This window comes from Rhodobacteraceae bacterium M382 (assembly GCA_025141015.1).
In the GTDB taxonomy this organism is placed as follows: Bacteria; Pseudomonadota; Alphaproteobacteria; order Rhodobacterales; family Rhodobacteraceae; genus Aliisedimentitalea; species Aliisedimentitalea scapharcae.
Genome location: CP081098.1, coordinates 662,843 through 778,185 on the forward strand (window position 1 = coordinate 662,843; position 115,343 = coordinate 778,185).

At 57.6% G+C, this 115,343-nt stretch carries 107 protein-coding genes (2 of these 107 running past the window's edge); 52 read left to right on the top strand and 55 right to left on the bottom strand.

Annotation, left to right across the window (positions count from 1 at the left end):
* The 3 genes in view from K3727_02910 to K3727_02920 are tightly spaced (each overlapping or abutting the next) and all read right to left on the bottom strand, a layout consistent with a single transcriptional unit that may run on beyond the window.
* Nucleotides 1-567 carry the 5' end (the start) of a DUF4159 domain-containing protein gene (locus tag K3727_02910; GenBank protein UWQ91773.1) on the bottom strand. 2,196 nt of this gene lie to the left of the window's left edge, so the window shows 567 of its 2,763 coding nt (coding positions 1-567); it begins with the start codon at nt 565-567; the stop codon falls past the left edge of the window.
* Nucleotides 564-1,442, bottom strand: coding sequence for a DUF58 domain-containing protein (locus K3727_02915; GenBank protein ID UWQ91774.1), 879 nt, complete (start codon nt 1,440-1,442; stop codon nt 564-566). Before K3727_02915 ends, K3727_02910 begins: the two co-directional genes overlap by 4 nt.
* On the bottom strand, nt 1,439-2,446 hold the full coding sequence (locus tag K3727_02920; GenBank protein ID UWQ91775.1) for a MoxR family ATPase: 1,008 nt from the start codon (nt 2,444-2,446) through the stop codon (nt 1,439-1,441). The genes K3727_02915 and K3727_02920 overlap by 4 nt, the downstream gene beginning before the upstream one ends.
* Before the next feature lie 64 nt (nt 2,447-2,510).
* Here K3727_02920 and K3727_02925 point away from each other — a divergent pair, with 64 nt between their 5' ends.
* On the top strand, nt 2,511-3,086 hold the full coding sequence (locus K3727_02925) for a DUF1285 domain-containing protein (protein ID UWQ91776.1): 576 nt from the start codon (nt 2,511-2,513) through the stop codon (nt 3,084-3,086).
* A gap of 47 nt (nt 3,087-3,133) precedes the next feature.
* Here K3727_02925 and K3727_02930 read toward each other — a convergent pair whose 3' ends face one another.
* Nucleotides 3,134-4,024, bottom strand: a complete 891-nt coding sequence (locus tag K3727_02930) for a DMT family transporter (protein ID UWQ91777.1) — start codon at nt 4,022-4,024, stop codon at nt 3,134-3,136.
* A 231-nt stretch (nt 4,025-4,255) separates the two neighbouring features.
* Here K3727_02930 and K3727_02935 point away from each other — a divergent pair, with 231 nt between their 5' ends.
* The gene (locus K3727_02935; GenBank protein UWQ91778.1) at nt 4,256-5,017 is read left to right on the top strand and encodes a TIM barrel protein; all 762 of its coding nucleotides are present in this window, start codon (nt 4,256-4,258) and stop codon (nt 5,015-5,017) included.
* A 51-nt stretch (nt 5,018-5,068) separates the two neighbouring features.
* The gene (locus K3727_02940; protein UWQ91779.1) at nt 5,069-5,317 is read left to right on the top strand and encodes a DUF2798 domain-containing protein; all 249 of its coding nucleotides are present in this window, start codon (nt 5,069-5,071) and stop codon (nt 5,315-5,317) included.
* A gap of 152 nt (nt 5,318-5,469) precedes the next feature.
* On the opposite strand, the gene polA is transcribed toward K3727_02940, so the two are convergent.
* The gene (polA, locus tag K3727_02945) at nt 5,470-8,277 is read right to left on the bottom strand and encodes a DNA polymerase I (protein UWQ91780.1); all 2,808 of its coding nucleotides are present in this window, start codon (nt 8,275-8,277) and stop codon (nt 5,470-5,472) included.
* A gap of 26 nt (nt 8,278-8,303) precedes the next feature.
* Between polA and K3727_02950 the strand changes: the two genes are divergently transcribed.
* Nucleotides 8,304-8,795 (top strand): hypothetical protein, encoded by a 492-nt coding sequence (locus K3727_02950; protein UWQ91781.1) that lies wholly within the window; start codon nt 8,304-8,306, stop codon nt 8,793-8,795.
* A 239-nt stretch (nt 8,796-9,034) separates the two neighbouring features.
* On the opposite strand, the gene K3727_02955 is transcribed toward K3727_02950, so the two are convergent.
* Nucleotides 9,035-9,220: a zinc-finger domain-containing protein gene (locus tag K3727_02955; protein UWQ91782.1), complete on the bottom strand. Its 186-nt coding sequence runs from the start codon at nt 9,218-9,220 to the stop codon at nt 9,035-9,037.
* Between the two features lie 71 nt (nt 9,221-9,291).
* On the opposite strand from K3727_02955, the gene K3727_02960 reads away from it, so the two are divergent.
* Nucleotides 9,292-10,221: an ABC transporter ATP-binding protein gene (locus K3727_02960; GenBank protein ID UWQ91783.1), complete on the top strand. Its 930-nt coding sequence runs from the start codon at nt 9,292-9,294 to the stop codon at nt 10,219-10,221.
* 46 nt (nt 10,222-10,267) lie between these two features.
* Here the strand turns inward: K3727_02960 and K3727_02965 are convergent, their stop codons facing one another.
* Nucleotides 10,268-10,789 (bottom strand): DUF1203 domain-containing protein, encoded by a 522-nt coding sequence (locus K3727_02965; GenBank protein ID UWQ91784.1) that lies wholly within the window; start codon nt 10,787-10,789, stop codon nt 10,268-10,270.
* 132 nt (nt 10,790-10,921) lie between these two features.
* On the opposite strand from K3727_02965, the gene K3727_02970 reads away from it, so the two are divergent.
* From K3727_02970 to K3727_02990, 5 genes are all read left to right on the top strand, one after another.
* The gene (locus K3727_02970) at nt 10,922-13,858 is read left to right on the top strand and encodes an error-prone DNA polymerase (protein ID UWQ91785.1); all 2,937 of its coding nucleotides are present in this window, start codon (nt 10,922-10,924) and stop codon (nt 13,856-13,858) included.
* 362 nt (nt 13,859-14,220) lie between these two features.
* Nucleotides 14,221-15,738, top strand: coding sequence for a 2,3-bisphosphoglycerate-independent phosphoglycerate mutase (gene gpmI, locus K3727_02975; protein UWQ91786.1), 1,518 nt, complete (start codon nt 14,221-14,223; stop codon nt 15,736-15,738).
* A complete protein-coding gene (locus K3727_02980; protein UWQ91787.1) occupies nt 15,735-16,865 on the top strand; it encodes a peptidoglycan DD-metalloendopeptidase family protein in 1,131 nt (376 codons plus the stop codon). Before gpmI ends, K3727_02980 begins: the two co-directional genes overlap by 4 nt.
* A 6-nt stretch (nt 16,866-16,871) precedes the next feature.
* Nucleotides 16,872-18,212 carry a S41 family peptidase gene (locus tag K3727_02985; GenBank protein ID UWQ91788.1) on the top strand — a complete coding sequence of 447 codons (1,341 nt, stop codon included), beginning with the start codon at nt 16,872-16,874 and terminating at the stop codon, nt 18,210-18,212.
* A gap of 136 nt (nt 18,213-18,348) precedes the next feature.
* A complete protein-coding gene (locus K3727_02990) occupies nt 18,349-19,413 on the top strand; it encodes a trifunctional transcriptional activator/DNA repair protein Ada/methylated-DNA--[protein]-cysteine S-methyltransferase (GenBank protein ID UWQ91789.1) in 1,065 nt (354 codons plus the stop codon).
* Between the two features lie 8 nt (nt 19,414-19,421).
* Here the strand turns inward: K3727_02990 and K3727_02995 are convergent, their stop codons facing one another.
* The 3 genes from K3727_02995 to K3727_03005 all read right to left on the bottom strand — a co-directional run bounded on the left by K3727_02995 (nt 19,422) and on the right by K3727_03005 (nt 21,390).
* Nucleotides 19,422-19,799 carry a hypothetical protein gene (locus tag K3727_02995; protein UWQ91790.1) on the bottom strand — a complete coding sequence of 126 codons (378 nt, stop codon included), beginning with the start codon at nt 19,797-19,799 and terminating at the stop codon, nt 19,422-19,424.
* Nucleotides 19,800-19,809: 10 nt separating this feature from the next.
* Nucleotides 19,810-20,571 (bottom strand): hypothetical protein, encoded by a 762-nt coding sequence (locus tag K3727_03000; GenBank protein ID UWQ91791.1) that lies wholly within the window; start codon nt 20,569-20,571, stop codon nt 19,810-19,812.
* A gap of 84 nt (nt 20,572-20,655) precedes the next feature.
* Complete coding sequence (locus K3727_03005; protein UWQ91792.1) at nt 20,656-21,390, bottom strand: hypothetical protein; 735 nt, start codon at nt 21,388-21,390, stop codon at nt 20,656-20,658.
* 230 nt (nt 21,391-21,620) lie between these two features.
* Between K3727_03005 and K3727_03010 the strand changes: the two genes are divergently transcribed.
* The 4 genes from K3727_03010 to K3727_03025 are packed head-to-tail and all read left to right on the top strand — an operon-like array spanning nt 21,621 to nt 27,904.
* Nucleotides 21,621-24,752 carry a cyclic nucleotide-binding domain-containing protein gene (locus tag K3727_03010; protein UWQ91793.1) on the top strand — a complete coding sequence of 1,044 codons (3,132 nt, stop codon included), beginning with the start codon at nt 21,621-21,623 and terminating at the stop codon, nt 24,750-24,752.
* Complete coding sequence (locus K3727_03015) at nt 24,739-25,629, top strand: CPBP family intramembrane metalloprotease (GenBank protein UWQ91794.1); 891 nt, start codon at nt 24,739-24,741, stop codon at nt 25,627-25,629. The genes K3727_03010 and K3727_03015 overlap by 14 nt, the downstream gene beginning before the upstream one ends.
* Before the next feature lie 59 nt (nt 25,630-25,688).
* Nucleotides 25,689-26,633: an acetyl-CoA carboxylase, carboxyltransferase subunit beta gene (gene accD, locus K3727_03020; protein UWQ91795.1), complete on the top strand. Its 945-nt coding sequence runs from the start codon at nt 25,689-25,691 to the stop codon at nt 26,631-26,633.
* Entirely contained in the window at nt 26,630-27,904 is a 1,275-nt protein-coding gene (locus K3727_03025) for a bifunctional folylpolyglutamate synthase/dihydrofolate synthase (GenBank protein ID UWQ91796.1), read from the top strand. Before accD ends, K3727_03025 begins: the two co-directional genes overlap by 4 nt.
* 77 nt (nt 27,905-27,981) lie before the next feature.
* Here the strand turns inward: K3727_03025 and K3727_03030 are convergent, their stop codons facing one another.
* Nucleotides 27,982-29,058, bottom strand: coding sequence for an AFG1 family ATPase (locus K3727_03030; protein UWQ91797.1), 1,077 nt, complete (start codon nt 29,056-29,058; stop codon nt 27,982-27,984).
* Between the two features lie 161 nt (nt 29,059-29,219).
* Here K3727_03030 and K3727_03035 point away from each other — a divergent pair, with 161 nt between their 5' ends.
* A complete protein-coding gene (locus tag K3727_03035) occupies nt 29,220-30,464 on the top strand; it encodes an MFS transporter (GenBank protein ID UWQ91798.1) in 1,245 nt (414 codons plus the stop codon).
* Nucleotides 30,465-30,491: 27 nt separating this feature from the next.
* Here K3727_03035 and K3727_03040 read toward each other — a convergent pair whose 3' ends face one another.
* The 9 genes from K3727_03040 to K3727_03080 form a co-directional block, all read right to left on the bottom strand.
* Nucleotides 30,492-31,418: an alpha/beta hydrolase gene (locus K3727_03040; protein ID UWQ91799.1), complete on the bottom strand. Its 927-nt coding sequence runs from the start codon at nt 31,416-31,418 to the stop codon at nt 30,492-30,494.
* A complete protein-coding gene (locus K3727_03045) occupies nt 31,415-32,332 on the bottom strand; it encodes an ornithine cyclodeaminase (protein ID UWQ91800.1) in 918 nt (305 codons plus the stop codon). The genes K3727_03040 and K3727_03045 overlap by 4 nt, the downstream gene beginning before the upstream one ends.
* The gene (locus tag K3727_03050) at nt 32,329-32,949 is read right to left on the bottom strand and encodes an HAD family phosphatase (GenBank protein ID UWQ91801.1); all 621 of its coding nucleotides are present in this window, start codon (nt 32,947-32,949) and stop codon (nt 32,329-32,331) included. The genes K3727_03045 and K3727_03050 overlap by 4 nt, the downstream gene beginning before the upstream one ends.
* Nucleotides 32,950-33,168: 219 nt before the next feature.
* Nucleotides 33,169-33,627, bottom strand: coding sequence for a YaiI/YqxD family protein (locus K3727_03055; protein ID UWQ93252.1), 459 nt, complete (start codon nt 33,625-33,627; stop codon nt 33,169-33,171).
* Entirely contained in the window at nt 33,624-35,105 is a 1,482-nt protein-coding gene (gene sthA, locus K3727_03060) for a Si-specific NAD(P)(+) transhydrogenase (protein UWQ91802.1), read from the bottom strand. The genes K3727_03055 and sthA overlap by 4 nt, the downstream gene beginning before the upstream one ends.
* Before the next feature lie 3 nt (nt 35,106-35,108).
* Nucleotides 35,109-35,942 carry an S-formylglutathione hydrolase gene (gene fghA / locus K3727_03065; protein UWQ91803.1) on the bottom strand — a complete coding sequence of 278 codons (834 nt, stop codon included), beginning with the start codon at nt 35,940-35,942 and terminating at the stop codon, nt 35,109-35,111.
* A 112-nt stretch (nt 35,943-36,054) separates the two neighbouring features.
* The gene (locus K3727_03070) at nt 36,055-36,984 is read right to left on the bottom strand and encodes an AEC family transporter (protein UWQ91804.1); all 930 of its coding nucleotides are present in this window, start codon (nt 36,982-36,984) and stop codon (nt 36,055-36,057) included.
* A 664-nt stretch (nt 36,985-37,648) separates the two neighbouring features.
* Nucleotides 37,649-37,867: a hypothetical protein gene (locus K3727_03075; protein ID UWQ91805.1), complete on the bottom strand. Its 219-nt coding sequence runs from the start codon at nt 37,865-37,867 to the stop codon at nt 37,649-37,651.
* A 179-nt stretch (nt 37,868-38,046) separates the two neighbouring features.
* Nucleotides 38,047-39,021 (bottom strand): rubrerythrin family protein, encoded by a 975-nt coding sequence (locus tag K3727_03080; protein ID UWQ91806.1) that lies wholly within the window; start codon nt 39,019-39,021, stop codon nt 38,047-38,049.
* Nucleotides 39,022-39,150: 129 nt separating this feature from the next.
* On the opposite strand from K3727_03080, the gene K3727_03085 reads away from it, so the two are divergent.
* On the top strand, nt 39,151-39,768 hold the full coding sequence (locus tag K3727_03085; GenBank protein UWQ91807.1) for a TetR/AcrR family transcriptional regulator: 618 nt from the start codon (nt 39,151-39,153) through the stop codon (nt 39,766-39,768).
* A 45-nt stretch (nt 39,769-39,813) separates the two neighbouring features.
* On the opposite strand, the gene K3727_03090 is transcribed toward K3727_03085, so the two are convergent.
* Both K3727_03090 and K3727_03095 read right to left on the bottom strand, forming a co-directional pair.
* A complete protein-coding gene (locus K3727_03090) occupies nt 39,814-40,491 on the bottom strand; it encodes a hypothetical protein (protein UWQ91808.1) in 678 nt (225 codons plus the stop codon).
* Between the two features lie 206 nt (nt 40,492-40,697).
* A complete protein-coding gene (locus K3727_03095; GenBank protein ID UWQ91809.1) occupies nt 40,698-41,156 on the bottom strand; it encodes a cytochrome c in 459 nt (152 codons plus the stop codon).
* A gap of 91 nt (nt 41,157-41,247) precedes the next feature.
* Between K3727_03095 and K3727_03100 the strand changes: the two genes are divergently transcribed.
* From K3727_03100 to K3727_03115, 4 genes are all read left to right on the top strand, one after another.
* Nucleotides 41,248-42,903, top strand: a complete 1,656-nt coding sequence (locus tag K3727_03100) for a DNA polymerase Y family protein (protein UWQ93253.1) — start codon at nt 41,248-41,250, stop codon at nt 42,901-42,903.
* A 65-nt stretch (nt 42,904-42,968) separates the two neighbouring features.
* Entirely contained in the window at nt 42,969-43,676 is a 708-nt protein-coding gene (locus K3727_03105) for an ArsR family transcriptional regulator (GenBank protein UWQ91810.1), read from the top strand.
* Entirely contained in the window at nt 43,664-44,107 is a 444-nt protein-coding gene (locus K3727_03110) for a hypothetical protein (GenBank protein ID UWQ91811.1), read from the top strand. Before K3727_03105 ends, K3727_03110 begins: the two co-directional genes overlap by 13 nt.
* Nucleotides 44,108-44,162: 55 nt before the next feature.
* Nucleotides 44,163-44,507 (top strand): DUF2794 domain-containing protein, encoded by a 345-nt coding sequence (locus K3727_03115; GenBank protein UWQ91812.1) that lies wholly within the window; start codon nt 44,163-44,165, stop codon nt 44,505-44,507.
* 98 nt (nt 44,508-44,605) lie between these two features.
* On the opposite strand, the gene K3727_03120 is transcribed toward K3727_03115, so the two are convergent.
* From K3727_03120 to K3727_03130, 3 genes are all read right to left on the bottom strand, one after another.
* Complete coding sequence (locus tag K3727_03120) at nt 44,606-45,436, bottom strand: C40 family peptidase (GenBank protein ID UWQ91813.1); 831 nt, start codon at nt 45,434-45,436, stop codon at nt 44,606-44,608.
* A complete protein-coding gene (locus tag K3727_03125) occupies nt 45,433-46,815 on the bottom strand; it encodes a leucyl aminopeptidase family protein (GenBank protein ID UWQ93254.1) in 1,383 nt (460 codons plus the stop codon). The genes K3727_03120 and K3727_03125 overlap by 4 nt, the downstream gene beginning before the upstream one ends.
* An 85-nt stretch (nt 46,816-46,900) precedes the next feature.
* Nucleotides 46,901-47,290 (bottom strand): hypothetical protein, encoded by a 390-nt coding sequence (locus K3727_03130; GenBank protein ID UWQ91814.1) that lies wholly within the window; start codon nt 47,288-47,290, stop codon nt 46,901-46,903.
* Between the two features lie 142 nt (nt 47,291-47,432).
* On the opposite strand from K3727_03130, the gene K3727_03135 reads away from it, so the two are divergent.
* Nucleotides 47,433-48,083: a carbonic anhydrase gene (locus K3727_03135; GenBank protein ID UWQ91815.1), complete on the top strand. Its 651-nt coding sequence runs from the start codon at nt 47,433-47,435 to the stop codon at nt 48,081-48,083.
* A 65-nt stretch (nt 48,084-48,148) separates the two neighbouring features.
* Here K3727_03135 and K3727_03140 read toward each other — a convergent pair whose 3' ends face one another.
* The 3 genes from K3727_03140 to K3727_03150 form a co-directional block, all read right to left on the bottom strand.
* The gene (locus K3727_03140; protein UWQ91816.1) at nt 48,149-49,792 is read right to left on the bottom strand and encodes a mucoidy inhibitor MuiA family protein; all 1,644 of its coding nucleotides are present in this window, start codon (nt 49,790-49,792) and stop codon (nt 48,149-48,151) included.
* A gap of 118 nt (nt 49,793-49,910) precedes the next feature.
* Nucleotides 49,911-50,933: an aspartate-semialdehyde dehydrogenase gene (locus K3727_03145; protein ID UWQ91817.1), complete on the bottom strand. Its 1,023-nt coding sequence runs from the start codon at nt 50,931-50,933 to the stop codon at nt 49,911-49,913.
* Nucleotides 50,934-51,015: 82 nt separating this feature from the next.
* Nucleotides 51,016-52,188, bottom strand: a complete 1,173-nt coding sequence (locus tag K3727_03150; GenBank protein ID UWQ91818.1) for an MFS transporter — start codon at nt 52,186-52,188, stop codon at nt 51,016-51,018.
* Between the two features lie 136 nt (nt 52,189-52,324).
* Here K3727_03150 and K3727_03155 point away from each other — a divergent pair, with 136 nt between their 5' ends.
* Nucleotides 52,325-53,455 (top strand): DUF3095 domain-containing protein, encoded by a 1,131-nt coding sequence (locus K3727_03155; GenBank protein UWQ91819.1) that lies wholly within the window; start codon nt 52,325-52,327, stop codon nt 53,453-53,455.
* A gap of 12 nt (nt 53,456-53,467) precedes the next feature.
* On the opposite strand, the gene K3727_03160 is transcribed toward K3727_03155, so the two are convergent.
* From K3727_03160 to K3727_03225, 14 genes are all read right to left on the bottom strand, one after another.
* Nucleotides 53,468-54,538 (bottom strand): branched-chain amino acid ABC transporter permease, encoded by a 1,071-nt coding sequence (locus K3727_03160; GenBank protein ID UWQ91820.1) that lies wholly within the window; start codon nt 54,536-54,538, stop codon nt 53,468-53,470.
* The gene (locus K3727_03165) at nt 54,535-55,566 is read right to left on the bottom strand and encodes a branched-chain amino acid ABC transporter permease (GenBank protein UWQ91821.1); all 1,032 of its coding nucleotides are present in this window, start codon (nt 55,564-55,566) and stop codon (nt 54,535-54,537) included. The genes K3727_03160 and K3727_03165 overlap by 4 nt, the downstream gene beginning before the upstream one ends.
* 61 nt (nt 55,567-55,627) lie before the next feature.
* Nucleotides 55,628-56,350, bottom strand: a complete 723-nt coding sequence (locus K3727_03170; protein UWQ91822.1) for an ABC transporter ATP-binding protein — start codon at nt 56,348-56,350, stop codon at nt 55,628-55,630.
* A complete protein-coding gene (locus K3727_03175; protein ID UWQ91823.1) occupies nt 56,343-57,119 on the bottom strand; it encodes an ABC transporter ATP-binding protein in 777 nt (258 codons plus the stop codon). The genes K3727_03170 and K3727_03175 overlap by 8 nt, the downstream gene beginning before the upstream one ends.
* 89 nt (nt 57,120-57,208) lie before the next feature.
* A complete protein-coding gene (locus K3727_03180; GenBank protein ID UWQ91824.1) occupies nt 57,209-58,384 on the bottom strand; it encodes a substrate-binding domain-containing protein in 1,176 nt (391 codons plus the stop codon).
* 148 nt (nt 58,385-58,532) lie between these two features.
* A complete protein-coding gene (locus K3727_03185; protein ID UWQ91825.1) occupies nt 58,533-59,303 on the bottom strand; it encodes an HpcH/HpaI aldolase/citrate lyase family protein in 771 nt (256 codons plus the stop codon).
* Nucleotides 59,304-59,314: 11 nt separating this feature from the next.
* Entirely contained in the window at nt 59,315-60,115 is an 801-nt protein-coding gene (gene hpaH / locus K3727_03190; GenBank protein UWQ91826.1) for a 2-oxo-hepta-3-ene-1,7-dioic acid hydratase, read from the bottom strand.
* Nucleotides 60,112-60,984 (bottom strand): fumarylacetoacetate hydrolase family protein, encoded by an 873-nt coding sequence (locus K3727_03195; GenBank protein UWQ91827.1) that lies wholly within the window; start codon nt 60,982-60,984, stop codon nt 60,112-60,114. Before K3727_03195 ends, hpaH begins: the two co-directional genes overlap by 4 nt.
* Nucleotides 60,984-62,393 (bottom strand): aspartate aminotransferase family protein, encoded by a 1,410-nt coding sequence (locus tag K3727_03200; protein ID UWQ91828.1) that lies wholly within the window; start codon nt 62,391-62,393, stop codon nt 60,984-60,986. The genes K3727_03195 and K3727_03200 overlap by 1 nt, the downstream gene beginning before the upstream one ends.
* 35 nt (nt 62,394-62,428) lie before the next feature.
* The gene (gene hpaD / locus K3727_03205; GenBank protein ID UWQ91829.1) at nt 62,429-63,409 is read right to left on the bottom strand and encodes a 3,4-dihydroxyphenylacetate 2,3-dioxygenase; all 981 of its coding nucleotides are present in this window, start codon (nt 63,407-63,409) and stop codon (nt 62,429-62,431) included.
* A gap of 18 nt (nt 63,410-63,427) precedes the next feature.
* A complete protein-coding gene (locus K3727_03210; protein UWQ91830.1) occupies nt 63,428-64,261 on the bottom strand; it encodes a GNAT family N-acetyltransferase in 834 nt (277 codons plus the stop codon).
* A gap of 51 nt (nt 64,262-64,312) precedes the next feature.
* Nucleotides 64,313-65,167, bottom strand: coding sequence for a 3,4-dihydroxyphenylacetate 2,3-dioxygenase (gene hpaD, locus K3727_03215; GenBank protein ID UWQ91831.1), 855 nt, complete (start codon nt 65,165-65,167; stop codon nt 64,313-64,315).
* Between the two features lie 84 nt (nt 65,168-65,251).
* On the bottom strand, nt 65,252-66,763 hold the full coding sequence (gene hpaE / locus K3727_03220) for a 5-carboxymethyl-2-hydroxymuconate semialdehyde dehydrogenase (GenBank protein UWQ91832.1): 1,512 nt from the start codon (nt 66,761-66,763) through the stop codon (nt 65,252-65,254).
* Nucleotides 66,760-67,155, bottom strand: coding sequence for a 5-carboxymethyl-2-hydroxymuconate Delta-isomerase (locus tag K3727_03225; protein UWQ91833.1), 396 nt, complete (start codon nt 67,153-67,155; stop codon nt 66,760-66,762). Before K3727_03225 ends, hpaE begins: the two co-directional genes overlap by 4 nt.
* A gap of 117 nt (nt 67,156-67,272) precedes the next feature.
* On the opposite strand from K3727_03225, the gene hpaR reads away from it, so the two are divergent.
* From hpaR to K3727_03250, 5 genes are all read left to right on the top strand, one after another.
* On the top strand, nt 67,273-67,716 hold the full coding sequence (hpaR, locus tag K3727_03230; protein ID UWQ93255.1) for a homoprotocatechuate degradation operon regulator HpaR: 444 nt from the start codon (nt 67,273-67,275) through the stop codon (nt 67,714-67,716).
* 312 nt (nt 67,717-68,028) lie between these two features.
* Nucleotides 68,029-69,279: a sarcosine oxidase subunit beta family protein gene (locus K3727_03235; GenBank protein UWQ91834.1), complete on the top strand. Its 1,251-nt coding sequence runs from the start codon at nt 68,029-68,031 to the stop codon at nt 69,277-69,279.
* Nucleotides 69,280-69,293: 14 nt separating this feature from the next.
* Nucleotides 69,294-69,581: a sarcosine oxidase subunit delta gene (locus tag K3727_03240; GenBank protein ID UWQ91835.1), complete on the top strand. Its 288-nt coding sequence runs from the start codon at nt 69,294-69,296 to the stop codon at nt 69,579-69,581.
* The gene (locus K3727_03245) at nt 69,578-72,535 is read left to right on the top strand and encodes a sarcosine oxidase subunit alpha family protein (GenBank protein ID UWQ91836.1); all 2,958 of its coding nucleotides are present in this window, start codon (nt 69,578-69,580) and stop codon (nt 72,533-72,535) included. Before K3727_03240 ends, K3727_03245 begins: the two co-directional genes overlap by 4 nt.
* Nucleotides 72,528-73,106, top strand: coding sequence for a sarcosine oxidase, gamma subunit (locus K3727_03250; GenBank protein UWQ91837.1), 579 nt, complete (start codon nt 72,528-72,530; stop codon nt 73,104-73,106). Before K3727_03245 ends, K3727_03250 begins: the two co-directional genes overlap by 8 nt.
* Before the next feature lie 63 nt (nt 73,107-73,169).
* Here the strand turns inward: K3727_03250 and K3727_03255 are convergent, their stop codons facing one another.
* Nucleotides 73,170-74,093 carry a LysR family transcriptional regulator gene (locus K3727_03255; protein UWQ91838.1) on the bottom strand — a complete coding sequence of 308 codons (924 nt, stop codon included), beginning with the start codon at nt 74,091-74,093 and terminating at the stop codon, nt 73,170-73,172.
* Nucleotides 74,094-74,191: 98 nt separating this feature from the next.
* Between K3727_03255 and K3727_03260 the strand changes: the two genes are divergently transcribed.
* A complete protein-coding gene (locus tag K3727_03260; GenBank protein ID UWQ91839.1) occupies nt 74,192-75,172 on the top strand; it encodes a sterol desaturase family protein in 981 nt (326 codons plus the stop codon).
* Between the two features lie 9 nt (nt 75,173-75,181).
* Here the strand turns inward: K3727_03260 and K3727_03265 are convergent, their stop codons facing one another.
* From K3727_03265 to K3727_03275, 3 genes are all read right to left on the bottom strand, one after another.
* Nucleotides 75,182-75,715, bottom strand: a complete 534-nt coding sequence (locus K3727_03265) for a hypothetical protein (protein UWQ93256.1) — start codon at nt 75,713-75,715, stop codon at nt 75,182-75,184.
* 102 nt (nt 75,716-75,817) lie between these two features.
* Nucleotides 75,818-76,822, bottom strand: a complete 1,005-nt coding sequence (locus K3727_03270) for a GlxA family transcriptional regulator (GenBank protein ID UWQ91840.1) — start codon at nt 76,820-76,822, stop codon at nt 75,818-75,820.
* A gap of 89 nt (nt 76,823-76,911) precedes the next feature.
* Complete coding sequence (locus K3727_03275) at nt 76,912-78,258, bottom strand: NAD(P)/FAD-dependent oxidoreductase (protein ID UWQ91841.1); 1,347 nt, start codon at nt 78,256-78,258, stop codon at nt 76,912-76,914.
* Between the two features lie 163 nt (nt 78,259-78,421).
* Here K3727_03275 and K3727_03280 point away from each other — a divergent pair, with 163 nt between their 5' ends.
* On the top strand, nt 78,422-79,732 hold the full coding sequence (locus tag K3727_03280) for an ABC transporter substrate-binding protein (GenBank protein ID UWQ91842.1): 1,311 nt from the start codon (nt 78,422-78,424) through the stop codon (nt 79,730-79,732).
* Here K3727_03280 and K3727_03285 read toward each other — a convergent pair.
* Nucleotides 79,720-80,448: an FCD domain-containing protein gene (locus tag K3727_03285; protein ID UWQ91843.1), complete on the bottom strand. Its 729-nt coding sequence runs from the start codon at nt 80,446-80,448 to the stop codon at nt 79,720-79,722. The two genes, K3727_03280 and K3727_03285, sit on opposite strands and share 13 nt — an antisense overlap.
* A gap of 495 nt (nt 80,449-80,943) precedes the next feature.
* On the opposite strand from K3727_03285, the gene K3727_03290 reads away from it, so the two are divergent.
* The 7 genes from K3727_03290 (at nt 80,944) to K3727_03320 (ending at nt 87,082) form a co-directional block, all read left to right on the top strand.
* Nucleotides 80,944-82,236, top strand: coding sequence for an ABC transporter substrate-binding protein (locus K3727_03290; GenBank protein UWQ91844.1), 1,293 nt, complete (start codon nt 80,944-80,946; stop codon nt 82,234-82,236).
* Between the two features lie 74 nt (nt 82,237-82,310).
* Nucleotides 82,311-83,180: a branched-chain amino acid ABC transporter permease gene (locus tag K3727_03295; protein ID UWQ91845.1), complete on the top strand. Its 870-nt coding sequence runs from the start codon at nt 82,311-82,313 to the stop codon at nt 83,178-83,180.
* Nucleotides 83,164-84,153, top strand: coding sequence for a branched-chain amino acid ABC transporter permease (locus K3727_03300; protein UWQ91846.1), 990 nt, complete (start codon nt 83,164-83,166; stop codon nt 84,151-84,153). Before K3727_03295 ends, K3727_03300 begins: the two co-directional genes overlap by 17 nt.
* Entirely contained in the window at nt 84,150-84,917 is a 768-nt protein-coding gene (locus K3727_03305; protein ID UWQ91847.1) for an ABC transporter ATP-binding protein, read from the top strand. The genes K3727_03300 and K3727_03305 overlap by 4 nt, the downstream gene beginning before the upstream one ends.
* Entirely contained in the window at nt 84,910-85,614 is a 705-nt protein-coding gene (locus tag K3727_03310; protein UWQ93257.1) for an ABC transporter ATP-binding protein, read from the top strand. The genes K3727_03305 and K3727_03310 overlap by 8 nt, the downstream gene beginning before the upstream one ends.
* Nucleotides 85,565-86,185, top strand: a complete 621-nt coding sequence (locus K3727_03315) for a tetratricopeptide repeat protein (GenBank protein ID UWQ91848.1) — start codon at nt 85,565-85,567, stop codon at nt 86,183-86,185. The genes K3727_03310 and K3727_03315 overlap by 50 nt, the downstream gene beginning before the upstream one ends.
* Nucleotides 86,186-86,425: 240 nt before the next feature.
* A complete protein-coding gene (locus K3727_03320; protein UWQ91849.1) occupies nt 86,426-87,082 on the top strand; it encodes an XRE family transcriptional regulator in 657 nt (218 codons plus the stop codon).
* Between the two features lie 314 nt (nt 87,083-87,396).
* On the opposite strand, the gene K3727_03325 is transcribed toward K3727_03320, so the two are convergent.
* From K3727_03325 to K3727_03340, 4 genes are all read right to left on the bottom strand, one after another.
* Nucleotides 87,397-88,440: a DUF3445 domain-containing protein gene (locus K3727_03325; protein UWQ91850.1), complete on the bottom strand. Its 1,044-nt coding sequence runs from the start codon at nt 88,438-88,440 to the stop codon at nt 87,397-87,399.
* A 15-nt stretch (nt 88,441-88,455) separates the two neighbouring features.
* Nucleotides 88,456-89,421, bottom strand: a complete 966-nt coding sequence (locus K3727_03330) for a PDR/VanB family oxidoreductase (GenBank protein UWQ91851.1) — start codon at nt 89,419-89,421, stop codon at nt 88,456-88,458.
* Nucleotides 89,418-90,029: a hypothetical protein gene (locus K3727_03335; protein UWQ91852.1), complete on the bottom strand. Its 612-nt coding sequence runs from the start codon at nt 90,027-90,029 to the stop codon at nt 89,418-89,420. Before K3727_03335 ends, K3727_03330 begins: the two co-directional genes overlap by 4 nt.
* 69 nt (nt 90,030-90,098) lie before the next feature.
* The gene (locus K3727_03340; GenBank protein ID UWQ91853.1) at nt 90,099-91,244 is read right to left on the bottom strand and encodes an aminomethyltransferase family protein; all 1,146 of its coding nucleotides are present in this window, start codon (nt 91,242-91,244) and stop codon (nt 90,099-90,101) included.
* A gap of 540 nt (nt 91,245-91,784) precedes the next feature.
* On the opposite strand from K3727_03340, the gene K3727_03345 reads away from it, so the two are divergent.
* From K3727_03345 to folD, 9 genes are all read left to right on the top strand, one after another.
* A complete protein-coding gene (locus K3727_03345; GenBank protein UWQ91854.1) occupies nt 91,785-93,143 on the top strand; it encodes an ammonium transporter in 1,359 nt (452 codons plus the stop codon).
* Between the two features lie 27 nt (nt 93,144-93,170).
* A complete protein-coding gene (locus K3727_03350) occupies nt 93,171-93,386 on the top strand; it encodes a hypothetical protein (protein UWQ91855.1) in 216 nt (71 codons plus the stop codon).
* A 134-nt stretch (nt 93,387-93,520) separates the two neighbouring features.
* Nucleotides 93,521-94,417: a glutamine amidotransferase family protein gene (locus K3727_03355; protein ID UWQ91856.1), complete on the top strand. Its 897-nt coding sequence runs from the start codon at nt 93,521-93,523 to the stop codon at nt 94,415-94,417.
* A 1-nt stretch (nt 94,418) separates the two neighbouring features.
* Entirely contained in the window at nt 94,419-95,102 is a 684-nt protein-coding gene (locus K3727_03360; GenBank protein ID UWQ91857.1) for a GXGXG domain-containing protein, read from the top strand.
* Nucleotides 95,103-95,119: 17 nt separating this feature from the next.
* Nucleotides 95,120-96,451, top strand: a complete 1,332-nt coding sequence (locus K3727_03365; protein ID UWQ91858.1) for an FMN-binding glutamate synthase family protein — start codon at nt 95,120-95,122, stop codon at nt 96,449-96,451.
* 76 nt (nt 96,452-96,527) lie between these two features.
* A complete protein-coding gene (gene glnT, locus K3727_03370; GenBank protein ID UWQ91859.1) occupies nt 96,528-97,859 on the top strand; it encodes a type III glutamate--ammonia ligase in 1,332 nt (443 codons plus the stop codon).
* A gap of 324 nt (nt 97,860-98,183) precedes the next feature.
* On the top strand, nt 98,184-99,860 hold the full coding sequence (locus K3727_03375) for a formate--tetrahydrofolate ligase (protein ID UWQ91860.1): 1,677 nt from the start codon (nt 98,184-98,186) through the stop codon (nt 99,858-99,860).
* 222 nt (nt 99,861-100,082) lie between these two features.
* Nucleotides 100,083-100,352 (top strand): chorismate mutase, encoded by a 270-nt coding sequence (locus K3727_03380; protein ID UWQ93258.1) that lies wholly within the window; start codon nt 100,083-100,085, stop codon nt 100,350-100,352.
* A 56-nt stretch (nt 100,353-100,408) separates the two neighbouring features.
* Nucleotides 100,409-101,326, top strand: a complete 918-nt coding sequence (folD, locus tag K3727_03385) for a bifunctional methylenetetrahydrofolate dehydrogenase/methenyltetrahydrofolate cyclohydrolase FolD (protein UWQ91861.1) — start codon at nt 100,409-100,411, stop codon at nt 101,324-101,326.
* Between the two features lie 131 nt (nt 101,327-101,457).
* Here folD and K3727_03390 read toward each other — a convergent pair whose 3' ends face one another.
* Nucleotides 101,458-102,300, bottom strand: a complete 843-nt coding sequence (locus tag K3727_03390) for a DMT family transporter (GenBank protein ID UWQ91862.1) — start codon at nt 102,298-102,300, stop codon at nt 101,458-101,460.
* Between the two features lie 183 nt (nt 102,301-102,483).
* On the opposite strand from K3727_03390, the gene tdm reads away from it, so the two are divergent.
* Together tdm and K3727_03400 are read left to right on the top strand one after the other, a co-directional pair.
* The gene (gene tdm / locus K3727_03395) at nt 102,484-104,853 is read left to right on the top strand and encodes a trimethylamine-oxide aldolase Tdm (GenBank protein ID UWQ91863.1); all 2,370 of its coding nucleotides are present in this window, start codon (nt 102,484-102,486) and stop codon (nt 104,851-104,853) included.
* Between the two features lie 33 nt (nt 104,854-104,886).
* Nucleotides 104,887-105,303, top strand: a complete 417-nt coding sequence (locus K3727_03400; protein UWQ91864.1) for a group II truncated hemoglobin — start codon at nt 104,887-104,889, stop codon at nt 105,301-105,303.
* An 89-nt stretch (nt 105,304-105,392) separates the two neighbouring features.
* On the opposite strand, the gene K3727_03405 is transcribed toward K3727_03400, so the two are convergent.
* The 3 genes from K3727_03405 to K3727_03415 all read right to left on the bottom strand — a co-directional run bounded on the left by K3727_03405 (nt 105,393) and on the right by K3727_03415 (nt 108,509).
* The gene (locus K3727_03405; protein UWQ91865.1) at nt 105,393-106,655 is read right to left on the bottom strand and encodes a DUF4147 domain-containing protein; all 1,263 of its coding nucleotides are present in this window, start codon (nt 106,653-106,655) and stop codon (nt 105,393-105,395) included.
* Nucleotides 106,656-106,749: 94 nt separating this feature from the next.
* A complete protein-coding gene (locus K3727_03410; GenBank protein ID UWQ91866.1) occupies nt 106,750-107,727 on the bottom strand; it encodes a CoA ester lyase in 978 nt (325 codons plus the stop codon).
* 167 nt (nt 107,728-107,894) lie between these two features.
* Complete coding sequence (locus K3727_03415) at nt 107,895-108,509, bottom strand: response regulator transcription factor (GenBank protein ID UWQ93259.1); 615 nt, start codon at nt 108,507-108,509, stop codon at nt 107,895-107,897.
* A gap of 301 nt (nt 108,510-108,810) precedes the next feature.
* Here K3727_03415 and K3727_03420 point away from each other — a divergent pair, with 301 nt between their 5' ends.
* The 5 genes from K3727_03420 to K3727_03440 all read left to right on the top strand — a co-directional run.
* Entirely contained in the window at nt 108,811-110,058 is a 1,248-nt protein-coding gene (locus tag K3727_03420) for an aminotransferase (GenBank protein UWQ91867.1), read from the top strand.
* A 26-nt stretch (nt 110,059-110,084) separates the two neighbouring features.
* Nucleotides 110,085-111,281, top strand: a complete 1,197-nt coding sequence (locus K3727_03425) for a malate--CoA ligase subunit beta (protein UWQ91868.1) — start codon at nt 110,085-110,087, stop codon at nt 111,279-111,281.
* Nucleotides 111,281-112,168, top strand: a complete 888-nt coding sequence (gene sucD / locus K3727_03430) for a succinate--CoA ligase subunit alpha (protein UWQ91869.1) — start codon at nt 111,281-111,283, stop codon at nt 112,166-112,168. The genes K3727_03425 and sucD overlap by 1 nt, the downstream gene beginning before the upstream one ends.
* 101 nt (nt 112,169-112,269) lie before the next feature.
* Nucleotides 112,270-113,241 carry a D-glycerate dehydrogenase gene (locus K3727_03435; protein UWQ91870.1) on the top strand — a complete coding sequence of 324 codons (972 nt, stop codon included), beginning with the start codon at nt 112,270-112,272 and terminating at the stop codon, nt 113,239-113,241.
* A gap of 1 nt (nt 113,242) precedes the next feature.
* Nucleotides 113,243-115,343, top strand: the 5' portion of a protein-coding gene (locus K3727_03440) for a phosphoenolpyruvate carboxylase (GenBank protein ID UWQ91871.1). The gene runs 560 nt beyond the window's last position; 2,101 of the gene's 2,661 nt are visible here — the first part of the coding sequence; it begins with the start codon at nt 113,243-113,245; the stop codon falls past the right edge of the window.

The following is a 115,343-nucleotide window of genomic DNA, read 5'->3' on the forward strand; positions in this document are numbered from 1 at the left end:
ATCACTGACCCAAAAGGTATCAAAGCTGTCTTCGATATTCTCCAGATGGGTTCGAATTTGAGTGATTTGATCCGCATCGGGTTGCCAGGCGGCAGGGAACAGTCCCGGCAGGCGTGAACGCCAAACATTGGCAGACAGAAACTCGGCCGCATTGGGTGCTGTGGTTTGTAGAACGGCGACCGGTCGGTTGGCGCGACCGGCATCAGTCATCAGTGTTTCCAGCCGTTCAATTTGTGTGTCCCATCCGTCGGCTCCGGCCCAGGTTGCGTCCATCAACACCAGCAAGGGTCCGCTGCCCTGGTCGCGGCTCGTCGGGTTGAGGATCGGCCCGGCCAGACCGATGATTGCCAAAGCGATTGCTGCCATGCGCAGCAACAGCAACCACCACGGGGTGCGGTCCGATACTGATTCATCGTCTTGCAACCCAACCAGCATGGTAACAGCTGGAAACGCCCGCCGGATCGGGGCGGGTGGGGTCGCACGCAACAGCAGCCACAGAATAGGAAGCGCCAAGAGCGCGAGCAGCAACCAGGGTGATGTGAATCCGAGGCCGGCAATGGTGGTCATCGCGTGCTCCCTCCCAGGGCCTGATGCAGCCATAGCAATGCGGTTTGGGCGGTATCGCCGGTATGATGTCTGCCCAACCGCCATCCCGTGGCACGGCACAATTGCTCCAGCGCATCGCGGCGCTGCTCCAGCCGGTCCAGGTACCGATCACGCAGACCCGCCGCCATCAGGGTTTCATGCTGAACAGAGCCTGCGATGCTTTGAAAGACTGTGCGCCCTTGATACGGGAAGCTCTCTTCGTCAGGATCCAGAACCTGCAACAGGACGCCGTGGACCCCGCGGTCTGCCGCCTTGGTCAACGCCAATTGGATTTCACCAAAATCACCCAGAAAATCTGACAGGAACACGGCGCGCGCATGCGGAATCATTGCGCGATGTTCAGGAGAGGCATAGTCCGTGTCTTCGGCGGTGGCGAAATGTTCGGCCAGTCGCAGGATTTGGGCATTGCCCCGGCGCGGCGGCAAAGTGGTGCCGGTCAGCCCCACGCGTTCTCCATTGCGGATCAGAATGATTGCTGTGGCCAGCGCCAACAGTCTTGCACGGTCCATCTTGTCCGGCAGGTTCCCGGATGATGAAAACCGCATCGAGGCTCCCTGATCGACCCACAGCATTACCGACTGGGCGATCTGCCATTCGCGTTCGCGTACATATTGAACATCGCCTCGTGCTGATCTGCGATGGTCGATCAAACGGCGGCTATCGCCGGGCTGCGCCGGGCGATATTGCCAGAAATCATCCCCCAATCCTGCACGTCGACGCCCATGTTCGCCCAATAAAACCGATCCGGCCAACCGTTCGGCCCGCGCCAAAAGGGGTGGCAGTCGGCTGGCTTCGGATTCGGCGCGCTGACGCAGGGATGGCGCGGGTTGGGTCACGCTGCGACCTCGGTCCGGGACAGGCTGGCGGCGGTGGTTTCGATCAGATCGGCCAAGCTGTCGCCGCGGGCGCGGGCGGCAAAGTTCAATGCCATCCGATGGCTCAGCACCGGGCGGGCCATGTCGATGACGTCTTCGGCGTTGGGGGCCAGGCGCCCTTGCAACAACGCACGGGCGCGCACCGTCAGCATCAATGCCTGTGCGGCGCGTGGGCCGGGGCCCCAGGCCACGGTCTCAGCGACACGGTCTGATACGCCCGGCTCGTCCGGGCGGAATGCGCGTACCAGATCCAGGATCAGGTCCACGACGGACTCTCCTACTGGCATCCGGCGCAGCAGAGTTTGGGCTGCCAGCAATTCCTGCGAGGTGAAAACTGCGCTGGCCTCGGCCTCGGTCACACCGGTTGTGGCCAGGAGGATGTCGCGTTCGGTATCGCGGTCGGGGTAATCGACGTCGATTTGCACCAGAAACCGGTCCAGCTGGGCTTCGGGCAGGGGGTAGGTGCCTTCCTGTTCGATCGGGTTTTGGGTTGCCAGCACGTGAAACGGCATTCCCAGCGGACGATCCTGCCCGGCAACAGTAACTGTGCGCTCCTGCATGGCCTGCAACAGTGCCGATTGCGTTCGGGGGCTGGCGCGGTTGATTTCATCGGCCATCAGCAGTTGGCAGAACACAGGTCCGGGGACAAACCGGAAAGACCGGCTGCCGTCAGTGCCTGTATCCAGCACTTCGGACCCAAGAATATCGGCAGGCATCAGATCGGGAGTGAACTGAATCCGGTTGCCGTCCAGGCCCATCACTGTCGACAGGGTTTCAACCAACCGTGTCTTGCCCAGCCCCGGCAAACCGATCAACAACGCGTGCCCACCGCACAACAAAGAGGCCAGTGTCAGGTCTACCACCCGCTCCTGTCCAATGAACCGCTTGGTGATGCTGGACTTGGCTTCGGCCAGTTTCGCTTCAAGCGTTTCGATTTCTTCAACAAGATTGTCGGGTTGGGACATGACTTTTCCTCGGCAGGAGATATATGTTGTAACTCTAACTCGCTCAGACGAAATGGCAAAAACAATGAGTGGACAAAAAGCTGTTACTCCCTCCGCAGATGGCATAGCGGCGTCAATAAAGGCGTCCAAGGGCCGCGGACTTCCGCCGGTGCATCTGTGGAACCCACCGTTTTGCGGAGATCTGGACATGCGGATCGCCCGGGATGGGACGTGGTTCTATCTGGGCACCCCAATAGGACGGTTTGAGCTGGTCAAACTGTTTTCGTCGATTCTCAAGCTGGAAGATGGCAAATACTTTCTGGTTACCCCGGTTGAAAAGGTGGGAATCACAGTTGATGACGCCCCATTTGTGGCGGTTGATTTTGAACCCGAGGGGAACGGAACCGCGCAGGTTCTGACCTTTTCCACCCATGTGGGCGACACTGCCGTGGCGGGACCGGACCATCAAATTCGGGTTGTTCGTGATCCGGAGACCGGGGAACCATCGCCCTATGTGCACATACGGGATGGGCTGGAGGCGCTGATTGATCGCAAGAGTTTTTACCGTCTTGTCGATCTGGGCGCGCATCACGACGGGTGGTTCGGGGTTTGGTCGTCGGGCCAGTTCTTTGCGATCATCCGGTCAGAGGAACTGGGCTGATTTTGATCTTTCTGGTATTGGTGCTGTCCCGTTCTGTCTCTGGGGCCTTACGGAGTGTGTGAAATAACTTCGGTCTCGGGCGGGGCTTGGCGTCGTTTTTTCTGCGCGATCAAAACACCGATCCCGACCAGAGCGGCTCCATAGGCCTGGGGCCAATACCAGCCAGCACCCAAACCAACCATGATCAGCATGACAAAGAAAGGCGTCAGGTTCATGTGGAAGCAGGCCAGGGCCACGCCCAGCTTGCCCACTGATGCAATCCACAGCACCTGACTGATGGCCATCGCGATGACGGTATAGATCAACAACAGTTGGATTTGTTCCCAACTGATTGGTTCGCTCGGCAACACCAGCGCTCCACTGAGAAAAGTGCCGACTGCCATAATCCACAAGGCGACTGCACCTCCGGTGAATGTCAGGGTAGATCGCCCAATGGGACCCAGCATCGGCAGGTCGCGATTGACCGCCATACTGGCCCAAGTCCACAAAAATACTGCCCCAACCGCATAGGCGGCACCCAGTCCCAATTGCCCGGAGGGCAGGCCATTTGTGGCGATGAACCCTCCGGCGACGGTCGCGCCCAGACCAATCATGAACCGAATCGATATACGTCGGGTGCCCGCGCGTACTTCCAGCAGAGCACCCGCCACCGGGGCTGTGGCCGATATCAGGGCAACGGTTACCGGATCGGTCAGATCCTGTGCGACCAACATCATATGCGCGCCGACCCCAAATCCAATTCCGCCTGTGATCAACCCCTTGATGATCTGTTTCGAGCTCAACAGGGGCAATCCTTCGATGATCATCCAGACCGGGATCATCAAAGCGATGGCCAGCGTCATCCGCACGGTGATCAGAAACAACGGCGACCAATCTTGCAGCAACAACTCGGCGACAGGAAACCCGATCGCCCAAGTCATCATGGACAGACCCGCCATCAGGTTTCCCGCAACGGCTGTTCGCGAATGAGAGGGAGCTAGATTAGGCTGTGCGGATCTGTTTGACTGCAAATTCATGCTGAACTTCTGCGTTTGGGGGCAATTCGTGTAGCGAAGAGAAGATTCGCACCAGTGTCTGAAGGGAAACCGACATTTGGTCGTTTTCAGTCTCTTGGCTGAATGGGGCAGGTCAGGGTATGTCAAAAGCTAGAGTCAACAGGATTGAAAGACATGCCACGATTTGCAGCCAATATTTCCCTGTTGTTTGCCGAGCTTCCGTATCTCGACCGATTTTCAGCTGCCGCCGATGCAGGTTTTGATGCTGTCGAAATCCTGTTTCCGTATGAAATCGCGGCCAAGGACACATTGCGGGCCTTGTTGGCCAACGGTCTCGAACTTGTTCTGATCAATGCACCACCGCCCAACTATACCGGTGGTGCGCCCGGATTTGCGGCAGTTCCTGGTGGCGAGGCCCGGTTCCAAAGCGATATGCGCCGGGTGATGCGCTATGCAGATATGTTGAACCCCGGACTAATTCACATCATGGCCGGCTATCAGTCAGGCGCTGCCGCGCAGCAGGTGTTCGAGAAAAACCTGCGCTGGGTTACCGAGACATATCCATGCCAAAAATTCACGATCGAACCGCTGAATGAACACGATCAGCCCGGCTATTTTTTGAACGACTATGCGCTGGCCGCCGATGTGTTGGATGCTGTGGACCGTCCCAATGTGGGCTTGCAATATGATGCCTACCATGCCGAGGTCATACACGGCGATGCAGCCGGAATTTGGGACCGGTTTGCACCTATGGTTCGGCATGTGCAAATTGGTGCCGCACCGGACAGATCTGAACCCGGACGCGGTCCGGTGGATTTCCCGACCTTGTTTGCCGCCATTGATGCCAGTGGATATTCAGGCTGGGTCAGTGCGGAATATACCCCCAGCACCAGAACAACCCAAGAGTCCCTGGGCTGGATGCGAGGATTGGCTTGAATTGTTATTCCAAAAATTGCATATGATTGAAAAACCACACAGGAGCCGGAAATGATCCCTGCGCGTTATTCTCAATTGGTGTTCAGCCTGATTCTGTCGGGATTGATGTCCTTTATCGTTACTGGTGTGGCGACATTCACGAACATGGGATTCGGAGCGCAGTTGTTTTCCAGCTGGATGGGGGCTTGGTCGGTGAGTTGGCCAATCGCTTTTCTCGTGGCGTTTCTGGCAGCGCCGCATGTGCGCAAGCTTGTGTCCAAACTGGTGCAGCAACCCCAGCAACAGCCCCGCCAGGGGTGAGCCTGTTTCGCAAACCACGCCGGGCCAGGCAGCGCGTGCTTGCACGCGCTGCCTGGCCCAACGGGGGGTGACGCATCTTTGATGCGGCTCCCGCGGGCGGGAGCTCTCCCGTTTTGGCACCAGATCAGTGACCCTGCGTGTCATGTAACCCTCTAATGGGCTTCCGACCAATCGGCTCCCTGACCAGCATCAACGCTCAATTTGATTTCCAGATGCACAGCCGGATCTGCCGCGGTTTCCATGACGTGACGCGCTACGGCAATGGTTTCCTCGACATCTGCCTCGGGGACTTCAAACAGCAGTTCATCGTGAACCTGCAGCAACATCCGTGCGGGCAGGTGTGCAATAGCGTCGGGCATCCGGATCATTGCGCGGCGGATGACATCTGCGGCCGTGCCCTGGATAGGCGCGTTGATCGCCGCGCGTTTGGCGAACCCGGCCTTGGGGCCTTTGGCACCAATCTCGGGCGTGTGGATCTTGCGTCCGAACAAAGTCTGCACATACCCGTGCTCCTTGGCGAAATCGACGGTGCTGTCCATATATTTTCGGATCCCGGGGAACCGTTCGAAATAGCGGTCAATAAAACCTTGGGCATCCTTGCGCGGGATACGAAGGTTGCGCGCCAGTCCGAATCCGGAAATTCCGTAGATGACGCCAAAGTTGATTGCCTTGGCTTGACGTCGGATATCCGACGTCATCTCGTCCAGCGGAACGTCGAACATTTCGGATGCGGTCATGGCGTGAATGTCCAAACCATCAGCAAACGCCTGTTTCAGCGCATCAATCCCGGCGACATGGGCCAGGATCCGCAGTTCAATCTGGGAATAGTCGAGCGACAGAAGCACATTTCCCGGTTCGGCGATAAAGGCCTCTCGGATACGGCGCCCTTCCTCGGAACGCACCGGGATGTTTTGCAGGTTCGGATCCGTCGACGCCAATCGCCCCGTTGATGCACCGGCGATGGAATAGGAGGTGTGCACCCGGCCGGTGTCCGGGTTGATATGGTCCTGTAGGGCATCCGTATAGGTCGACTTCAGTTTGGACAGCTGTCGCCAGTCCAACACCCGGCCAGGCAGTTCATGCTCTGTTGCCAAATCTTCCAGAATATCCGCACCCGTCGCATAGGCACCGGTCTTGCCCTTTTTGCCACCCTCGATTCCCATTTTGTCGAACAGGATCTCGCCCAACTGCTTGGGGCTGCCGACATTGAAGCTCTCACCGGCCAGTTCGTGAATTTCGGCTTCCAGAGCGGCCATCTTTTGGGCAAAGGCATTGGACATCCTGCTCAGGGTGTCCCGGTCAACCTTGATGCCGTCCATTTCCATCTTGGCCAGAACTGGGATCAGCGGCCGTTCCAGTGTTTCATAGACGGTGGTGACCTGCCGTTGGTGCAGCTGTGGCTTGAACGTCTGCCACAGGCGCAGCGTGATATCCGCGTCCTCGGCGGCATAGGCGATGGCATCGTCAATTGGCACACGGTCGAAGGTGATCGCGGATTTTCCGGTGCCCAGCAGCGGTTTGATTGGAATTGGAGTGTGATCCAGATAGCGATCCGAAAGCGTATCCATTCCGTGGTTGTGTTCACCGCCGTGCAGCGCATAGGACATCAACATGGTATCGTCGATCGGTGTCACTGTGATGCCCTGACGGGCAAAGATCTTGGCGTCGTATTTCATGTTCTGCCCGATCTTGATCACTGACGGATCTTCGAGCAGCGGTTTCAACATATCCAGCGCCGTCTTTAGCGGCATCTGCCCCTCGGCCAATTCATCCGATCCAAACAAGTCGTCCGAGGCTCCGGCCTTGTGGGTCAACGGGATGTAACAGGCCTGTCCGGCTTCGACACACAGGGAAACGCCAACCAGATCGACAACCATTTCGTCCAAACCGGTGGTTTCGGTATCCACGGCGACCCAGCCGCGTTCTATTGCCTGATCTATCCACCCCTGCAACGCAGCTGCATCTCGCACACAGGTGTATGTCTCGGGGTTAAAGGGTACGGATTCGGGCATCGACGCCTCGCCGCTGCCTTCCAGAGGTTTCTCTGGGATGTCCGGAGTTTCCACACCCATTCGATCAGCCAGACGTTTGGAAAGCGTGCGGAACTCCATTTCGGAGAGGAATGTCAGCAGGGCTTCGGGGTCGGGATCCTGAACTTCCAACTCCTCGAGCGAGAAGTCGAGCGTCATCTCGCAGTCCAGCTGAACCAGCTGTTTGGACAATTCGATCTGATCGCGATTGTCGATCAATGTCTGTCGCCGCTTGGGCTGCTTGATTTCTGTTGCGCGGTTCAGCAGATCTTCGAGCGAACCATATTCGTTGATCAACAACGCGGCGGTCTTGATACCGATTCCCGGTGCACCTGGCACATTGTCAACACTGTCCCCGGCCAGCGCCTGAACGTCCACCACGCGTTCCGGGCCGACACCGAATTTCTCCAGCACCCCGTCGCGGTCAATGCGCTTGTTCTTCATCGCGTCCAGCATTTCAACGCCGCCGCCAACCAGCTGCATCAGGTCCTTGTCAGAACTGATGATGGTCACCCGACCGCCAGCCTCGCGCGCGCGACAGGCCAATGTGGCGATAATGTCGTCGGCCTCGAATCCTTCGACCTCCTTGCAGGCGATATTAAAGGCACGGGTGGCGTCGCGGGTCAGCGGAAATTGTGGCACCAGATCTTCGGGGGCAGGCGGACGGTTGGCCTTGTAGAGATCATACATCTCATTGCGGAAACTCTTGCCCGAATGATCAAAGATCACCGCCGCATGGGTGGGTGCGTCGGGACCGTTGTTATCCTCGACATAGCGTTGCAGCATATTGCAGAACCCCGATACGGCACCAACAGGCAGCCCGTCGGATTTACGGGTTAGCGGCGGCAACGCGTGATAGGCGCGAAAGATAAAGGCCGATCCATCAATCAGATGCAGATGGCAACCCTTGCCGAATTCGGTCTTGCTCATGACGCGGTGCCCCGTAATGTGAATGCATGTTTGATTTACGCATTTTATCCGCCATCCCGCCCCTGACCGCAATCGCCCTTATGGCCAGTCCGGCGCTGTCGGCACCAAAAGTTGACCTCGACTGTGACCAGACCTTTGATGGAGCCGAGCTCTGTTCGCCTTTGGTTGCCTGTTTGGGACAGACAGGGATCTATTTCACCGGGCGCGCCATGGGATGGAACTCCGGGGTCTTTGCAGGGGATACCAATGCTGGTTTTACATGCTTTGGGCAGTGGCGACTTAATGGGTTTTTGGGTTTGGGCGAGGCAACAATCGAATGCGACAATGCGCTAACCGGGATTGTGTATTTCACCTCGCATGATCCAGAAACCGGAACCGCCAGCGGTTTGGGCAGGCTCAGCAATGGGGAAACGATTCACATGTGGTCAGGACACAATATTCGCCAGTTCCTAAGAAATGAATCAGGGGAGGTTAACCCACGTTTGCTGTGCAATGATGTCGAGGTTCCGATCAGCTGAGTTGGTGACGTGGGCAAACAGGTCCTGCCCGGCTCAAAATTGGTCGTCAATGCCTGACCAGTTGCATGATTGCGTGCATCGTTGATGTGCAAGCGACGAATGTCGTCGACCTACAGGTAATGCCACCTGAAACAGGACATACAGGATTCAAACGGGGTGCGGCTCTCTGCCGCCTCCGAACCGGCAACTGCCAGAGCGGTCGGCGACAGCAGTTTTCACGTTCGCTTTAGTTGGCCGTTTTAGTCGGCCGTGGTGTCCTGATGTGCCTTGTGCACATATTTGCAATCGCAATAGGGGCATTCGACCCAACCGTCGCCCTCGGGGATTTGCAGATAGACACGGGGGTGTCCCAACGCGCCTTCGCCACCGTCGCAGGCGACGCGATAGCTTTCGACGATCTTGGTTTCCGGCGCATGGGTGGTCATCGCTGGCAGTCCTTCTGATAATACGTTAGGCGCTTTTATGAGGCAGGACAAAACCGGGAGCAAGAGCCGCGATGACACAGGACGCAATCCACCTCCAGGCGCTGCGCAAAACCTACATCGGAAAACGTGGCCAGCCCGAAAAACACGCGCTCAAAGGCGTGGACCTGCATGTGCCACGGGGATCGGTCTTTGGCCTGCTGGGACCGAATGGAGCAGGCAAATCGACGCTGATCAACATCCTGGCCGGTCTGGTGCTGAAAACGTCGGGCAAGGTGACAATCTGGGGATTTGACCAGGACGCCAATCCACGCCAGTCCCGCGCTGCCATCGGGGTAATGCCTCAGGAATTGAACCTGGATCCCTTTTTCTCCCCCCGCGGTGCGCTCGAGGTTCAGGCGGGCCTGTACGGCGTACCCAAAACCGAACGCCGCAGCGACGAGATCCTCGATATGGTGGGGCTGAGCGACAAGGCCAACGCCTATGCCCGTACCCTGTCGGGCGGAATGCGCCGACGGCTTTTGCTGGGCAAGGCGCTGGTGCATCATCCGCATATCCTGGTGCTGGACGAACCCACTGCTGGCGTCGATATCGAATTGCGCCAGATGCTTTGGGAAAACATCCGCAAGCTGAATGATCAGGGCATGACCATCATCTTGACAACCCACTATCTCGAAGAAGCCGAAGAGATGTGCGACGAGATCGCGATCATCAACCAAGGCTCTGTTGTGGCGCGCGATACCAAGAACAACCTGCTCGGACGTCTGGATGCCAAAACCATGGTGGTGCATCCGGACAGCCCGGTGACGGTTTTGCCGCAGGCACCGGGAATCGAAGCAGAATTGCGCAGCGATGGTGCCCTCTTGCTGCGCTACCAAAGCCGTGTCACCCGCGCCGAACAGGTTCTGGCGGCGATTCATGGCGCGGGGATCACCATACGAGATGTCAAAACCGAAGAAGCGGACCTACAGGATGTTTTTCTGGCTCTGACCGCCTCGACTTGATTCACATAGTCGACTGGCTGGGTGCCACTGCTGCTTCTTTCTGGTCCTAAATACCTCCGCCGGAGGCGCCCGTCGGATCCATTCGCGGGGTGAGCTGGTTGATGTTGTCACGATCTACCCGCGCCTGGTAACAATTGTTGCGCGACGATCGGATGTGCACGTAGGACACGTCGCTGCGGGCCAACAGCTGGTCCGAATATGCCATAATTCGGTGGGCTGCCACCACTGCTCCGGTGCCATAGATAATGCGGTCCGTGGCATCGTAGCCTTTGACCAGATAATCAGGGGACGACCGGAGGATCTCGGGGATGGCATCCTCCTCAAACCTGTCGCAGGCCTTGGCACACAAAAAGATTGGGCCGCTCTCCGCGTAGGGGTGGAGAGTGGGAAAGGGGCGGTGCGACAGGATCAACATGGGATCCCCGTCAGGGATATGAGCCAGACAGTGGCGGCATGGGTTGCCTGGTCCGGTTGAGATGGCCTGTTCCGGAGCTTGCCCATTGGCGTCGGTGCCTCCGGCCTGCAGAGCGCGGACAATGTGGGTGGGCATGGCGGTAATTCTGGGCATGAGGTCTTCTCCTTGTTTCCCTCAGCATCGCGAGCGTAGGGCCCGTACGCGACCCGAAACCTGCGCAAACGCCATGTAATCTCCAGCAAGGACTCGCGATTAGAACAAAAGGGGAATATCCTACTGTCTATCATGTTTGTCGAATTCGCGAATCTCTCCAACTTCACCTTCCTTACCGGGGCGTCGCACCCCGAAGAATACGTCCAGCGCGCGTTGATCCTGGGGCTTCCGGCGCTGGCAATTGCGGATGAAAATTCGGTCGGGGGGATTGTGCGCGCTCATCTTGAGGCACGCGATATTGCCCGCCGGGTGCAGGAGCGTCAGGCGTGGGATTGTGACAACTCTCCGATTGGCCCCCCGCGACCGGATGATTGCCCCATCTCGGTGTCGTTCCCGATCTATGATGTGCCCCGTTTGATCCCGGCCGCGCGGCTGGTGTTCACCGATGCCCCCTGTGTGATTGCCTTGCCGCAGAACCGGCGGGGTTGGGGCAATCTGTGTCGACTGCTGTCGGTTGGGCGGTTGCGGACGGACAAGGGCAGTTGTGATCTCCAGCTGTCCGACCTGATGGGTTTTTCGGATGGGCTCCACTTGTTGGCCTGGCCACAGGCGGATCCGGGGCCGGGCGGCGCGGGCGGATGGCAGCCACAGGTGCAACAGCTGACGCGCCGCTTTAGCGGGCGGATGCATTTGCTGATGACACCTGTCTATGATGGCAATGATACACCCCGGTTTGCCCGTCTCACGGAACAGGCCGTAACGCTTGGCATCCCGACCCTGGCCAGCGCCGCGCCGCGCATGCATCACGGCGGGCGTCGACGACTGGCCGATGTGCTCAGCGCCATCCGTTTGCGATGCAAGGTCGAAGCCCTGGGTCGGGCCGCACTGGCCAATGGCGAACAGCGGATGCGATCCCGGGCGGAAATGACCCGTATCTTTGCCGGGTTCAAAGAGGCGGTGGACCGGGCCGGTGCATTGGCGGACAGCCTGACGTTTTCGCTGGACGAGCTGCGTTATGACTACCCGTCCGAGACCGAGGATGGTGTTTCTCCGACACGGCACCTGCGTCGCTTGGCCGAAAAAGGGCTCAGGTGGCGCTATCCGGATGGGGCATCGGACAAGGTGCGCGCAATGCTGGAGCACGAGCTGACCTTGATCGGCAAGCTACGTTACGAACCTTATTTTCTAACCGTGCATGACATCGTGCAGTTTGCCCGAAGCCGGGACATCCTGTGTCAGGGGCGCGGGTCGGCGGCCAATTCGGTGGTGTGCTATTGTCTCGGTGTGACCTCGGTCAGCCCGGAAATGGGCACCATGGTGTTTGAACGCTTTGTGTCCGAGGCGCGCGATGAGCCGCCGGATATTGATGTGGATTTCGAACATGAACGCCGCGAAGAGGTGATCCAGCACATCTATGAACGCTATGGCCGTGAACGGGCGGGGCTGTGCGCCACGGTGATCCACTATCGCGGCAAACGCGCCATTCGCGAGGTGGGTCGCGCCATGGGGCTGACCGAAGATACGATTTCGGCGATCAGCTCGCAGCTATGGGGGTTCTTCAGTGCCGATGGTGTCGAGGCGCAGCGTATGCGCGAGATCGGCCTGGACCCGACCGACCGCCGCCTGTGCCAGACCATGGATCTGGTGCGCCAGATCATCGGCTTTCCCCGACATCTGTCCCAGCATGTGGGGGGCTTCATCATCACAGATGGGCGGCTGGACGAACTGGTGCCCATTGAAAACGCCACAATGGAGGGACGCACGGTAATCTGCTGGGACAAGGACGACATCGACGCGCTGGGCATTCTCAAGGTCGATGTCCTGTCCCTGGGCATGTTGACCTGCATCCGCAAGGCGTTTGATCTGATCGAGCAGCATCACCGACAGCGCCACTCGCTGGCCACGCTGCCGCAGGAAGATCTGCGGGTCTATGACATGCTGTGCGAGGCCGACAGCATCGGGGTGTTCCAAGTGGAATCCCGGGCCCAGATGAACTTTCTGCCCCGTATGCGACCGCGCAATTTCTATGATCTGGTGATCGAAGTGGCGATCATCCGTCCCGGCCCTATTCAGGGTGATATGGTGCATCCCTATATCAGGCGCCGCAATGGTGAGGAGGAGGTGTCCTTTCCCTCGGACGCATTGGGGCAGGTCCTGGGGAAAACGCTTGGGGTGCCCCTGTTTCAGGAGCAGGCGATGCAGATTGCCATGGTGGGGGCCGGGTTCACGCCGGAGCAGGCGGACCGGTTGCGCCGGTCACTGGCGACCTTCAAGAAACACGGCAGTGTCAGCGAATTCCGCGCGCTGTTTTTGCGCGGAATGAAACGTAATGGCTATGATGATGATTTCGCCGAGCGGTGTTTCTCCCAGATCGAGGGGTTTGGGTCGTATGGCTTTCCCGAAAGCCACGCGGCGTCATTTGCGCTGTTGGTGTATGCCAGCGCCTGGATCAAATGCCATTATCCGGGGATCTTTGCCTGTGCGCTGCTGAACTCGCAACCGATGGGATTCTATGCCCCGGCCCAGATCGTGCGGGATGCGCGCGAACATGGGGTCGTGGTGCGTCCGATTTGCGTCAATGCCAGCTTTTGGGACAATGTGATGGAGCCGGATGGGCGCGGTGGTTTGGCGCTGCGGTTGGGGTTTCGCCAGATCAAGGGATTGGCCGAAGAGGATGCTGCCTGGCTCACCGCAGCGCGCGGCAATGGCTATCATGAACTCGAAGATGTCTGGCGCAAGGCCGGCTTGGGGCCGAAAATCCTGGAGCGACTGGCCGAAGCGGACGCTTTTGCCAGCCTGAACATGACCCGGCGCGAGGCCCTGTGGGCGGCCAAGGCGATTGCCTCGGCCAAGCCATTGCCGCTGTTTGCCCAAACTCTGGAAGGCGAGGCCATCGACGAACCTGCCGCCCACCTGCCGCGCATGACATTGGGGGAACAGGTGGTCGAAGATTATGTCGCTACCCGGCTCAGCCTCAAGGCACACCCAATGGCCTTGCTCAGAGCGCGGCTGACACCTGGAATGAACAGGGCACCGCAGGGTGCCGCAACGGTACAAGAAGATCCTTGATCACAGACTTTGTCTGGGTTGAACTTGGTGCGTTTTGTTCTCTTGGGGGCGCAGGACAATGACCCCACCACCGACAAGCGAACACAGGAACGAAGCGTTTCCAGCATGCGTTGGCAGCAGCAGACGCAGGTGAGGACGGAACCAGTTCTGATCCCTCGGCCCCGTCAGAGACCCACGACAACTAATTTGCAAAGGCAGGGCACCTTGCTGCATTTGGAGCAGCTGTCTTTGGTGTAACTTCCGGGAAATGTGGGAATTGATCGCTTTTTGATGACAAGTCGCCACTGGTTGCGCTAAAGGCGGTTCACCCTTGTGCAGGCAAAAGATAGAAGGCTGCAAATTCGATTGCCCGGAGAGTTTGAATGCCTACGCCCAAGCCCGTTGTCCTGTGTATCCTTGATGGTTGGGGATTGTCCGAGGATACGGCGGCCAACGCCCCTTATCTGGCGCAGACCCCCACATTCGACAGCCTGATGCGGAACAGCCCGAATGCGACGCTGATCACCTATGGGCCGGACGTGGGGCTTCCCAGTGGGCAGATGGGGAATTCAGAGGTCGGCCACACCAATATCGGTGCTGGTCGTGTGGTGGCAATGGATCTGGGTCAGATTGACCTGGCGATCGAAGATGGGACGTTTTTCGAGAACGCAGCGCTGGGGGCATTCATCGCCAAGATGCGCGACACCGGGGGCACCGCGCATCTGATGGGGATGGTATCGGATGGCGGAGTGCATGGCCATATGAGCCATATCCTGGCGGCAATCCGGGCCATAGCGGGTGCAGGTGTTCCGGTGGTGCTGCACGCGATTACCGACGGGCGTGATGTTGCTCCGAAATCGGCCTACGGTTACTTTCGCACACTCGAAGGGCAACTGCCCGAAGGGGCATGTATCGGCACCGTGACGGGACGCTATTTCGCAATGGATCGCGACAACCGGTGGGAGCGAGTCGGCGAAGCCTATGAGGCGATGATCAACGGTCAGGGCAAATCCGCCGAGAATGCGCATGCTGCGATCACCCAGGCCTATAACCGGTCTGAAACCGATGAATTCATCAGCGCCACGGTGATTGGTGACTATGCCGGGGTGCAGGATGATGATGGCGTGTTCTGCCTGAATTTCCGTGCCGATCGTGCGCGCGAGATCCTGGCCGCCATTGGCCAGCCCGGTTTCAGCGGCTTTGATACCGGCAAGCGGCCACATTTGGCCGGGTTCTTGGGGATGGTCGAATATTCGGATCAGCATAACACGTATATGACGACGGTTTTTCCATCGCGCGAGATCGTCAATACGTTGGGTGAATGGGTGGCCAAACAGGGGCTGCGCCAGTTCCGGCTGGCTGAGACCGAAAAATATCCCCATGTGACGTTCTTTCTGAATGGCGGTGAGGAAGATCCGGCAGAGGGCGAAGACCGCTTCATGCCAAAATCGCCCAAAGTGGCGACCTATGATCTGCAGCCTGAAATGTCCTCCTGCGAAGTGACGGACAAATTCGTCGAAGCGATCGAGGAAGGTTATGATCTGATTGTCACCAATTACGCGAACCCCGATATGGTCGGTCATACCGGCGATCTCAAAGCCGCGATCCAGGCCTGCGAAGCCGTGGATCAGGGGCTGGAGCGGGTGATCGCCGCGTTGGAACAGGTCGGCGGGGCGATGATTGTCACCGCAGATCACGGCAATTGTGAAACCATGGTGGACCCGGTGACCGGAGGGCCCCATACTGCGCACACATTGAACCCGGTACCCGTGGTTCTGGTGGGGGGACCCGAAGGAGCCAAGCTGCGTCACGGACGATTGGCCGATCTGGCACCAACCCTGCTGGAATTGATGGATCTGCCGATGCCGAATGAAATGACGGGGAAGAGTCTGATCGCATGATGTTGCGCGCTGCCTTATTGGGTCTGGTCCTGGCTGGACCCGCTTTGGCGCAGGACAATCCGGCGACAGCCGCGCGTAATGCGTCGGCCCAACTCGAAGAGGCGACGCTGCAATTGCAGGGGGCGCAAACCGCGCGGGATCGGGTCAAGGCGCTAACAGAAACCGTGCGGGCATTCGAGGCCGGTCTGGGGGCCATGCGCGACGGGCTGCGCCGGGCCGCGCGGCGCGAAGGAGAGTTGACTCAGGCGCTCAAGGCCCGCGAGGGCGAAGTGGCCGAGTTGCTGGGGGTATTGCAGACCATTGAGACTTCGGCACCGCCAGTTCTGATGCTGCACCCCTCGGGACCGCTGGGGTCGGCCCGATCCGCCATGATCCTGGCCGAGGTCACGCCGGGGTTGAATGCACGCGCGCGGGTGCTGCGCAATGACTTGCAAGAAGTGCAGACCCTGCGCCTACTTCAGCAGAATGCTGCGCAAACACTGGAAACCGGTTTGGCTGGTGTGCAACAGGCCCGCTCGGATCTGTCCAAGGCCATTGCCGACCGCACCGACCTGCCGCGACGGTTCACTCACGATCCGGTGCGCACGGCGATTCTGATTTCGTCAACCGAAACATTGGACGGATTCGCCAGCGGCCTTTCAGAGATTTCCGACGGAGAGATCGCCGAAAGCAACGCCAGCGTTATGTCGCAAAAGGGCAGTTTGCCCTTGCCCGTCCAAGGCGTGGTTTTGCGCAGGTTCGGTCAGGCCGACGCCGCCGGGGTCAAACGGGATGGCGTCGTGGTTGCCGCACGCCCGCGGGCGCTGGTCAGCAGCCCTACGGCTGCAACCATCCGGTATCGCGGCCCTTTGCTGGATCTTGGCAATGTAATGATTCTGGAACCTCAGTCCGATACGCTATTTGTTCTTTCAGGGTTGTCCGAGGTCTATGGCGAACCCGGTCAGGTTATTCCGGCGGGGACACCGATTGGCCTGATGGGCGGACAAATTCCGGAAATCGGCGCAATTCTGTCACTAAGCGGTGAAGCCTCTGGTACTGACCGCTCAGAAACGCTCTATATAGAGGTCAGAGAGGGCAATCGCCCTGTGGACCCGGAAACGTGGTTCCGTACCAAAAACAATGGATAGGCGAGTATGAAGAAATTCGTGATGGCTGCTTTGGGCGGCACGCTGGCAGGGGTGATTGCCTCGACACAGGTGGCAGGCCCATTGCTGGCGCAAGAGAATGCGCGCAATTCCACCGTATATGAACAACTGGATCTGTTTGGCGACATCTTTGAACGGATCCGCGTTCAATATGTCGAAGAAGTCGACGAATCCGAGCTGATCGAAGCAGCCATTGGCGGCATGCTGGCATCGCTCGACCCGCATTCCAGCTATTTGTCGCCTGATGACGCCGCACAGATGCGGGTGCAAACGCGTGGCGAGTTCGGTGGTCTGGGGATCGAAGTCACCCAGGAAGAAGGTTTTGTCAAAGTGGTGTCACCGATTGATGGCACCCCAGCAGATGAAGCCGGGATAGAAGCCGGCGACTTTATCACCCATGTGGACAGCGAAAGCGTTCTGGGCCTGTCTCTGGACGAAGCCGTGGACCTGATGCGCGGGCCGGTTGGGTCGGAAATCGTGATCACCGTGGTGCGCGAAGGGGAAGACGAACCCTTTGATGTGTCGATCATCCGCGACACGATCAAGCTGACCGCTGTGCGGGCCCGGACAGAAGGCAAGACAGCAGTTGTACGTGTGACCACCTTTAACGATCAGACCTATCCCAACCTGCAAAGCGGGCTGGAAGAACAGATCGAAGAGGCCGGGGGCATTGAAAACCTGAACGGCATTGTTCTGGATCTGCGCAACAACCCCGGCGGCCTGCTGACCCAGGCAATCAAGGTGTCCGATGGTTTCCTGAACAGCGGCGAAATCGTTTCGACCCGGGGTCGCAACCCCGAAGATGGTGAACGGTTCAATGCGACCGATGGCGATTTGGCCCAGGGACTGCCAATGGTGGTTCTGATCAACGGTGGGTCGGCTTCGGCGTCGGAAATCGTTGCTGGTGCCTTGCAGGATCACCGCCGGGCTATCGTGGTCGGTACCAAAAGCTTTGGCAAAGGATCGGTCCAGACAGTCATGCCGCTGCGTGGCGATGGTGCCATGCGTCTGACCACAGCGCGCTATTACACCCCGTCGGGCCGCTCGATCCAGGCATTGGGTGTCAGCCCGGACATCGTGGTCGAACAGCCGCGCCGCGCCGACACCACCGAGGAGGAAGAGGACGCAACGTCGAAGCGCCGTACCCGGTCCGAGGCGGATCTGCGGGGACGTCTGAACAATGATAGCCTCAGCGAAGATGAAATCCGTCAAATCGAAGAGGATCGGGCCAAGGCCGAAGCCGCCGCCAAGCTGCGCGAGGACGATTACCAGCTTGCCTATGCGATCGACATCCTCAAGGGCCTGTCTGCGTTGGGCCCCAAAGAGTAATTTACACCTGAGTGTTTGAATTGGGGCCATGCATATTCATATGCGTGGCCCTTTTTCATGTACGCCTGAAGCGGAAATTTAACAGTGCTGCCCGATTTTCGACGCCAAGAGGAAATGGCTTGGGGTATGAGGGGGCATGTTGTTTGACTTGCCTGATCCCCAAACCCTGTATTCAGCTCTGGTTGCCCGTGATCCCGCGTATGACGGGGTGGCGTATGTAGGCGTGACCAGTACCGGAATTTTCTGTCGCCTCAGTTGTCCGGCCCGACATCCCAAACCTGAAAACTGCCGGTTCTATGCAACGCCTTCCGAATGTATCGAATCCGGGTTTCGCCCGTGCAAACGCTGTCACCCCCTGGCCCCGATGGCGCAGAAAGACCCCATTGTGGCCCGGTTGCTGGACGCATTGGACAAGAGCCCGGCGTACCGGTGGAGCGAACAGGACATTGTTCGGCTGGGATTGGATCTCTCGACTGTGCGCCGGGTGTTCAAGCGTCACTTTGGCATGACGTTTCTGGACATGGCGCGACACCGCCGCCTGCGCGAAGGGTTCACGACGTTGGGAGAAGGGGGGCGGGTGGTCGACGCCCAGGTGACGGCCGGGTTTGAATCTCCCAGCGCTTTTCGGGCGGCGTTTGCGCGTCTGCTGGGGCGGGCACCGTCGGCCTTCAGCGCCACCGCACTGCTTAAGGCGGACTGGATCGAGACTCCTTTGGGGGCGATGATCGGCGTCAGTTGCACCCACAGGTTGCATCTTTTGGAATTTATTGACCGCAAAGCTTTGCCGCGTGAGCTGAGCAAACTGGAAAAGGCTGTGCCTGGTGGAGTCGGTTTGGGACGATTGGGTCCCACTGATCAGATTGCGTCAGAGCTGGCCTCCTATTTCAGCGGAAACGCTGCACGTTTTGTGACACCGGTGCAGTTGCACGGCACGGCGTTCGAACGCGAAGTCTGGCGGGCCCTGATGCAGATTCCGGCCGGTGAGACCCGCAGCTATTCGCAACTGGCCCATGACATCGGCCGCCCCACCGCGACACGTGCCGTGGCGCGGGCCAATGGGGTCAATCAACTGGCCATCATCGTGCCCTGTCACCGTGTGTTGGGTGCAGACGGGGCATTGACCGGCTATGGCGGCGGGGTATGGCGCAAACAGCGTATGATCGAAATCGAGTCCGGCTTTGCTGCTGCGCGACGGTCGTGACCGGGAACTTACATGGTTTCCAGGCAATGACGGCGGAACGCGCGTTTCAGCATGTCCAATTCGGCGCGCAGAAGCGATATTTCGGCCAACAGATCATCCGCTGCCGGATCGCCGCCGATCAGGTTGAAGGTGCCCAGCTTGGTATCGGTATCTGTGTCAAAGATCAGAAAGGTCTGAACCCCATCGGCGATTGCCTCGGAGGGGATCGTGATCGTCAGTTTCCAGGTTTTGCCAGTTTCCCCGTCTTCCAGCGTGACCGTTTCCACAGGACGGTCCAGGCAGGTTACCCGAACGCTTGGCTTGACGCCGGTGTCCTGGGTCCCTTCCAGGCGACCTTCCCATTTCCCGTTGCGAAAGCGGATTTTGGTCAGTGTCAGGTCAGTCATTTCAAAATCCTCAGATAGCGGCGCGGCGGTGGCGGGCAAAGGTCAAGTCACGCAGGACCACCTGGTTCATATCGGGAGCTTCAAAGATCAGGTCCAACCATATCTTGTCGATTCTCTTTTCATTCAGCCGGGAATAGGCGAGGTCGAATTCGACCATAACGTCCTTTTCGTTCAGCGGCAGTTCGCGCACCAACTGTTCGGTATTGGGACCATGTTTGATGTTCAACCGGGCAAAGATTTCCAATGGTTTTTCGGTCTCGATGATCGTGTCGATGCGAAACAGATGCGCGCGGGTCATACCGCGTGTGGCATCGTCCGGGACATCAATCACCAATGACAGAAACGATCCATCGAATTTGAAAACATCCATCCGCAGCCCGTAGGCCGCCAGGTCTTCTTCGCGGGTGTTGCGCAACTGGCGCAGGGTCAGCTCCGAGAATTCGCAATCGTGAAATAGGGTGACTTCGCCGCCGAGGCTGGATTTGGTCGGTGCCGACGACAAACCCGGTGTCGGCAGTGGTCCGCGCCACAACTCAGGTCGCCATGACCAATCGGTGCCATGTGGTTTCGAGAAATACGAGGTGCCGATCATCGGAAGCGCCAGCCGCCCTTCGGCAACATGTAGCAACCGATCCAGCTGTGTCCGAAGTGCCCGGGCATGGTTGCGCTGCGTCCGGAGCATAGCCAGGTCAGTCACATTGGAATTCTTCGCAGCATTGCGCCATCGCTTCAGCGCGCGCTGATGAAACAACAGATCCAGAATCTTGCCCATATCATCCCCGAGTTATCCGCTGGCCCGCCATTCGGTGTGGTCGAAGCAAACTGTTTTATACAGTGACTAAGTGACCAAAGGCTTTCAGTCAAACAACGCGACGATCTTTCCGCCCGTTGCAGCGCGATTGCCAGCGGAATGTGGCCGCAGCAAAGGGCGCAGGCCGGAGGCCTTTTTTGAGCCCCGCAATGCAGGCGGAACCGGCTGTGTGGGAAGTTGGCTGGAGGCGCGGGTCTCGCGGGTCAATTCGGTCAACAGGCGGGCTCCGCGTGATGCCTGGGGCGAGCTGCCTTCGGGAGCATAAAGCGCCAGTGCCACCAAATGTCCATTCACCGAAAAGGCCGCGCGCCAATGTTGCGGGCTGGCTCCATCAATGCCGGGTTCGGCGCTGCGCAATCGGATCATCGGTGGATCGCTGTCCGGTCGACGGTCCAGGATATCTTCGGTGGTGGCCAGTCGCTCCAGATCAGCAAGCGTGGGTTGACTGGCGTCCGGCCGTCGCCCGACCATGACCGAAATCAGAGCGGGTTCGCGGGAGGCAAAAAAGCCATTGGCACCCACCATATCGCAGCGTGCAATCAAGACAAAGTCGTCTTCGCTGGAAAACTGGATGGTATCCGCGGCAATGCAATACCCTCGTGGTGCCGAGATGACGACGCGTCCTTTGGCCAGGCTGGCTTGGCGTAATTCACTATTGGATACTGATCTGGAATGGAGCCGGTCCGAGACAAAGGAACGTTTGGCCGGAGCCGAACACGCGGCAAGTGTGGCGATGAACGCAAGCCCACACAAAGTTTTGATGACGGAACCGGTATTCAAACCCTGTGCCTTTGCTATGGAACGTGGAACCAGACCAGAAGGCCATTCGGGATAAATCAACCTCCAAAGACTTAACCGTGGTGCGTTAACCACACAAGAGTGTTGAGGAAATCTGAATATGACAACCTTGTAAAACACCGGCCCAATGCTTACCGTCTTAGGGTTCCGACGGCACCGGTCAACAGGCGCATATTCGGGATGTTAATCTGCAAATCAGGCAAGGATCGGGTATGGAACCCACCCTGTTTTCATTCATTTGGAAATACTCGAAACGGCAACAGCTGGTATTGCTGGGGCTGACGATTCTCACGTTTCCCTTTATTTATGCGACGCTGGAATTACCCAAACGTATTATCAACGATGCTATCGGGATGCAGGCGGCATCCTATGATGTGCTCGGATTTGAATTGGGTCAGACACAGTATCTGATGTTGCTGTGTGTGGCATTTCTGGGTGCCGTGCTGGCAGCCGGGATGCTCAAGATGCGGCTGAACACCATGAAAGGTGTTCTGGCCGAACGGATGTTGCGGCGGCTGCGGTATTCGCTGATCGCCCGCATGATGCGGTTTCCCAAACCCTATTTTCAGAAAACGTCGCAGGGCGAACTGGTATCGATGATCACCTCCGAAGCCGAACCCATGGGGGGGTTGATGGGGGATGCCGTGGCCCAGCCCGTGTTCCAGGCCGGACAGATGCTGACCATTGTGACGTTTCTGTTCATGCAAAGTGTCTGGTTCGGATTGGCATCGGTGATGCTGATCCCTCTGCAGGCCTGGGTGATCCCGCGCCTGCAGCGCCAGATCAATCTTTTGAACAAGGAACGCATTCAGGAAGTCCGTCATCTGGCTTCGGAAATCGGCGAAAGCGCTGCAGGCATCAGCGATTTGCGTTCGAACGGCGGATGGCGGTTTCGGCTGGCGTTGATCTCGGATCGGTTGGGGCGGCTGTTCGACATCCGGTTCAAGATTTACCGCAAGAAGTTCTTTATGAAGTTCTTGAACAACTTGATCACTCAGCTGACACCGTTTCTGTTTTATTCGGTCGGTGGTTATCTGGTGATCAAGGGTGAGATCACCGTGGGGGCGTTGGTCGCGGCGTTAGGGGCTTACAAGGATCTTAGCGCCCCTTGGAAGGAATTGCTGACTTTCTACAATCAAATCCAGGACATGTCGTTGCGCTGGACGGTTGTGACGGAACGGTTCGCCCCCCGCAACATGGTGCCTGAAAAGCTGTTCCAGGGGGAGCCGGACAGTATTCCGCATCTGACGGGGTCCGTGGTGCTGGACGATGTGACCGTGCGGGATGCAGACGGGAATACCATCCTCGAAGACATCTCGTTGAAGATTCCGCCGGGGGCGAGGGTGGCCATCAAAAGCCCTGTGCCGGCTGAACGGGCAGCCTTTGCGCAGTTGTTGACCCGTGAGGTCGTCCCGTCACACGGGACGGTTACCCTCTCCGGGCACAAGTTGAACGATCTGCATCAGGCAGTGATTGCCGCGCGTGTTGGATATGCGCATTCGCGCCCTTATCTGTTTGACGGCACGTTGGGCGATAACCTGATGATGTCGCTCAAGACACACCCGCACACCGGATTGCCTCTAACACGCGAAGAAGAACGCAGGCTGAACGAAGCAAAACGATCCGGGAACAGCGAATATCTGCTGGATTCGGATTGGATCAACCCGGATCTGGCCGAACTCAGCGACCGAGAATCCATTTGTGATTGGTGGTTCCAACTGGTTCAGGCGATGGGCATTGATGAACAGCATTTCCGCCGCACTCTTTTGTCACGTCTTGATGAGGCCAAGCATCGGGATCTGGTTCGTGAAATCATTGCCCTGCGGCCAGTGGTGCATGAAAAACTGAAACAGGCCGGGCTGGATGATTTGGTGTTTCGCTTTGATCCTGAACAGTTCAACCCCGCTGTTCCATTGGGCGGCAACCTGCTGTTTGCTTCACCCACGCGTGAGATTTCCCAGGAAGCATTGGCGATGGAGACCGGCTTTTACGAGCTGATGCAAGAACTGGGTATGGCGCGCGAAGGTATGGAAATTTCGTTGGGCGTGATGGAAACCCTGCAGCATACCTTTGGCCAGGAAGACACCGACCACCCGTTGTTTCGCCGGCTGGGGCTGGAACCTGAAATGTATCGGCGGCTCAGCGATATCGTGAACCGTCGCAAGGAAGTCGGCGAAAGCAAGCTGAGCCGGGATGATCGCGCTTTGTTGATGACGGTCCCCTTCCTGTTGACGGCTGAACAGATCGGTGCTGCTTTCCCGGAAGAATACAAACAGAAGATTTTGGATATCCGTGCCAGCAGCGGGCCGCGTATTCTGGCGTCCACCGGGGACATGTTCCGCCGGGTCGCACCTGATACCTATGTGCCGCGGCTGACGGTTCTAGAAAACCTGCTGTACGGTCGGATTTCGTTGCGGGCAGGTGCACGGGCGCAGATGATAGAAGACATCGCCGCCGAAGTCCTGAACGCGCATGGGCTGCGCCAGCCGATTGCTGCCGTTCTGTTTGACCTCAAGACCGGCTTGGGTGGCTCCAACCTGCCCACAGTGTTCCAGGAACGCGCGGCGTTTTCGCGGGCGGGAATCAAACGCCCGGACATACTGGTCATGGATACGGTTCTGGCCAGTCATGACGCCGAAAGCCGCCTGCAGACCCGTCACCAGCTGCGTGAGTTGCTGCCACGTTCGATCATGATCTTTCTCGAAGAGCAATTCGCTCATCCCGAAAGATATGATCTGTTCGTGGAAATCAAGAACGGTCGGGTGGACGGTGTGAAGCGAACGCAACAGGCGATGGGTGCGGATACTGCAACTGCGGATCTTCAACGCAAGATCGCGGCGATCACGTCGAACGATCTGTTTGCCCGTCTCGATGAGCGCAACCAAAGACTGCTCGCTTTTTCGGGGCAGTGGGTTAACGTTTCAGCCGGGCACCGGTTGTTCAGAGCAAATGAAGTTGCCGATTCTGCCTATTTGTGTGTTTCGGGCGCTGCGGAATTGCGGTGGCCGGGGAGCAGACCTGACGACCCTGCATTGACCGTCATTGAACCCGGGCGTCTGATTGGAGATTTGACGATCCTGACAGGTGGGGTCCGGCGCATGGATCTGACGTCCACTACAGAAAGTTGCTTCTTGCGTTTGGGGGCCGAAGAATTCAGGGCGGTCATCGAAAACGATGCCAATGTTGCAGTGGCCATGTTGGAGACCGTGGCAGGCCATCTGGAAACAGTTGGCCGCGCGTTGGAGTCGATGGATATTGATTTGGCGAGCGTGATCCGCAAAGGGTGGGACATCAAGACCGAAGATGCCCAAGACAGTGTGAGTGGACAGGATGTCGGGACCTAGCGCGTATCAGCCACAGGAAGCACGGATTGCCGCTTTGCGGGGGCGGGCGGAACTGTGGCGGACCGGAGTAACGTTGGCTGTCATTGCGGTGACGACCGTTGGTCTTAGTCTGGCTTTCAGCGCTGTGATCAAACAGCTGACGCCACCGCAATGGAGTTCGGATCTGGCGCTGGGCGCAACACCCGGAGCGTTGCTGGTGTTATTGGGTAGTTTTGGGTTCAGCATCATTGGCGTGCACCTGGGCGTTCGTCTGGTACAACACCGATCCGTGTTTGATCTGATTGGTCCAATGGGGGTGTTCTGGCGGCAATTTGGTCGGGTTTTGCTGTACCTTTTGGCCCTGACATTTGTCCTGGGCATGTTGCCGCCCTATTCGGTCGGCGAACCGCTGGTTCCCAATCTGCCGATTGATCGGTGGTTGGCGCTTCTGCCTTTGTCGCTTGCGGCCTTGTTGATCCAGACCGGTGCCGAAGAAATCTTGTTTCGCGGTTTCGCCCAGCAATCACTTGCGGCGCGGTTCCGCTCGAAATGGGTGTTCCTGCTGGCCCCGTCTCTTCTGTTTGCCTTGGGGCACTACATTCCGGCGCAGGCGGGCGACAATGCCCTTTTGGTGGCTGTTTGGGCCGGTGTTTTTGGGTTGGTTGCTGCGGATTTGACCGCCCGCTCTGGAACCCTGGGACCGGCCATCGCCATGCATTTCTTCAATAATACCACAGCTGTTCTGATCGTCTCTACCCCAGGAGAGCTGAGCGGCCTGTCGCTTTATCTGTTTCCATATGAACTCACGGACACCCAGGCCGTGCGTCCCTGGCTGATCGTCGACCTTGCAATTATCGGTGTCAGCTGGCTTGTTGCGCGTCTTGCCATTCGCCGCTGATTGCAATTGTTGTCACAGACGCTTATTTGAGCGCAGAACCGCCCCAGCAGAGGCCCGCCATGAACTGGATCACAAATTACGTTCGCCCCCGGATCAACTCGATCTTTTCGCGTCGCGAAGTCCCCGAAAACCTGTGGCAGAAATGCGATGAATGCGGGACCATGCTGTTCCACCGCGAACTCAGCGACAACCAGAACGTCTGCACCAGTTGTGGCCATCATATGGGCATCACACCGCGTGCCCGGTTTGATGCGCTGTTTGATGGCGGTATCTTCACCGAGGTCGATGTGCCTGAACCCACTGCTGATCCGCTGAAATTCAAGGATCAGAAAAAATATCCTGATCGGATGAAGGCGGCACAGAAATCCACGGGTGAAAAAGAGGCGATGCTGGTTGCCACCGGTGAAATCGGACGCACTCCGATCGTCGCTGCGGCCCAGGACTTTTCCTTCATGGGGGGGTCGATGGGCATGTATGTGGGCAACGCGATTATTGCCGCCGCCGAAAGGGCCGTGGAACTCGGTCGCCCCTTGATCCTGTTTTCGGCTGCAGGTGGCGCGCGCATGCAGGAGGGCATCCTGTCCTTGATGCAGATGCCACGCACCACTGTGGCTATTCAGATGCTCAAGGAAGCAGGCCTGCCTTATATTGTGGTTCTGACCCACCCAACCACCGGCGGGGTGACGGCCTCTTATGCAATGCTGGGGGATGTCCAGATCGCGGAACCCAATGCGTTGATCTGTTTTGCCGGCCCGCGGGTGATTGAACAGACCATCCGGGAAAAGCTGCCCGAAGGGTTCCAGCGCGCTGAATACCTGCTGGATCACGGGATGTTGGATCGGGTAACGCCACGCACGCAAATGCGGGAAGAGCTGATCACCATCACCCGGATGTTGCTGAACCAACCGCCCGCGATCAAGGGCGATTTGCCCGCCCCTGATGAAACCGAAATGGCAATACCGCAGCCATCCAACGAACAGCCCGCCGAGGCCAAACCCGAATGACCACACAGACATCGGATGCCATTCTCGCCCGGATGATGGCGCTGCACCCGAAAATCATTGACCTGACACTGGACCGTGTCTGGCGCCTTCTGGATGCATTGGGGAACCCGCAGAACGATCTGCCTCCTGTGATTCACCTGGCTGGAACCAATGGCAAAGGATCGACCCAGGCGATGATCCGCGCAGGGGTGGAAGGTATGGGCAAATCTGCCCACGCCTATACGTCCCCGCATCTGGCACGGTTTCACGAACGCATCCGGCTGGCGGGCGAACTGATCAGCGAGGACCACCTGACCGAAATTCTGGATGAATGTTATGCCAGCAACGGTGGCATCGACATCACCTATTTCGAAATCACAACCTGCGCGGCTCTGTTGGCTTTTGCCCGAACACCTGCCGATTACACTCTGCTCGAGGTCGGTCTGGGTGGGCGCCTGGATGCAACAAATGTTCTAGACGCGCCCGCGTTGACTGTGATCACCCCCATCTCGATCGATCACGAGCAATTTCTGGGTAATACACTCGCCAAAATCGCGGCAGAGAAGGCCGGGATCATCAAACGCGGTGTCCCTTGCGTGGTCGGTCCCCAACCCGACGAAGCGCTCGCGGTTATCGAAGACGTGGCAACCCGTCTTGGTGCGCCGCTTTTGGTCCACGGACAGGACTGGCATGTCAGCCAGGAACGTGGTCGCCTGATTTATCAGGACGAAACCGGTTTGCTGGATCTGCCGCTTCCTGCCCTTTTGGGCGCGCATCAGATTCAGAACGCCGGAGCGGCAATCGCGGCCCTGCGTCACCTTGGCGCGGACGATGCCGCCTGCGAGGCTGCGATGGTCAACGCCGTCTGGCCTGCCCGAATGCAGCGCCTCAAGACCGGCCCGTTGGTCGATATGGCACCTGAGGCCGAACTCTGGCTGGATGGTGGCCACAACGCCGCCGCAGGCATTGCGCTGGCCGATGTTCTGAGCAACTTGCCTGCACGCCCGACCCATCTGATCTGCGGGATGCTCAATACCAAGGATGTGACCGGCTACATGCGTCCGCTGGCGGCCCATGCGACCAGCCTTACCGCGATCTCGATCCCGGATGAGATCAATACGCTCAGTGCCGAAGAAACCAGCGCCGCCGCAACCGAGGTTGGCTTGCAAACCGCAACGGCTGACAGCACAGCCGACGCGCTTGCCGCCATTCTGATACAGGATCCGCAGGCCCGGGTTCTGATTTGCGGGTCGCTGTATCTGGCCGGGCATATCCTGCGCGAAAACGGCTAACCCCCGGTTTCGCTTCTTTCTGGTCCCAAATACCTCGGGGGTGAGGCCGCAAGGCCGAGGGGGCAGCGCCCCCTCTCTTAGGTGTCGGATTGCCCCCAGTCCTTGTCCTGCATCTCGCGCAGACGCGACGCTGTACGTTCGAATTCAAAGGTGCCCTCGCCTTCGACGTACAGCATCTCGGGCTGCGCCGCCGCGGAACAGATCAGCCGTACACGTGCCTCGTACAGTGCATCAATCAGAGTGACAAAGCGTTTGGCCTCGTTGAAATTGTTCCGGCTCAGGCGCGGGATGTCCTCTAGCACCAGAACCTTTACCTCTTGGGCAATGGACAGGTAATCCCCCGGTCCCAGCATCTTGCCGCACAGATCGTAAAAGCTGGCTCGTCCCACGCCGTTGCGAAAAGCGGGCAGAACGACTTCGCGTCCTTTGACTTCCAGGGTCAGCGGGCTGGCCTCGCCTCCTGACAGATCTGTCCAAACTGCGGAAATCTGCGCTCGGGCGCTGGCGTCGTTGGGCGCGAAATAGACCTGTGAACCCTTTAGGCGGTCCTGTCGATAATCCGTCGGACTGGCCAGTTCATGGATTTCCATCTTGCCCTTGATCAGCTCAATAAACGGCAGGAACAACTGCCGATTCAATCCGTTCTTATACAGATCATCTGGCACCCGGTTGGACGTGGTCACGACAACGACATCCGCTGCAAACAGGGCTTCGAAGAGGCGTCCGACAATCATCGCATCGGTGATATCGGTGATCTGCATTTCGTCAAAAGCCAACAGGCGGACGCTGGACGCGACGTCTGCTGCTACTGGCGCAATGGCATCGTCGACCCCACGTTGACGGGCCTCGTGCATGGCGCTGTGGATCTCCTGCATAAAGGCGTGAAAATGCACCCGGCGTACCGGGATGTCGCCCAGGCTGTCCACAAACAGATCCATCAACATGGACTTGCCGCGGCCAACCCCGCCCCACAGGTACAACCCTTTTGGAGCCGGTGGTGGCGCAGCGCGGCGGAATAAACCGCGTTTGACAGGATCAGCGGTCAACCCGTCGGCAATCCGTTGAAACTGTGGCATGACGTCCTGCTGCACAGGGTCCGGGCGCAGGTCGCCCGCCGCAATTCGTTGTTGATAAAGCGCATTCACATTTGACATGACCCAGCCATACCGCGCGCCACAAATGAAGAAAAGCGCCCGATGTTATCCTGATACGTCGCGTCAGTTCAAATTTCGTTTCCCTGGCCGTCAAAAATTCTGATTTGATCCAATTGCCAGACCCGTTAAGTTGGTTCTTCAGTTTTTCGGAAAGACGCGCGATGGACAAAGGTCACTCCTTATTCACCCCGGTTTTGATTGTGGGGTGTCTGATCATCACGATCAATTTTGCAGTGCGCGCGTCGTTTGGCGTGTTCCAGATCCCTGTTGCGACTGAATTCGGGTGGTTGCGTACCGAATTTTCGATGGCAATTGCCATTCAAAACCTGGCCTGGGGGATCGGCCAGCCGATATTCGGGGCACTGGCAGAAAAGATAGGGGATCGCAAGGCGATCATCCTAGGGGCCTTGACCTATGCAGCGGGCCTTGTGTTGACGGCCGGGTCGACCACCCCGTTCGAGCATCAAATATATGCGTGGTTGGTGGGGTTCGGCATTGCTGGGACCGGGTTCGGGGTCGTGTTGGCCGTTGTCGGACGCGCCAGTTCGGATGAAAATAGGTCGATGTCGCTGGCAATCGTGACGGTGGCCGGATCGGTGGGGCAAATCCTGGGTGCCCCGGCTGCGGAATGGTTGCTGACATTTCTGCCGTGGCAGCAGGTCTTTGTTGTGTTTGCAGGTGCGGTTCTTGCAACCATCCTGTCGCTCCCATTCATGCGGGCCCCGATTGTTGCATCCAAACAGGAACTGCAGGAAAGCATGGGGCAGATCCTGATCAAGGCGTTCAAGGACCCGTCCTATACTTTGATCTTTGTCGGCTTCTTTAGTTGTGGGTATCAGTTGGGTTTTATCACAGCGCATTTCCCGGCCTTTGTCACCGAAATGTGCGGACCGATTCTGCCCGGAGGTATGTTGGACAATGTTGGGGTTTCATCGACCTCTTTGCTGGGAGCGGTGGCGATTTCTCTGATCGGAGCGGCGAATGTCGTGGGGACGCTGGCTGCAGGGTGGGCTGGCAACCGGTTTTCCAAGAAGTACTTGCTGGCGGGTATTTACACAGGCAGGACAATTGCGGCGAGCCTGTTCATTCTGCTCCCGATCACCCCGACGACGGTTGTGCTGTTTTCGGTTGCTATGGGATCGATGTGGTTGGCTACGGTTCCGTTGACGTCTGGATTGGTCGCGCATCTTTACGGGGTTCGCTATATGGGAACGCTGTACGGGATCATCTTCTTCAGCCACCAACTGGGCAGCTTTCTGGGGGTTTGGCTGGGTGGACGGATGTACGACATCTATGGCGATTACACGTTGGTCTGGTGGATCGGCGTTGGCATTGGTGCGTTCAGCGCCATTGTTCACCTTCCGATCCGTGAAAACCGTCCCAAATCCGCGGTTGTTGCCGTCTGAGCAGGCGGTATGACAGCAGGTGGATGTTCAGTTGAGCCCGTCCTGCAATGTTTCGCGCAGCGCACCCAAAACCGCGTCGGTATGTGTATAGACCAGGCCATGCCCAGCGTCGTCGATGACCTCCTGTTTGGCGGATCGACTGACAGTGGTCAGTCGACCCAATGACGACAGGGGGATGGTCGTGTCGTGGCGGGCCCAAACCGCCAACAGCGGCACGCCCGCGCGGTGAATCTTCTGCAGATCCTGGCTCATGTCTTTGGTCAGGATGCCACGCAATGCGGCGAGCACGGCCGGAACATAACCTTGGTACCGCAGTTCGTTCTGCATAAGATCGCTGATATCCGGCACCGAACTGGGCTGGCCGATTTCTGCGCGGGCGGTGCGTCGATGGAGAACGGGAAAACAGGCCAGCATCAACCAGTCTCCAATCAGCGGCACCTTTTGTATGATCTCAGTCAGGCGACCAAAGTCGGTGTTCAGCCCCGCCGAAGCCAATAGGACCAGCTGGCGAACTCTGTTGGGGTAATGGGAAGCAAAGGCGGTCGCGATCGCGCCGCCCATCGAATAGCCGATCAAGGTGAAGTCATCGTCAACATTCTGATCGGCCAACAGCTCTTCGAGTTGATTGACAAAGAAGTCCTGGTTTTGTTCTCCGGTTGGCCGATCCGAGTATCCGCGCCCGTACAGATCATACACCAGAACCCGGTACCCCATCGCAGACAGCCCGCGTGCCAATCCTTGCCAGACAAAGGATGGCGTGGTCAGACCGTGAACGCATACCGCAACCGGCCCTCGGATCGGGCCAATCCACTGGTAATGCGTCAGACCGAGGGACAGGGTTGCAAACTGTCCCGGAGCGGTCTGGCGGATCTGGGGCGACATTCTGGGCCGTCGGCGTTCGATCACGACAGGGATGGCTGCCACAACAATCAGAACACCAAGAACCCAGATCATTGCTGTTCCTTCCACTTCTGCAGGATGTGGTGGCTGGTCATCAGGTCCAGATGCGCCCCGCCACCATTTTTGAAGATCGTGATGTCATCGGCATTATAGCTGGGGAAACGGTCAAGGCCATAAAAGTCGGCCAGAACGTGGTCACGTGAAATCACGCCCTGTTCCAACGGGATCTTGAACTCGCCGATATGATCTAACGTGGTATCCAGACTGTCGGCATAGACCTTGCTGCGCAGTAGCGCGGTGTCGTCGGTTTCCCGCATGTCGGGGCGATAGGCACCGATCATGTTCAGATGTTGTCCGGGGTGCAGCCACTCACCTAAAATCACCGGAGTAGATGACATGGTGGCGGTGACGACGATGTCGGCGGCGCGCACTGCAGCCTCCAGTTGGGGTGCAACCAACGTTCCTGGGCGGCTGTCCACCAAATCCTGTGCCTTGGGCAGGGTCCGGTTCCAAACCCGGATTTGTGCGTTCGGAAAACCGGCCGAAAAGGCGTCTATCAGAGATCCACCCACGGTCCCGGCACCCACGATCAGAATCTCACGGCTTTCCGGGTTGGCCAGTTTCAGGGCCCCCAACAAGCTATCCCCGGCGGTTTTCCATTTGGTTACCAGGTGAAAATCAAGCAGCGCCGACAATGTGCCATTGGCGTCATCAAACAAGGACACCGCACCGTTGATCATGGGTGCTCCTTTGTCGGGATTGCGCGGGAAGATCGTCGCTGATTTTACCGCAATCCCCATGCCGTCGATCCAGGCCGAGCGGCTTAGGAGAGTGTCAGGGTCCCGATACAAAAACGTGTCGTCGATTTCGGCCTTGGGCAGGCTGTGACCGGACACCAGAGCACGCGTGTATTCAACCCAATCGAGCAGCGCATCGCCGTCGTCAAATGTGATGAATGGGGCACTCATGCAGCGTCCTCCGTGCTCAATAGACCTTCTGCCATCAGCCGATCCGCCCAAAGCTGGGGGTGCGTAAATAAATGGGTCTGCCACCCACGCGCGGCTGCGGCGTCGATATTGTCCTGACGGTCATCGGCAAAGATAAGGCGATCCGGCGCGATACCGCAATCCTGTTCGACCATTTCATAGATCACCGGCTCGGGTTTTGCGGTTTTCATATGACCCGAGACATAGGCCCGATCGAATTCTCCGAGGAACGGGTATTCCGCCTTGGCGATGTCCCAGTTTTGAACCCCGATGTTGGACAGAATGAATGTGGGTACATCTTTGGCCCGCAACGCACGCATCAGACGTACAGAATGTGGGAGCGCAGGGGTCGCCAGATCCAGCCAATTGTCATGCCACATTCGAATTTCATTGCGCCAACCCGGGTATTTGTCAGCCCAGTCATAAACGGTGTCTGTGAAATGATGGCCGCGATCCACCAGATCGTTCATGCCATGCAGGTCAACTTCGTCAAACATGGCCCGCCGGCGCGCCTCTCCGATTTCGGCGTCATAGAAGCGTTCCGGTTTCCATTCGATCAGCACATTACCGATATCAAACACGACGGCTTCGACGGGCATGGGCGTGTCCTTTCCAATTTGGTTTTTACAGGAGCGTGTCTTTCACCCGACAGATACAAGCCAGGCTCGCAGGATCAAGCAAAACGCTCGCGATCAAACGGAATTCAACAGATCACGAGCCATGGCAGGGGGCGGGGCTTGCCCCGGACGCTGCCACGCCCAACGGCTGTTATTGTTCCAGGAACAATGACAGCGGGCGGGAGCCCTTGGTCCAGATGATCAACCTGGGCGTTTGGCGGCCCGCAATTCGCGTTCCAGGGCATCCAGAAACCGAGAGCGATCCGCTTTTGAAAACGGTTTGCCGCCGCCACCTGCGCCCAGCGGGTTGGCGGCGCGTAAATCGGCCATCAGATCGCGCATGGCCAGCTGCTGGCCGATATTTGCCTGAGTGAACCTTTCGCCATTGTGACGCAGCACCTGAGCGCCCGCCTCGATGCATCGGGCGGCCAGTGGAATGTCACCAGTCACCACGACGTCACCGGGGCCGCAGCGCTCGGCAATCCACATGTCGGCCACATCGGCACCTTCGGATACGATCACGTTTTCGACCAGCGGGTTTTGCGAAGGTCGCAACCCGCCGTTCGAAACGACGAACATCTTCAGTCCGTGGCGGGTTGCGACCCGCTCGGCCTCCTGTTTGACAGGACAGGCATCCGCATCAATGTACAGCGCCACTATTCTGCGGCCTTGTCAGACTTTTCAGCCTTGGGAGCTGTCCCTTTTTCAGCAACTTTGGCTGCTTTCTTGACCTTGAATTCATCCGGGATCGGCATCCGGTTGAACGCATCCAGGCCGGCGATCTTATAGGCTTCGGCCAGGGTCGGATAGTTGAAGGTGTTCTGGACAAAATAATCCACCGTCCCCTTCAGGTTCATCACCGCCTGGCCAATGTGAATCAGCTCGGTCGCGCCTTCGCCAACGATCTGCACACCCAACACCCGGCGGGTTTTCAGGCTCAGCAGCATTTTCAACATGCCGTGTTCCAGCCCCATGATGTGCCCACGCGATGTTTCGCGGAACCGCGCGACACCGACTTCATAAGGGATGCCGCGTTCGTGCAGTTCCTCTTCGGACATGCCGCAGGTGGACATTTCCGGCACCGAATAGATGCCATAGGGGTACCAGGGGCTTTCCGGCAGCGACGGGGTTTCCAGTGCGTGACAGGCGGCAACACGGCCCTGTTGCAGTGACGTTGACGCCAAAGACGGGTGACCGATCACGTCGCCCGTGGCATAGATGTGCGGCACATTGGTCTGATAGGTTTTGCGATCGACGCTGACCCGGCCCCGGTGATCGGTTTCCACCCCCAGCGATTCGAGGTTGAGCGAGGCAGTTGCGCCCATGCGCCCGGCGGCGAACAGCAACATTTCACCCCGAACGTGACGACCATTGGCCAGGCTGACTTCGACATGGTCACCGGCATCTTCGATCTTTTCAACGGCCGACCCCAACCGCAGGTCAACACCGTTTTCACGGATCTGATGGGTGAAATCCTGAATCAGGGTGCGGTCGATAAAATCCAGGAAACTGTCGCGCGGCTCGATCAGCGACACCCGCACATCCAGCGCCGAGAACATCGTGGCATATTCCACCCCGATCACACCGGCACCAATGACCACCAGAGAGCGTGGAATTTCTTCCATCTCAAGGAATTCGTCCCCATCGACCACGGTCTTGCCGTTGAAGGGGACGTAATCCGGTCGATAGGTCCGGGTGCCCGTGGCGATCAGGAACTTTGATGCGGTCAGACGGGTGGTGTCACCTGCCTCGGTCGCTACCTCGATCTCATGCGGGCCGATGAATTTGGCCAGCCCGTTCAACGTGTCCACATGGTTGCGGTTGAACTGATGTTCCAGAACATCGACCTCATGGTCCAGCGTCATATGCAGCCGCGCCTTTAGGTCCTCGGCTTCGATCTGGTCCTTGACGCGGTACGAGCGCCCGTAAAAGCTGCGTTCCCGCCAGCCTGACAGGTTCAGCACGGTTTCGCGCAGGGTTTTGGACGGGATGGTGCCGGTATGCACCGACACGCCGCCCAGCCGGTCCTTGCGGTCGATGACCAGAACCCGGCGTTTCAGTTTGCCCGCCTGAATGGCGGCGGACCGGCCCGAGGGGCCGGATCCAATGATGATCAGGTCATAGTCGAAGTCACTCATGGCTTAGTCCCGATACAGGGCGTCTGCGTGAAAGCTCACATGCTCTTCCATGAAGGTCGATACAAAGAAATAGCTGTGATCATAACCTGGCTGCATCCGCAGGGTGGCCTGCTGACGGCGTTCCGCGACCGCATGGGCCAAGGCTTCTGGCTTCAACAGGTCGATGAACTGGTCCGAGGTGCCGGTGTCGATCAGAATCGGCCCGTCAAACCCCTTTGCCTTCATCAAAAGCGTGGCGTCATGTTCTGCCCAGGCGCTTTCATCGTCGCCCAGATAGGCGCTCAGCTGTTTGCGGCCCCAATCGCTGGCGGTTGGGTTCGAAATGGGTGCAAACGCTGAAACCGATTTGAACCGGCCGGGCAGGTTCATCGCCAGGGTCAGCGCGCCGTGGCCGCCCATCGAATGGCCGGTGATTCCCTGGCGGTTCAGATCAATGGCAAAGTTTTCACCCAGCAGAGCAGGCAGCTCTTCGGCGACATAGTCCCACATTTGAAAATGCGATGCCCAGGGGGCTTGGGTGGCATTGACATAAAACCCAGCGCCTTGGCCGAGGTCATAGGCGTCATCATTGGCAACCCCTTCGCCGCGCGGCGAGGTGTCAGGAAATACCAGTGCGATGCCCTGTTCAGCGGCCCAGGACTGGGCACCGGCCTTGACCATCGCGTTTTCATGGGTGCAGGTCAGGCCCGACAGATACCACAACACCGGCACCGGGCCGTCCTGGGCTTCTTCGGGCAGAAACAGGCCAAACGTCATGTCACATTTGGTGGCGCTACTGGCGTGCTTGTAAACACCCTGAATGCCCCCAAAGGCCCTGTTCTCTGCAACGGTTTCCATGAATCGACTCCTTGTTTGCTGTCGGCTTATCGCTAACGCCATGGGAGAGGCGCGTCCAGTACAGGCCCGTCCCAGGTCGCGCGGTTTGCGACAAAATACTGTCGATTTGCGCTCAGAAGGTGCCGACCCAGGCGATGACAAGGGGAATGGTCGCTATGCTGGCCACGGTCGAAAACAGGATCGAAGCCGAAACGCGGTGCGGTGCAATTCCATAATGTTGCGCCAGCATATAGACATTGCCTGCCACGGGCAGGGCCGCGGCCGATATGGTGACCGCTGCTGAGTAGGGATCGACGGGCAATAGGACCAGCACACATAGGGCGACCAGCGCCGGATGCAGGATCAATTTGGCGCTGCTGAGCCAAATCGCAATCTGCATCCGTTCTGCAGACTTGCTGGCCAGGGACGCCCCGATGGCGAACAGAGCCCCGGGAGTGGCAGCACCGCCGAGGATGGACAGGAATTCGTCGAAAGGGTCGGGCAATGGAAGCGCAAGAGCGGCCCAGGACAACCCAAGGGTAATGGAAACGATCATGGGATTGCGCAAGAGCCCCATGCCAACCTGGCGCAGAGTTTTCAAGCCAAGCCCCTGTCCGCGGCCCGCATTGATCAGAACGACGATCAGAGAGGAAAAAACCACCAGATCGACCGCAAGAACCAACATAACAACTCCAATCGCCGCCGTGCCGAACAAGGCGGCCAACATTGGCAATCCTAGGAAACCTACGTTGCCTATGGCCGCGCACTGCGATTCAACGGCCGTGGTTGGGATATCCACACCGCGCAGACGCGCAACAAGTGTGGCAACCAGGTAAGTTGCCGCCGTTCCGAGCAGATAGGCAAGCACAAGTCGCCCGTTAAAGATTTCGGCAAAGGACAGGCTGGCAGAAAATCGGAAGATCATCGCGGATAGGGCAAAGTAGAACACAAATTTGGTGAGATAGACCGTGGCGTCTTCGCTGAAAAATCGGCTGCGTCCGGCCCAGTACCCCAGACCGATGATGGCAAAAAACGGCAGGGTTCTCATGAAAATGTCGATCATGGCAGATTGGTAACATGTGTTGACCAAATTGCAATGTCCACTGTTGGGAACGTGGCGACAGGCTGTCTTGGGTGGAACAAAACGTTGCTGTCTTCGTCGCGCTCCCGCCTGTTGTCGCCTTCCTGTCGGAAGTCTCCTCCCGTTGGGCCTGGCACCGCGCAAAGCGCGGTGCCAGGCCCATGTCCAAAAGGAGTGACGGCGGTCTGTTTGGACACGGGAGTTCTTCCGTTCGTGTCCTGTCACGATTTGCCGGTCCGGGTGTTCGATCCCAGGGGTTGATAGGCGCTGTTCTCGCAGCCATGGGCGGGGCGCATTCTGGGACAGCTTCGTCATGGGAACGCCCTAACCACGCAAGCCGCCCGAGTGGGGGCAAAGCGAAACCCTGACCGGCAAAAGCAATGCGCAACATAGCCCCGATATGCACCCGCTGTGGGCGACGTGCTGAGCACGGTATTCGGGGTCAACCCAATGGCCGCTGAAAGGTGGTCATATCGAGAGGCGGCTGCAGGCCGCAAAATGGGCCGAACGTGCTCCGCTCAATCGGCCTCAGTACATCGGTGGGGTGGCATGGTCGTCACATTCTGGGGAGGTGTGATGCTGTCGTCGCATGAATGTCTCCGGACTCTCCAGCTGTCGGAGCTGCCGGTTCCGAATTTTTTCGCGATCAGGGCCGCATCGGTGTCTTCAGCGCCTTGGTCCATCTCGGCTTCAACACATGGATGGACACGCGCCAATACGTCTTTAGATCAATCGTCAACCGACCGGCTTTGCCCATATCATCATTGGCAAAGCCCAGATTGTCTAGCAGCGGTTCTATTGCTGGGCGGGCATTGATCGGTCTGGGAAATACGCCGCGACTGCGTTTGACGATCTGGATAGTCACAGGTCCGTGTGGGAGATCCTTTGGGGCACCCGTCCGGGACCGTGACATATCACATTCACACAATCGCTCTCCCGGTGCCGGCGGGCATTCTTTGCCATTGATCCGGGGAGGCTGGGATAGAGGACGGGCTGACGAGGCCCGATCCTTTTTGTGATCACCCGGATGGCGGGGTTGAGAACCTAACCGCTGCCGATCAGGATCCCGGCCGCCAGAACCAACGCCCCTCCCAGAACCACTTGGAACACGGCCTTGAAGAACGGGGTTTCCATGAATTTGTTCTGAATCCAGGCAATGGCCCAAAGTTCGATGAACACGATAATCCCGGCCAGGGTCGTCGCGGTCCAGAAGTCTGTGATGAGATAGGGCAGGGCGTGGCCCAACCCCCCGACCGTTGTCATTATCCCCGAGGCAAAGCCGCGTTTGACGGGCGATCCGCGTCCCGACAGTTCGCCGTCGTCTGATGCGGCTTCGGTGAACCCCATGGAGATTCCGGCTCCAACCGATGCCGCAATGCCGACCAGAAAGGTGGTCCATGTATCTTGCGTAGCAAAGGCCGTGGCAAAAATAGGTGCCAGCGTCGAAACCGATCCATCCATGAGCCCGGCCAGCCCGGGCTGCACCCAGGTCAGGATGAATTGGCGCCGTGCAGTGGCATTCTCTTCGTCCACGCCTTCTTCGGTCAGATGGGTGTGGGCAAGGTTATCGGCAGTCGATTGGTGGCCGGCTTCGGCTGCAGCCAGATCACCCAGAAGCTTGCGGGTTTGCGCGTCCTTGCTGTGGGCTGCGGCAGTTGTGTAAAATCGTTCGGCGTCTTTTTCCATGGTCACCGCTTCTTCGCGGATCCGATCCAACCCCAGATTCTCCACCAACCAGACGGGTCGCCGTGCATAGTAACCTGCCACATGTTCACGCCGGATCAATGGAATGGTCGGGCCAAACCGGGCCTCGTGTAGGGCAATCAGCTGGGCGCGGTGGCTGTCCTCTTCGACAGCCATACCGTCAAAAATCTTGGCCGTGGAAGGAAAGTCCTGGCGCAGCGTTTCGGCGTAACCGCGATAGATGCGCGCATCATCTTCTTCGGATGAGATGGCCAGTGCGATGACCTCCTGTTCACTCAGGTCGCGAAACCGCTTGCGGTGCGAGAAAAAACGCATATGTATCCTGCCTCTTTAGAACTGTTCTAAGATTAGCATTGCAGCTGGTAGAGGCAAGCCCAAGTATTCTTGTTGTTGAAGGTTACCACTCCGGTTTAAGTTCAATGGGTCAGTGACAAAGGGGGTCGCATGAATCAGCAAACGCGCATCGTGAAAACGGGCCGAAAGTACGACCAGGTGCTGGAGGGGGCGCGCAGCGTATTCATGGCCGACGGGTTCGAAGGGGCCAGTGTCGATGATATCGCGCGGGCCGCTGGTGTCAGCAAGGCAACGCTTTACAGCTATTTCTCGGACAAGCGGCTGTTGTTTCGCGAAGTGGTGCGTACCGAATGTGAACGTCAGGCCTGTGAGGCGGATGAATTGGTGGAAACCACCTGTTCGCCCGAAAAGGTGTTGTTTGAGACGGCCCACCGGATCATGGCGATCATCCTGTCCGAATTCAGCGTCCAGATGTTCCGGATTTGTGTGGCTGAATCTGAGCGGTTCCCGGAGTTGGGACAAGAGTTCTATGAAAGCGGCCCGTTGGTGCTCAAGGCGCATCTGGAGGAATACCTCGAGGGAGCGCGGGACCGGGGTGAATTGAAGATCAACGATATATCGCTGGCGGCCGACCAGTTTGCCGAGCTGTGCAAGGCCGGGTGGATGCTGCGCGCGATATTCATGCATGAGCGCGATTTCTCGCAGGAAGAGAAAAACCGCTTTGCGCAGGGGGCTGTCGATACCTTTATGGCGCGTTACGGGGTTTGAAGGGGGCTGCCTGCCCACAATTGACCCTAGGGTCGGAAGGCACCTTCACTCAACAATATCGATTTCCCCTTCCAGATCATCCAGTTCGTCGGTCACGTCGGCAACCTCAAGGACGCGAACGATGTCCTGGGCGAACGCGGGAAAATGTTCGACAAAGTCAAACCCGCGCTGATCCGACCCGATAAACAATAGCGTTCCGACAACAGCACCAACATTTACTTGAACATGGCAGGTTAGGGTGTCGGATCGAATACGTCCCCAACCGGCGCAGTTCACCCAATGTTCGGGGATGCCGCGTTGATCCCCTTCCTTTGGAAAGAAAATGTAGATGCCGCTGCTTCGTTTCCCGTTTGGGCCAATCACTTTGGATTCATGGCTTTGGTATTCAAGGCCTCCAAAAAACCGTGTTCCAGTGGCGATCTTTGGTTTCATCTGGTTCGCCATGCGGTCAATTCCGTCAACATTTTCATATACGCTAAGGTTTGTCGGAGAGTAGCGCGAATACAGATCCGGGATCAGATCCGGGTTCATGTCCAATCGGAATTGCCTCCAGGGCATGTTGTCACTCCACAACCCACAGGTGCGGTAGTATCGCTCACCCATACGAAGAACGACGCCATTTGGTGCGAGCGGTTCGGTGTCGTGGCAATAGGGGCTTTCGTCCGCCCACATGGCCTTTGTGTTGGCAATAAAACCAAAAAGCAGAAAGAACAGGAGTACCATCCTGACGCTTCTGGATGACTGGAGCGGCGAGAGTTCGCAGTTTTTCGGGGGCATGTGCACAATTACTCAACCAATGATTGCCCCGTGTACTCTATGCAGAGACAATGTAAATTGCTTGGCTTCGTTTACATTGCGTGTCGAATGCCTGCTGGCAGGTCGCGCGTGTTGTGTTGGTTGTTCTTATACTGTGATGGATGTCCCCCAGATTAGTGGGTTTTGACCATCTTGCGGTCCTCGCGATAGGCCTTGTGACAAGACAGACAAGCCCGCATCAGGACCGGCAGGGTACGACGTAATCCGTTTTGAGATCGCGCGTTCAGTGCGCGGGCCGCCTTGTTGGCGCCCTTGGCCCGATATTTGAAATCGGTCCAGTTGATCCACAGCGTGATTTTGGCGTTCGACAGCGGGTCAGTTCGGCGTTTTCGAAAATGTTTGGGAATCGCGTCGGTCATCTTGATCAGGGATTTGCGCGCGGCCCGTGCGCGGGGTTTGTCGAATCGGATCCGGTTGCTCATCATTCCAGTCAGCACATCCACAGCGGCCCGCCCTGTCTGCATGAGCTGCATCCGTTGCGCGACGTGGCGATTTTCCACGCGGTTTTGGGCTGGCGCGATTGATGCCACCAGAATCAGGGCCAGAATGATTAGTCGCGGTATCAGGCGCATGGGTGCGAACCCGGTTTGGCTCGACTCTGGCAGGGCGAGTCAGGTATAAGAACAAAATGTGAACATTTACAAAAGCACATGTGGGTCTCCGATGTCGCGCCGCCGTATTTTGTCATTATGGTTTCCCCGGTTGGGAGCGGAGCGGGTAATGCGTGCCGAACGTGGTGGGCTTGCCGGTCCTTTGGCTGTGGTCGAAGAACAATCCAACACTCAGGTTATCACCGCGTTAAATACCGCAGCCGAAGCCGCAGGTTTGCAGGTTGGTCAGCCGTTGCGTGACGCCCATGCCATGTGTGCTCACCTGTTGACGCGCAATCGCAACGGCCCGGCGGAAACCGCATTTCTGGGGATCTTGCGGCGCTGGGCGGGTAAATATTCACCTTGGGTGGCTGATGAGGCACCGGATGGGTTGGTGGTGGATCTGACCGGTTGTGCGCATCTGTTCGGAGGGGAAGAGACGCTGTTGGCGCAGATCGAACAGGATTGCGCCGATATGGGGCTGAGCGTGCAGATGGGCATTGCCGATACGCTGGGTGCCGCATGGGCCCTGGCCCGTTATGCCGGGGTGGGGGCCGGATCAGACCGTTCTGGCGATGCCATTCAGCAGGAGGCCCGTGCCACCCGGTCGCGCGCGGTCAAGCGCAAACACTGGACCCGGGGCGGTGCCGCGCCACAGACGGTGCCCCTGTCACAGGGGGTGGCGCGGATTGCGGGGCAGGGGCAAACCTATGGCGCGCTCAGCCCGCTGCCGGTGGCGGCGCTGCGGCTGGAGGCCACGGCCGTGGCCCAGCTCAACCGGCTGGGGTTGCGCCGGGTCGGTGACCTGCTGGGACAGCCACGTGCAACCCTGGCCCGCCGGTTCGGGCGCGGATTGGTGCAGCGTTTGGATCAGGCGATGGGCAGCGCGCCTGAACCGGTCTCTCCGGCCCGCGCGCCGGATGTTTTTGCGGTGCGGCTGACCCTGCCCGAGCCGATCGGCTTGGTCGAGGATCTGATGGCCGGGATCGACCGGCTTCTGCCCCGGCTGTGCGCCCTGCTCGAAGACAAGGGCAAGGGCGCGCGGCTGTTGCGGCTCGAAGCGCATCGTACCGATCAAGTGGCCGAGAGGGTCGAGGTGGGCCTGGCCCGCCCGCTGCGCGACCCGCATCGAATCCGCCCACTGTTGGAGATGAAGCTGGAGCAGATTGACGCCGGATACGGCATAGACATGCTGCGTCTGATCGCGGTGCAGGTGGAACCGATTCACGAACGCACCCAGGTCGGGCATCTGCAGGCGGGTCAGGCCGTCAGGGAACGCCTGGAAGGCAATACATTGCTTGATGATCTGATCGGACGGATGGGGGCACGGGTCGGGCTCGAGGCGATCACCCGGCTGCACCCGGTCGATACCCATATCCCCGAAAAAACGGCCAAGGTGATGGCCGCGGCCTGGTCGGTGCCCTCTGCCAATTGGCCAACAGCTCCGCGTCCGCGCCCATTGTTGCTGTGGACGCCCGAGGTCGTTCAGGCCCCAGACATCCGCACGATCCCGCCCCGGTTTCGCTGGCGGGGACGCGATTGGAATCTGGCCGAAGCGCAGGGGCCGGAACGAATTGCGCCAGAATGGTGGCTGGAGGACCCCAACTGGCGCAGCGGGGTGCGGGACTACTGGGTGGTGTTGACCGCGTGCCACGAACGGCTGTGGTTGTTTTACGCCCATGGTGGGGCGGTGTCGTCAGGGTGGTTCTGCCAGGGCCGGTTTGCCTGAACGCTTCGTCCGAGGGCGAAGCGTTTCCCTTGGGCATCCGACGTCACGCAGGTTACCCTGTTCCCATGACAACACCACGCTTTGATATCATGGGACAGGCCCTGGGCGATAGCAGCCGCAACCGGATGCTGTGTGAGCTGATGCAGGGGCGGGCCTATACCAACAAGGAGCTGGCCAGCGCCGCAGGGATCACCGCCCAGACGGCCACTGCGCATCTGCGCCTGTTGCAACAGGCCGGGTTGGTGATCGCGGAAAAGAGCGGTCGCTGTGTCTATAACCGGATTGCCGGACCCGAAGTGGCCCTGGCGCTCGAACAACTGGCCACACTTACTCCGATGGACAGTTTGCACCGGGCACAGCTGCGCAAGGCCGGGGCGCTTGCGCCTTTGCGCAGCTGCTACGATCATCTGGCCGGGCCGGTGGCCGTGGCGCTGGCACAGGCGTTTCTGACCCAAGGTATGCTGATACCTGACAGCGGCGGATACAGGGCCGTTCCCTCTGAACAGTGGGCGAAACTGGGGGTGTGCCTGCCCGACGGGCCGGCGCGGCAGCCCTTTGCCCGCCCCTGTTTGGATTGGACGGAACGCAAGCCACATATTGCGGGCCCATTGGGGGGCCAACTCATGACCCATGGGTTGAAGGTCGGATGGTACAAACACCAACCCTACAAGCGTGGCTTGCTGATGACCCGCGCCGGCAAACAGGCGCTGGCACAGATTATGGGACTTGATCCCGACCCACCGAAAGAAAGCAGTGCGTCATGCATGATTTGAAATCCGAGCGGTTTACCGTCGAAACCGGCACTCACATTCTGGTTCAGGTCCCGCAAGAGGCAGCCGACCGGGTGCTGCAAGCTATCCTGTCCCGTGATATCCTGCCTTGGGGCGATTATGATCAGGTGAGCTTTACCACCCAGCCAGGGCAACAGCAGTTCCGGTCTCTGCCCAAGGGGGTAAATGCTCCGACCGATCACGCGATAAAGGTGGCCTGCGTCGAGCTGCAGGTGTTCACCTGCGCGCGTGGAGCCAATCTAGAGCCGATCCTGCGGGCGATCTATGACGTGCACCCCTATGAAGAACCGGTCATCCAGCTGATTGATGCGACCCGAACCCGGCACAACCGGGGCATGGATGAGGACAACCCGAACCGCTTCTGGAACGGTGATCCCCAGGAGTGGGTTCCTGCACCACATCGCGGAAAATAGGAGAGTTTCCGTCAAAAGACTTGATTTGCAAGGCGATTGCGGCAACCCTTGGAGTATGAGCTTTCAACAGATAACACCTGTTTCGTCTCCCTCCATCCCCTTTCAGGTTGCTTTTGACCGCCGTGAAATGGCTGTGATCCTGTCACTGTATGGACGTATGGTTGCTGCCGGTGAATGGCGCGACTATGGCATTTCCTGTCTGCGGGATATGGCCGTATTCTCGGTTTTTCGGCGCACGGCCGAATTCCCCCTGTACCGCATTGAAAAACACCCCAAGCTGAGAAATCGCCAAGGGCAGTATTCGGTTGTCGGTATGGATGGTCAGATCCTCAAACGAGGTCATGACCTGAAAACCGTCCTGAGGGTGCTCGAGCGCAAGTTGATCCGCGCCGTGGACTGAGACGACAACCGATGCAGTTCGAAGGGCCGGAATAGCATAGCGTTCTGGTCGCCCGGAATATGTTACACTTCAAATTGCTCGGTATTGCATCCAAATGCTCACTTCAGCCGTTTGTGAGCAGTCACTGGCCCATCCCCCTGAGCCGCGATCCGGGCGATGGCGGCTGTCAAGGGTTCCAAGGTCACCGCCATATGATGGGCATTGGCATGCAACAGAGTGTCGGCATCGCTGACCCAGGCGACATGCCCTTTCCAGAACAACAGATCTCCCGGCTCTGGTGGCGTGTCCGGCGCGAGAAGATACCCCAGCTCAGTTTCCTGCTGATCACTGTCGCCGGGACAGGGAATCCCACTGGCCAGACAGGCCATCTGTACAAGCCCGGAACAATCAATCCCCCAGCGACTGTTCCCGCCCCACAAGTAAGGCGTACCCAAGTAGGTCTGGGCCAGCTCAACCGGATCACGGCTGGTTTTCTCTAACAATGAAATATGGGTCATCGGGACAAACCCATGTGGCGTTCTGTAAAACCGGCCCGACTGACCCAGCACCCGAACCCGGCTGCCCAGGCTCAGCCCGCACAAATCCTGCGACTTGAAATCCGCCTGTTCGTACAGATGCGTTGCGGGGGCTGACACCCAATGGGTAACGGTTTCGGTAGCTCCGAAAGCCGACGTCGGGATGTATCCGACATAATCGTCCTTGGCTGCCTGAACAAAGGCCCAGCCGTCCCGTTCCTCATAGACCGTGATCGCATCGCCCATCAGCAACTGGCGATCCCTTGGACCACCAACGCGCCGCATCAGATCAACCACAGACACCGCAATCTGTGCCTCAATTCCTGTGGTTGGCTTTTGTGTGCCGATGGGATCCTGCGCGAGATGCATCGCAACAATGCGGTCATTCGCGGGGGTGCGTCTTGGATCTTTCACAGCTTCAGGATCTCGGGCAGGGCCTCAAGTATGGCGCGTGGACCCTGGCCTACACCGCCCTTGGCGCGCGCGGGGCCTGGGCTTGAAGTCCAGCCGTAAACATCAAAGTGGATGTAGCGGCTGTCACCTGCAAAGCGGCGCAAAAACAGCGCGGCGGTGATTGCCCCGGCAAAGCCACCGCTGGGGGCATTGTCCAGATCGGCCAGAGCGGGTTCTACCATCGTTTCATACGCGTCGTGAAACGGCAGCCGCCACATCGGATCCGCCACCCGTCCAGCCGCCGACATCAGCGCAGTGGAGACCGTTTCATCATCGGTGAAATAAGGGGCCAGGTCGGGCCCGACGGCGACACGGGCAGCCCCTGTCAGGGTCGCCATGGAAATCAGCAGATCTGGATTGTCCTCGTCAGCCAGCGTCAGCGCATCTGCCAGAACCAGACGCCCTTCGGCGTCGGTGTTGTTGATCTCGACAGTCAGACCCTTGCGCGATGTCAGAATATCGCCGGGCCGAAGAGCATTGCCAGAAACCGAATTTTCAACTGCGGGAATCAAGACCCTGAGCCGAACCGGCAAGTTGAGGCTCATGATCATGTGTGCCAGACCCAGAACATTGGCGGCTCCGCCCATGTCTTTCTTCATCAACCCCATGCTTGCGCCGGGTTTCAGGTTCAACCCTCCAGTGTCAAAGCAGACACCCTTGCCGACCAGCGTCAGCTTTGGCCCACTGCTGCCCCACCGCATGTCGATCAGACGTGGAGCGCGGGGTGAGGCCCGCCCGACGGCGTGAATCATTGGGAAGTTCTGGTCCAGGAGGTCATCACCCGTGACGATATCAATATCGGCCCCATGTTCGGTGGCCAGAGATTGCGCCGCGGCTGCGAGCTCTTCAGGTCCCATGTCGGACGCTGGTGTGTTGATCAGATCCCTGACCAGGCGCTCCGCTGAAACCATGGCCTCGGCCCTGGCCGTATCGACTCCCCGGGGCGCAACCAATTGCGCCTTGGAACCGGACTGGGGCTTGTAGCGGTCAAAGGTATAGGAATTTATCAACCAACCATAACATTCCGCAATCAGGTCCTCGTCGGCAAGGCCCGACGCGATTTCATAAATTCCCTCTGGCAGGTTCGAAACCGCTGCGGACAGGACAAAGCGATTGCGTTTGCGCTGTGTCGCTGTGCCATATCCGGCCAAGGCCATGATCGGACGCGCATCAGGTCCGGGGATCAACAGGGCCTGACCCTGTGCACCGGTGAACCCGTTGCTTGCCACCCAGCTGGCGACTGAATCGTCCTGCCGAGACACAAAGGCTTCAACTGCAGAGCATTCCAGAACATGCAGTGGAATGGCCTGTTCCGACGAGGGAGCAAATGTATTCGGCATCATGAAAGATCTCTGTTTATTGCAACTCGATACCCAGAGTAGTCTTCATGGTGTCACCTGCAAGCCCCCTCGTGTCAGGGAGGCATCAGACTGACAAATCCTGTAGATCCCAGACTGCAGTTAGCGAGCGTTCGCCGATCCGCAGCAGACGAAACAGGGTCGCGCCAACGGCCGCTTCATCCTCGGCGTCAATCGCCCGGGTTACATCGGTCGCGACCCGAGCAAGCGCGCTCATCCCGATTTGTTCCGAAATCGCAACCAGGGACCGTGCACTTTTGCGCAGTTGCAGCACATCATGTTGCCGCCACAGGCGCTCACAGTGCGACAGACGCACGGCCAGTTCCTCGATTGCGCGGCAAATCACATCTTGCGCGCCGGTTTCGCCTAATTGTCGATAGAGAACCCCCAGTTGGTCAGAATCCAGACGGACAGGTTCGTTTTGCAAAAGTGCTAGAATTGTTGGCACCACGTTCACCCCAAGTATTCAATGCCCCCACGGCGTCCTCAGTTTTGGGGGCGACAAGTTTTCAAAAGGTTTCCAAGCAGGTGATCAAATCGCTCGAATTTTGTATCAATACAGGCTAATTACTCTCGGGATGAAACGAACGGAACCTGACATGCAGTTTGCTAAACCTTTGCCAAAGTATCTTGTGACCCGTTACCACGGGTGGAAAGCGACTTCTTACAAGGACAATCAAGCGTGGTACAAAACACTGGCCCGAGAAGGTCAGCACCCGCGCGCGATGGTGATCTCTTGCTGTGATAGCCGCGTGCACGTCACGTCGATTTTCGGGGCGGATCAGGGCGAATTCTTTATTCACCGCAATATCGCCAATCTGGTGCCGCCCTATCAGCCGGATGGGGATCACCACGGCACGTCCGCAACAATCGAATATGCAGTTACCGCGCTCAAAGTGGCAAATCTGATCGTGTTGGGGCATTCGCAATGCGGCGGCGTCCAAGGGTGTATCGACATGTGCAAAGGGCACGCGCCCCAGTTGGAATCGGGCGAAAGCTTTGTCGGTCGCTGGATGGACATTCTCAAACCAAAGTTCGATCTGGTACGCGACATCGAAGATGCCGACGCTCAGGCCCGCCAGTTCGAACGTCAGGCCGTTGTGGCATCGCTGGAAAACCTGATGACCTTTCCGTTTGTCGCGGATGCGGTCAAAGAAGGTTCGCTCAGCCTGCATGGGTTGTGGACGGACATCGGCGAAGGTGGGTTGGAATGCTATGACCCCACCGCCCAGATGTTCCATCCAGTTTAAGAAATTCGATCTTCAAGCCGCCTTCTGGGCGGCTTGATTTTTCGACCTTTTGTATCCATCCGACATCAACGCAATACCATCCCATCTGGCCAGTTTATGGACGTATTGAGTTTGATTTTCCGTATTTCTCCCGGTTTGATTTCCCATGACCAGGCTAGAATTCCGCGACGGTTTTCCCAGTTTTCTTGGCTGGGTCGCGGGACGGCGGTCCAGCTGATCTCCAGATCCTCCTGTTCTGAAAAAGGCACCCGGTCTACCACCTGCATGGGCCATGTTCTGCCCGTCAGGTTTTCGATTTTGATTTCGACCTGTTCGGCCTTTTGGTTGGATTTGGAAAGAATGCCACGGTCGCCCTGGTTCCGATTCAGAATGTCCCGCGTCAGGCGCAATCCGTCGATGGGACCAAACCCAATGTGGACCTCTTGCCCAGGTGCCAATCCCTGGAAGCTGTCATCCCCCACCAGATACCCGTCCACATACCGGGCGGCATAGGGGGAAGACAGCCATTCTTCACCGGAGGTATTGGTTAAGCTGGCCATGCGAAACGCTGTGACATCGCGCAGCGGCACTGCGTGGGCGGTAACCGTGACGTTTTCGGACAGGCTGTCCAATTCCAATCGCAACACATCGGCCCCCGAGGCGACAGAGACTTTTTCGTGGTAGGTATAGGTTACACCCGGACCGCTTACCTTGCTCCAGATGGGGGTTTCTTCGTTTGCCGTGACCAAGGCCTCGACGCTGGGTTCTGGCGCGCCATCATAGCTGTCTGCCAGCAATGCAGAGGACGCGGCCTTGCGCACCGGTTGCTGTGGATCGACGATGTACCGTTGGGTGGTGTCCAGATAAGAGGGATCGGTGGCACCGATCGCTTCGGTGGTCGAAAGGTGCAACGTGACATCAGACCAGTTTTCGCCCGTGTTTTGACTGACAAAGGCATCTCGCTGAATATCCAGCCGCGGTGTGTCGCCAGTCGTCAGGTTGAGATCATAGACCGGCACCCATTCGGTGCCACCAAAGACCAGATAGGACAGGTCCACTTGAACCTCTCCCGCAGCGGCGGCGTCGATTTCGACAGCGATATACAGGCGGTCGTCGTCTTCGAGATCCAATGCAGCTAGCGCCTGGTTTGCATCGGCCAGTTCCTCATTCAGCTCCATAAGGCGGGTTTCTACCCGACGGGCTGCAATCCGGGCGTCCAATGCCGTGACTGACGCAGTCATTGCTTCGCCCTGGATCATCTGCGCAATTTGGCGCAATGTCTCCGGCGAAGCGTCTGCCAGGCCTTCGTTTTCGCCCAATTGCTTCAGAAAGTCCAAAGATACATCCGCGGCGTTGGCGGCCAACCTGACCCGGTCGGCGTCATCTCGGACCGATTGAATACGCTCCTTGATGTCCTCCAGACGTGCTTTCGCGGCATCCACTTCGGGAGAGCTGGTGTCACGCGGCGGGGTATATTCGTTGCGGAATATGGTGCCGACTTGTCGGGCACCGGTCAGGTCGATCCGCAGGCTTTGTTCATGCGCACTGTTTGGGACACCCTGAAAGACCAACCGATGTTTGCCAGCAGGAACCTGAACAGAGGCTATCCGTGATACCGCGGCGCTGTCGGGGTGCATCGTCACCTCTGTCACCTTGGTGAGGACCGGGATGGTGTCAGCCCAAGACGGACAAGCAGCCACAAGGGCGATCAGGGATAGGGAAAAGCGCATGGAACCTGCCTCAAATTGAATACGGGGCAAGCGTGACAAGCGATAGATCAAATGACAAGGGCACCCGATTGGGTGCCCCGCTATTGGTCAGTTTGTGCCGATGATGTCCGGCCGGGGTTTAGCCCTTTTTCAAAACTTCGCGGCCAAGCAGTTCGGCGATCTGAACGGCGTTCAGCGCCGCACCCTTGCGCAGGTTGTCCGACACGCACCACAGATTCAAACCGTTTTCAACGGTGCTGTCCTGACGGATGCGGCTGATGAAAGTCGCAAAATCGCCAACGCATTCCACCGGAGACACGTAGCCACCGTCTTCGCGTTTGTCGATCACCATGATACCGGGGCTTTCGCGCAGGATATCGCGGGCTTCATCTTCATCCAGGAAGTCTTCGAATTCGATGTTCACGGCTTCGGAATGGCCGACAAACACGGGAACGCGCACGCAGGTGGCCGTAACTTTGATCGCAGGATCAATGATCTTTTTGGTTTCGGCGACCATCTTCCACTCTTCCTTGGTCGTGCCGTCTTCCATGAAGACGTCGATGTGAGGAATGACGTTGAATGCGATCTGTTTGGTGAACTTCTTGGCCGGTTTGTCATCGGTCGGATTGTAGATCGATTTGGTCTGATCCCACAGCTCGTCGATGCCTTCTTTGCCCGCGCCGGAAACCGACTGATAGGTGGACACGACAACGCGTTTGATCTTGGCCCGATCATGCAACGGCTTCAGCGCCACAACCATCTGCGCGGTCGAGCAGTTGGGGTTGGCGATGATGTTCTTGTTGGCATATTCGTGGATTGCCTGGGGGTTGCACTCGGGCACGATCAGCGGAATGGCCGGATCATAGCGATAGAGCGAGCTGTTATCGATAACAACACAGCCAGCTGCTGCTGCCTTGGGAGCGTAAACCTTGGTTGCTTCGGAGCCCACGGCAAACAATGCCATGTCCCATCCCGTGAAATCAAAGGTATCGAGATCCTGGGTCGTGAGTGTCTTTTCGCCAAAGCTCACCTCAGATCCCAGCGAACGACGGCTTGCCAGCGCGGCAAGTTCATTCACCGGAAACTGGCGCTCGGCCAGGATGTTCAGCATTTCACGGCCCACGTTACCCGTGGCGCCGACGACGGCGACGCGATAACCCATATTCTTTATCTCCAGATACCGCCGGTCGATATGACCGGCTGCGGTTCCATATAGCGATTGGACCTGTATTTAAAGTGTTTGATCAGTCCATACTGTCGCGACTGAACATATATATCACGCATCCTGCCGCCAAAGCGGCCGTGAAGAAGGCAAAAATGGCCAGATAAGGTGCGGAAGGGTCAACGCCCGACGTGGTTTCATGAATGCGCCCACTGGCGAACTGCATGATTCCCACACCACCGATTCCAAACAGGTTCAGCAATGTTACACCGCGTCCGGTTAGATGAGGCGGCACAAAGGCCCGGCCATGGGCGATGATGACCGGAAATGATCCACCCAGAAATCCAATTCCGGCGATCAGCGCCACCGATAGGGTCACCGACTGATCAATGGTAACGATCAGCAGGGCCAACAGAACAACGGCCAGCACATTGCCGCCGAAGATAACCCATTTGCGGGTACCCAGCATTCGGTCCAACGGGCCATAGCACAGGGTGCCTGCAATCATCGCGGCCCCCATGATCAGCGTCGCGGTGCCTATCTGGGCGGTGTCCAACCCGTAGACGTCGCTTAGATAAGGACCGATCCACAGGCCCCGAACGGCACCGGACGGGGCATAGACCACGAACATCAACGGCAGGATGGCCCACATGACCGGCATTTTCAGGAGATCCAGAACGGACCCTTTCTGATCGGTTTCCGCTTTGCCGGGATCTTTCACACTGAACCAGATCCCAACCGCAACTGCTGCCGAGATCACCGACAAACCGGCAAGCGTACCGCGCCATCCGATCAATTCAGCAGCCAGCGCCGTTGGATAGGAGGCGACCAGATTGCCAGCGCTGCCCACGCCGAGCATCAGCGCCGCCAGCGTTGCAAACCGCGCTGGAGGATATTGGCGGGCAAAGATATAATAGGACGCCATCAACACCGGTGAACATCCGATCCCGATCAAGAACATGGCAGTGCTGACATGCAAGGGAGTTGTCGCAACGGCAAACAACGCAGCGCCCCCGGCACCGCCCAACATCAGCAAAACTGCCGCCGTGCGACGCGGTCCGATCTGATCCAACGCCCAGCCCACCGGCAATTGCATGGCGGCGAACGATAGAAACCACATTCCGGATGCAAAGGCGAGATCTTCAGGCCCTGTGCCCAGATCCTGTTTCAGAACCTGGCTAAGAACCGCCAGAAAGGCGCGAAAGAACTGGCTGAGTACATACGCCAGACACAACGTGATTAAACCAGCCTGCATGATTGCCTCTTTTGTCCAGACGGACATGCGTTGCACGTTACACGGGCAGACACAAGCCTGTGTATCGCAAGGCACATCATTGGATTGTCGCAAAGCGGGCGCTAGGTTTTTCTGCAATCTGATTGGAAAAATAAACATGGAAAACGATGGGTTTTATTCAACCCTGCTCCCAGATCCTGAATTTGCTGGTTTCAGCCGTGCCGACAGGTTCACGGCCTTGCCGGATGACTGGGTCGTCGGAGTTACGGACATCGTGAATTCGACCGGGCAGATTGCCGCCGGTCGTTACAAGGCGGTGAACATGGTCGGTGCGGCGGTCATTTCATCGATGATGAACGGTCTGAACGGACGAGCGTTCCCTTATGTCTTTGGCGGGGATGGGGCATCTTTTGCGGTGGCACCATCGGATCGCGAGACTGCCAATAGGATTTTAGCAACCTTGCGCCGCTGGGTTCCACAGGAATTCGAAATGGAGTTGCGCGCGGCCTTGGTTCCTGTTCACGACATTCGTGAGGCCGGGCATGACGTGCGTGTTGTGCGCTATGCGGCTTCTGAAGGCGTGGATTATGCCATGTTTTCCGGAGGAGGGGTGTCCTGGGCGGAACAGCAAATGAAATCTGGAATGATAGAAGTGGCCCCTGCTGCTGTGCTTACTTCCCCTGATTTGACCGGGTTGTCCTGCCGGTGGTCCAACATACCGGCCCAGCGAGATTTGATCCTCTCGTTGCTGGTCGAGCCAACTGGAAATGAGGCAGAGTTCGTTCGTGTCGCCGACCAGATTGTTCGTTTGGCAGAACAATTGGATCGCGGAGGGCATCCCGTGCCGCAGGAAGGACCAGGCCTGCAATACCCACCTCCCGGGTTCACGCTCGAGGCACATACGATGCAAACCCGGTGGCCATTGGCCCTGCGTAAGGTGGTTTTGGCGGGACGGACTTTTGTATCCTGGCTGATTTTTGCGCTGGGTATTCGCATGGGTTCCTTCGATCCCGCGCACTATCGTGCAGGGATCAGCCGCAACGCTGATTTTCGCAAATATGACGACGGGCTGAAGATGACCCTGGATTGTGATCATATCACGCGGGATCGATTGGTTGAGACACTGGAGCAGGCCCGACAGGACGGTGTGATCCGGTATGGGCTGCATGAACAGGATCAAGCGATGGTAACCTGCATCGTGCCCTCGGCCGTGCGCGAAGACCACGTGCATTTTGTGGATGGGTCCGCCGGCGGATATACCATGGCGGCGGCCCAGTTGAAATCCTGAGGACCTCGGCGATCAGCCCTGGTTGCGCAGCCGCCCGACGATCCCGGTCGGAAAGAAATAGACGCTGAGGATGAAGAGTACCCCCAACCACAACAGCCAGCGGTCCGCGCTGAGCAGTTCGGGTAGGATGGGAATACCCTCGACCAACCCTGATGCCGCGCCCATCAGGGTCTGCAAATAATTCTGGGCCAGCACAAACAGCGTTGCACCCAGTATGGCACCATACATGGTACCCATGCCGCCAATCACGACCATCAACAGGATGTCGATCATGATCTCCATCGACAGGGTTGTGTCCGGACCTACGTATCGCAGCCAAACAGCATAGAGCGATCCGGCCAGCGCCGCGATGGCTGCTGACAGGCAGGTCGCCGCCACCCGGTATTTAACCACGCGGTAGCCAATGGATTCCGCGCGAAAGTCATTTTCGCGGATGGCTTGCAACACGCGCCCAAACGGGGAATTCACCACCCGCAGCATGAACAGGAACAACACCAGCGTCCCAACAAAGACAAAATAATAGGCCAACAGCTTGCCGTTCAGTTTGACCCCGAACAGGGTGCCGTCAAATGTCTCCTTGCCGAATTTGAATGCTGGACCCAACGCGCGGGGGGTCTTGAAGGTCAGCCCATCCTCACCGCCGGTCAACCCTGAAAGCTGGCTGACCAGCACTGCTACGGCCGATGCCACTGCGAGCGTTATCATCGCAAAGAAAATGGCCCGAACGCGCAGCGAAAACAACCCGATGACCAGTGCCAGCAATGCGGCAATCATCGCGCCTGAGACCGCGCCAACGGCAATGGCATCAAACCCGCGCCCCATATGGGTCGAGGCCAAAGCCACCCCATAGGCACCGATGCCGAAGAACATGGTATGGGCAAAACTGACGATGCCGCCATAGCCCAGCAACAGGTCATAACTGGCCACCAGAACGATGAACACACAGATCCGTGCGGCGGTATCGACGGTACGCACGCCCGGAAACAGGAATGGAGCCAAGGCCAGGCAGACCAGGATGCCCAGAAGGACAAAGGACAAGATACGCGACCGGGGCAGGTCGCCAGACAGAACGGAGTGTATCATTTCGCCTTTACCACCGGAATCATGCCCATCGGGCGCCACATCAGGATTGCGACCATCAGGCCGATATTGGAGATCAACGCCGCTTTTGGCTCAAGGAACGCGACATAATTCTGCATCAAGCCCACCAGCAAGGCACCGATGAAGCAGCCCTCGACGCTGCCCAACCCGCCAATGATGACCACGATAAAGATCAGGATCATCGCCTGGTTGCCCATATGCGCAGTGATGACCTCCTGATACAGCCCCCACATCACCCCGCCCAGACCGGCCAGCGCGGAACCCGCAACAAAGACGCCGACAAACACCAGCCGCAGGTGATAGCCAAGCGCCTGCACCATCTCGCCGTTCTGTACGCCGGCGCGCACGATCAGCCCGATCTTGGTGCCTCGCAGCACCCAGCGCATTGTCAGAAACACCACCAGGCCGACAACCACGGCTACCAGCCGGAATTTCTCTAGCGCTGCACCGGCAAAGGTAATCGCGCCTTTCAGCGCCTCGGGGCGGGTGAAATAGATCTCTTCAGGCCCCCACAGCACGATCAGCAATTGTTCGACCACGATCAGCCCGCCCATAGTCACCAAAATCTGCTTGAGATGATGACCATAAACCGGTTCGACGATGACTTTTTCAAAGGCCCACCCCATGGCACCCGTGGCGACCATGGCACCAACCACCGCGATCAAAACTGCCAGAAGGTTCAGCATCAGCGACGGTGACTCGACCATATGGCCCATCATCAACATGACCGAAATACCGACAAAGGCTCCAACGGACACAAAGGCACCATGACCGAAATTGATCACATCCATCAGACCGAATACCAATGTCAGGCCCGAAGCCATGAGAAAGATCATCATCCCCATCGCCAACCCTGACACGGTCAACGTCAACCAGCTGGACGTATTGGGAATGGCCCAAAATCCCAGAACCACAAGGATCGGAACCAGCAGCATGGGGATGTAGGGGCCCAGCCGCTCTGCCAAACCGGCCTGTGCCATCTTGGGAGCATGTTCGGGGGCTGTCGTCATGACCGCACTCCTGTTTCTTTCTGGTCAAAAATACCTGAACTCGGATCGTGCCACATGTGCATCAGTGGGTCTCCATGCTCAGGCCCATCAGCCGTTCCTGCAACTCTGCATCGCTTCCCAATTGGGCCATGCCCCCTGACCAGACCATCCGTCCGTCGTCCATCACATTGGCGCTGTCGCCCAGGGCGCGTGCCACTGCAAAATTCTGTTCGACCAACAAGATGGAAGCGCCCCGATCCTTCAGGTCCTTCAAGGCGCGCGCCATGGTGGAAATGATTGCGGGTGCCAGTCCCTTGGTTGGTTCGTCAATTAGATACAGCTGGCGTTCTTCGACCATGGCGCGGGCAATGGACAACATCTGTTTCTGCCCACCAGACAGGTTTCCGGCTTCGGACTTCCAAAAGGTCTTGAGCGGAGGAAAGGCGGTGAAAATCCAATCCAGCCGTGCAGAATTGATAGGCCCGCCAACTGCGGCCAGTACCATGTTCTCTTCGACGGTAAGGTCCGAGAAGATGCCCATATCTTCGGGTACAAACCCTATTCCCATCCGGGCAATTGTCGGGGTTGGCGTTGAGGTGATGTCTTCGCCGTTGAACATCACCCGCCCCTGATGGGCCCGCCAATGGCCAATGATGGTGCGCAGGGTCGTGGTCTTGCCCACGCCATTGCGCCCAAGCAGCATGGTCACAGCACCGCGTGGCACCTCCAGATCGACACCTTGCAGAATGTGATACTGGGCGATGTTCGTGAACACACCTTCGAGTTTCAGGATCGGATCAGACATCTTCCAGGATCCCTTCCAACCCGCGGCCCATATAGGCCTCTTGGACCACATCGGATGCCATGACCTCAGCAGGAGCACCATCGGCGGCCAGCGCTCCGTTATGAAGCACGATGATCCGGTCGGCCAGCGTGCGGATCACGTCCATCTTGTGTTCCACCAGCAAAACCGTGCGGTCGCTTTGATCCTTGAGCTCGGCAATCAGGTCCAGCACCACGGGGGCTTCATCCACGCTCATTCCTGCCGTGGGTTCGTCAAACATGAACACCGCCGGATCCAGTGCAATCAACAACGCCACTTCCAATTTGCGTTGATCCCCGTGGCTCAGCTCAGATACGATCTGATCCCGGCTGTCGATCATGCGCACACGTTTCAGGATGGCTTCGGCGGCATCGGTCAGTTCGGCGTGGCGACTGGCCATGGAAAACAGGTTGAACCCCTGTCCAGCCTTGGACTGCACGACCAGACGTATGTTTTCTAGAACCGATAGATTTGGGAAGAGGCTGGTCAATTGGAACGCCCGTCCGATCCCGGCGCGGGTGCGTTGAGATACGGATTGACCGCTGATGTTCTGGCCGCGCAGCTCGACCCGCCCCGATGAGGCGGGGATCTGCCCGGAGATCAGGTTGAAATAGGTGGTTTTGCCTGCGCCATTGGGGCCGACAATGGCGGTCAGTTGGCCAGGGTGAAAGTCACAGGTCACGGCATCAACCGCGACATGACCGCCGAACCGAACCGTAAGGTCCGTGGTGCTGAGAAGGGGAGAAGTCATTTGAAACTCTTGCTCGGGTCCATCTACGAGGACCGGCATCGCCATGCTGGCCCAGAGCAAATTGAACGCTGGGCCAGCAGGAAAAGCAATTACTGGTTACGAATGGGGATTGGCATTTCGTCGATCGTCAGTTCACGAACCAGTTCCGGGATTGCCCATTCCACATCGTCATCCACGCGGATTTTGAAGTGGTACATGGTCTGCATCGCCTGATGGTCTTCGGGGCGGAACTGCATGGTGCCCTTGGGGGTTTCCCACTCCATGCCTTCCATCGCGGTGATCAACGCCTCGGTGTCGGTGCTACCAGCCTTCTTGATCGCTTCGACTGCGGCGATACCTGCGGCCATGCCCCCGGCGGTAAAGAAATCAGGCGGCGTGCCGAAACGGTCAAAATGTTCCTTGACCAACCAGTCGTTCACCGGATTGTCGGGCAGTTCATAGTAATAATAGGTGGCCCCGACCATTCCGGGGAATTCCTTGTAGGATTTCAGCGCCGCCAGGATATTGCCAACCCCGGCAAATTCGATGCCGAACCGACCCGGATCCATGGCATTGATCTTGCTCAGCGGGTTGCCGCCACCGGCCCAGATCACGAACAGCTTCTTGGTGCCGTCCAGATCCTTCATGGCGTTGAATATCCGTTCCGCCGGCGCGGTGAAATCGGTGGTGTCGGTGGGGGCGTATTCTTCGTGCACCAGGCTGATGCCCTTGGTTGCCAAAGCTTCGCGGAAAGCGGCGATGCCGTCGCGGCCAAAGGCATAGTCCTGCGCCAGCGTTGCGATATGCACGTTGTCACCGGCCAGAGCAATCGCGCTGGCCACTGCGTCCTGGGATGAGTTGCGTGAGGTGCGGAAGATGTAGCGGTTCCAGTTGGCACCGGTGATGCTGTCGGCCACAGCCGGTTCTACCAACAGAATCTTTTCATATTCTTCGGCCACCGGCAGCATCGCCAGCGCCACGCCTGAGCTGACCGGGCCGATGGCCAGGTCGACTTCGTCGTCGCCATAGGCCTCTTCCAACAGCGCCTTGCCGTTTTCGGGTTTCAGTTGGGTGTCCTTTTCGATCATGATGATTTTTTCACCATTGATCTCCATGGTCCCGCCCGTTGCATATTCCAGCCCCAACATCAGCCCATCATGGGATTGTTTGGCATAGGCTTCGAATGGGCCGGTCTTGCCATAGATATGGGCGATCTTGATGTCGGCTGTGGCAGCCGAGGCCAGCGCCAGAGCCGACACCATGCTTGCAGCAATTAGACGTTTCACAATGTGTTCTCCCTGATGGTGCGCCTGCCGTCCTGACCTGATGGTTCCGGATCAGGCACTGGGCGCACTCTCCCTTTGATTGTTTCAAGGTACCGGCGCGAGGGTGAAACGGTCAATTATGCGTAAATACGTATGCCCGCGCCCGGTGCTATTTACCTTTCCAATAGGTTGCGAGGTTGCGCGCTGTGCGGGCCAGGATCAGTACATCGATGCCGACGGCCAGGAACTGGGCACCCATGTCGAAATACGTCTGGGTGGCCTCTTCGGTGACCCCCAGAATGCCTGGGGCCTTACCAGCAGCTGCAATCCGTTCGATCGCGTCGGCGATGACGTCGCGCACCTCGGGGGCAGCTGCGTTGCCGGCGTATCCCATGTCGGTGCACAGATCGGCAGGGCCGATAAAGACTCCATCCACGCCTTCGACGGCCAGAATATCGTCGAGCGCGTCGATCCCGGCGCGGTTCTCCACTTGGACCAGCAGGCAAATTTCATCATCGGCGGTCTGAATGTATTCGCTGACAGAGCCGAACATGGTGGCGCGCGCGGCTGTCGCGCCGACGCCTCGGGTCCCCAACGGAGGATAGGTACAGGCGCGGACCATTTCGCGGGCCTGATCGGCGGTTTCAACCATCGGTACCAAAACTGTCTGGGCACCAGCATCCAGAACCTGTTTGATCATCCATGTTTCACCAATAGGTACCCGTACGACCGTGTGTGATGGGCTTGCCTGGAGCGCCATCACCTGGTCCCGGATGGACCGGATATCGTTAGGGGCATGTTCTCCGTCAATCACCAGCCAGTCGAACCCGGCGGTGCCCATGATTTCGGCAATGCTGGCTTCGGCAAAACTCATCCAGCAGCCGATCTGGCGGTCGCCATCGGCCAGGGCCTGTTTGAAGGTGTTTGTGGGGGCGGGCATGGGCGAACCTTTCAGGCGAAGGAAATGTTGACGGCTCCGAAGTCGCCGAAGTCGGCAGAAATTTCGGACCCCGGAGGGCATTCAATTGGGCGGATGAAGGATCCTGACAGCACGATATCCCCGGCGTCGATCTGTTGTCCATATTCGGCCATGCGCCGGGCCAACCACAGGACCGAAGTCACCGGGTCGTTCAGCACACCGGCACCCAACCCGGTTTCTTCGACTACTCCGTCGCGGGACACGATGGCCCCTGTCCAACGCAGGTCTCGGTCCCCAATTCCATGTCTTTGCTTGCCCAGAACCACACCGGCATTGGCTGCATTGTCGCTGATCGTATCGGTCACAACGCGGGCCTTTCCGGTTTCGGGATCTGCACGCAAAATGCGGGTATCAAGGATTTCCAGCGAAGGAGCCACATAGTCAGTCGCTTTGACTACATCGTCACGGGTACAGTTGGCCCCGGCCAGCGGTGCCCGCATGACAAAGGCGATTTCGGCCTCTATTCGGGGTTGGATGAAGCGACCCGCAGGTACAATGCTGTCGTTGTCAAACGCCATGTCGTCCAGCAGGACACCGCTGTCAGGCGTGTCGATCTTGAGCGCATCCTGCATGGCGCGGCTGGTCAGGCCAATCTTCCAGCCGATTTTGTGGCGTCCTGATGCCAATTTGAGAGCGATCAACTGGTTTTGTACGGCATAGGCATCATCCAGCGTCATTCCCGGGTATTGCAGCGAAAGCAGTCCGCATTGCTGCCCTGACTGATCGGCGCGAAACAGGGTTTCTGCGGCCTGGACATGTTGTTCGGGGGTCATGCTGTCCCCTCTTCAAATTCATCCGCGACGGTGTTGACCAGTTTGCCGATGCCTTCGGCCTCGACTTCGATCACGTCACCGGGTTTCAGAAATTTCGGCGGATCGAACCGCGCTCCGGCACCAGTGGGTGTGCCTGTGATGATCACATCGCCCGGTACCAGCGTGGTAAAGGTCGAAATATATTCGATCTGCCGTTTGATCGGGAACAACATGCGGCTGGTGCGATCATCCTGCCGCAGTTCGCCGTTGACCTTGGTTGTCAGACGCACGTCATCCAGCTGGGCAGCGGCGGTAAACGGCACCAACCAGGGGCCGATGGCCCCCGAGTTGTCCCAGTTTTTACCTTGGGTCACGTTGAATTTGGCATGACGCACCCAATCACGCAGTGTGCCTTCGTTACAGACGGAAATGGCGGCGATATGGTCATAGGCCCGATCCTGTGGGATGCGGCGCCCACCTTTGCCGATGACAATGGCAATCTCGCCTTCGTAATCCAGCTGGGGGGTTTCCGGCGGGCGGATCAGCGGTTGCCCCGCGCCTGTGAACGAACGGGGAAACCGGATGAAAAGGGACATGTTGGGCGGGGCGTCCTGCCCATCCTTGTATTCGGCGTTGCGGTCCGGAAAGTTCACACCAACACAGATGATCTTTTCCGGATTGGGGATCGGGATCTGATAATCAAACGTGCCGTTTGGATGGGTGACAGGTTTGTCCTGTGCGGCAACGGCCAGATCATGCAGGGCCCCTGCTTCGATGACATCTCGCAAGGTTGCCCATTGGGGGAAATCAGGTGAAAGGGCGATCATGCCCGCGTCAGAGACAGCGCCATAAAACGATGTGTCGTTGGATGTGTAGGACGCAATACGCATCAGCTCAGCCTTTCTGCGATTTCGGTGATGACGTCATGGGCCATCATGACGTCCTGTTCGGTGGTGTCGAATTGGCCGCATTGAAAGCGGATTGCCAGTTTGCCGTCGACGCGGGTTTGGGTCAGATAAATCCGACCGTCATTGTTGATGGCGTTGACCAACCGTAGATTCAACGCGTCCAGATCAACGTCTTTACGGATCAGGCGGAACGACCACAGCGACCACATCGGCGAAGTGACGATCTCGAACCCCTGCGTGGCGGCCAATTTGTCGTGCAGCTTGCGCGACCATGCCACGTGGTTTCGGATCCGTTCACGCAGCCCATCGAGCCCATAGGCACGGATCAGGAACCACAGTTTCAGTGCACGGAACCTACGGCCCAGCGGCACAGACCATTCGGAATAATTGATGATACCGTCCTGTCCATGAGTTTTCAGGTATTCGGGGCTGATCGCCAGCGTGCGGGTCAGATCTTCGGGACAGCGGACAAAATGGACAGAGCCGTCGAATTGGCCTCCGATCCATTTGTAGGGATTGAAGACGATAGAGTCCGCCTGTTCGACCCCGGCCCACATCGGGCGGAATTCAGGACAGACCATAGCGTTGCCGGCCCAGGCGGCATCGACGTGCAGATACAATCCCTCGTCCTGGGCCACCTGCGCCACGGCGGCGATGTCATCTGTGGCCCCCACGCCGGTGCCGCCGACACAGGCAATGATCCCTGCCGGTTGCAGCCCGGCGGCGCGATCGGCCTGAATGGCCTGACGCAGGGCCTCGGTATCCATGGCGCGGTTTGGCCCCTGGATCGGAATGCGCACCAGATTGTCTTCGCCAATACCGGCAATCCAGATGGCGCGGTCGATTGAGGTATGCACTTCGTTCGAGGCATAGACCCGGACGGCGGAATGCGCGCTCAGCCCTTTGGTATTGCCCTGCCAGTTCAGGGCGCGTTCGCGCATGGTCAACACCGCGGCCAAAGTGGCCCCGCTGGCGCTGTCCTGAATGACACCGGAAAACGCATCCGGTAGCCCCATGCCCTGACGTAGCCAGTCCAGCACCCTTGTTTCCATTTCGGTCGCGGCCGGAGATGTCTGCCACAACATGCATTGCGCGGTCAGCGTGGCGACGAGATATTCGGCCAACACTGACGGTGGCGTCGCATTGGTGGGGAAATACGCAAAGAACCTGGGGTGCTGCCAATGGGTCATGCCCGGCATCACGATGTCCTCAAAATCCTGAAAGATGTCTTCCATGGCTTCGGGGGCATCCGGCGGGTTGACCGGCAGTGCGTTCAGAATATCTCCTGGTTGGGTCTGCGCACGGACTGGGCGTTCGCCAATTGTCTGGTGATATTCCTGCGCCCAATCCGAAACCTTGTGGCCCCATCCGGCAAATTCATCCCATTTCATCTGTGTTCTCTCCGGTTCCGAATAGGTTTATGTGGTCAGGGTGCGATGATCGGCTGGGCCTTGAGGTCGCTGACCATTGGCGTGGCACCTTCAAAGGTCGAGCCTTCTTCGAACCAGCTGCGAGGGGCCGGTGCGCCCCACAGGGTCTGGCGCTGCGGATCGGTGAGCGACCAGCGGATCGCCTCCAGATCCGGGTCAACAGTCTGATAGTCTGAACAATAGATCTCAATCCGGTGGCCATCCGGGTCCAGCACATACAGGAAAAACGCGTTTGAAATTCCGTGCCGTCCAGGGCCGCGTTCGATATTGGCGACATAGCCGGTGGTCGACATCAGATCGAGCAGATCAATGATGTTCAGCGGTGTTGGCACCCAGAACGCAGTGTGGTGCAGGCGGGGGCCGAGACCATTGGTAAAGGCCACATCGTGCACACCGCCCTTGCGGTGCATCCAGGCGGCCCAGACCCGGCCGCTTTCGTCATCTTCGGTGTATTCCGTGACCCGAAAACCGATGTCGTTATAGAAGGCAACCGATGCATCAACGTTGGCAGAGAACATGTTGAAGTGATCAATTCGCAGGGGTTTGACCCCGTTGTAAAGCTTGTACTTTTGGTGAATCGGCTCCAACCGGTCCATTGTGACATAGAATTCCAGCGGGATGCCCCAAGGGTCTCGGGTGCGCAAGACACGGCCCAGATGCGGGCGTTTGACCCATTCGACCGGCAGGTCGCGGCTGGCAAAAAACTCGGCAGCCTTGTCCAGATCCGGTTCGTCATACAATTTGAACCCCAGCACGCCTACTTCGGCCGTATCAGCCTGTACCAGAACAATACAATGATGCCCGCGTTCTTCCATCGCACGCAAATAGATGCGGTGGTCGTCTTCCTGAGTGACCTGAAGGCCTAGAATGTCGACGTAAAAGGCACGTGAGGCAGCCAGATCAGTGACGCGGTATTCCACATGGGACAGGCGAACGATGTTGAATGGCGGGTAGAGGTTTGGCGCGGGGACTGGCATGCGTGTTCTTTCCTTGGATCAACGGGTTATGGCTGTGGTGCCCATGAGGATTGGATCAGTTGCACCGACATAGAGATAATCGGACTGGTAGATTCCCAGACGGGCGCACATCGCCTGTGATGACGGGTTGTCGGCCTTGACGCCGCTGGAAAACCCGCGAGCACCAAATTGGTTGGCGAGGATCTGAATGGTCTTGGCACCAACCCAGCAGGCCAGGCGCTGGCCGCGCCAATCTGCATGGGTGGCGAGCATCCCCCAAAAGGCTTCGTCGTGACGGGTGCTGGTTGGGTGATACGACATGTAGCCGCCGCCCGAGGCAACGACCTGGCCGTCGCCGGTTTTGACAAAAAGCATGACACCTTTGGGCCCCTGTCCCCGCATGACCGACCCGGACGGTGGCAAAACACCGGCGTCGACCGACATTTGGCAGATGTCATGGATCGTCTGATCAGGCGTGTCAGCTGTGACAGCGCATAGCTGCAAACCTGTCGGGGGGCTGAATGCTTCCAGAAATGCGATGCTGGATGTCAGCGCAGAGCCGCGGCCCCAATATTGCTCCCACACCACTGGGGCCAGCCGGGCATCCGAATAGGCCTGGGTATAGGCGTCACGGTGCGATCTGTTGGTGAACTGGGCACTGGCATAGCCCTGAAGGCGGCACAGGTCGATGACCCGATCCGCGATCTGTGCCCGGGATTCATCCGGACAGCCGACATAGGACACAGTCCGCCCCTGAAACGTGAAACTGGGGTTGTGCCCCACCAACCTGTACAGGGCCCGTGCCCGACGCACGACGGCAATTTGTTCAGGTGTCCCATACAGGATGTCATCTGTTGAAGTCTCAGCGATCACGGGCGGGCTTCCTTTGGGGTCTCTGCTTGCACAGATTAAGGGCGCAGGGTTTCAAGTCACGGGAAAGATCACATTGGTCTGGCCTGTGCCCGAACTGGGGAAATAGTCGGTGACGACTTCGCATTTGCCATCGTACGCGTCCCATCCGAGCGCCCCATACAGCATGGCAGTGTCATGCATGGATCCTTCTCCGCAGCAGAATTCAGCATATTCGCCAAGCATCTTGAGGAAGGTGGCGTGATCGCCATTTTGCCACAGCTCCAGCACCCGCAGATCCATCTGGTGATTGAATTCGCTGCTGATGGTAAAGGTGCCGTTGTTGGCGGCGTAATCCTTGTTCGCCCAGATCTTGTGAGAGAGCGACCCGGATGCCACCAGAAGGACTTTGCTGTCGCTGGCCTCGACCGCCTCTCGGATGGCCTGGCCGACCAGGCGGCTTTCCTGGTGATCATGTACGGTGGCCCAGGCGGCGACCGAGACAACTTTCATTGAATGCTGACGCGACATGAACCGCATGGGAACCAGGGTGCCGTATTCAAGTTCCAAACTGTCCAGATGATGCGCCAGAGTGTAGGCACCCTTGTCAGATGCAATCTGGGCGATCGCGTCGCCCAGGTCCGGGTTGCCCGCATATTCATAGGGCATATCCTGAATGAACTGCGGGAATTCGTTCGAGGTGAACAGCCCTTTGAACCGATGGTTGGCGTTGATGTGAAATCCTGCGTTGATCACCCAATGGGTGTCACAGATCACCACTGTGTCGGCCTCCAGCTGCTTGGCTCGCCGTGCAATTTCGTAATGGCCATCTATGGCAGGCTGGCGTTTGCCCTTCACGGGGCCGTCCTGTTCGGACATCAACATGGTTGGCACATGGGTGCATTTGGCGGCGAGAACGATTTCTCCCATTGGTTCCTCCAGTTGGTTGGGGTGAGGGGCCAGCCCCTCACACTCCCCGGGATATTTACGGCCAGATGAAAGGGATCGGGGCGATCAGGCCCCCAGACGTGGGATGGTGTGTTGCCCCAGGGCAAAGCCGATGTGTTTCTGTTCCATGTAAAAATCGAACGACCAATCTCCGCCATCGCGTCCGATGCCGCTGGCTTTGACGCCGCCAAACGGGGTGGGCAGGTGGCGCACGTTTTCACTGTTTACCCAGATCATCCCGGCCTCGAGGCGATCGGTGACCCGCAGGGCGCGGGACAGGTCATTGGTCCAGACATAGGCAGTGAGGCCATATTGAGTGTCATTGGCCATTTGCAAGGCGTGGTCTTCGTCAGAAAAGCGGATGGCGGTCAGGACCGGGCCAAAGATTTCTTCCTGGGCGATGGTCATGTCGTTGGTGGCGTTGGTGAACAGGGTGGGGCGGACGAACCACCCCTGATCGCCAACCCGTTCGCCCCCGGCGGCGACGGTGGCACCGTTTTCGCGGGCAATATCGAAATAGGAGGTCACCTTGTCGAAATGCACCTTGTGGATCAGCGGGCCGACTTCGGTTTGCGGATCCAGCGGGTGGCCGACGCGGATGTTGTTGACCCGTTCGATCAACTTGGCTTCGAATGTATCTGCGATGCTGTCCTGTACCAACAGGCGTGACGAAGAGGTGCAGCGTTCGCCGTTCAGCGAATAGATCATGAAGATCGCCGCATCCAATGCGCGGTCCAGGTCGGCATCATCAAACACCACCACCGGATTCTTGCCGCCGAGTTCGAAATGTACGCGTTTCAGAGTGTCGGCACCCTGTTTCATGATCATTGATCCGGTGCTGGATTCCCCGACAAAGGCAATGGCCTTGATGTCCGGATGTTCCGTCAGTCGTTTTCCGGCTTCTTCGCCAAATCCGTTCACAAGGTTCCAGACGCCTGCCGGCAGGCCGGCTTCATGGGCGATTTCGGCCAGTATGCGCGCGGTCAGGGGGCTGAATTCTGCGGGTTTGTGCACGACGGTGCAGCCGGCTGCCAGTGCCGGGGCAATCTTCCACGTCGACAACATGAAGGGCGTATTCCACGGGGTGATCACCCCCACGGGGCCGATCGGCACGCGGGTGGTCACATTCATCAGGGTAGGTGACTGCAGTTGCTGGCCATCCCGCGCGGCGGTGACCTTGTCGGCAAAGAAGCGGAAATTTTCGGCACCGCGCAGCGCAGCTTTGGACATGAAGCGCAGGGCTTGTCCCGTGTCCCAACATTCGCACATAGCGATTTCTTCAGCGCGTTCCACAATCAGGTCTGCAATCCGGTGCAGGATCTTCTTGCGCTCGAGCGCAGGCATATCACGCCAGACAGGAAAGGCATCGCGCGCAGCCCTGGCTGCGGCATCGATGTCATCGTTGTTGCCGCGTGCGACCTGGCAGATCAGGCTTTCATCTACGGGCGAGGCGTTTTCGAAGGATGCCCCGGAAAGGGCTGGTTGGCTGGTGCCATTAATCAGGTTCAGGATTCCATCGGTGCGGAACCGTTCCAGATAAGCGGAGAGTTTGTCGATATTGGCGGGCAGGGCAGTCATTGAGAGGTGCCTTTCTTGAGATGGTCGCGGATGGAGCCGGTCTTGGGGGACAGCTCGGCGTCGATGTCGCGCATCTCAAAGGACAGCGCGATGGAATGGGTTTGCATGGTCGGCGTCAGAAAGGTTTTCGCCGCGGCAAAGATCTGGGCGCTGGCGCGTTTGCGGGTCTCTAGATCGCGCCCGGCACGCAGCCTTACTGAAATATCGATGTAGCCGTGATCCGAGTTGCCGTCGGCGATCGACACGTGATCAGCCCGAAAGGCGCGCACCCGGATGCCGGCCAGCGGAAATACACCGGTTTCGATCATTGCGTTGCGCAGGGTATCGCAGAGCGCGGGCATGTCGATCCGGTCCTCCATGTTGGCGGAATAGTCGATGCTGAGGTGGGGCATGAGAATCTCCGGCTTGATATATCGTTAACATGTGTAGCAGTTTGAAATCAACTTGTCAAACTCGGAAAAAATACCGCTGCCGATTGCCTTTGCGAGCGAGGGGGGTGATAATTGCGTATGAACACACGACTGCCTTCAACGTCCCGATCTTTGCCGATCGCTTTGCTGCGCGCGCGCGAGCAGGTGATGGGACCCATACGCGCGATGTTGAGCGAATCCGATGTGACCGAACAACAGTGGCGGGTCCTGCGGGTTTTGGAGGAAGACGGGCCGATGGAGCCGACGCGCATTGCCGAACTGGCGTGTTTGTTGTTGCCTAGCCTGACCCGTATCCTTCAGAAGCTGGAAGAAAAGCAGTTGATCAGCCGCGAGCGCGACACCGTGGATCGCCGCAAACAGGTGGTTCGGATTTCAGAAGCCGGATCGGCACTGATTGCGACAAATCTGGAGGCCAGCGTCGCGCTGATGGACAACGTCCGTCACCGTATGGGGCAGGACCGATATGAGGCGTTGTTGGATCTGTTGAACGAGTTGGACCAAATCGGCGACTCGGACGTGTAAAGTAGATGATTGGCGATGTTTCGGATGCGGTTCCTGGCGCAGGTCGATAGGTTGATGACGCGAACGGCGTAGAACGTTGTGTGTTCCAGATAACGCTTGAAAACACCTGATATTGGAGGGTGAAATTGCGTTATCTAACTGTTTTTGTGACGAAATCAACGACGATCCCGATTGCAGAGGCTTGGTTCCCCTGGTCGTGACTGTTCGCAACATACTGTGAAATAGTCGCAAACAGGGCAGTCCGTGACCGAAATCGCCCTGTGATTTCTCCCGGTTCTCTCCAACTCTGGTGGAGAATTGAGAGAGGACACCATGCGGTATTCCGGTCTGAAAGTGATCAAGGAGGCCCTGACGGGCCACAAGGGATGGCGCCCGGCCTGGCGCGATCCGGAACCCAAAAAAAGCTATGATGTGATCATCATTGGTGGCGGTGGCCACGGGTTGGCTACGGCCTATTACCTATCAAAGGTCCATGGCATCACCAATGTCGCGGTGATCGAAAAGGGGTATATCGGCGGCGGCAACGTCGGTCGGAACACCACGATTATCCGCTCGAACTATTTGCTGGATGGCAACGAGCCTTTTTACGAGCTGTCGCTGAAGCTATGGGAAGGGTTGGAGCAGGACTTCAACTATAACGCCATGGTCAGCCAGCGCGGTATTTTGAACCTGGTGCATACGGATGCACAACGGGACGCGGCGCGGCGGCGCGGAAATGCGATGATTCTGAACGGATCGGACGCCGAGCTGCTGGACGCCAACGGTGTAAGGTCGATGTATCCGTTCCTGAATTTCGACAATGCACGGTTCCCGATCAAGGGCGGTCTGCTGCACCGTCGCGGTGGCACGGTGCGCCACGATGCGGTGGCCTGGGGTTATGCCCGTGGCGCCGACATGCGTGGCGTCGATATCATTCAGAACTGCGAAGTTACGGGCTTCAAGATCGAGAACGGCAAATGTCTCGGCGTGGAAACCTCCAAAGGGTTCATTGGCGCCAAGAAAGTGGCCTCTTGTGTCGCGGGATCTTCCAGCCGGGTGATGGCGCAGGCAGGAATGCGCCTGCCAATCGAAACCCACGTTTTGCAGGCCTTTGTTTCAGAGGGTCTGAAGCCGTTGATCGACGGGGTCATCACCTTTGGCGCAGGTCATTTTTATTGTAGCCAGTCAGACAAAGGCGGTTTGGTGTTCGGCGGTGACCTGGACATGTACAATTCTTATGCTCAACGCGGCAACCTGCCGGTGGTCGAAGATGTCGTCGAAGGCGGCATGGCGCTGATCCCGGCGCTGGGCCGGGTGCGGTTGCTACGCTCGTGGGGCGGCGTCATGGACATGTCGATGGATGGGTCTCCCTTTATCGACAAGACCCATATCGACGGGCTCTATTTCAACGGTGGGTGGTGTTATGGCGGGTTCAAGGCGACCCCGGCGTCAGGTTGGTGCTATGCGCATCTTTTGGCGACCGACACCCCGCACGAAGTGGCAACGGCTTACCGACTCGACCGGTTCCGTTCGGGCCGCATGATTGACGAAAAGGGCGTTGGCCCTAATCCGAACCTGCACTGAAGGAGGGATAACAGATGATCATCAACCATCCGATCCTGGGCCCCCGCGATGCACAGGAATTCACCTATCTGGGCGACGCCAGCCTGATCGACCGGCCCGATTGGCAGGCCGATGACGCGGCGGACCAGTTCCATGACTATGTCTATCTGCGTGACAACCCGGCGGGCATCCACCGCGAATTGTGGTTCCATGAACAGGGCGACCGGTCCTGGCTGGTGGTGACGCGCAATACGCTGACCCACGAGATTTCCAAAGTCGAATTGGCCCGTGATGTGGCCCGCGCACGGGGGCGGAGCAAATGACCCAATCCAATCGTTTGTCTGGTGGTCTGATCGACCGCAGCAAGGTGATGAATTTCACCTTTGATGGCAAGAAATTCCAGGGCTTCGAGGGCGACACATTGTCGTCGGCCCTGTTGGCCAACAACGTGCGCCTGATGGGGCGGTCGTTCAAATATCACCGTCCGCGTGGCCCGCTGACTTCGGGGTCCGAAGAACCCAACGCTTTGGTTGAGTTGCGCAATGGCGGACGGCAGGAGCCGAACACCCGTGCCACCGTGGCCGAGCTGTATGACGGGATGGAAGCCAATTCGCAGAACCGCTGGCCGTCTCTGGAACGCGACTTCATGTCGATCAACGACCGGTTCTCGAATTTTCTGACCGCAGGGTTTTATTACAAGACCTTCATGTGGCCCGCCGCTTTTTGGGAGCGCGTGTACGAGCCGATTATCCGCAAGGCCGCCGGCCTGGGGTCGGTCAGTCGCGAAGACGACCCGGATAGCTATGACAAGGGATTCCTGCATTGCGATCTCTTGATCATCGGTGCAGGCCCATCCGGTCTGGCTGCGGCATTGACTGCTGGTCGGACAGGCGCGCAGGTGATTCTGGCCGAGGAAGATTTTATCCTAGGGGGGCGTCTGAATGCTGAAACCCAGGGTCTGGGCGACATGTCCGGGGCCGAATGGGTCGCCAGCGCGCAGGCCGAGCTGGCCGGATTGGACAATGTTCGGATCATGCCGCGGACCACGATTGTGGGGGCGTATGATCATGGGGTCTATAGTGCGCTGGAAAAAGTATCCGACCACGTGATCGCACCAGAAACCGGCAAAGCCCGTCAGATCCTGTGGCGAATCTATAGCAAACGCGCGATCCTGAGCGCCGGTGCCACCGAACGCCCGATTGCGTTCGAAAACAACGACCGTCCTGGCATCATGCTGGCCGGTGCTGTGCGTGCTTATGCCAATCGCTGGGCGGCTGCGCCTGGGGAATACGCGGCTGTCTTTACCAATAATGACGACGGCCACCGCACCGCGGTCGACCTGATGGCCAAAGGGGTCAAGATCACGGCCGTGATCGATACCCGCGCCGATGCGCCGTCGATTTCCGGGGCCGAAGTTTTGGCCGGGGCACAAGTGATCGATACCAAAGGGCGTCTGGGGCTGGAATGGGCCACGGTTCGTCTGGCCAATGGCACGACCCGAGATGTGCGTTGTGATGTGTTGGCGGTGTCGGGCGGTTGGAATCCCAACGTGCATCTGACCTGCCACCAGCGCGGCAAACCGGCGTGGCGTGAAGACATCGCGGCCTTTATTCCGGCAGGCGACATCCCCACAGGTATGAGCGTCGTTGGCGCGGCCAATGGTGATTTCTCCACCGCATCCGCGTTGAAAACTGGTGCCGATGGCGCTGTCACTGCGCTGTCGGATCTGGGGATTGCGGCCACCGCTGCCGATCTGCCCCAGGCAGAAGACGCCCCGATCAATGTGACGCCCTTCTGGTTCGTCAAGGAAGGCAAAGGCCGGGCCTGGTTGGATCAGCAGAACGACGTCACTGTCAAGGACGTCAAACTGGCGCATCAGGAGAACTTCAAATCGGTCGAACACCTCAAGCGGTACACCACGCTGGGGATGGCGACCGACCAGGGCAAGACATCGAACATGGGTGGTCTGGCGATCATGGCCGAACTGGCAGGGAAACAGATCCCCGAGGTTGGCACCACCATTTTCCGCCCACCCTATACACCAGTGTCGTTCGGTGCCTTGGCTGGTCGCGCGGTCGGTGCGGATTTCCGTCCGACCCGTAAGACACCCAGCCACAAATGGGCGCTCGAGAATGGTGCGACATTCGTCGAGGTCGGCATGTGGTTGCGCGCCCAGTGGTTCACCAAACCCGGTGAAACCCATTGGCGCCAGTCGGTAGACCGCGAAGTTATGCAAACCCGGAAATCGGTCGGCATCTGCGACGTAACCACGTTGGGCAAGATCGACGTACAAGGCAAAGACGCTGCTGAATTCCTGAACAAGATCTACGCCAATGCGTTCGGCAAACTGGCCGTGGGCAAGGTCCGGTATGGTCTGATGCTGCGCGAAGACGGCATTGCCTATGACGATGGCACCGCCGCACGGTTCGCCGAGGATCATTTTGTGGTGACCACGACAACGGCCAATGCGGTTGTGGTCTATCGCAACATGGAATTCGCGCGCCAGTGTCTGTACCCGGACATGGATGTTCAATTGATTTCCACGACCGAGGCCTGGGCCCAGTTTGCCGTGGCCGGCCCCAATGCGCGCAAGTTGCTGCAAAAGGTGGTGGACCAGGACCACGATCTGTCCAACGAAGGGTTCCCCTTTATGGCCTGTGGCGAGGTCACGGTCTGTGGCGGTCTGCGGGCGCGCCTGTTCCGGATCTCCTTCTCGGGTGAATTGGCCTATGAGATCGCGGTTCCGACCCGTTATGGCAACGCCATGATGGAGAAGCTGATGGAAGCGGGCGAGGAATTCGACGCGGTTCCATACGGAACCGAAGCGTTGGGTGTCATGCGGATCGAAAAGGGCCACGCAGCAGGAAACGAGCTGAATGGCACCACATCGGCGCTGAACCTTGGTATGGGTCGTATGGTCAGCAAGAAAAAAGACTGTATCGGCAATACCCTGAGCGAACGCGAAGGTATGAATCAAGAAGGCGCGTTGATGTTGGTGGGCTTCAAACCGGTCAACAGCACCGACAAGGTATTGGCGGGGGCGCATCTGATGAACGCCACAGGCGAGGTCAACGCAAAGACCGACCAAGGCTATATCACTTCGGCAGCGCATTCTCCGATCCTGGGGTCATCGATCGGCATCGGGTTCCTGAAAAACGGTGGAGAGCGCAAGGGTGAAGTCATTCGCGCGGTAAACCCGCTGGAAGGCAAGGACATCCAGGTCGAAGTCGTCAGCGCGCATTTTGTGGATCCGGAAGGGGAGCGTCTTCGTGGGTAATTCAGGGCATACATTGAAACCAATCACGCCGCTGGGGGGCGCTGAGCCGAAGGTTGACGCCTTTCCCGGGTTGATCATCACCGAACGTGTCGATCGGGCGCTGGCTTCACTGGCCGGGCGTCAGGGGCAGGAGGCTGCAGCAGCCTCTGCCGCGCAGGGTCTGTTGGGCATGGCGTTGCCCGAGGCAGCACGCTGGAGCATGGCAGGCGATTATATGGCCTGGTGGATGGGGCCGGATCTGTGGATGGTCGATGCTCCCCATGACAGCCATGAAAATCTGGCTGGCATGATCAAAGGTGTAACCGGCGATGCCGCTTCGGTGGTTGAACAGACCGATGGCTGGTGCCGGTTCGACGTGGATGGAAGCCGAGCGGTCGAAGTGTTCGAACGTTTGTGCAACGCCAATCTACGGGACGCAGAAACCGGCGCAGCGACCCGCGCGTCGATGGAGCATCTGGGCGTGTTTGTTCTGTGTCTCGACGCAGGCAAGACATTTGCCGTCATTGGGCCGCGATCATCTGCCGGGTCACTACATCACGCGTTGGTGGCTATGGCGAAATCGGTGATCTGATAATCCAGGCACACCATGTTGAAACCCCGCCAGATCATTCCGGCGGGGTTTTTCGTTTCAGCGTCATGATTGCACTGTAAAGGCTTCGGCTGCGCCCGACGTGGCCCATGCCCGGCATCGATCGACAAAACCGCTGACCACGCGGCGGGGGTTTGACTTGTTGTACCCGACGGCTACCGTCAATGGCGTGCCCGCGTCGCTGATCGGGCGGGCGTCCAATGTATCCCCTGCATAGCTGACATGGGTGGCCGGGCGCATGTGCAGGACCGCATACCCCATCCCGGCCCCAACCAGCGAGCGCACCATTTCTGTTGTGTTGGCCTGAATGACGGTTTTGGGTTGGCGCCCCAGGGTGGCAAACAGATGGCGGTAATAGTCGGTGACCATCGGACGATTTAATGCCACCATTGCCAGGGCAGACAGATCAGACAGGCTGACTGTGGTTTGGGCACATAATGGATGACCCGCAGGCAGCAACGCATACGCGGGTGGATGCAGCAGCGGTTCAAATTCGATGTGGGGGTGGGTGCCATCCGGCACAAACAGGATCGCATCGAACCGCCCTTCGATCAGGCCGGATTGGGCGGCGTCATTGTCGCATTCTGTCAGGATCAGCGACACGTCGCCGGCGGGTGGTACCAATCCCGACAGAATGCTGGGCAGAAACGCGGGCGCAACAGGCGCATAATACCCCAACCGCAAAGTCCCGCCGAGCCCCTGTTTCAAATCCCGACCTTCGGCCAGAACAGCGTCATATTCTTCCAGAAGATGGGTGAATTTATGCAGCATTTCACGGCCCGCGCGGGTGGGTTCAATCCCACGGGCCCGGTGCCGGGTCACCAGTTGCAGCTGAAAATGTGCTTCGATCTGGTCCAGTGCTGCGGCCACGGCCGAGGGGGCCACATGCAGGGTCTCAGCCGCGCGGGAAATATTGCCATGTGTCAGCGCAGTCGCGAAATAGCGCATGGCCTTAAGTGTGATCTGCATCCATACCTCTGAAAATCAGATAAAGTTCATCATCATTTTCCGTTTTTCAAATGATAGCTGTTGGGTCACCTTTTGGGAAACACCAAAAGGACATCGCAATGAGCAATGCAGAATTGAAAGGGTGGAACCATCTGCCCGATGTGCCGATCCAGACTTCGCCCTTGATGCAATGGCCACCGCGCCCCATTGCGGCGATTAAATGGTGGCTGGGCGGCTGGTTTCTGATCTCGGAAAAGCTGATCATTGTCGGGATTGCGTTTGTCTGTTGGACCTGGTTCCAACCGCCCCTGGAACAAACCGCGACGCTGTCGTGGGAGTGGATCCTGCCGATGTACCTGCGAAATATGGTGCTGATGGCCAGCGTCGCTGGTGCGTTGCATCTGTTCTTTTACACATTCACGGCACAGGGCAAGCGGCTGAAATATGACCCGCGCCCGTTGATGAAGAATGGCCGCCAATTCACGCTGGGCGGGCAGATCCGGGACAATATGTTCTGGACGCTGGGGAGCGGTGTGTTTTTCTGGACTGCGTATGAGGTGTTGTTGTTCTGGGCCATGGGGAATGGGTATGCGCCGGTTCTGTTGTGGGCTGACAACCCGATCTGGTTTATCGCGCTGTTCTGGCTGATCCCGATCTGGGAGAGCTTTTGGTTCTACTGGATTCACCGGCTGTTGCATGTGCCGTTTCTGTACAAACACGTGCACGCCCTGCATCACCGCAATATCAATGTTGGCCCCTGGTCGGGCATGTCCATGCATCCGGTCGAACATTTGATCTTTCTGGGCTCGTCCCTGATCCATTTCATTGTGCCGTCCAGCCCGGTGCACATTCTGTTCCATTTGCAGTTCAATTCGCTGACCGCGGCTACCACGCATACTGGCTTCGAAGGGCTGCTGATCAAGGATCAGAACCGACTACGGCTGGGGACATTCCACCATCAGATGCACCACCGGTATTTCGAGTGTAACTATGGGTCTCTCGAAGCGCCCTGGGACAAGGCGTTTGGGTCTTTCCATGACGGTACTGTCGAGGATGACGAGAAGATCAAGATCCGTCGCAAACGGATTGGGAACGGGTGATGCCCAGTTCTATGCTTTGGGCCTTGCGAGTTTGCGCATAAGAGACAGGTCGCACTGCGTAGCATGGCCCATGGCGCGTTTGATCCCAGGGAGCATCGCGGCTCCGTTCATGGCAAAAGACAGCTCGATCAGGCCAGCTTCGCCATATGCCCGGACCACCGCCGCGCGGGCGTCCGGGTCGTCCTGACGCTCGGCGGTGATGGCGGTGGCCAGACGCAGAACTGCGCACAGGTTGTCGGACAAAGCGGCCTCATCTGAACCAAGCACCGCGTCGATTGTTGAATGCGGCACGTCGGCTGCCACCGCAAGATTGATCTCGGCCTCGACACATGTCCCACAATCTGCGGCTAGGGCCCCGCAAAGTCGGGCTGTGTGATAGGCGTCAGGTGGCACGTTCCGGTTCGGATCGAGAAATCCGAAAATGCGGTTATAGCGCATGAGCAGGGAGAACTTAGTTTGCGCAATCTGGTGAACGTAGTCTAGAGAAACACCGATCCGGCGTTCGCTGCTGCGGATCAAATAGGTAGCAATTGCGGTCAGCACATTCGGCTCCACTTTAAACGAATACATCAATGAGATGAATGTATCTTTGGGAGCCAGAGCCTCCCAGCCGATATGCGGCGGATCCGCCGGGTTTGCGTCAGCTCAGACTGACGGGATCGGCCGGTTGTCCTGCACCCGGAACAGGTTCACGTTCCGGCGTTCCTCTTGCGGGGTGACGCCGAAGCTGTCGCGGTAATGCTGGGAAAGGGTCGACGACGTGGCATAGCCCACTGCATTCGCAATCGACGTGATCGAGTCGCGGGAATACATGACCAATTGGCGCGCTGCGTTCATGCGAAGGGTCCGGTAATACAGTGCCGGGCTTTGCCCGGTGGCGGATTTGAAGCTGCGTTCCAGTTGGCGCGGAGAGACCCCGATTTCACTGGCGATATCGCGGATAGACACCGGGTGCTCCAGATTGTCGGCGAAGATTTCGACTGCCTTGGCCACCGGGGGCGGCAGGCTGTCGGCGGTGCTGTCGGTCTTGAACGCGGGGATCTTTTGGCGAACCCCTTCGGCCCGAACCAGCGGGTGCTGAAACCAACAGGCGACTTCGGTCATCACCGCGTCGCCCATCGTCTGTTCGATCAACTTCAGCGACAGATCGAACATCGCAGCCGCGCCGCTAGCAGTGAACCGGCGCCGGTCCAGAACGATCACGTCGTCCACAGTTTCCAGTGACGGGAATTCCGCCTGAAACGCGGCCTTGTAACACCAATGGACGGAACAGGTGTGTCCTTCGATCAGCCCGGAGCGGGCCAAAGGAAACAACCCGCCCGAAGCAGACCCCATGATCACCCCGTGGCGGGCCAGGTGACGCAGCTTGCCGTTGGACGCCTTGGGGTCGCTGAATTTGCCCTGCGGGCTGGACATCAGGAACAGGACATTCAGGTCTTCGACCTCTTCCAGGGAACAGTCCGGTTGAAAGATAACATTGGCCGAAGCGTTCACTCCGCGCCCATCTTCGGACACCAATTTCCAGCGAAAGACATCCTTGCCCGCGATTTCATTCGCGGCCCGCAGCGGTTCGATCGCCGACGTCAGGCAGGCCATGGGAAAGCCCGGAAAGAGGAGAAAGCCCAGTGTCATGGTGTCATGGTGTTTCATGCGCGCAGTGTATCGCGCCTTGTCCCGGTAGCACAACGGCTAGAAACATAAGGTGGTGCGCACCGCAGGGACAGTGCGCACCACATCGGTCAATTCTGGAGATAGGATTCCAGCGAGTCGTCCAGCGCGTCTTTCCATGGTGTATGGTGCACAGGGGCAAGGGTGCCGGTAATGACCGATGTGTAGCTGTTGTTGCGGAAGGCCATGATGTCTTCGGCCTTGTGGCCCTTCCATTCAAAGAACGCCTGGCAGGCGCCGTCGATGTCAAAGCTGGGATAGTCGGTTTCCGCGACCAGTTCCTTGACGTATTCGGCCTGATATTTGATCGCGTATTTCACATCATCGGATGCTTCTTCGCGCTCTTCGCGTTCTTTGACGTCTGCCAGCAGGGCGTCTTTGCTGGCTGGAACGTCCAGCTTGCCCATGATTGCGTCACGAACCCACCAGGCCTGCGCGTCGAACATGTTAAACGTGAACCACTGATCCTGCATGCCCAGATAGAACATCTTGGGGTTATGGGCATAGACCACGCCTTTATACAGGTCTGCAGCCGCCAGACGGTTGGCGGTTTTCAGGCGCAGATCATCGGGCAGGAAGTTAAAGTAGTGCTTGTATCCGGTGCACAGAATAATCGAGTCGATCTGCTTTTCGGTGCCGTCGGTGAAAAAGGCGGTGTTTCCGTCGACCTTGATCAGGGCGGGCTTTTCTTCCCAGTTGTCTGGCCATTTGAACCCCATAGGGGCCGAGCGGTAGCAGCTGGTGATCGATTTCGCGCCGTATTTCCAGCACTGTGATCCGATGTCTTCGGCTGAATAGGACGACCCCATGACCAGGATGTCCTTGCCCGCAAATTCGCGTGCGTCGCGGAAATCATGGGCGTGCAGAACGCGACCGTTAAAGGTGTCAAACCCTTCGTAGAATGGCACATTCGGGGTCGAAAAGTGGCCCGATGCACAGATTACGTGGTCGAAGTCTTCTTTGTACGTGCTGTCCGTGGCGTGATCATGCACGGTAATGGTGAAATTGCCGGCGTCTTCGTTGTATTCAACCCAGCGAATGGCACTGTTGAACCGGATCCAATCGCGAACATTGGCCTTTTTTACACGACCTTCGATGTAATCCATCAATACGGCGCGAGGCGGGTAGGACGCGATCTGCTTGCCGAAATGTTCTTCGAATGAATAATCGGCGAATTCCAACCCTTCCTTGGGGCCGTTGGACCACAGATAGCGATACATCGAACAGTGGACAGGTTCACCGTTTTCATCCAGGCCGGTGCGCCAAGTGTAGTTCCACAGGCCGCCCCAATCATCTTGCTTTTCAAAGCAGACAATCTCTGGAATCTCTTCGCCATTTTGGGCTGCAGATTGGAACGCACGCAGCTGTGCCAGGCCAGATGGGCCAGCACCGATGATGGCAACACGTAGTTTGGACATTGTCTTCTCCCTATTGGTATGGACCAATATTTTAGTTTGGTTCCTTTGGTCTGATCCAAATCAGTCCAAATTTGAACCTGTAAGTCAACCAATTTTCACGATAGGAATAAGAATTTCTGCTAAATAAGCTGGCAAGCGCCGATTTTGTTGCTAGTTTCGGGGTATGAGTTCATCAAGTTTCGCAAACCTTCTGGCCACTCGGGCCACAATGCCACGCCTTTCGGTGGGGATGTCAGAATCAGTCAACATCGGGTTTCTGGGCCCGTTGACCGGCCCGGTCGAGAGCTGGGGCCTGCCCGGATTGAACGGATGCCGCATCTGGGAAGACTGGCTGAACAAGGCCGGTGGTCTGCTGATCGGTGGGCGCCGTTACCCGATCAAAATCCATGCCTATGACTGTGGGTATGAGCCCGAACGGGCGTTGGAAGGTGCCGTTGAGTTGGTTCAGAAATACGACATCAAGCTGTTGATGATGTTGGGCGGGGATACATTCACACCAGTGCGGGATTTCCTGACACGCCAAAAGGTGCTGACTTCGACTTTGCTGCCATCTGACTTGTCACCGGATACGCCTTATCTGATCGCGCCGTCGGAATTGCACCCAATTTTCAACGTAACCGGAGTGGAATGGCTGGCCAAGAACCGACCCGAGTTGAAAACTGCGGCCATTTGCAGCCAGACGGATGAGATGGGGATGCCCTCGTTGGCCACGTATCGTGCGGCGTTCAAGGCTGCCGGGATAGAGCTGGTTAAAGAGGTGCAATACGCGCCGGATTCGACAGACCCGGCACCTATCGTTGATCCAATGCTGGCCTCTGGTGCAGACATTCTGTGCTGGTGTTCGTCATTCGCGCCGATGGTTCATGCCATGACGGAATATGCCTATGCCAAAGGGTTCGCAGGACAGCTGTTGTCCTGTACTTTTGACAATTATGATCGTCTGGTCGAACGGACGTCGCAGGAATTCATGGAAGGGGCCGTGTTTCAATTCCCGGATTTCGACGACCCGATGTTGCGTGAAAAAGCGTTCTTTTTCAATCGACCGCACGTCTTTTTCGAAGAGTACAATCGCCGTTTCCCTGACAGCTGGTCCGCTGTGAGTTGGGAATATGCGGCGATCCTGGATATTTGGCACGCCGCTGTTGAAAAGGCCGGTTCGGTACACCCCATGTCGGTTCTGGCAGCTATGAAACAGCTGGGACATGTCACGCATGCGTTCGGACCTGCCCAGTGGTGGGGCGAAGATATGTTTGGAATATCAAATGCTTTGATCGGAGATTGGCCGATCGTGACCATCTCTGGCGGCAAGGCCAAGATCGTTGATTTTGGATCGATTCCCGAATGGTTAAAGCAGAATGGTGGGGTTCTGAAACGCGAAATGAGCAGCTTGGGACAGCTATGGCATCAACGATTGGAGACCGAAGTGCCACGCCCTGGGCTGACACGACGGTCGATTGTCGATCAGGTTTCCTGAAGCAGCAGCTTTTGTTCTTCGATCAGGTGCAGCTTGATAAATTCCACAGCTGATTCCACATCACGCGATGCGATGGCGTTGAACAAGGTATTGTATCGTTTTTGATATTCCTGGATCCGTTGCGGGGTCAGGTGGCGACGGCGCAGCGCCGTGCGATAGCTCAGGCGGCAGGCTTCGATTGACAGCTCATAACAGGACGCCAGCAACGGGTTGCCAGTCCCTTCGGCAATCTTGCGATACAGGTTCTCTTCCTGTTCGATGAATTCGGCGGCATCGGTTCGCACGGTTTCGATACGTGACAGCACCTGATCCAGCTCGTCGATCTGGCGCGGGTTCATGTTGATCACAGCCAAGCGCACCATTTCGGGCTCTAGAATGCCGCGCACGACCAGCAGGTCCAGAGGAGAGGTCTCCTTGGCCAGTGAGGAATAGGGGCTCTCTGGTTTTGGGTCTGAATGGAATTTGACGAAACTGCCCGATCCAGGCCTGCGATGAATGACATCGCGGCTTTCCAGGACATCCAACGCCTCGCGGACAGTATTGCGGGCAACGCCCAATTCCGATGCCAGAGTGCGTTCCGACGGGAGGCGCGTATCTACAGGGTAATTTCCGGCCTTGATCCGTGCAAACAACGTGTCGATCACAACTTGGACCGTTGCCCCGACCGAATGGGTGGTCAGGATCTGAGTTGTCGTGGCCGTATCTTCATTTCGCATTGTGTGTACTCGGCGGGTTGCCTCAGAGAATCTGAATGATTTGCCGCAGGCGATGGTGGCTGCTCATAACTGGTGTTTCGATGCTTTCGCAAGCTAACGATCCTTGTTCAGTGCCTAAACGATAGGCGTCGCTCATTGAATTGGCAAGTGTGTAGGGGCAATTGGTCTCTTAATTGGTACTTGTTGCGCGGCTGTGCGTGGTTGGAAAATATCGCGTAATAACAGGAAGGTATTGCCACAGTTCTTGCCCGGAACGTTATCTGGTTCCTGAATTGGTTCTAAAAGATGTACCAAAAAGAAATAAAATTTCTTGTTGGTGAAAGAACCTTCTGCTAGCGTCGAGCTGAGACCAAACCAATTTCCTCAAACTGGTTCAGTGGTGCCTTATTGGTTCTGTGAGCTGTGAAATTGAAAAAACGAGACGCCAAAAGGCGACAGGTCTCACATCTTTTCTGGCCGCTTGGAACGCAGGCGGTACCAACACGGGAGAATGAAATGATTTCCAAGATCGTGAAGTCCGGATTGACCAGGCGGACCTTCCTCAAATCGACGGCAGCCACGGCGATGAGCGCTGGCTTGCCCGGTATGTCGCTTGCGGCGGGGGATACAATCAAGATCGGCTTTCTGGCCCCACTGACCGGCGCGGTCGCCGCATGGGGGAAACCCGGTCTGGACGGGTGTGAGATCTGGGCCGAACGCGTTAACGCGGCTGGCGGGATCAAGCTGGACGATGGGATGCACAAGGTTGAATTCGTGTCCTATGACAACGAATACGATCCAGCCAAGGCCCGCACAGGCGCGACCAAGCTGATCCGCGAAGATGGTGTCAGCTTTATCATGATGCTGGGTGGAGATACTTGGCCCGGCGTGCAACCGGTTGCTGACAAGACCGGCATGTTGTTTTCGACCCTGTTGCCGTCTGATCTGTCACCGGACACCAACACGCTGATTGCGCCTGCCGAAGTGCACCCGATCTATAATGTGACTGGTGTTGAATGGTTGGCGGAAAACAAACCCGACCTGAAAACCGCAGTGATGTGCGCCCAGGATGATGCGCTGGGTCTGCCATCTGTTGCGACCTATTTGGCCGCGTTCGAGGCCGCGGGCATCGAAATGCTGGACGACCCGCTGTTGTTTGACCCGGCCACTACCGACTTTGCGCCAGTCGTGACCCGTTTGATCAGCAAAAACCCGGACATCGTCTGTTTGGATACCTGTTATTCAGATTACGTGCATCCAATCGCGGAACAATTGTACCAACAGGGTTTCAAGGGACAGATCATCAGCTGTACGGCCGACTTCTATGACCAGATGATTGCCAAGACCTCGGAAGAGTTCATGGAAGGATTCATCTTCCAGTTCCCCGATTTCGATGACCCGGCCCTGAACGCGGACAATATCAACTTTACCGATCCCAATGGGTTCTATGCCGAATTCAACAAACGCCATCCCGGACAATGGGGAGCGGTAAGTTGGGAATATGCCTCGATCATGGACCTGTGGAAGGCTGCGGCTGAAAAAGCAGGGTCAGCAGATCCGGATGCTGTAACAACAGCAATGAAGGATGGCGGCAAGGGTGCCCATGCCTTTGGCGATGCGGCATGGTGGGGTACCGAACTGTTCGGGATCGACAATGCGCTGGTCGGTGACTGGCCAGTTGTTGCGATCGAAGGAGGCAAAGCCCGGATCAAAGGATTCCGTTCGATCCCCGATTGGTACGCCAAACACGGCGATCTGCTGATCAAGCACATGAAGGCATACGACCAGATGTGGGATCAGCGCAGCTGATCACCCCGGCCTAAGCCTCAAGGCGGTGCAGGACAACCTGCACCGTGTATCGACTACATATAGAGACTTTTCCGATGTTGGAACTTCTGGCGCAGACCGGCCTCAATGCCGTGTATGCTGCGAGCTACATTTCTCTCGTTGCCGTGGGACTTGTGCTCATCTTTGGTGTCATGGGGGTTGTTAACTTTGCCCATGGCGAGCTTTTCATGGCGGGTGCCTACGCAATTGTGGCGCTCTATGCAAAAATGCATGTGCCGTTTTTCGTCGCTGTTGCAATCGGCCTTGTCTTTGTGGGCTGTCTGGGTCTGCTGATGGAGCGGGCGCTGTTTCGACCACTCAAGGACAATCCGCTGGGCGGGTTGGTGGCCTCGATCGGGTTCCTGATGATCCTTCAGGCCCTTGCGGTCATGGGGTTCGGCGTTCGGATGGAACATATTCCACCGGTCACACAGGAAGTGATTCAATTTTCGGACAAGGTACGTCTGCCGGTTGCCCGGCTGTATGTGATCGTCGCCAGCGTCGCGCTGCTGAGCGTCCTTTGGTATTTCCTGAAACGGACCAAATTCGGCTGGGCGCTGCGCGCATCGGCCCAGGACCCAGAAGCGGCGGCACTGCAGGGGATTTCGATCACCCAAACTGCCAAGATTGCCATGTTCATTGGTGCCGGTCTGGCGGGAATTGCGGGTGCATTGACTGCCCCCTTGGTGTCCGTGAACCCGCATATGGGGCATTCCGTGATCGTAACCGCATTTATCGTGATCATCGTGGGCGGGGTTGGCTCGCTCGAAGGGGCGATCATTGCCTCGGTCGCGTATGCCTTCGTTCATACCTTTGTGACCACCTTTTATGATGGTGTGCTCGCCGACATAACCGGGCTGTGTCTGATGCTGATTGTGCTGATCGTGAAACCGACCGGCCTGTTTGGGAGTGCGGATCGTGCCTAAGTTACTGATATGGATTGCGGTGCTGGTCGGGCTTGTTCTCCTACCGCACGGGCTCAGCTTTTCGCAGCAGGAAATTCTGGTCTTCTTGACAATCAACGTGCTGCTGGTTGCCTCGTACCGTCTGTTGACGCTGACCGGAGAGTGGTCTTTGGGACACGTGGTGATCATGGGCGTGGGGGCTTATACTTCGGCTCTCTTGACCAAGAAGTTTGGCGTCTATGTTCCGGTTTCGATGCTTTTGGGGGGGATTTCTGCGGCTCTGATCGCGGTGGTTCTATCGTTCCCATTGTTCCGGATGAAAGGGTTCTATTTTCTGATTGGTTCGTTCGCAGCGGGTGAAATCATTCGTTTGTTGTGGAAGCGGTTTCGCGACCCGTTTGGCGGTGCCAAAGGGATCAAGGGGATCGACCCGATGCCCGATTTCTCGGTCGGTTTCTACCAGTTCGATTTCTTTGAACCCACCTCCTATTACTACTTTGCCGCTGTCGTGGTTGCTGTCTGCCTGTGGATACTGTGGCGGATTGAGAAGTCGCCGGTTGGCCTGACCTTCCATGCGGTTCATTGGCAGGACAAACTAGCCCAGGCTTCGGGGGTTAATGTTCGCGCTTACCGCACGTTGGCCTTTGCCATTGCATCAGGGTTTGCGGGGATTTCGGGGGCGCTGTTGGCGCATTACATTGGAACGATCAATCCCAACGCCTTTGACATCGACCTGATGGTCTATGTGCTGACCTGGGCGATTGTTGGTGGCACCGCGACTTTCTATGGTCCGATCCTGGGCTGTGTGGTGCTGACTGTTCTGAACGAAATCGTCCTGCGCGAACTGGGCCTCGAACAGATGCGGCCGCTGATTTATGGCGCGATCATGATCCTGTCGATCCTGTTTTTGCCCAACGGCCTTGAAAGCATCGTCCAGAAAATCACCCAGAAAAAGGCCGCGAACGGTACCGCACAGAGGAGCCCGGCAGAATGACCAATTTCCTGGAAGTCAAAGACCTGACCATGCGGTTTGGCGGTCTGACCGCGGTGGATAACCTGTCGTTCAAGGTTGAACATGGCACAATCCACGGTTTGATCGGTCCAAATGGAGCGGGCAAGACCACGACCTTCAACATGATTTCGGGGTTCTACAAGCCGACCGAAGGACAGGTATTGTTGCGGGGTGAAGATATCTCGGGCCTGAAGATGCACGAAGTGGCCCGACGCGGTGTTGTGCGCACGTTCCAGCATTCGACTCTGTTTGCCGAGCTGACGGTGTTGGAAAACGCGTTGGTCGGGACACACATGCCGTTCCGTCCCAACATCTTTGCCGCCATCATCGGCTGGGATGCAGAGGATCGGCACGGAGCCGAAGCCCGGGCCCGCGAGGCTTTGGAGTTCTTTGGTCTGGATGGATTGTTGAGCGAACGTGCCGGAGACCTCAGCCACGGGCACCAGCGGGCGCTGGGCATGGCCGTAGCATATGCCAGCCACCCGGATGTAATCCTGTTGGATGAACCGTTCACCGGAATGAACCCGGAAGAAACACGCCAGATGATGGATTTGATGGAGCGGCTCAAGGCGGATGGTATCACCATCCTGATCGTCGAGCATGACATGCAGGCGATCATGGGGCTGTGTGACAATATCACCTGCATGAGTTTCGGGAAGTTTCTGGCCGAAGGTGGTCCCAAGGAAATCCGTAACCACCCTGCCGTCATTGAAGCCTATCTGGGAGGTGCACGCCATGTTGCTTGAGATGAAGAACATCGCCGTCAACTATGGCAAGATCAACGCCATTCGGGACATTTCTATTTCGGTTCCAACAGGCAAGATCGTGACCATTATCGGAGGCAATGGAGCAGGCAAGACCACAACATTGCGAGCGATGTCGGGTATGATGCCGATAACCAGTGGTGAGATCCTGTTCGAAGGCAAACGTATTGACCATTTGCCGGCACACAAGGTCGTGGCAAACGGTATCGCCCACGTGCCCGAAGGGCGGCGCGTCTTTCCCGATATGACGGTTGAGGAAAACCTGCGAACCGGCGCATTTCTACGGAATGACAAGGAGGGTGTGGAGACCGACCTGGAGGGGGTCTTTGACCGCTTTCCACGCTTGCGTGAGCGTCGGACCCAGCTGGCCAAAACCATGTCCGGTGGGGAGCAGCAGATGTTGGCGATCGGGCGGGCCTTGATGTCTAAACCTCGTCTTTTGCTGATGGATGAACCGTCGATGGGGCTGGCACCGGTGATCGTCGAAGAGATCGCCCAGATTGTCGAAGAGATCAACGAACAGGGCCTGTCTGTGGTGCTGGTCGAACAAAACGCCGAATTGGCGCTGGAACTGGCAGACTATGCCTATGTTCTGGAAACCGGAAACGCAGCTTTGGAGGGACCCGCAAATGAGCTTCACGATAACGAACACGTTCGAGCCGCTTATCTGGGGATTTAAGCCTGACAGCGATATGAAAGTTGCGCTGGAGGCTGGTTGGACACGATCCGATGTGATCTGGGAGCGGCTGATGGAGCGTGCGCTTGCTGCTTGGGACGCGACACCGCGCAAGGCGTCGCGGTCACGGTCAGCACGCCTGTTCAAGCTGGCTGACCTGGTGGCGCGATACCGGTTTGACGCGACAGATGTACGGCGCGCTGCAAGTGTCGCAAATCTGGCGATTGTGGAGCAGGCCAGGGGCAATCACGCTGCATCCGAGACGTATCAGAAACAGGCCCTCCAAATCTGGAAGGGGGCACATCATGCGGTTCAGAATATGCGGGTGTTGCCCCGCAGTCGTTCGTCACTGTTCCATTTGCGAATGGAAGCCCTGCACCGCGATACCTTTCACAATAATCTCAAGACGCGCATTGGGTTGATCGCTGATGAAACTGAAATGACACTGCGTGAATTGACCAGCGGGCGCCCATCCGGGCACCGCCACGCGTCTCGTTGGCGGGGAGAACGTCCCAATGTCTATGATGACACCCGCAAGATATTGGGGGCCTGTTTGTTGATCCTGGATGCATGACGCGCATCGCTTTCCTCTTTTTATCCCAGACTGGCCGGGCTACGTATGTGCCCGGCCTTTTTTCCTCCGGAGAAACGCCAAAGAAAGAGGCAGGAAAGAAACAGGTTGCGTTTGTATGGAAATTCTCCAATCCTAGTAATGACAGTAAAATAATTTTCAACAGAGTGTGCCGCGCAGAAAGACTTTCAGCTTTCACCCTCACCCGAACGAGTGCGGAGCAAAATACAAGGAAAACTCAGAGTGGCCAAACCAAAAGAAGAGTCATCAACGGCACCTGCAAACCTGTCCCAGGATCCACATCGGGTTCGCGAAGGGTCGGAAAAAGTTCTGGAAGTCGCGATCGGGCGCGAAGTTCGAGCCTTTCGCAGACAGCAGGGGATTACCGTTGCGGAATTGGCCAATCTGACTGGGCTGTCGATTGGAATGCTTTCCAAGATCGAAAACGGGAACACATCGCCGTCTCTGACAACCTTGCAGCTTTTGGCCAATGCGCTGAGCGTGCCAATAACGTCCTTTTTTCGCCGTTTTGAAGAGCAACGGGACGCGGTGCACACAAAAGAAGGCGCTGGTGTCGAGATGGAACGCGCGGGTACGCGTGCCGGGCATCAATACAACCTCTTGGGTCATCTTGGAGCCAATGCGAGTGGTGTCGTGGTCGAACCCTATCTGATCACCCTGTCTGAAACATCCGACGTCTTTCCAACCTTCCAACACGAAGGGATTGAGATGCTTTACATGTTGGAGGGCGAGGTGAATTATCGTCATGGAGATCAGGTGTTTGCCCTTAAACCCGGGGATACACTGTTCTTTGACGCTGATGCTCCGCACGGACCCGAAGTGCTCGTTGAACTGCCGGCCCGGTATCTGTCGATCATCTCATACCCACAGTCCAATTGACGAAGCGACAGGCCCGGAGGGCTCCCGTCCGTCGTTAGCCCCCATTCGGGGGCGTCCTCCCGTTGGGCCGTGCATCGCCGTGCGGTGCACGGCGATGCACGGCGCTGACACGGCCCCCAGCCCGTTAAACGGGCAGGGGGCTTGGCCCAACGCTGCACTGTCGTAGGGCGTCGCCATCAGACAGCGCAAGGGCGGGAGATTTCCGGTGATCTTGATGGGTGACAAACCAAAACTGCCGATGCGGGGGAGCACATCGGCAGTCAAAGGGCATTCGAAAACGGGGAGGCGTTGCCGAATGCCTGAGTTGAACCGGGTCAATCGTCCGGGAAAATACCGTCCGAGGTCGGAGCCCCATCATCGTATTGCGACAGCCATTCGACCATAAGAGGGCGATTGTCGATGAACCCTTTGTAGGTTGCCAGTTCCTCGGGCAAATCGCGGATGACACGGTGCAGGCGGCGGCCCCATTTGGGTACGCTGACCAGATCATTGAAGCTGCCCAGATACGCCCGGATCGGAAAGCAGATCGCGTTCGACCTTGGCAGGCGGAACAAAGTTTGCAGCTCAACCCGCAGGTGCTGTTTTTCACCGATGTTGTCCATGGTCAGCCCGGTCTTCATCGTCCCCCATTTATGATAGTTCTCGGGGCTGGTATCGAGCAGCGGATTCACGGTCATCGTCCAGTTCAGGCGGCGCACCGGCGCGCCCTGCTGTAGGTTCAGCAGGAATTTCAACGCACGCACAAAAATGCCCATTTCATTGGCCTTGGGCACGGGCGCATGCCATTCAAAGAAGTTCATGCCGATGTCGAAATCCAGGGACCAATCCGCCTGGGTAGTAACCATTCCGGCGTCCATCCACAGGTTGTCATCGCGTTGATCCAGAAGGGCAAAATCGCCTTGGGTTTGACGGGTGATATATTCCATCGGCCCATAGGGCAGGGTGCTTTCATCGAGGAAAGTGAAGGTGTCATCAATGCCCAGCGGCTTGTTGATCCAACGCCAGCGATCTCCGTCCTTGTGCAATTCGAACAAGTCCGGATAGTCGCGGGCTTTGGCCTCCATGATATATTCGACCAGATCCCAGCCTGCCAACGTCATATGCGGCAGCGATTGGCACCTCAGCGGGTCATCCGCCAGAACCTGGGCCCGGTCGCGCATCTCGGCGACATAGTGTTCATCGACGTCAAAGGCGAACTCGAAAGGTGAGCCCGGACGGGTTGATAGATGCGGTTCCAGATTCACCGAATACATGTAGCTGTCTTCGTGAAACGGAAAGGGGAAGCGTTGGATCGCTTTGGGTGAATTTCGAAACGTGAAATCGTCGCGAAAGGTTTCGTCGTTGAATTGAATCGTCATTGCGTCATCTCTCCCTTACCGGTCCAGAACCAGTGTCTTGCCCTCGAACCGCGACACGCAGGGCATGATAAGCTTGCCGCCTTCGCGTTGTTCGTCTGTCAGCCAATGGTCATAGTGGACCAGCTTGCCATCACATTCGACAACCGTGGTTTCGCACTGGCCGCATGCGCCACCACGACACAGATAGGGCGCATCCACATCGTTGGCTTCCAAAGCTTCGAGCAGTGACTGGTGCTCGCCGACCTGAATGATCTTGTTGGACTGGGCCAACTTCACTTCAAACGGTTTGCCGGAAGCAGGTGCAAGGAATTCTTCGGAATGAACGGCTTCTCGGGGCCAGCCCAGTTCTTCGGCAGTCTTGTGAACCCATTCGATCATGCCCTTGGGGCCACAAACATAGATATGGGTGCCCAATGGCTGCCCATCCAGCAAGGTTTCCAGATCTATGCGCTCGTTCTGATCATCGTGATAGATGTGTACCTTGTTGGCGTATTGTTCGCTCAACTCCTCGGCATAGGTGCCCAGCGATGCGGTGCGGACCGAGTAGTGCAGCTCGAACAAGCCATTGGTATGCGACAGCTGGGCCATTTGGGCGACAAAAGGTGTGATGCCGATGCCACCAGCCAGCATCAGGTGTTTTTTGGCGCGCAGATCCAGCGAAAACAGGTTCACCGGGTTGGAAATCACCATCTCCATGCCTTCACGGACATTGTTGTGCATGAATAGCGATCCACCGCGGCCTTCGTCGTCGCGGCGGACCGAGACCATATAAGCCCCGCGATCTGCCGGATCGGACATCAGCGAGTATGGGTTCAGGCGCGTCGTGCTTCCGTCTTGCATCTCGACAACCGTGTGTGCACCGCCAGAGAAGGTGGGCAGTTCACCGCCGCCGGTGCGGACAAATTTGAACCGGGTCACCAGGTCGTTGATCGGTTTGACTTCGGCCACGGTGACATTGATTTTGGCTGTTCCTGCGCTCATTTGAACACCTCCACTTGCGGGGGGACGTTGCCGGGGTCTTCGGCGTCGATGCAGACACCCTGGAATGCGGCCAGGCGACGGGAATAGTGATCACGCACGAACAGATTCAGGCCGCAGTGTGAACACACGAACGGGTCGGTGGTCACGTCTTCGGTGATGCCTTTGCAGTGCACACATTGCATGCGGCGTGCGGTTGATCCGCGGTGTTCTGTCTGAATGGCTGTGTGCGGAATACCCGCAGCGATGGCGGCAGCCATGGCTTGGCCCATCACACCTTCGGTGCCGGTCAGATAGACCTGAAGGCCCATGTGCGCCTTGGCAAAAGTATCGGTGACGCGCTGTTTTGCGGCTTCATAAGATGGGCCAACATACATTTGCGCGGGGGTCAGGGCCTTGAGCTCACCGGTGTATTTTTCGCCGGTGTCCTTGGGGATATAGATAATGTGCGTTTTGGCCCAGAGATCGGCGGGGGCATCCTTGGCCAGGTCAAGAATGGCCTCGGCACCGGTCGCATCGGCGATCATCAAATGGTGTTTGCCCGGACGCACCTCAAGCTCGCCGTAAACCGGGCGGCTGTTGATCGAGGGGGGAAATACGGTTTTCGACATGTGGGTCTGTTCCTACGGTCGGATTGACGAAAGCGAGCGCCCCCCGGATGGGGACGCTCGGGATCCGGGTCAGCCCTTTGCGGTACGGACGGCTTTGTCCTTGTCGTAGAAGGGCATCTCTTCGGCTGTTGCTGCAATCTCGGTGCCATCACCGTTACGGACGGTCAGCGCTGTGCCGGGCGAGGCGCAAGCAACCGGCATGCGTGCAATGCCGACGTTGTGGCTGTTCACTTCGGAGTACATTCCATAAGTGACCACGCCGACCTTTTCGCCGTTCTGCAGCAGGTCCGCGCCTTCGTCGGCGGGTGTGGTTCCTTCCAGCATCACGCCGTAGATCTTGAACCGTTCGTTGCCTTGGGCTGCGTAGTGGTTTTCGGCACCGATAAATCCGGTTTTGCCGGGGGAGACGGTGAATTCCAGACCCAGTTCCCACAGCGTATCACCACAGGTTTCGCCGTCAAACGGATAGGTTTCCGAATTGTCGCCCGGATAGAACAACAGATAGCTTTCGGTGCGCAGCAGATCGAGGGTCGAAAACTGAACCGGCACGATGCCCATGTCTGCGCCATCCGACAGGATGTTGTCCCACAGGTGAACGGCGTCTTTGGATTGGCAGAAAATCTCATATCCGCGTTCGCCGGTATAGCCGGTGCGCGAGATCATCACGGGGCAGCCGAACAATTTGGTCTGCATGATGCCGAAATAGGTCAGATCCCGAATGCCGGGGATATGTTTTGCCAGGAAATCAACGGCAACCGGACCCTGTAGCGACATGTCATGCATGTTGTCGTCAAAGATCACCGCACAGTTTTTTGAGGCGGCTACGGTGCTCAGCTGTTCCATGCCGGTGCCAGTGCCGTGCACGACCATCCAGCTGTTGACCGAGAGGCGGTAGATAATACAGTCATCGACGAATTTGCCCTGATCATTCAGGATCGAGGCATAGGTCGAGCGCCCCGGCATGATCTTTTCGACATTGCGGGTGGTGACACGGTCGATGACCTGGGCGGCATGTTCGCCAACAACGTGAACTTTTTTCAGGCCAGAGACATCCATCAGCCCGGCTTTGGTCCGGATCGCTTCATAATCGGCTTTGGCGCGTTCCGGCGTGTGATCATAGAACCAGGCGGTTCCCATCCCATTCCAGTCCTCAAGCTCGGCGCCGATTTCCCTGTGACGCTGTGCCAGCGCCGAAGTCCGCCAGATGATGGCCATTTTGTTATCTCCCTGTTCGCGTGGTACCAGAATCCACGTTTGGTTCATTTTGGTCTAGGCCAGTTAGCCCTTTGAGCCCTGTGATTGTCAATAATTATTCCCATCAGGAAAAAGAATTTCTCTTAAGGGTCTGGTTGCGCGGTAACTTGCAGGGGTGTTTTGGACCAGTTTGAACCAGATGTTTCCTGCAAGGGGACTTTAGACCAGTTTGAACCAGATGTTTCCTGTTGGGGTGTCTTCATGCTTGGCCCAGGTCAAAGCCACGGAAACACCTGGATCCTCACCGAACAGCGTCTTTAGGGGCTGGTGATGTCGGTTCGCTGTCGATGCGCAGAAGGTGCCCCGATTCGGTTTTTCCCAGGGTTGCTACAGAATCAGGCATCGCGATCGGGGCGTTATTTGGGTGCCAGGAAATTCCTGAAAGTGAACTTTTTTTCACATGATTGTTGACACATTCAGCTTTCGTCGCGCAATGTTTCAAGAATATTTTTTCACCAAGAGGCAAAATGCCCATCAAACAGCCAACAGGGAGGGCTAAAAGTGGATGGTAATTTAAATGCGCTTACAACGATATTCACCGAGTTTTACTACTGGGTGACAGTCGTTTTCATGTTCCTGATTCACGTCGGGTTCTGCATGTACGAAGTCGGCGCGAGCCGTCATCGTAATCATATGCACACATTGATGAAAAACATCATGATCATTCCGTTGGTCACGGTGACTTTCTTCTTCTTTGGGTGGTGGATCTACTGGGCGTTTCCGGATTTCCCGTTCTTTGGCGGCTTGAACCAGGATTTGGCGCCGGCGAATCTGCCGTGGTCGGAAACCATGGGCACCAACCTGGCTGATCGAATCACCGGTGTGTTCTGGGCTGCATTCCTTCTGTTCTCCTGGACTGCGGCGTCAATCGTGTCCGGGGCAGTGATTGAAAGGATCCGGTCTTCGGCGTTGTGGGTCCACGCAGTTTTGATCGGCTCGGTGTTCTGGATCATTGATGCGGCATGGGGCTGGCACTATGCGGGTTGGATGGTGCGTGAACTGGGTTACCATGATGCCTATGCATCCGGTGTTATCCATGCGATTGCCGGTGGTTATGCATTGGGTGTGATCATGGTGCTGGGTCCACGGATCGGCAAATTTGCCCCCGACGGCACCCCGCGTGATATTCCGCCTCATAATCCGTGGATGCTGACGATCGGTATCTTTCTGATCTATTCGGGCTTCTGGGGCTTCTATGCGGCCTGTAACGTGCCTTTGATTTCACCCGAAGTAATCGGTGGCGAAATCGTTGGAACCACGTGGACTGCAACCAATATCTATTTGGCTCCTACATCGCTGTCGGCGATCACCTTCAACTTCCTCATGTCGCTGTCCGGCGGTTTGATGGCAGCCTATGTGGTGTCCAAGGGCGACGCGTTCTGGACGTTCTCTGGCGGTCTCGCGGGTATCATCACCGCATCTGCGGGCAACGATCTGTATCATCCGATCCAGGCCATGCTGGTTGGTGCTGTCGGTGTCGTCATCGTCTACAAGCTGCACTATTGGGTCGAGCGCAAGTTCAAGCTGGATGATGCTGTGGGCGCAGTTGCGGTACACGGGTACTCTGGTGTGGTTGGTCTGATCATCGCGGGTTTCCTGCTCTGGGGCGTTCCGAGTTCGCCGTTTGAAGGGTACGCGGCGATCAACCCGATCGGTCAGACTGTTGGTGCCTTTATCATGTTCTTTGTCCTGGGGTGGTTGCCTGCCTTCATCGTGTCCAAGATGCAGGCCGCAGCTGGCGTGTTGCGGATCCCCGAAGAGGTGGAGTTGCAAGGTCTCGATTACGCTGAGCACCACGCTTACGAAGACGCAAAAGCCGAAATCATTGCAGCTGACAAGGCCGCTCTGGCCGGTCAATAAAATCACAGCAAGTTAAGGAGAATCAAAATGTCTACGATTGGTTACGAAAGCTGGGCTGTGGATCTGGCGGATGTCGGCCCCGTCTATCCCTTCCAGGGAAGCGAAGTGCTGATGGTGATCCTAGGGGTGGCCTTCTGGATTGGGTGGCACCGCATCCAATTTGTCCGAGAGGGCAAGCACCTGGAAGAGGCTAAACATATGGGTGACGAAGAGAAAATCCATAAGATACTTGAGAAATACTAAGATTTCTCCACTGGACGGGCGCATTGAACGATGCGCCCGTTTTTCCTTCTAAGGAAAATAAGTTTCATAACAGTTGATAGTGTCGCGCCGACCTGTTAGCGTTGATTCGAGATGAAAACTAGGGAGGCACACCCATGTGCGGGATTGTCGGTCTTTTTCTAAAAGACAAAACTCTTGAGCCAAAGCTGGGCGAAATGCTCACCGAAATGCTCATCACTATGACGGATCGTGGACCTGACAGTGCAGGCATTGCGATCTATGGTGCAGACGGCGACAACAGCTCTAAGCTGACTGTTCAGTCTGACAACGCAGATGCAGATTTTGCGACCTTGGCCGATGATCTGAGCGATGCGATTGGCACGCCTGTCGGTCTCCGTCGCAACGACACGCATGCCATCCTGGATATGCCGCACGACAAGCTGGAAGAGGCGCGCGCCGCTCTGGCGAATTTGCGCGACGGTCTGCGCATCATGTCCGCCGGTGACGTGATCGAGATCTACAAGGAAGTTGGTCTGCCCAAAGACGTGGCCGCCCGATTTAATGTGTCTGCAATGGGCGGTACCCACGGTATCGGTCATACCCGCATGGCGACAGAGTCCGCCGTGACAACCGAGGGTGCGCACCCGTTCTCGACAGGCACAGACCAGTGCCTGGTGCACAACGGATCACTCTCCAACCACAATTCGTGGCGTCGCAAGCTGAAGCGTGAAGGGGTTCGGATCGAATCCATGAACGATACCGAAGTGGGTGCCGCCTACCTGACCTGGAAGATGCAAAATGGTGCTTCTCTGGGCGAAGCCCTGGAAAGCTCGATCGACGATCTCGACGGCTTCTTCAACTTTGTTGTGGGTACCAAAGACGGCTTTGGCGTGGTCCGTGACCCGATCGCCTGCAAGCCGGCGGTCATGGCGGAAACCGACCAGTATGTGGCCTTCGGTTCCGAATACCGCGCACTGGTGAACCTGCCGGGCATCGAAGACGCCAAGGTCTGGGAGCCCGAACCCGCAACCGTTTACTTCTGGAACCACTAAGATGCAGACATACAATCTTGAAGCAGATGGCCTGCGCGGTCTGAATTCGACCCTGCACGCTCAGAATGAAAACGTCACTGACGAAAACTGGGACATCATCAACCCCAAGGGCAGCCATGCGATTGCCTGTGGTTTGAATGCCCCGATCAACGTGACCGTCAATGGATCGACCGGCTATTACTGTGCCGGCATGAACCAGCAGGCGACGGTACATGTCAAAGGGTCTGTTGGACCGGGTGTCGCGGAAAACATGATGTCCGGTATGGTCATCGTCGAAGGTGATGCCAGCCAATATGCCGGTGCAACCGCGCATGGTGGCCTGCTGGTCATCAAAGGCAACGCCAGTTCGCGTTGCGGGATTTCCATGAAGGGTGTCGACATTGTCGTACACGGCAACATCGGTCACATGTGTGCCTTTATGGGGCAATCCGGAAATCTGGTTGTTCTGGGTGATGCGGGTGATGCGCTGGGTGACTCCTGTTACGAAGCGCGCTTCTTTGTGCGCGGTTCGGTCAAGAGCCTCGGTGCGGACTGCATCGAAAAAGAGATGCGTCCCGAACATATCGAGATCCTCAAGGATTTGCTGGCCCGCGCCGGTGCCGACGCAAAACCCGAAGAGTTCAAGCGCTACGGGTCTGCCCGTCAGCTCTACAACTTTGATGTCGACAACGCGCAAGCCTACTAAGGACAAGGACCACAGTTATGGATAACAACAGCATCCCACGCACGGTTCCGATCCAATCGAGCACGTTCTCGAACCCGATCAACGCGGAAATCCGCCGTGCCGCCGCAACTGGCATCTACGACATTCGCGGTGGCGGCGCTAAACGTCGCGTGCCGCACTTTGACGACCTTCTGTTTCTTGGCGCATCCGTTTCGCGCTACCCTCTCGAAGGGTATCGCGAAAAATGCGACACCAGCGTGACTTTGGGGACCCGGTTTGCCAAAAAGCCGATCCAACTGGACATCCCGATCACCATTGCAGGCATGAGCTTTGGTGCATTGTCCGGTCCAGCCAAGGAAGCCTTGGGCCGTGGTGCATCCGCAGCGGGCACATCGACCACCACCGGTGACGGTGGCATGACCCCCGAAGAGCGCGGCCACTCCACCCAACTGGTGTATCAGTACCTGCCCAGCCGTTATGGGATGAACCCGGACGACCTGCGCAAAGCCGACGCTATCGAAGTCGTGGTCGGCCAAGGTGCCAAACCCGGCGGTGGCGGTATGTTGCTGGGTCAGAAAATCTCTGACCGGGTTGCGGAAATGCGCACCCTTCCAAAAGGTATCGACCAGCGGTCGGCCTGTCGTCACCCCGACTGGACAGGTCCGGATGATCTGGAAATCAAAATCCTGGAATTGCGTGAAATCACCAACTGGGAAGTGCCGATCTATGTCAAAGTCGGTGGCACCCGTCCCTATTATGACACTGCACTGGCCGTAAAAGCAGGCGCAGACGTTGTGGTTCTGGATGGCATGCAGGGCGGCACGGCCGCAACCCAGGATGTGTTCATCGAACATGTGGGTTTGCCAACACTGGCATGTATCCGTCCCGCGGTGCAGGCATTGCAGGATCTGGGTGTGCACCGCGAGGTGCAGCTGGTTATTTCCGGCGGTATCCGTACAGGCGCTGACGTGGCCAAGGCGCTTGCCTTGGGTGCAGATGCGGTCTCGATCGGGACTGCGGCAATGGTTGCGATTGGTGACAACGACCCGAAATGGGAACAGGAATACCAGAAACTGGGCTCGACCACCGGTGCCTATGATGACTGGCACGAAGGTCTCGATCCTGCTGGGATCACCACCCAGACGCCGGAACTGTCGCAGCGTCTGGACCCGATTGATGCTGGACGCCGTTTGCGCAACTATCTCAAGGTGATGACGCTGGAAGCGCAGACCATTGCCCGCGCCTGTGGTCACAATCACCTGCACAACCTCGAACCCGAGGATCTGTGCGCGCTGACAATGGAAGCCGCTGCCATGGCCAAAGTTCCGCTTGCCGGCACTGATTGGTACCCGGGCAAAGCTGGTTTCTAAGTAAAATTTTGGCGCGGTCTCTTGGGGCCGCGCCTTTTCAACAGATGACGTTTAACAGGGAAAGGAAAGTGGACTCATGGCTTTAGATCTGGCTACTTTCGCAGAAGAAAAAGGCATCAAGTATTTCATGATCTCCTTCACCGATCTGTTCGGTGGACAGCGGGCCAAATTGGTTCCCGCCCGGGCGATCGCGGATATGCAGGAAGATGGCGCAGGATTTGCCGGGTTTGCGACCTGGCTGGACCTGACACCAGCGCACCCCGACATGTTGGCCGTGCCGGATCCGGATGCGGTGATCCAGCTGCCTTGGAACAAGGAAATCGCCTGGGTTCCGGGCAATTGCGTGATGGAAGACGAAGACGTTGCTCAGGCACCGCGCAACGTATTGCGCCGCCTGATCGCCGAAGCCGCTGAAGAAGGGCTGCACGTCAAGACCGGCATCGAAGCCGAATTCTTCCTGCTGACTCCGGATGGAGAGCAGATTTCGGACGAATTCGATACGGCGGAAAAACCCTGCTATGACCAGCAGGCGATGATGCGCCGCTTGGACGTCATCCGCGAAATCAGCGACTATATGCTGGAACTTGGCTGGGGTGCGTATCAGAACGACCACGAAGACGCCAATGGCCAGTGGGAAATGAACTGGGATTTCGACGACGCCCTGGCGACCGCCGACAAGCACAGCTTCTTCAAATTCATGGCGAAGTCGGTAGCCGAAAAGCACGGCTTCCGCGCAACCTTTATGCCGAAACCTGTCGAAGGTTTGACCGGCAACGGGTGTCACGCGCATATTTCGGTCTGGGATGCGCCGGGTTCGGATTCTAAGGTCAATGTGTTTGCCGCTGAAAAGGGCGAAGGTCAGATTGCCGAACTGGGTCTGTCTGAACAGGGTGGACACTTCTTGGGTGGCATCATGAAACATGCCTCGGCTCTGGCAGCGATCACCAACCCCACCGTGAATTCCTACAAGCGGATCAACGCGCCGCGCACCATGTCTGGTGCCACCTGGGCTCCGAATACCGTGACGTGGACCGGCAACAACCGGACGCATATGGTTCGCGTGCCTGGTGCTGGTCGGTTCGAACTGCGCCTGCCCGATGGGGCGGTGAACCCTTATCTGCTGCAGGCGGTGATCATCGCTGCCGGTCTGTCGGGTATCCGGTCCAAGGCCGATCCTGGCCCGCGCCGCGACATCGACATGTACGCAGAGGGTCACAAGATCACCGACGCACCCAAGCTGCCGCTGAACATGCTGGACGCTATGCGCTTTTATGACGAAGACGAAGAGCTGAAGTCGATGATGGGCGAAGAATTCTCCAATGCCTATCTCAAAATGAAGCAGCAGGAGTGGAATTCCTTTGTGAACCATTTCTCGCGTTGGGAGAAAGACAACACTCTGGATATCTGATCCCCTGATATCCTGTGTGTTTTGTGCCTGGCCGTTCCCCCCGGCCAGGCCTTTTTCATTTCAAGACAAACTTCCAATAGATGAGGCTGTCGCATTTGGGGCAACGGCTGTCGCACCAGCCGACCACATGGGGTTTCGGACAGTTTCAGCATAATTTTTCGGTCATTTTTCAACTTGGATGTTGACTAACAGGAATGAAAATTAATTAATGGGAATATATTTTCGACAAGAGAGTCGGAAGAAATCCAGAGTTCAGCCCATCTCATCCCATGGATGGGTCCAAAGCAAAGCCCTGCAAAGGCAGGGGCCACCAGGGAGAGAGACATGAGCTATAAGAGCGACATTGAGATTGCGCGCGAGGCGCAGAAGAAGCCTATTCAGGAGATTGGTTTAAAGATCGGGATTGGGCATGAGGATTTGTTGCCTTATGGTCATGACAAGGCGAAGGTATCGCAGTCTTTCATCAACTCTGTTCAGGGCAATGATGATGGCAAGCTGATCCTGGTGACGGCGATCAACCCGACGCCTGCGGGCGAGGGCAAGACCACGACGACAGTTGGTCTGGGTGATGGTCTGAACAAGATCGGCAAGAACGCGATGATCTGTATTCGCGAGGCGTCCCTGGGTCCGAACTTTGGCATGAAGGGTGGTGCCGCAGGCGGTGGTTACGCTCAGGTTGTGCCGATGGAGGAGATGAACCTCCACTTTACCGGTGACTTCCACGCGATCACCTCGGCGCATTCTCTGCTGAGCGCGATGATCGACAACCACATCTATTGGGGCAACGAATGCGAGATCGACACCCGTCGCGTCGCATGGCGTCGTGTTGTCGACATGAACGACCGTGCCCTGCGGGTGATCACCGCGTCTTTGGGCGGCGTGTCCAACGGGTTCCCGCGCGAAGCCGGTTTTGACATCACTGTTGCGTCCGAAGTCATGGCGATCCTGTGCCTGGCCAACGACCTGAAAGACCTGGAAAAGCGTCTGGGCGACATCATCGTTGCCTATCGTCGTGACAAGACCCCGGTTTACTGCCGCGACATCAAGGCCGAAGGCGCGATGACCGTTCTGCTCAAGGACGCGATGCAGCCGAACCTGGTGCAGACCCTGGAAAACAACCCGGCGTTTGTACACGGCGGTCCGTTCGCCAACATCGCCCATGGCTGTAACTCGGTCATTGCCACCAAGACGGCGCTGAAAATCAGCGACTATGTGGTGACCGAAGCCGGTTTTGGTGCTGATCTGGGTGCTGAAAAGTTCATGAACATCAAATGCCGCAAGGCAGGCATCGCACCGTCCGCGGTTGTGCTGGTTGCCACCGTGCGCGCGATGAAGATGAACGGCGGCGTGGCCAAGGCCGATCTGGGCGCTGAAAACGTCGAGGCCGTGAACGCGGGCTGTGCCAACCTGGGCCGTCACATCGAGAACATCAAATCCTTTGGTGTGCCGGTTGTGGTTGCGATCAACCATTTTGTCACCGACACCGATGCCGAAGTTGCTGCGGTCAAAGCCTATGCCGAAACCCATGGTGTCGAGGCGGTTCTGTCGCGTCACTGGGAGCTGGGGTCCGAAGGGTCTGCTGATCTGGCGCGCAAAGTTGTTGAAATCGTTGATGCGGGTCAGGCCAATTTTGCCCCGATCTATCCCGATGAGATGTCTTTGTTCGACAAGATCGACACCATCGCCAAGCGGATCTACCGCGCGGACGAAGTGCTGGCCGACAACAAGATCCGCAACCAGCTGAAGGAATGGGAAGAGGCCGGATACGGCAATCTGCCGGTCTGCATGGCGAAAACCCAATATTCCTTCTCGACGGATCCGAGCTTGCGCGGTGCGCCTGTGGGCCATTCGGTTCCGGTGCGCGAAGTGCGCCTGAGCGCGGGTGCGGGCTTTATCGTTGCGGTCTGTGGTGAGATCATGACGATGCCGGGTCTGCCGCGCAAACCGGCGTCCGAAAGCATCCGCTTGAACGACGACGGCCAGATCGAAGGCTTGTTCTAAGGCGGAAATTGCGACATTCAGCGGCCCGGGGAAACCCGGGCCTTTCTGAGTTTTACCCTATGTTTGGGGGCGCAGTGCACATCGGATTGCGCCACCACAAAGACCGGCCCGTTCCCCTTCTGTTAAGACGAAGCAAATTCTGGGGCCGGGGCTATGACAACCATGACGACGATGACGACATCAAAACTGCCACAGGCCAGACCACCCCAAGAGTGTGCCGACATGGGTGCCTTGCGGGCGCAGATTGACCGGTTGGATGGCGATTTGATCGCGATGCTGGCGCTGCGGGCGGGCTATATTGACCGGGCGATTGCGCTCAAGTCCGACAATGGCTGGCCTGCGCGTATTCCGGATCGGGTCGAGGAAGTGGTCGCCAATGCCCGCGCCGCGGCAGAGACCAAAGGTCTGGACCCGGATCTGGTCGAAGATCTGTGGCGGCGGCTGGTGGAGTGGTCGATTGCCCGCGAGGCGCAGGTGATCCGGGAAGTCTGAAGGATACGAGATTAGGCGGATCTTTACCTGTCCGCTGCACAAAGGAAGAGAGAGCAATGGCTGCAAATATCATTGATGGGAAGGCCTTCGCGGCCACCGTACGGGAAAAAGTGGCGGGCCACGTGTCGCGCCTGAAGGAAGAACACGGGATCACGCCGGGTCTGGCGGTTGTGCTGGTGGGTGAAGATCCGGCCTCCCAGGTCTATGTGCGCTCGAAGGGCAAGATGACCGTCGAGGTCGGTATGAATTCGATCGAGCACAAGCTGGACGCGGACACATCAGAGGCGGATCTGCTGGCGTTGGTGGATCAGCTGAACAATGATCCGGCGATCCACGGCATCCTGGTGCAGCTGCCGCTGCCCAAGCATCTGAACGAAGACCTGGTGATCAATTCGATCAGCCCGGCCAAGGATGTGGACGGGTTCCACATCTCGAACGTGGGCCTGTTGGGCACCGGTCAGAAATCGATGGTGCCCTGCACGCCGCTGGGCTCGTTGATGATGCTGCGCGACTATCACGGCAGCCTGTCGGGCATGAACGCGGTTGTGATCGGGCGCTCGAACATCGTTGGCAAACCGATGGCGCAGCTGCTGCTGGGTGACAGCTGTACGGTGACCATCGCGCACAGCCGCACCAAGGATCTGCCGGACGTGGTGCGCGGCGCCGATATCGTGGTGGCGGCCGTGGGCCGTCCCGAAATGGTACAGGGCGACTGGATCAAGGAAGGCGCCACCGTGATCGACGTGGGCATCAACCGCATCCCGGCACCGGAAAAGGGTGCCAATGAAGACGGAAGCCCCAAGATGAAGCTGGTCGGCGACGTGGATTACGCCTCGGCCGCACAGCGCGCCGGTGCCATCACCCCGGTCCCCGGCGGCGTCGGCCCCATGACCATCGCCTGCCTGCTGGCCAACACCGTCACAGCCGCCTGCCGCGCCAACAACCTGCCCGAACCAGAAGGCCTCACAGCCTGATCCGCGGAAAACCAACAAACAAACCATCAAAGGCGGCCCACCTAAAGGGCCGCCTTTGTCCATTTCCCCCATCGGTCCAACCCGTTCGGCCAGCTAGAATTACAACTTCAAACAGCAGATCCCATGCGGGGTCATAGACCCAGATAGGCGATCCCCGAAAATGTCACTGCGACACTGACCCATTGTGCTTTGGTCATGCTTTCGCGCAGCAAAGCCCAGGCCAGGATGACGGTTATCAGGCCAAAGAGCGAAGAGCTGACCGAGGAAAATTCGGGGTTGGGGAGATTCCCCGACATGAGCACCAGTCCCAAGGCGAGCGCATCAAGCAGGCCCATAGCGATCAAAACCGGCAGTGTTCGCAAAGTTGGCAGGAATGCGCTGCGGTGTGCCAGAACTGCGATTGCGATGGTCGCAACACCAGCCAGGCGTGTGGCAACCAGAACCGGCATTTCGGAACCGGCCTGGGTTGCCGCGTGACCCAGCGCAAAGGACGCTGAAAAACAGGTCGCCGCCAGAATGCTCCAAAGGATCGCGGCGGTGCTTGCTGTCCCTTCCTCTTCGTCTTTGGATAGAATGGCGACACAGCCAACGCCTCCGACCACGACGAACACTGCCAGCCACTGATCCAAGGTGGATGTTTTGCCCTGCAGGCTGGCCAGTGCAACAGACAGGATGGGAAAAGACCCGATAATGGGGGCAACAAGTTTAACGGGCCCAATCGCAAAGGCCCGATATATCCCATACGAGCCACCGGCGAATACGGCTCCAGACAGGCAGGACAGCGACAACGCCAGGCCGCTCGGCAATGACAGTTCACCGTGAAAGAATGCGGCAATAGAGACCAGAATCGCACCAGTCAGAAATACGGTTAAAATGGCGGATGGGATGCTGGTTCGTGGAGCGACCAAGCGAACGCAGAGGTCGTGAACCCCCCAGGCCAAGGCCGCGGCGAGCCCCAAGATCAATGCCTGCATGGGTGTACCTCCTCATATGCGGCACCTGGGCCACGGAATGTGTCGCATCTCAACAATGGGTCGTTTTTTATGATGAAATGCAACTCGACTGTTGCTTAGAGTGCAGGGGCTGGATATTCTTTTCAATAAATAAATATTCCACAAATGCAAAAAATGTGGAGCTAAGACCAGGGAGAAGGCACGATGAACGATATGAGCTTTCCACAAGTTCCCAGCGGACCACCGAGACCGTCCGGCCTGTACCAGCCTTCGGTCTTTTCGCTGCCGCCCGGAACCGAGCGCTATAATGTTCAGGGTTGCGGGGCCATTCTGATTGCGGTGGAGGCCGGTGACCAGATCGCTGTGTCCAACGACGAAGGGGGGCAACCCTGCGAAATCGTGGCGACCGACAAGACCGGGGCGATAGATGCTGGTGTGATCGGTGCCCTGGCAAACAGCGACGCATCTGGTCTGAAGGCACTGTTGGAATCATCGGTTCAATCCTTGCGTGGCCTGCGCATGGGATTGGAAGCCCGGGGAATAGATTTGGCCTTGGGTGGAGCGGTTCGGTTCTTTGATGCTGGAACACCTGCGAAAACCGAGCAGACGTTTGTGGTTCAGCGTGATGGTGTTGTCGTTATTGCGGCACCCGGCGGTATCATGGATTTCGAGGTACAAGATACAGCGACGCCGCTCACCGTGTTGGTCAAGCGTGCTGTGATCAAACAGGTTGCCCGGTTTGAATTGCCTGATCCGCTGGCGGATCCCGTCGCCGACATTCGGATTCATAATGCAACCGCCCAAAGCTATTTCGTGAAAGCGGGCGACTATATCCAGATCATTGATGTGGACGGTCGCCAATGCACCGATTTCCAGTGTTTTGCCGCGCGTAAGCTCGACAAAGGTATCGAACACGCGCTGGATGTGACGACAACCAGAACACTGATGGGGCATGCCTATCCGATGCCGGGCCTGCACGCGAAATACTATGATCAGGACATGTTGCCGCTGATCGAGGTGGTACAGGACACAGTAGGGCGGCATGACGCTTTTGCATTGGCATGTGCTGCCAAATACTATGACGACATCGGTTATCCGGGACATGCCAATTGTTCCGACAATTTTAACGGCGCACTGGCACAACATGGTGTGGCGTCGCGTGCGGGCTGGATGGCCATCAACTTCTTCTTCAACACCGGGCTCGACGATCACGGCGTGATGTTCGCTGATGAACCCTGGACCCGCCCGGGTGATTATGTGTTGTTGCGGGCCTTGACCGATCTGGTCTGTGTCAGCTCGGCCTGTCCGGACGACACCAGTGCGGCCAATGGCTGGAACCCCACCGACATTCATGTCCGCACTTACAGCGGCGAAGAAAAATTCCAACGATCTGTCGCGATCCGTGCGACCCCTGAATCGGAGCCCAAGATGACCCAGGAAACCGGTTTTCACGACCGCCTCAGCAAGATGACCCGCAACTTTGTCGAGTACAAGGGCTATTGGTTGGCCAATTGTTATGCCGAAGCCGGGCCGATTGAGGAATATTGGGCGTGTCGCGAAAAATGCGTGGTGCTGGATCTGTCTGCTCTGCGGAAATGGGAGATCACCGGCCCGGATTCCGAGGCGCTGTGTCAATATATCTTTACCCGAAATATCAAAAAGCTGGCAGTAGGGCAGGTGGTCTATACCGCTATGTGCTATCCACACGGGGGCATGATCGACGATGGCACCGTGTTCCGTCTGGGCAAGGATAATTTCCGCTGGATCGGCGGTGACGACTATGGTGGGGAGTGGATCCGCGAACAGGCCGAAAAGCTGGGTTTGAACGTTCTGGTGCGGTCTTCGACAGACATGCAGCACAACATCGCTGTGCAGGGACCAGAGAGCCGCGATCTGCTCAAAAAGATCATCTGGACCATGCCGCACAATCCAAAGTTGGAAGAGCTAGGGTGGTTCCGATTTACACCTGCGCGGATTGGTGATGACCAGGGTATTCCGATTGTGGTGTCCCGGACGGGTTACACCGGCGAACTGGGATATGAGATTTTCTGCCACCCCAAGCACGCGGGTGAGGTGTTTGATGCGGTCTGGAAGGCAGGGCAGGAGCATGGCATCCGCCCCATGGGCCTCGAGGCGCTGGACATGGTGCGGATCGAGGCCGGTCTGATCTTTGCCGGGTATGATTTCAGCGACCAGACTGACCCGTTTGAGGCTGGCGTTGGTTTCACCGTGCCGCTGAAATCAAAGGAAGATGATTTTGTCGGGCGAGATGCCCTGATCCGACGTAAAACCACGCCCGCGCGCAAGCTTGTGGGTCTGGACATCGATTCCGCGATCGATGTGGGACATGGCGATTGCGTGCATATCGGTCGCGCCCAGATTGGCGAAGTAACGTCGTCGATGCGGTCGCCCCTGTTGGGCAAGAACATCGCGTTGGCCCGGGTTGATGTGGCCCACGCCGAGGTCGGAACCGAGGTGGAAATAGGGAAACTTGACGGACATCAAAAACGACTGCCCGCCAAAATCGTAGCCTTTGCCCATTATGACCCGAAGAAGACGCGACCTCAGTCTTGAGCAGTGTCCAACCCGGTGCAAAGGGAGAGTTGAATGGTTCGGAAATTGATTGACGAGATCGGCGGAGAAGAAACGCTGCGCGCTTTGGTGGAGCATTTCTATGACCTCGTCGAGGAAAACCCCGAAGGTGCGCAGATCGTCAAGCTGCACAAACGAGGCCATGGTATGGGGCACGCGCGGGTCGAGCAGTTCAACTTTCTGTCCGGTTTCATGGGAGGTCGGAAGTATTACCAGGAAAAACACGGCCATATGGATGTGAAACTGATGCACGAACATGTGCCGATCACAACTGAAGATGCTGAAAACTGGCTGAAATGTATGGATCAGGCGCTGTTGGATCTGAAACTGGCCGGCCCAGGTGTCGAAAGACTGCGGGCTGTGTTCCGGCGCGTGGCGCTGATGTTGGTCAATGATCTGGCCGAATGGGGTGAAAAACGATTGCCAGCCTGAGGGCAGCACCCGTGTTTGTTTCGGGAGCCTCCGGCGGGAGTTTTTTTGGCGAGATGAAGGGGGGGGCGGGGTTTTTGGCCCCGCCGTTTTTATTGGGGCTTACATAGGAAAACCTGGACATCGGCAACATTGGTGCCGGTGCCGCCGGTCATAACCAAAGCGTCCGCCGCAGCCAGCGCGGCATAGCTGTCGTTATTGTCCAGTAATGCCTGAGGATCCTGTCCGGCCTGCTGTATGTGAGACCAGGTTTGCGGGGTTACCAGGCCGCCTGCGGCGTCTGTGGGGCCATCGCGGCCATCTGTGCCACCAGACAGAAATACCCAATCACCGGGAATGTCTTTGGCGCGCTGTGCGACACGCAGGGACAATTCCTGATTGCGCCCGCCGGTGCCGGTTCCGATGATTTGAACGGTGGTCTCGCCCCCAAAGACAAGAGCGATGGGTTGATCCCGTGGGGCGGTTTGTGCGGCTTGAATGACGGTCTCGGCAGCCGCCTGAACATCTCCGACCAGCCGGTGGGTGATCAGCCGGGCGGTCCATCCCTGATCGGCCGCCAATGCCATCATCGCCTTGAGGCTGTAGCGGTTTGATCCGATGAGCGTGTTGGTCGCCGCAGGCAATGTGTCGGATGACACGTCAGGCTGCTCCAGATGCGTTTTGACGGCAACGGGCGCGGTGTCCCAGATGCCGGCACTCTGCATGATTGCGCGGGCGTTGGCCCGCGAGCCAATCGGAGCCACCGTCGGGCCAGATGCGATGGCGCGCAGATCGTCTCCAATGACATCGGACAGGATATAAGCCTGAACCTGAGCGCCCCGTGCATGGCGCAGCAGTCCGCCCCCCTTTATGTCCGAAAGCTGTTGACGGATCAGGTTCATGTCGTTGATTTCCAGCCCTGAGGCCAACAACAGTTTGTTCACGGCCGTCTTGTCGGCCAGGGTCAAACCGGGGGCGGGGGCAACCATCAGCGCCGATCCGCCACCAGAAATCAGGGCGATCAAGCGATCATTTTGCGACATACCTTGAACCATGCGAATAGCGGCGAGACCTGCGGATTCGCTGGCTTCATCTGGGACAGGGTGGGATCCAGATAGAACTGTGGCTCCCGGAATTTCTATTGCATTTTCGGGGTTTGTGATCACCAGAGCCTGTGACGGGGTCGGAAATATTTCCAATGCGGCGCGCATCATCGGGATCGCGGCCTTGCCCACTGCGAGGATGAAATTGCGACCTCCGTCTGGTAGGTCAGAAAGCGGGGATGACTGAAGTTGTTGGTGCAGGGCCCGGGCTGGATCAGCCCTGTCGATGGCGGCCTGAAACAAGGCCAGGGCGGTGCAGTTAAGGTCAGTCATTGGGGGCTCCCGCGATATGGATCAAGCCGCCCCGGAAACGAACCAGGGCGGCTGGGGTCTTGTGAAGATCGTGGGCTGACGCCCCGGGTGGAAATCAGTTTCCGGCGATCTGCTTTGCTTTTTCCACCAGAACTTCTGCCTGACGAATAGATGCATAGTCAATCAGACGGCCGTCCAACGAAACTGCACCTTTACCGGCAGCTTCGGCTTCAGCCATCGCTTCGAGAATACGGTGGGCCTTGGTCACTTCGGCGTCCGACGGAGACATCACTTCGTTGGCCAGGGCGATCTGGCTGGGGTGGATGGCCCACTTGCCTTCGCACCCGAGAACCGCGGCACGTTTTGCAGCGGCCTTATAGCCTTCGGGATCCTGAAAATCACCAAACGGGCCGTCAATTGGACGCAGGCCATTGGCGCGTGCAGCGACAACCATGCGTGCAAGAGCATAGTGCCACATGTCACCCCAATGTACGTCGCGCGATCCGTCGGTGGCGGGGTCGGTCAGGACCGAATAATCGGGGTTCACACCACCGATGATCGTGGTGCGTGCACGCGTCGAAGCAGCATAGTCAGCGACCCCGAAATGCAGCGATTCGTTTCGTTTGGATGCAGCGGCGATTTCGGACACGTTTTGCATGCCCAAAGCGGTCTCGATGATGTGTTCGAAACCAATGCGTTTCTTGTAACCTTTGGCGTCTTCGATCTGGGTGACCATCATGTCCACCGCATAGACGTCAGCGGCGGTGCCAACTTTGGGGATCATGATCAGGTCCAGGCGCTCGCCAGCTTGCTCAACAACATCGACAACGTCGCGATACATGTAATGAGTGTCCAGGCCGTTGATTCGGACGGACATGGATTTGTTGCCCCAGTCAATGTCATTCAGAGCCTGAATGATGTTCTTGCGGGCCTGTTCCTTTTCGTCGGGTGCGACGGCGTCTTCGAGGTCGAGGAAGATGACGTCAACATCAGATTTTGCAGCTTTTTCAAACATTTGAGGCTGGCTTCCGGGGATGGCCAGTTCGCTGCGGTTTAGACGGCCGGGGGCTTGTTCGATAGCGTGGAATGACATGAGAAACGCTCCTTTTTCGCGTTGCAATTGGCGGGGCTGGTTCTAGGCATCCAACAGCAAGGGGTTTCCTGTCAAGAAGAAAATTTTCATACTAATACTTGGGCGCGCGTGGTGCGCGGGCGCTGCGCGCGTATACGCACGCGCGCGAGTCCGCCCATGTTGCCAGGTCACCCTCCCGTTCCGAAATCGCCCCGCTCGGCGCGGGTGGCATAGTAGAACGCGATGGCCTGGGCGCGGTTCTTGACCGAGAGTTTTTCGTAGAGGTTCGAGAGATGGAATTTTACCGTGTTTGTGGTGATTCCCAGCTCCTTGCTCAACTCTTTGTTCGTTAACCCCTTTGACAGAGCTTCGAGCATCGTGCGTTCGCGCCGAGACAGTTGTTCGATCGGATCGGTCTGCAGGTCGCGTACGTCCAGGAACGGGAAAACCATTTTGCCCCCCGCCACGGCATGGCACGTGTCGAGAAGACTCTCCACCGCGCTGGATCGCGCTGCAAATCCCGCTGCCCCGGCGCTCATTGCCTTGCGTGGGGTTTCGGAGCCTTCGTCGCCATAGACCACCAATTTGGGCGCGTTGGCCTGATCCCGCAGGACCTCGATCAATTTGGCACCACCCAGAGCCGGCAGGTTCCAGTCGATGATTCCGACTTGAACCGGGACGCGCATGACGGTTCCCAGGAACCCTTCAGCGGTTGAAGAGGTCGCCACGAGCGAGAATCGCGGGTCCTTTTCGAAAATCTCGGACATTGCGGTGAGCACCAGCGGATTTGAGTCAGCGAGCATGACCGAAATCGGGGAAACTTTGTCGCTTATCGTAGCCATTTTGTATCCTTTGGTCGAAAACAACCCAAATGGGTAGGTAGATATTCGGTATACTACGGTATTTTTACCTAAATGGGTAGGTATAAACCCATCTATTTAGATACCCAAAAGCAGGATATAGGGATGTTGTGAGTTTTGTCGACCTAGGTTTTGCTGAGGACAAGCGATGTTGCCTGACGGGAAATATTTTTGCCTACTAGCGAAAATGCCGGAAAAGCTGATGCATCGGCGCGAACGCAAACCTGACTAGAGGTCCGATACAATGACTGAACCCACGATCTTCCCCAGCCTGGAAATCCCCGAGACTTTGGCTGCGGGCCCTGGCCCCGGCAACACTGACGCCCGTGTTCTGGCGGCTTTCGCCAACACCGGCCTGGCGGACCACATGCAGGCTGATGTGCTGCGCGGCATGATCGAATGCAAAGGCATGTTGCGTGATCTGTGGGGCACCACCAACACCTATACCTACGGTGTCGGTGGTACTGGTTTCTCCGGTTTGGACTGTATGCTGAATGCGATCCTGCCCGGTGACAGCGTTGTCGTTTTCATGAACGGCACCTTCTCGGGCATCGACGCGATGACAATCCGCATGAAGGCCGCAACCCGCGAAGAGTTGACCGCTAACCCGATGAACCCGCAACCCGCGAATGTGACCGTGATCGACGTTCCCCATGGTGAATCGGTATCGGGCAAACATGTCGACGAAGTTCTGGCTGACAAGAAACCCAAATGGGCCTTTATGGCGCATTGGGAAACCGGGTCTGGCCGCATCAATGATCTCCAGGGTTTTTCAGACGCTTGTGAAAAACACGGTGCCATGGGTCTGATCGACGCGGTGTCGTCGCTGGGCATCGAAGACTTTTCGATCGACGATTTTCCCGGTGTGGTCGGTTGGGCGTCCTGCCCGCAAAAAGGCGTGCTGTGCTTGCCGTTGACCTACGCGCCTGTATCTTTCAGCGACCGCTACATTGAAACGGTCAAAGAAAACGGCTGCCATTCCTATGTGCACAACCCGATCCTCGAAGCCCGTCATTGGGGTGTTGTGGACGGACAGGATGTGGCCGCGGGCACCTATCACCGCACGCATTCCGGTTACGCGGTTGCCGCCTTCCACGAAGCGCTGCGCATCACGCTCCAGCACGGCCGCGCCCAAAAGGCCCGCGATTATGCGTTCCATGAAAAGGCCCTGCGCGACGCCGTGACGGCCATGGGGTGTGACGTGACCAGCAACATGACAAGCCTGGTGGTTCTGAACCTGCCTGGTGATCTGGCTGGCCGTGAAAAAGAGCTGGTGGGCAACTGCCGCGCAGTAGGTTTCGGCATCTGGCCGACCTTGTCCGAACCAGTCCAAGTCCGCATCGGGATCCTGAACCAAATCACCCAGTCCCAGATTTCGGACATTGTGAACCGGTTTGGCAATGCGATGAACGACATGGGCGCATCGGTTGACATGGACGCGATCAACGCTCTGCTCGACCGGCACTATGACGCAGCCCTGGCTGCTGAATAACACGATCCATAGGGAGGAGAGATCCAATGGATGTACATGAGTATCAAGCCAAGGAAGTTCTGAGCAACTTTGGTGTTACAGTGCCCCCCGGGGCGCTGGCCTATAGCCCGGAACAGGCGGCCTATCGCGCGCGCGAATTGGGTGGAGACAAATGGATCGTCAAAGCCCAGGTGCATGCCGGTGGCCGTGGCAAGGCGGGCGGAGTCAAACTGTGCTCGTCCGATAGCGAGATCCTGGAAGCCACCGAGGGCATGTTCGGCAAAAAGCTGGTCACCCATCAAACCGGCCCCGAAGGCAAAGGCATCTATCGTGTCTATGTCGAAGCGGCAGTGCCGATCGCGCGCGAGATCTATCTGGGCTTTGTTCTGGACCGCCAATCGCAGCGGGTGATGATCGTCGCCTCGTCCGAAGGTGGCATGGAGATCGAAGAGATTTCGGCCGAACGTCCCGAGTCGATTGTGCGGTCGACCGTGGAACCGGCAGTTGGTCTGCAGGATTTTCAGGCGCGGGAAATCGCGTTCAAGCTGGGCATTGATCCGACCATGACGCAGCAGATGGTGCGCACGCTCAAGGGCTGCTATCAGGCGTTTTCCGAATTGGACGCGACAATGGTTGAAATCAACCCGTTGGTCGTAACGTCGGACAACCGGGTGATCGCGCTGGACGCCAAGATGACATTTGACGACAACGCTCTGTTCCGTCACCCGCAGATCAGCGAACTGCGTGACAAAAGCCAAGAAGACCCGCGCGAAAGCCGTGCGGCCGATCGTGGCCTGAACTATGTCGGTCTGGACGGAAATATCGGCTGTATCGTGAACGGTGCAGGTCTGGCCATGGCGACAATGGACACCATCAAGCTGGCCGGAGGCGAACCCGCCAACTTCCTCGACATCGGAGGTGGCGCGACACCAGAACGTGTCGCCAAGGCATTTCGTCTGGTGATGTCGGACAAGAACGTTCAGGCAGTTCTGGTGAACATCTTTGCTGGGATCAACCGTTGCGACTGGGTCGCTGAAGGTGTCGTTCAAGCGCTGAGGGAAGTTCAGGTCGATGTTCCTGTGGTTGTCCGTCTCGCCGGTACCAATGTCGAAGAGGGTCAGAAAATCCTGGCGCAATCCGGTCTACCGCTGATCCGTGCGACGTCGCTGAACGAAGCCGCCGAACGCGCCGTGGGTGCGTGGAAAAACGATCTCGATCAAAACACTCGTGTGAGGGCTGTCTGATGAGCATTCTTCTCGATCGCGAAAGCAAAGTTATTGTCCAGGGGATCACCGGCAAAATGGCCCGGTTCCACACCAAGGACATGATTGAATATGGCACCAATGTCGTTGGGGGCGTGGTCCCGGGCAAAGGCGGTGAAACCGTCGAAGGCGTGCCGGTGTTCGACACCGTCAAGGAAGCTGTGGCAGCCACTGGTGCCGACGCGTCTCTGGTGTTTGTACCGCCTCCGTTCGCAGCGGATTCTATCATGGAAGCGGCAGACGCAGGCATCAAATATTGCGTCTGCATCACCGACGGCATCCCTGCTCAGGACATGATCCGCGTGAAACGCTACATGCGCCGCTACAAGAAAGAGGATCGCATGATCCTGACCGGCCCGAACTGTGCCGGAACCATCAGCCCCGGCAAGGCGCTGTTGGGGATCATGCCAGGTCATATCTATCTTCAGGGCAATGTGGGCATCATTGGCCGGTCCGGAACCTTGGGATATGAGGCCGCAGCGCAGCTCAAAGAGCTGGGCCTGGGAGTCTCGACTTCGGTTGGTATTGGCGGTGATCCCATCAACGGGTCTTCGTTCCTGGACATCCTGACCTGGTTTGAAAACGATCCCGAGACCAAGGTAATCTGCATGATTGGTGAAATCGGTGGCCCACAGGAAGCTGAAGCCGCCGAATACATCAAGGAAAACGTGACCAAACCGGTGGTGGCCTATGTCGCGGGTCTGACCGCACCCAAAGGCCGGACTATGGGCCACGCAGGCGCGATCATCTCGGCGTTTGGTGAATCTGCTTCGGAAAAGGTGGAGATCCTCGAAGCAGCCGGCGTGACCGTCGCTGAAAACCCGGCCGTGATTGGCGAAACCATCGCCCGGGTCGTGAATGCTGCCTGATCCGTCCTGCGGATAAGGCACCTAAGGCGCTTCGCCTCCTGTCCGGGGCAATGGAGGGGGCGAAGCGTCACAATTTCACAGTCGCTTGAGGGAGAGACGTCATGCAAAAGCCCAAGGTTCTCGTTACGCGTCGCTGGCCAGCTGCAGTCGAAGCCCAGCTGAGCGAACGTTTTGACACCGTGCTGAACACCGGTGACAAGCCATTGAACGAAATCGAAATCCGTGATGCGCTGCGCAGTTTTGATGCGGTTTTGCCAACGGTGACCGATACGGTATCTGCCAAGGCGCTGGATGTTTCGCAGCCCCAGGCGCGTATTCTGGCCAATTACGGCGTCGGCTACTCCCATATTGATATGGAGCGTGTGGCCGATCACGGTATGATGGTTACCAATACCCCTGACGTTCTCAGCGAATGCACCGCCGACATCGCTATGACGCTTTTGCTGATGGTGGCGCGTCGCGCAGGAGAAGGTGAGCGCGAATTACGTGCCGGTCAGTGGACCGGTTGGCGCCCGACACATCTGGTTGGTACCAAGGTTTCGGGCAAGACGTTGGGTGTCGTCGGATTTGGCCGCATTGGTCAGGAAATGGCCCGTCGCGCCCATCATGGGTTCGGAATGAAAATCATTGTTCAGAACCGGTCACGCGTGCCCCCCGACGTGTTGGCCAAATTCAATGCTGTTCAGGTCGACAGCCTCGAAGATCTGATGCCGCAGTGCGATTTCATCTCGTTGCATTGCCCGGGCGGTCCGGCCAATCGCAACCTGATCAACACCCGCATGATGAACCTGATGAAGCCAGACGCGTTCCTGATCAATACAGCCCGCGGTGAAGTGATCGATGAACTGGCGCTTAGCCGGGCATTGATGTTTGAAACCATCGGAGGAGCTGCTCTGGATGTGTTTGACGGCGAACCCCGGATCAACCCCGATCTGCTGCAATGCGACAACCTGGTGATGTTGCCGCATCTGGGCTCTGCCACCCGCGAGGCGCGCGAGGCCATGGGTTTCCGCGTTGTTGACAACCTCACCGATTTCTTTGAAGGGCGCGATCCACGTGACCGCGTAAGTTGATATGAACCGTCCTGCCGAAGCCGATCCGACACCCGCCCCCGACACAGGGTATGCAGCCGCGCTGCGCGTGGAACTGCGGGCCCTTTGGTTGGATGTTCTCAAACAACGTGCACCCGAAGTCGCCCAGAGAATCCAATCCGGTACCCGGTGGACCCTCAAGGACCCCAATAGCGCGATTCCGCATTTGCAGGCCCATAACATCTGGTTCCAGCTGCTGAAGATCATTGATGAAAACGCTGCAATGCGGGACCGCCGCAATGCTGAAACCCAAGACGGCCCCCAAGCGGTTGAGGGCAGTTTTGCTCTGGCTTTGGAGCAGGATGGGGCATTGGCGACTCCCGAACGTTTGACCCAGGTGATTCAGGGTCTGTCGTTTGGGCCAACGCTGACCGCCCATCCGACCGAAGCCAAACGTGTGACGATTTTGGAAATCCACCGGCGCATTTACCGGGGGCTCGTTTCGCTGGAAGAAAAGCGCTGGACGCCACGCGAACGTGCGGATCTGCTCGAAGACCTGCGAGCGGAAATTGATCTGCTGTGGCTGACCGGAGAGTTACGCCGGGAACGCCCGTCACTGAATGATGAAATCCAATGGGGGCTGCAGTTCTTTCGCGACAGTCTTTTCGATGCAGTGCCTCAGCTGTTTGACCGTTTTATCGCAGCTACCGCCCCAATCACCGGCCAAAAGGATGATGTGACACCCTGTCTCAAATTCCATTCCTGGATTGGCGGCGACCGTGACGGCAACCCCAATGTCACGGTCCAGGCTACGGCTCAGGCTTTGGGAGCCAACCGGTTGGCCGTGTTGGAAACCTATCTGAGCGATCTGTCCAGGGCGGCCGCGCGGATTTCGATTTCCTCGGCGATCTTGTCGTTGGCCGGTCCCGATTCCGATGCCATCCAGCGCATTGTCGAAACTTCGAACCCTTACAAGGCGTTGCACCAGAACACGGGCGAAATCTTCCGTCAGGCGCTTGAAGCGATCCGAACCCGGATCTCGGACACGATAGACAGGGCTGGAACGGCCTATGATCATGTAGATGACTTTATCGCTGATCTGTGTGCAGTCGAGGCGGCTTTGGGGAATCTCGGGGCTGATCGTCTGGCGGATCGCTACATCCGGCCGATCCGCTGGAAAGCTCAGGTGTTCGGCTTTCGTACAGTCACATTGGATATTCGCCAGAATTCAACCGTCACGACGCAAGCGCTTACGGATATCTGGAGCCGTACCGGAGACACGCCAACCTATGGCACAGCCGAGTGGTCTCAGCGTCTGCGCCGGGAATTGGGGAGCGCCTCTCTCAGCTTTGTGGATCCGACACAGTTGAGCGATCAAAGCGCGGAGCTCATTGGCCTCCTGGGGCTGATGAAACAGACGGTCGGTGGGGACGATCCCAGTGCGTTGGGCCCGTTTATCCTGTCGATGACCCGGTCTACGGATGATCTTCTGGGGGTTTATCTGCTGGCTCGATACGCCGGATTCGGTGCCGAAAAGGCAACCCTGCGCGTGGTGCCGCTGTTTGAAACCATCGACGATTTGCGCGCAGCTCCGCGCATTCTGAATGGGGTGTTGGATGTTCCCTTTGCCCGTCGTTCGCTCAAGGATGGCAGTGGTCGGATCGAGGTCATGTTGGGGTATTCCGACAGCAACAAGGACGGTGGCTTTGTTTGTTCGACTTGGGAACTGGAAAAAGCGCAGCGCTTGATTGCGCGTACTTTGGCAACGCATCGTTTGCAGCCGGTGTTTTTCCATGGGCGCGGTGGATCAGTCTCGCGCGGGGGGGCACCGACAGAACGTGCGATTGCGGCCCAACCGGCAGGCACCGTTGCGGGCAGGCTGCGGATCACCGAACAGGGTGAAGTTGTCAGTTCAAAATACGCCAATCGTGGCACTGCGTTACAGCAGCTGGAATTGACGGTTTCCTCGGTGTTGCGTCATTCTTTGCGCCCCGACATTCCGGCACTGAACCCCGATCACGAAGACGCATTCGAAGCCTTGTCGGGGATGTCCCAAGCGGCCTATTCCAACCTGCTGAATACGCCAGGCTTCATCGACTATTTCCAGCAGTCCAGCCCGGTAGAGGAACTGGCCATGCTCAAGA

What these genes read in the sequence shown, in the direction of transcription:
- K3727_03115 (UWQ91812.1), top strand. Translation starts at nt 44,163, where the DNA reads ATGAGCTTTCAACAGATAACACCTGTTTCGTCTCCCTCCATCCCCTTT.
- K3727_03285 (UWQ91843.1), bottom strand. Translation starts at nt 80,448, where the DNA reads ATGCGAAATGAAGATACGGCCACGACAACTCAGATCCTGACCACCCAT.
- K3727_03235 (UWQ91834.1), top strand. Translation starts at nt 68,029, where the DNA reads ATGCGGTATTCCGGTCTGAAAGTGATCAAGGAGGCCCTGACGGGCCAC.
- K3727_03165 (UWQ91821.1), bottom strand. Translation starts at nt 55,566, where the DNA reads ATGACGACAGCCCCCGAACATGCTCCCAAGATGGCACAGGCCGGTTTG.
- K3727_03315 (UWQ91848.1), top strand. Translation starts at nt 85,565, where the DNA reads ATGAGCTTCACGATAACGAACACGTTCGAGCCGCTTATCTGGGGATTT.
- hpaD (UWQ91831.1), bottom strand. Translation starts at nt 65,167, where the DNA reads ATGGGAGAAATCGTTCTCGCCGCCAAATGCACCCATGTGCCAACCATG.
- K3727_03375 (UWQ91860.1), top strand. Translation starts at nt 98,184, where the DNA reads ATGAGCTATAAGAGCGACATTGAGATTGCGCGCGAGGCGCAGAAGAAG.
- K3727_03340 (UWQ91853.1), bottom strand. Translation starts at nt 91,244, where the DNA reads ATGGCCATCATCTGGCGGACTTCGGCGCTGGCACAGCGTCACAGGGAA.
- K3727_03040 (UWQ91799.1), bottom strand. Translation starts at nt 31,418, where the DNA reads ATGATCTGGGTTCTTGGTGTTCTGATTGTTGTGGCAGCCATCCCTGTC.
- K3727_02930 (UWQ91777.1), bottom strand. Translation starts at nt 4,024, where the DNA reads ATGGCGGGTCTGTCCATGATGACTTGGGCGATCGGGTTTCCTGTCGCC.
- K3727_03035 (UWQ91798.1), top strand. Translation starts at nt 29,220, where the DNA reads ATGGACAAAGGTCACTCCTTATTCACCCCGGTTTTGATTGTGGGGTGT.
- K3727_03050 (UWQ91801.1), bottom strand. Translation starts at nt 32,949, where the DNA reads ATGCCCGTCGAAGCCGTCGTGTTTGATATCGGTAATGTGCTGATCGAA.
- folD (UWQ91861.1), top strand. Translation starts at nt 100,409, where the DNA reads ATGGCTGCAAATATCATTGATGGGAAGGCCTTCGCGGCCACCGTACGG.
- fghA (UWQ91803.1), bottom strand. Translation starts at nt 35,942, where the DNA reads ATGGAAACCGTTGCAGAGAACAGGGCCTTTGGGGGCATTCAGGGTGTT.
- K3727_03420 (UWQ91867.1), top strand. Translation starts at nt 108,811, where the DNA reads ATGACTGAACCCACGATCTTCCCCAGCCTGGAAATCCCCGAGACTTTG.
- K3727_02985 (UWQ91788.1), top strand. Translation starts at nt 16,872, where the DNA reads ATGAAGAAATTCGTGATGGCTGCTTTGGGCGGCACGCTGGCAGGGGTG.
- K3727_03225 (UWQ91833.1), bottom strand. Translation starts at nt 67,155, where the DNA reads ATGCCCCACCTCAGCATCGACTATTCCGCCAACATGGAGGACCGGATC.
- K3727_02955 (UWQ91782.1), bottom strand. Translation starts at nt 9,220, where the DNA reads ATGACCACCCATGCGCCGGAAACCAAGATCGTCGAAAGCTATCGCGTC.
- K3727_03355 (UWQ91856.1), top strand. Translation starts at nt 93,521, where the DNA reads ATGTGCGGGATTGTCGGTCTTTTTCTAAAAGACAAAACTCTTGAGCCA.
- K3727_03085 (UWQ91807.1), top strand. Translation starts at nt 39,151, where the DNA reads ATGAATCAGCAAACGCGCATCGTGAAAACGGGCCGAAAGTACGACCAG.
- K3727_03325 (UWQ91850.1), bottom strand. Translation starts at nt 88,440, where the DNA reads ATGACGATTCAATTCAACGACGAAACCTTTCGCGACGATTTCACGTTT.
- K3727_03080 (UWQ91806.1), bottom strand. Translation starts at nt 39,021, where the DNA reads ATGCGTTTTTTCTCGCACCGCAAGCGGTTTCGCGACCTGAGTGAACAG.
- K3727_03100 (UWQ93253.1), top strand. Translation starts at nt 41,248, where the DNA reads ATGTCGCGCCGCCGTATTTTGTCATTATGGTTTCCCCGGTTGGGAGCG.
- K3727_02990 (UWQ91789.1), top strand. Translation starts at nt 18,349, where the DNA reads ATGTTGTTTGACTTGCCTGATCCCCAAACCCTGTATTCAGCTCTGGTT.
- glnT (UWQ91859.1), top strand. Translation starts at nt 96,528, where the DNA reads ATGGCTTTAGATCTGGCTACTTTCGCAGAAGAAAAAGGCATCAAGTAT.
- K3727_03305 (UWQ91847.1), top strand. Translation starts at nt 84,150, where the DNA reads ATGACCAATTTCCTGGAAGTCAAAGACCTGACCATGCGGTTTGGCGGT.
- K3727_03270 (UWQ91840.1), bottom strand. Translation starts at nt 76,822, where the DNA reads ATGAAACACCATGACACCATGACACTGGGCTTTCTCCTCTTTCCGGGC.
- K3727_03175 (UWQ91823.1), bottom strand. Translation starts at nt 57,119, where the DNA reads ATGACTTCTCCCCTTCTCAGCACCACGGACCTTACGGTTCGGTTCGGC.
- K3727_03290 (UWQ91844.1), top strand. Translation starts at nt 80,944, where the DNA reads ATGATTTCCAAGATCGTGAAGTCCGGATTGACCAGGCGGACCTTCCTC.
- K3727_03365 (UWQ91858.1), top strand. Translation starts at nt 95,120, where the DNA reads ATGGATAACAACAGCATCCCACGCACGGTTCCGATCCAATCGAGCACG.
- K3727_03335 (UWQ91852.1), bottom strand. Translation starts at nt 90,029, where the DNA reads ATGTCGAAAACCGTATTTCCCCCCTCGATCAACAGCCGCCCGGTTTAC.
- K3727_03170 (UWQ91822.1), bottom strand. Translation starts at nt 56,350, where the DNA reads ATGTCTGATCCGATCCTGAAACTCGAAGGTGTGTTCACGAACATCGCC.
- tdm (UWQ91863.1), top strand. Translation starts at nt 102,484, where the DNA reads ATGAACGATATGAGCTTTCCACAAGTTCCCAGCGGACCACCGAGACCG.
- sthA (UWQ91802.1), bottom strand. Translation starts at nt 35,105, where the DNA reads ATGAGTGACTTCGACTATGACCTGATCATCATTGGATCCGGCCCCTCG.
- K3727_03200 (UWQ91828.1), bottom strand. Translation starts at nt 62,393, where the DNA reads ATGAAATGGGATGAATTTGCCGGATGGGGCCACAAGGTTTCGGATTGG.
- K3727_03360 (UWQ91857.1), top strand. Translation starts at nt 94,419, where the DNA reads ATGCAGACATACAATCTTGAAGCAGATGGCCTGCGCGGTCTGAATTCG.
- K3727_03110 (UWQ91811.1), top strand. Translation starts at nt 43,664, where the DNA reads ATGCATGATTTGAAATCCGAGCGGTTTACCGTCGAAACCGGCACTCAC.
- K3727_03410 (UWQ91866.1), bottom strand. Translation starts at nt 107,727, where the DNA reads ATGTCATTCCACGCTATCGAACAAGCCCCCGGCCGTCTAAACCGCAGC.
- sucD (UWQ91869.1), top strand. Translation starts at nt 111,281, where the DNA reads ATGAGCATTCTTCTCGATCGCGAAAGCAAAGTTATTGTCCAGGGGATC.
- hpaH (UWQ91826.1), bottom strand. Translation starts at nt 60,115, where the DNA reads ATGACCCCCGAACAACATGTCCAGGCCGCAGAAACCCTGTTTCGCGCC.
- K3727_03255 (UWQ91838.1), bottom strand. Translation starts at nt 74,093, where the DNA reads ATGCAGATCACACTTAAGGCCATGCGCTATTTCGCGACTGCGCTGACA.
- K3727_02995 (UWQ91790.1), bottom strand. Translation starts at nt 19,799, where the DNA reads ATGACTGACCTGACACTGACCAAAATCCGCTTTCGCAACGGGAAATGG.
- hpaE (UWQ91832.1), bottom strand. Translation starts at nt 66,763, where the DNA reads ATGACTGCCCTGCCCGCCAATATCGACAAACTCTCCGCTTATCTGGAA.
- K3727_03150 (UWQ91818.1), bottom strand. Translation starts at nt 52,188, where the DNA reads ATGCAGGCTGGTTTAATCACGTTGTGTCTGGCGTATGTACTCAGCCAG.
- K3727_02970 (UWQ91785.1), top strand. Translation starts at nt 10,922, where the DNA reads ATGTTTGTCGAATTCGCGAATCTCTCCAACTTCACCTTCCTTACCGGG.
- K3727_03135 (UWQ91815.1), top strand. Translation starts at nt 47,433, where the DNA reads ATGCAGTTTGCTAAACCTTTGCCAAAGTATCTTGTGACCCGTTACCAC.
- K3727_02940 (UWQ91779.1), top strand. Translation starts at nt 5,069, where the DNA reads ATGATCCCTGCGCGTTATTCTCAATTGGTGTTCAGCCTGATTCTGTCG.
- K3727_02920 (UWQ91775.1), bottom strand. Translation starts at nt 2,446, where the DNA reads ATGTCCCAACCCGACAATCTTGTTGAAGAAATCGAAACGCTTGAAGCG.
- accD (UWQ91795.1), top strand. Translation starts at nt 25,689, where the DNA reads ATGAACTGGATCACAAATTACGTTCGCCCCCGGATCAACTCGATCTTT.
- K3727_03390 (UWQ91862.1), bottom strand. Translation starts at nt 102,300, where the DNA reads ATGCAGGCATTGATCTTGGGGCTCGCCGCGGCCTTGGCCTGGGGGGTT.
- K3727_03105 (UWQ91810.1), top strand. Translation starts at nt 42,969, where the DNA reads ATGACAACACCACGCTTTGATATCATGGGACAGGCCCTGGGCGATAGC.
- gpmI (UWQ91786.1), top strand. Translation starts at nt 14,221, where the DNA reads ATGCCTACGCCCAAGCCCGTTGTCCTGTGTATCCTTGATGGTTGGGGA.
- K3727_03185 (UWQ91825.1), bottom strand. Translation starts at nt 59,303, where the DNA reads ATGCCCGCCCCCACAAACACCTTCAAACAGGCCCTGGCCGATGGCGAC.
- K3727_02935 (UWQ91778.1), top strand. Translation starts at nt 4,256, where the DNA reads ATGCCACGATTTGCAGCCAATATTTCCCTGTTGTTTGCCGAGCTTCCG.
- K3727_03140 (UWQ91816.1), bottom strand. Translation starts at nt 49,792, where the DNA reads ATGCGCTTTTCCCTATCCCTGATCGCCCTTGTGGCTGCTTGTCCGTCT.
- K3727_03295 (UWQ91845.1), top strand. Translation starts at nt 82,311, where the DNA reads ATGTTGGAACTTCTGGCGCAGACCGGCCTCAATGCCGTGTATGCTGCG.
- K3727_03070 (UWQ91804.1), bottom strand. Translation starts at nt 36,984, where the DNA reads ATGATCGACATTTTCATGAGAACCCTGCCGTTTTTTGCCATCATCGGT.
- K3727_03405 (UWQ91865.1), bottom strand. Translation starts at nt 106,655, where the DNA reads ATGACTGACCTTAACTGCACCGCCCTGGCCTTGTTTCAGGCCGCCATC.
- K3727_03025 (UWQ91796.1), top strand. Translation starts at nt 26,630, where the DNA reads ATGACCACACAGACATCGGATGCCATTCTCGCCCGGATGATGGCGCTG.
- K3727_02965 (UWQ91784.1), bottom strand. Translation starts at nt 10,789, where the DNA reads ATGCCCAGAATTACCGCCATGCCCACCCACATTGTCCGCGCTCTGCAG.
- hpaR (UWQ93255.1), top strand. Translation starts at nt 67,273, where the DNA reads ATGAACACACGACTGCCTTCAACGTCCCGATCTTTGCCGATCGCTTTG.
- K3727_03435 (UWQ91870.1), top strand. Translation starts at nt 112,270, where the DNA reads ATGCAAAAGCCCAAGGTTCTCGTTACGCGTCGCTGGCCAGCTGCAGTC.
- K3727_03160 (UWQ91820.1), bottom strand. Translation starts at nt 54,538, where the DNA reads ATGATACACTCCGTTCTGTCTGGCGACCTGCCCCGGTCGCGTATCTTG.
- K3727_03145 (UWQ91817.1), bottom strand. Translation starts at nt 50,933, where the DNA reads ATGGGTTATCGCGTCGCCGTCGTCGGCGCCACGGGTAACGTGGGCCGT.
- K3727_03415 (UWQ93259.1), bottom strand. Translation starts at nt 108,509, where the DNA reads ATGCTCGCTGACTCAAATCCGCTGGTGCTCACCGCAATGTCCGAGATT.
- K3727_03045 (UWQ91800.1), bottom strand. Translation starts at nt 32,332, where the DNA reads ATGAGTGCCCCATTCATCACATTTGACGACGGCGATGCGCTGCTCGAT.
- K3727_03125 (UWQ93254.1), bottom strand. Translation starts at nt 46,815, where the DNA reads ATGCCGAATACATTTGCTCCCTCGTCGGAACAGGCCATTCCACTGCAT.
- K3727_03245 (UWQ91836.1), top strand. Translation starts at nt 69,578, where the DNA reads ATGACCCAATCCAATCGTTTGTCTGGTGGTCTGATCGACCGCAGCAAG.
- polA (UWQ91780.1), bottom strand. Translation starts at nt 8,277, where the DNA reads ATGAGCAAGACCGAATTCGGCAAGGGTTGCCATCTGCATCTGATTGAT.
- K3727_03010 (UWQ91793.1), top strand. Translation starts at nt 21,621, where the DNA reads ATGGAACCCACCCTGTTTTCATTCATTTGGAAATACTCGAAACGGCAA.
- K3727_02925 (UWQ91776.1), top strand. Translation starts at nt 2,511, where the DNA reads ATGAGTGGACAAAAAGCTGTTACTCCCTCCGCAGATGGCATAGCGGCG.
- K3727_03015 (UWQ91794.1), top strand. Translation starts at nt 24,739, where the DNA reads ATGTCGGGACCTAGCGCGTATCAGCCACAGGAAGCACGGATTGCCGCT.
- K3727_03380 (UWQ93258.1), top strand. Translation starts at nt 100,083, where the DNA reads ATGGGTGCCTTGCGGGCGCAGATTGACCGGTTGGATGGCGATTTGATC.
- K3727_03350 (UWQ91855.1), top strand. Translation starts at nt 93,171, where the DNA reads ATGTCTACGATTGGTTACGAAAGCTGGGCTGTGGATCTGGCGGATGTC.
- K3727_03095 (UWQ91809.1), bottom strand. Translation starts at nt 41,156, where the DNA reads ATGCGCCTGATACCGCGACTAATCATTCTGGCCCTGATTCTGGTGGCA.
- K3727_03240 (UWQ91835.1), top strand. Translation starts at nt 69,294, where the DNA reads ATGATCATCAACCATCCGATCCTGGGCCCCCGCGATGCACAGGAATTC.
- K3727_03030 (UWQ91797.1), bottom strand. Translation starts at nt 29,058, where the DNA reads ATGTCAAATGTGAATGCGCTTTATCAACAACGAATTGCGGCGGGCGAC.
- K3727_03330 (UWQ91851.1), bottom strand. Translation starts at nt 89,421, where the DNA reads ATGAGCGCAGGAACAGCCAAAATCAATGTCACCGTGGCCGAAGTCAAA.
- K3727_03260 (UWQ91839.1), top strand. Translation starts at nt 74,192, where the DNA reads ATGAGCAATGCAGAATTGAAAGGGTGGAACCATCTGCCCGATGTGCCG.
- K3727_03155 (UWQ91819.1), top strand. Translation starts at nt 52,325, where the DNA reads ATGGAAAACGATGGGTTTTATTCAACCCTGCTCCCAGATCCTGAATTT.
- K3727_03425 (UWQ91868.1), top strand. Translation starts at nt 110,085, where the DNA reads ATGGATGTACATGAGTATCAAGCCAAGGAAGTTCTGAGCAACTTTGGT.
- K3727_02960 (UWQ91783.1), top strand. Translation starts at nt 9,292, where the DNA reads ATGACACAGGACGCAATCCACCTCCAGGCGCTGCGCAAAACCTACATC.
- K3727_03275 (UWQ91841.1), bottom strand. Translation starts at nt 78,258, where the DNA reads ATGTCCAAACTACGTGTTGCCATCATCGGTGCTGGCCCATCTGGCCTG.
- K3727_03280 (UWQ91842.1), top strand. Translation starts at nt 78,422, where the DNA reads ATGAGTTCATCAAGTTTCGCAAACCTTCTGGCCACTCGGGCCACAATG.
- K3727_03090 (UWQ91808.1), bottom strand. Translation starts at nt 40,491, where the DNA reads ATGGTACTCCTGTTCTTTCTGCTTTTTGGTTTTATTGCCAACACAAAG.
- hpaD (UWQ91829.1), bottom strand. Translation starts at nt 63,409, where the DNA reads ATGCCAGTCCCCGCGCCAAACCTCTACCCGCCATTCAACATCGTTCGC.
- K3727_03195 (UWQ91827.1), bottom strand. Translation starts at nt 60,984, where the DNA reads ATGCGTATTGCGTCCTACACATCCAACGACACATCGTTTTATGGCGCT.
- K3727_02980 (UWQ91787.1), top strand. Translation starts at nt 15,735, where the DNA reads ATGATGTTGCGCGCTGCCTTATTGGGTCTGGTCCTGGCTGGACCCGCT.
- K3727_03400 (UWQ91864.1), top strand. Translation starts at nt 104,887, where the DNA reads ATGGTTCGGAAATTGATTGACGAGATCGGCGGAGAAGAAACGCTGCGC.
- K3727_02950 (UWQ91781.1), top strand. Translation starts at nt 8,304, where the DNA reads ATGTTTGATTTACGCATTTTATCCGCCATCCCGCCCCTGACCGCAATC.
- K3727_03000 (UWQ91791.1), bottom strand. Translation starts at nt 20,571, where the DNA reads ATGGGCAAGATTCTGGATCTGTTGTTTCATCAGCGCGCGCTGAAGCGA.